The sequence below is a fragment of the Arthrobacter sp. efr-133-TYG-118 genome (assembly GCF_030209755.1).
Classification (GTDB): domain Bacteria; phylum Actinomycetota; class Actinomycetes; order Actinomycetales; family Micrococcaceae; genus Arthrobacter.
Window position 1 is genome coordinate 112170 of the sequence record NZ_JARVRH010000002.1, and the last position, 114805, is coordinate 226974.

The following is a 114805-nucleotide window of genomic DNA, read 5'->3' on the forward strand; positions in this document are numbered from 1 at the left end:
CCGGCGCTGCGTGCGGAGATAGCGGAGTTGGAACAGGTCCTCACTTCCGACAAGGAAATGCTCACCGCTCAGGAAGAACTCATCATCGGGCAGGCCCAGGAGCTTGCGGAGCTCCACCGGCTGGAGGCAACGAGGCAGACCGAACTTGAGGTCCATACCGCAGCCAAGCCCGGACTGCTGGAACAGATCCGTACTTCCGGTGATGTCATGACGCAGTGGAGGGACAGACACGACCGGCTCAGCGCCGAGATTGACCATATCCGCCGTTCCATCGCGGGTCTGAAGATGATCTTTGCCAACTCGCGTACCGCGTGCGAAGGGCTGCGGGGGCGCTATCAGCAAACCCAGACGAAACTGAGCCACCGCCAAGAGCAGGACAAAGAGTATCAAGCGCAGACAGGCGGATCGCAGCCTGTGGATGACTGGTTCGACTCGGCAAGCTCGTCACGGGAGAAGTCATCACCCTGGCTGGATGAAGAATTCAACCGGGCACGCTCGAAGTTGTTCTTGCACGCACTGAAATTGCATGAAGCGTTCATCTACGACCAGCGAACGGCCATGCGCCAAAACCTCCTCGCAGTTCAAGACGTGCTCAAAAGCGATGTGCCCGCCGAAGCAGCGGCAAAGGTGGTCAGGCATGCGTGGGAAGCCTTGTTCATGGTCGTACCAACGATCACAACAACCTTCGCATCCGTTCCACGCCTATTTGCCTCGCTTAAGGATGAACAGCTTGGCTGGCTCTTCGTGGACGAAGCTGGCCAAGCCGCGCCACAGCACGCACTCTGCGGTATCGCACGTGTCCGCCGTGCAGTCCTGGTAGGTGATCCCCTGCAGCTCACCCCGGTGGTGACCTTGCCGGAAAAGTACCAGACGCGGTTGCTGGAAATCACCGGGACCAGCCAGCAATGGCTGCCGGCCCATAATCCGGCCCAGATGCTTGCCGACCGCCACACAAGGTACGGGACAACCATCCAGCCCCCAGGCGGTGATGAGCTGTGGGTTGGGGCCCCGCTGCGGGTACACAGGCGCTGCGACAACCCGATGTTCGACGTCGTAAACGAGGAAGTCTACGGCGGACTCATGATCCACGGCGAAAAAGAACCACACAAGGCATTCCCTAAAGACAGCCCAGTCCAGGCACCGGGCTCTGCCTGGTTCGACGTGCAGACCGGCCAATGGAACGGGCACGCTTCACCCCAAGAACTCACCAGACTGGACGAGCTCCTCGCTGCCATGCAGCGGGCCGGCTACAACATGGACGACATCCTCATCGTCTCGCCCTTCCGCGACACAGCAAACGGCATCGTCGGGGTCGCCAAGCAGTACGGGATTGACACCAGCACACGGTCCGGCACGGTCCACCGTGCACAGGGGAAGGAAGCCAGCATCGTCATCGTCGTCCTCGGCGGCAAAACCCGAGGCGCACGCAACTGGGCCGTCGGAACACCTAACCTCTTCAACGTCGTCGTCAGCCGCGCCAAACGACGCCTCTACATCATCGGCGACCACCGACACTGGACCGAGCTGCCATACTTCAAAGCTCTCGCTCCACGGGTGCAAGTCCACCACCAAGAGCAAGCACCTTCGGACCTCTTCAGGCCCTTAGAAGATGGCACGGCTGAACATGGTGAGGCTCCGGAAGACATGGCATTGGAACCCACCAACTACCCGACTCCCTATCCGGCGCAAACGATCGAATACGACGATCTAGCCGTGGAGCCCTTGGGCGGCTCAATTGAGAAAGAACTCTGGGACCCTGAACGCGAACCAGCTGAGGGTCCGGATCGACATGGGAAGGAATGGGAACACTCCGACTACGAAGCCCTCATCACCGGTATCCGATATGGCTACAGCGACGACGAACTCGCGATCCACGTTCGGCGAAGCATTGGAGGAATCCGGGCACGCGCGCCATGGCTCCTTCCAGAGGGAACGGAAGTCAGCAGCCGGAAAGATGCACTCGAGAAGCTCCGTGAAGCCGCCGCCGAAGAATCCTTCGACTGGCAGACCCACGTACGCGAATCCCATATCGGCAATCAGAAAGCTCTCTGGGACCCCGCAGCGGACCACGCGCTTCGTACTGCTTGGGAAACCGGGGCACCGATGCTTCCCGCGCTCTCCAAAGCCCTTGAGATAGACGAAGAGTCCATCGCCCGGAGACTCCTGACACATGGCTACGCCCCGAATAGGTACTCGGTCGTCGACCGTCTCGGATGCACGCCAGGAAGCGCCCTCGACGTAAACGCCCGGCTGGCGAGAGACAAAGCAGCGGCCCTGATTTGGGTCCTCACCGTCATCGACGAGCACGGAACAATCCAGCACCTCTCACTGCACCCCAACCAAGAGACCGCATTCGATGCGAAAGACTCACTGGAACCTGGCGAAGGTCAGCGGAACGACTGGGAATGGATGGTCGCGCAACGCGTCGTCGGTGAAGGGTCAACCAGGTCCTCGACTACCGGACAATACGCCAAGGCAACACGTTCCTGGGACATACCTGGAACGAGCGAAGGGAAACGCTCAGTGCCGTGAAGTCTCTCATAAATAGCTCTGACCGTTACAGCCGGTCTAATCCTGAATGATTGTGGAACTGTCTGAATAACGGTGTGTGGGGTCTGGCCTGATCCGAAAGGAGACGGCCGTGTCAGAGTCCACGACCGAGATGACAGGGGTGATGATCGATCCTGTGACGGGAGAGATCATCGATCAGAAGGAGCTTGCGGAGCGGTTGCTCGCGCAGGCCAAGGAGCAGGGCGTGAGCCTGGTGGGCCCGGGCGGGCTGCTGAACCAGCTTACGAGGAATGTGCTGGAGACCGCGCTGGAAGCGGAACTGACCGAGCACCTCGGGCACGAGCATGGCCAGACGCCGATCGCAGCCAACATGCGCAACGGCACCAGGTCCAAGACCGTGTTGACCGAGATCGGCCTGGTCGAGATTGACGTGCCCGGGACCGGGACGGGTCTTTCGAGGCATGATCGTGCCCAAGCGGAAGCGGCGTTTGGACGGGATCGACCGGATCGTGCTCTCGCTGTCCGCCCGGGGGCTGACCACCGGGGAAATCGCCGCGCACTTCGAGGAGGTCTACGGGGCCAGGGTCTCCAAAGACGCCATCAGCCGCATCACGGAGAAGGTTGTGGGCGAACTCGCGGAGTGGTCTGCCCGACCGTTGGATCCGGTCTATCCGGTGCTCTTCGTGGACGCGGTCGTCGTCAAGGTCCGTGACGGGCAGGTGCGCAACACCCCGTTCTATGTCGTCATGGGCGTCACCGTGAACGGGGAGCGGGAGATCCTGGGCATCTGGGCCGGCGACGGCGGCGAGGGTGCCCGGTTCTGGCTGCAGGTCTTCTCCGAGCTGAAGAACCGGGGCGTGGACCATGTGTTGATCGCCGTTTGCAACGGGCTCAAGGGCCTGCAGGAGGCGACCACGACCACGTGGGGGCGAACGGTGGTGCAGCAGTGCATCGTGTACCTGATCCGCAACAGCTGCCGCTACGCCGGACGCCAGCACCGCGACGGCATCGTCAAGGCCCTCAATCCGGTCTACACCGCCCCGTCCGAGCAAGCCGCGAAAGACCGGTTCGCCGAGTTCACGGCCGAGCGGGGTCAGCGGTATCCGGCCATCGTGCGGCTCTGGCAAAACGTCGGGTAAGCGTCGATTTGGTCCAAAAACAGTGAAACGAAAAGCCCTCCATCCCCACGTTTCCGCAGGTCGGAGGGCCTTCACTGTATCGCTAAACTGTGGAGCTAAGGAGATTCGAACTCCTGACCTCTTCGATGCGAACGAAGCGCTCTACCAACTGAGCTATAGCCCCTGGTCAAACGTGCGTTGCCAGTGTCCCTAGGCTACAAACTATCTTCGCGCTTTGCCAACCAAGACTCGAACGTGTCTGTTCCCGTCCGCTCGCCCGGCACCACATTCAGTCCGTTCCGAAGATATTTGCCCATCGCTCCCGGCAACGGCACCTCCACGATCCGCCCGGCATCTCCCGTAGCTTTTCGCCAGATCTCAGCGAGTTCACGCATGGTCCGGATGTCCGGTCCGCCGATGGTTCGTGTCCGGTGTCGCTCTGGAGACGGCGCCCCGAGTACCTCCGAAAGCAACTCGGACGCCACATCCGACGGTGAAATCGTTTGAAAGCGTGCGCCCTTGAAGACCGGGATGAGGCGAACCTTCGCCGCGGCCTCGAACACCGCCGTCACGAGGCTGTGGAACTGGGTAGCCCGCACAACCACCGTCTCAAGCGCCGAACTCGCGTAGACCCGCTCTTTCCGGGCTTTGGAGACATAGAATGCCGCATCACTCTTGTCGCAGTTGATGATCGAGAGGAGAACCGCCTTGCGGACTCCGGCACCGGCCGCCGCGCCGAGCAGGCGCGCGCCGCCGTCGGCAAAATTCTTGCGGGCCTTCCCGAACTGCCCTTCCAAGCAATCAATCACGACGTCGGCCCCCTGCAGGGCTTCCGCCAGCCCGCCGCCTGTGGTGACATCAGCCTGAAAGTAGCGGGCGCCGTCGTGATGGACTGGTGACGTGCCCGACGGCGGGTGGCGGCTCAGGACCGTCACGTCCAGTCCGGCGTCGAGCGCCAAACGGACGACTTCACGGCCCACCTGTCCCGTGCCCCCTGCGACGCAGACCGTAGTCAAGGGAGGCTATGCCCGGCGGCGCTGCAAAACGTCGTCGAGGTTGCTAAGGGCGCTCTGAGGTTTGCCGTGCTGTGCCTGGACCGACGGGCCCGTGGAAGGCGCGCTGGCCGGCTTCAATGTCGGCTTGCCGAGGGGCTTGGGAGCCTCAGGCAGGTCGAGGGGTTCGGGTGCCGGCCGGGGCGCCTTGGCGGCGTCGACGTATGCTGGTTTGGGAACGTCCACCGGCTCCCATTCAGATTCCTTGGATTCCGCCGTAAACCGGACCGTGTTGTCGCCAGCGGCGACGGCAACGTTGAGGGCCGCCTGCCGAAGTTCGACGGCGGTCAGGCGCGTCGCCTCATGGGCGTGGGCTTCCGCGTCGAAGATCTTGGTAGCCGGGCGGTCCGATGCCGGAGGACTCACGCGGGGACTCTCGGCTGTGGGACCCATTGCGCTGCGGAAGGCCCTGTTCATCTTCGCCCGGCGGTCCCTGATGGCCAGCTGGCGAAGCAGGAAGACGGTCCCGACCACGCCGACGATGGACACCACTGGCAGCCAACCCGAAACGAGGCCAAGAATGCGCAGCACGCCGGAAACGGCTGCCGTGAGCAGTAGGAGGAGACCGGCGAGAGCAAGAGCGCACCGCCCGTATCTGACTTTGAAGACCGCTGTATCCGATGCAGCATCACGCCGTTCGCCGGCGTCGGCCGATACCTCGGGCAATGCGGTTGCGGTGCTCTGCATGGTTTCCATTGCTTTCTCCTGCCGAGGGGTGATTGACAGAACCACCCCGGCTTGCAGTTCATGAGCGTCTTCATCGATAACATCCGCTGGAATGTCACCGGCCACTTGGACGTGGTGGCGACGATTCCGCAGTATGTATGGCGCAACCCAAACAATCCACAGCGCGACAGCAATGACCAATATCACCGAGCTGCTGAGAGGGAAGTCCACAATCAAAACCGTAGAAGCAAATACGCAGAGGCCACCGCATTGCCCGCGGTGTGTCGTCGGAGAGTCGGCAAATCAATGGATTTACCGGCTCCCGTTCACCCAAACGGACTAGTTGGCTCCGCGTCCCAGCCAAGCAGCCAGCAAGCCCCCGGGGACCTCCTCCGAGGTCAAGGCAAAGCTTCGATGGTCAGCCCACTCGCCGTTGATGTGAAGGAAACGCTCACGGCGCCCTTCGTCGCGGAATCCCAGCTTCTCAACCACCCGTAGGCTCGGCCCGTTCTCGGGCCTGATGTTGATTTCCATCCGGTGCAGTCCAAGGGCCTCAAAGCAATGGTCGGTCGCCATTGCAACCGCAGTGGGAGCTATTCCGCGACCGGCCCGAGCCTGGTCGACCCAATAGCCAAGCGTGGCCGTCATAGCCGACCCCCACATAATCGAGGAGACCGTGAGCTGCCCGACGATCCTGGGCTCCAGGAACCCGGGAATACGCTCCGTGATCACAAATGGAAGGGCACTCGCTTGCCGTGCCTGCGCGTTAAGGGAAGCCACCATCTGCCGGTAGTTCGGCAGGCGGCCACCAGGGGCCGGGTTGGAGGCTTCCCAGGGCGCCAGCCAATCACTATTGCGTGACCGGACCTCGGTCCATTCCTTCTTGTCCCGGTAGTGAATGGGACGCAAGATGAGGTCCCCACTCTCCAGCGTCACCGGCCAAATGGCCGACCCCCACACAAGACCTACTTGCTGAGGCCGGCGGCAAAGCCCGGAAGCCACTCTCGCAGGCCGGGTCCGAGGTCTTCGCTGTCGCACGCAAGCTGGACGCAGGCTTTGAGGTAGCTGAGCTTGTCCCCGGTGTCGTACCGGCGACCGCGGAAGACGACTCCGTAGACGCCGCTGCCTTCGCCCTGTCCGGCAGCGAGTACCTGAAGCGCATCCGTCAGTTGGATCTCGCCTCCGCGGCCCGGCTCGGTTTTCTCGAGAACGTCGAAAACCGAGGGGTGAAGCACGTAACGGCCAATCACGGCCAAGTTGGACGGAGCCTCATCGACAGCTGGCTTTTCCACAAGTTGCTTGATGCGGACGTAGCCGTCCTCGCCGATATCCTCGATGTCCGCGCAGCCGTAGGCGCTGATCTGGGAGGGCTCGACTTCGATGAGGGCTACAACGGATCCACCGGTTTTGTGCTGGACCTCGATCATGTCGCTGAGGAGCGTGTCCCGGGCGTCGATGAGGTCGTCACCGAGAAGAACGGCGAATGGTTCGTACCCGACGTGCTGCTTTGCACGCAACACTGCGTGCCCCAGCCCCTTGGGGTCGCCCTGGCGGACGTAGTGAATGTCGCCGAGGTTGCTGGTAGCCTGCACCGAGTCCAGCTTGGTGGTGTCTCCCTTGGCCTCCAGAGTCGCTTCCAAAGCCGGAACCCGGTCGAAGTGATCTTCCAACGCACGCTTGTTGCGGCCTGTGATCATGAGGATGTCATTGAGTCCCACGCTCACGGCTTCTTCGACAACATATTGGATGGCCGGCTTGTCGACTACCGGGAGCATCTCTTTGGGCATGGCTTTTGTAGCAGGCAGAAACCGGGTGCCGAGCCCGGCAACAGGGATAACGGCCTTGCGGACGGCGCAGTTATTGGAAGTCACCGGACTAATCTAACGGAAGGAACTGGACAATGGGCAAAAGGGAACGTGCTGGACTGGAGAGAATCCACCGCTCCTTCCCCATCTTCGGAGCCGCACAGCAGCGAGAACTGGAGCAAAAGTGACTTTGAAAGACGATATCCGACGGGACAACCGGAAGCGCCGGCTCACCCTGACCGGACAACAGCGCGCTGACGCTGGAACGGGGATTGCCCTCCATGGCCTCTCGTGGGCGGATGCGGTTGCCCAGGGGAAACCCTCGACTTTTGCGGCCTATGTCGGAGTGGCTGCAGAGCCGCCTACACTGCCCTTGCTTGCGGCGCTCCATGCCGCCGGGCACAGGATCCTTCTTCCCGTCTGTGAACCGGAACGGCGTCTGAGCTGGGTCTATTGGACACCAGAGACAACATTTGTCCGCTCGTTGTACGCCCCGATTGACGAGCCCCTGGGCGAACGATTCGACAGCGACGTCATCAAGGATGCGGCTGGAATCTTCCTCCCGGCCACCGCCGTCGATGAAGGCGGAAACCGTATCGGCCAAGGGGGCGGTTACTACGACCGGCTCCTCGACAAGCTCGACGCCGACGGGCAGCGTCCGCCGGCTGTCGCCGTTGTATATGACCGCGAAGTGCTGCCCGCGGGGACGATCCCGGCCGAACCGTTCGACAGGCCCGTTGCGGAGGCACTTACCCCATATCGGATCGTCCGGCTGGTTCCGGTCGATTGACCGGGGTTTCCGACCTGTTTACTCTGGCACATTCTGTGGTAGCGGCCCCGACTCCGGATGATAGAATTGGCACTCAGGCCCTGGGACTGCTAATGGTCGGAACAATCCGCCTTAGCACCACAGGACCTGTAGCTCGTCCCGGAGGAGGATCACCAGTGCCCACATATGCCTATGCCTGCAAAGACTGCGGACATGCCTTTGACATCGTTCAGGCTTTCACGGACAGCTCCCTGTCCGACTGCCCTGAATGCCAAGGGTCGTTGCGCAAGAAGTTCAACAGCGTGGGCGTCGTCTTCAAGGGATCGGGCTTCTACCGCACCGACTCCCGGGACTCCAAGGGAAGCACCGTTTCGGCCGCTCCCGCCGCACCGGCTGCGTCTCCGGCTCCAGCATCGGTTCCGGCGGCTGCCGCGAGCTGACTGCCGCTTCCAACTGCCCTCGGTTTTCCACATAGCTCACCGTTTTCCACATAGCTCGACCGGGCCCTGCCGCGGGCCTGCGTGCCCGGTTAGCGTGGCACCATGCCAGCAACCCCGAGCGTATCCAAAGGCTCCACGTCCGCCGGACCTTCGTCGATTCCGCGCGATAGACTCCTCGCGCCGATCAACAGGGTCCGCACCGCCCGTCTTCAGCCCGGCCCCTTCAAGGCTGGCGGACGCCTGGGCGCTCCCGCGGGACAATCCAGGCACCGCAGCTTCGGTAACTGGCTAAACCGCAACCGCCGCCTCGCAGTGGCACTCCTGCTATGCGTGGCCGTCGGGATCATCGTCCATCAACTGACTCCGGCTTCGGAGCAGCGAGCCACGGTCCTGGCCGCCGCGCGGGATCTTCCTGCCGGGTCCACTTTGACGGATTCCGACCTCAAACCCCTCGAAGTCCTTCCTGACGGAGTTCCAGCCGGCGCGCTCACCTCCGGGGCTGGATATGGCGGAAAGCAGCTTGCCTCGCCCCTGCAGAGGGGGCAGATCCCCACAGACGCCCAACTCCTGGGACCGGGCCTGCTGACCGGCACCGCACCCTCGACGGCGGCCGTTCCACTTCGCATGGCCGATCCCGCTTCAATTCAGCTCATCTCGCCGGGCCAGTTGGTCAACGTGGTGCTCACCGCCGCAGATGGACTTGACGGGCCCGGCAAGAAATCCGAGCTGCTGGCAGCTGCGGTCCCGGTTTTGTGGACGTCCGCCCAAGGAGGCACGGCAAGCCAATGGTTGGGCACGAACGAGGCGGACGGCCTCGTTGTTGTCGCTGCCACTCCGCAACAGGCCGAAATTCTCGCCGGAGCTTCGACCCGTGGGAAACTGTTCTTTGTACTCGTCAATCCCTCTGACAAGCGGCAGATCCAGACCCCGGCCGGATAGTCACGACCATGATGGAACGTTCAGCCCCAGTGCGGGGGCCTTTGCTCCTTCAGCCAGGCATCGTGGTCGTAGCCAGGCTCATCACCCCAACGGCGTGGATCATCTTCGGAGGCTTTCTTGGGCAGAATGCTTTCTCCCGCCTGCTTCCGCTCCGGCGCGGGCTTCACTTTTGTTTTCTCCTGCTCGTCCAACCCGGTGTCAACGCCTACCTCATCGGCACCGGTGTCCGCGGGGTGCTTGGATTGAGTGCTTTTGCTTTCCGCCATTGCGCTTCCTTAGGGGATGGCCGGCCCCGAGCCAAGGCCTTGCGTACCGCCGGGCCGGGCCGCGGCCGGGTCCGCCTGACTGTTCAGTTCCAATTGTTCAACATCGATGTCCAGGAATCCATCCTGGACGGCACCATACGAGGGTGCTACCGGCTTCTCCAGTCCCAGATAGGATCCGATGCGATCAGCGCAGGACGAGGGATCCGTGAATACTTCGATGGTCCACAGGGACATGTAACGCCAGCCAAGGCGTTCCAGGAGCTGGGGCCGGAGCCTGCTGCGCTCCCTGACGCTCATGCGGCGGTATCGTTCCGTGCCATCCGACTCAATGGCCACAGGGGTGGGCATTTCGGTGTCATCACGGCCTATGGTGTGCACGGGATCGGCCGCCGCGGCGATGTCCAAGGCTCCGTCATAGTGGTGCCACACCCGAGCTCCACGGGCACGGAGTCGCTCGCCCAGATCCGCTACCAAGGGATCTTCACCGAGCGCTTGCTCGCTGGCCGCGGCCCTGGTGGCTGGTGTTCCCAGATCCGAATTCCCGGACAGTTCACGGTCAAGGAGTTCATGGAAATCAACGGCGCCGTGAGCCAACCTGTCCAGATCGAGGTCCTCCGGACGGAAGCAGCTCAGGACGTGCAACGATCTCCGGGAGCGGGTCATTGCCAAGGCAAATTTGTTTCGGCCGCCTTCGACGGACAGGGGCCCGAAACTGTGCAGCGCCCGGCCGTGCGGAGTGCGTCCGAAGCCCAGGGAGAAGATGATGTGGTCGCGGACCAGTCCTTGCGCGCGCTCCAAATCCACCACGCGGAAGGACTCCGCACCGGCGTTGAAGAAACCCGACAACAGCGGATAGTTAGGAAGCTGGAGCCTGATGGCTTCGCCGATCCTAGCGGCATGGCGCAGGCTTGCGGTGACCACGGCGAGCGACGTACGCGGCCTAAGGCTGGCGTGTTGAAACACCAGGTCAACAACGCGGTTCACTTCGGCGGCGACCGATTCAACACCTTCGTGATCCGCCCCCGGCAGGCCGGTACCATCCGGGATGTATTCAACTACTACCGAGCGGTCCAGCCCTGTTACAGATTGGCCGTCCGGCAGCCGGCGCAGGCCGCCGTTGTAGTAGTTCTTGCTCAGCTGGAGCACGAGATCTTCGTCAACCGCGCGATACACCCAGTTCAACTGCCACGCGGGCAGGACCCGGGCCAAGGCGCTGAATGCACTGTCTACTGTGTCTTGGCTCGCGGCACCGGCCATGGGAGGCTCCACGGCAACGCTGAAGGTGCGGGCATTGGCGATCTTTGCGTCACCAAAGGCAACCACTTGCTGGGCTCGGGCGATGGCCGGCAGCACGGCCTGCAAGGATGTACTCTCGGCATCGAGAATCACCACCGCATCGAACTTCTGCTCTGCAGGCAAGAGGCTGGTCAGCAGGTACGGACTGATGGACCACACGGGAACCAAGCGGGAGACAAGGGCAGGCGCCTGGGCGCTGAGCGCCGAGAGGGTAACGCGGCCATCCTTGATCAGGTTCCGCAGGAGCTCCGATTGGCGAGGATGTTCAGCGATTCCAGCCCGCCACATTTCGGCGAGTCTCCATCGCAGCCGGGCGGCTCCGCTGGCAATGTGCGCGTGGTCTGCCAGGCGATACTCCGCTTCGAGACGGCGGAGGGAATCGCCGTCGGACATGGCGAGGTAGTCGTCACCACTGATCATCGCCTCCAGGGCGGACTGCCACCAGGCAAGGTCCAGTTCTGCGGCAACGCATTCGGCAGGCACTTCGCGTTCAGCCAAGTCAGCGAGAAGCTCGGCGAGTCCATGCTCGCGCATATTCTCGACCAGAAGCGTGCGCTCCGGGAGCGTTTCCAGGGTTCCCGTGTCGGCCACAAGGCTCTCAAGACGCTGCATGAGATCTTCGTAACGGGTCGCGTGGAGGTCGCCGCCGCCGGCAGTGTGTTTGAGGCAATCGCCCAGACGGCGGAGATCCCGGTCCAGTTCGCGGTAGCTGGCGCCCAGGTCCGCCAGTCCGGAGGGCACTGCCGGATGGCGCTGTGTGGTCGCGTACTGGGCCCACAGTGCCCGCTGTTCCTGAACGAGCGCCAAGGAGCTGTGCAGATCCGCAATGTGGACACCGGGCCGGACATACTCCTTTGCCACGCGACGCAAGCGGGAGCGCTGCATCGAAGGCATCTCGACTCCCCGCTCACGACGCCAAGTGGAGGTAGCGGTAGCCGAAATCAGATCGTGGACTGGCCGGTCAAAAATATCCGGGGTGAATTTGTCCAGGCTTTCCCGTACCGCCATCAAGAGCTCAAGCTGCGCGCCCCATTCGGCGAAGTTCGCCCCAAGCCGGATTTCGGAGTGCTCCGCAACCTGGTTCATACGCTCCCGCAACCGAGGAAGCTGTTCGGCGGCACTACTGGCCAGTTGCTGGGCTTCCTCGGTCTCCTTGCGGGTGACCAGGCGTGCCCCGTACCAGGGGCTCGACGTCGATGCACGGCTGAAGCTGCCAAGCTCGGCAGCGCGTCGGAGTCTTTCAGCCAGCTCAGCCCGGTCTTTGATATTGTCCAGCACGCTGCGCTTCAAGCGCACCGTCGTTGCAGGGGCAGGCTGGATCGAGGTCAGCTCCGCGAGCGACTGCATTGCCTGATAGGGCGAGCATCCCCAGCGCTGGCGTACATTGTGCAAAGACGCGACATGGTCCATGAGGGCATGGCGGTGCTCGGTCAGAGTCTTGTGGAGATTCGCAAGTTGCGGCTCCAGCGACTTTTCGTTGCGGATGATCGCGCTGACCAGCTGCCCCTTGAGCTGCTGAGGCGTGGCACCATTGCCCGGCCTGAACAGCATCGATTCAAGGCCCAGGGCTTCAAAATGGGCCGCCAGACCGTTGAGGCTCGCCCGCCGGTCGCCGACGACAAGCACCGATTTTCCCTCATTGACGAGGGCACCGATGGCATTGATGGCCGTCTGGGTCTGGCCGCTGCCTGGCGGGGTGCTCACCACCAGCGAATCGCCTGCCCGCACGGCATCCACGACGTACTGCTGATCTGAGTCCGCATCCAGGAGCAGCGATTCTTCGGCGGGGTCGCGCTCGTCGAGGTTCGGGAACCGTCCGGACTTGATCGGTTCGGGTTCCACGTCCCCGCCGTTGGCCGCTTCAAACAGGGAAGCCACGATGCTGCTGTTCTCGTTGATCCAGGGATCTTCCAAGTTCCCGGACAGATCCGCCAACGTCGTTATGAGGAGATTGGGGGTTACTTCGGCACCGTGGATCGGTTGCACCAGCGTCGCCAGTCGCTCAAGGACCGGCTGTGGATCAAGGCGCGCGGTGTTGTACGCCATACGGCTCACTGCGTTGACATCAAAGACAATTCCATGGACGGTCTTCAAATGCCGGACCAACGCGGGGTTGATGCCCGCCTGCTCAGTGAGTTGCAGCTCGTAGTCATCTTCGCCCGGCCGCGCCGTGAGTGAGATGGCGGCCAACATAACAGGGGCGGAAACTCGTTGGGGTTTTCCTCCGACCGCCGACGTCCACACGACCGTGCCGCAGGACAGATAACCGGCGTCGATCCCCCGGTCGTTTCCTAGTTCGAAAATCTTGGAGCGAAGGTTCCTGGCGGCGCGCGCGGCAACAAGATACTGCTGGCGATCCCGGATCAGGGTGGAAAGCCGGGTTCGACGCCCGGCGAGGAGCTGTGCCAGGCCTGAGGGGTGGCCGTTGCTAAGGTCGATCGACCCTTCCGGCGTCTTGACGAAGCGCAGCATGGTGTCTGCGCCAGTCACGGGCTTGAGCCCGGACAGCCATTTCCGGAGCTCTACTGAGCTCTCTTCGTGGCTTTGACCTACTGACACCGCTGCCTTCTTTTCTGTTATAGCTCGAGACGACTTGGACCAAATCGGCATACTTTCGAGGGTAGCGGGAATCGACCGGCAGTCCGCACCGCAACACTGGTGGAAAGGCAAATTGCCCCTGATTTCAGGGGAAATACAAAGTGACCGGCCCTTCGAACAGGGGCCGGTCACTCAGAATGCTATTCCCACTCGATGGTTCCCGGCGGCTTGCTGGTGACATCCAGTACCACGCGGTTGACCCCGTCAACCTCGTTGGTGATCCTGTTGGAGATCCGGGCGAGGAGGTCATACGGGAGCCTCGACCAGTCGGCGGTCATGGCGTCCTCGGAGGAAACGGGACGCAGTACGATCGGGTGCCCGTAGGTGCGGCCGTCGCCCTGCACGCCTACGCTGCGAACGTCGGCCAGCAGTACGACAGGCATCTGCCAGACCTCGTTGTCGAGTCCGGCTGCAGTGAGTTCGGCCCGTGCGATGGCGTCTGCCTTGCGAAGCAGGTCGAGTCGTTCCTTGTTCACTTCCCCGACAATGCGGATACCCAGGCCGGGTCCGGGGAACGGCTGGCGTCCGACGATTTCCTGCGGCAAGCCGAGCTGCGCGCCCACGGCACGAACCTCGTCCTTGAACAGGGCGCGGAGCGGTTCAACGAGTTCGAACTGCAGGTCCTCGGGCAGGCCGCCCACGTTGTGGTGGCTCTTGATGTTCGCGGCACCTTCGCCGCCGCCGGATTCGACGACGTCCGGGTACAGGGTGCCCTGCACGAGGAACTTGATGCTCTCGCCTTCGGACGCAGCTGCGGCGATGATGGCCCGCTCTGCTTCCTCGAACGCACGAATGAACTCGCGGCCGATGATCTTACGCTTGGTCTCGGGATCGCTGACCCCGGCCAGGGCGGACAGGAATCGCTCCTGCTCGTTGGCGACATAGAGTTTGACTCCGGTTGCGGCAACGAAGTCACGCTCGACCTGTTCGGCTTCGCCTTCGCGCAGCAAGCCGTGGTCCACGAATACACAGGTCAGTTGATCGCCCACGGCGCGCTGCACGAGGGCTGCGGCCACGGCCGAGTCGACGCCGCCGGAGAGGCCGCAGATGACCTTGGAGTCGCCGATCTGCCGGCGGATCCGGTCCACCTGCTCTTCGAGGATGTTGCCGGTGGTCCAGTTCGGCTTCAGGCCGGCTCCGTTGAACAGGAAGTTCTCCAGAACCTGCTGTCCGTGGACAGAGTGCTTTACTTCCGGGTGCCACTGCACGCCGTAGAGATGCTTCTCTTCGTTCGCGAAAGCAGCCACAGGTGCGCCCGCAGTGGTCGCCAGGACCTCGAAGCCTTCAGGAGCCTCATGAACGGAGTCTCCGTGGCTCATCCAGGTGTTCTGGGAGTCCGGAAGACCCGCAAGGATGGAGCGCGCCTCGCCAACTGTGGTGGCCTCGGTGGCGCCATACTCCCGCAAACCGGTCTGCGCGACCTTGCCGCCGAGCGCGTTCGCCATGGCCTGGAAGCCGTAGCAAATACCGAAGACCGGGACGCCGGCCTCGAAAAGGTCCGCGCCAACCCTCGGGGCACCCTCGGCATAAACGCTTGAAGGTCCGCCGGAGAGGATGATCGCTGCCGGGTTCTTGGCCAGAAGCTGCTCGGTGGTGAACGTGTGCGGAACAATTTCCGAGTACACATTCGCTTCACGGACGCGGCGGGCAATCAGCTGCGCGTACTGGGCACCGTAGTCAACAACCAGCACCGGCTTCTGGGAAGTCTGAGCTTCAGAACTGAAGGGTGCGGTGGGAGTAGTCACCGTAACAGCGTACTTTGCCGGGATGCCCCGGTGCACCTTGAAACCGGTCGTGAAGCTCGGAAACCAGCCCGAAAACTGTCGGACGTTAGCGATCTCACAATGCCCGCCGGGGCGCGCCCGTCAGTAGCGCTTGGAAGCCTGCGGATTCGCGGCGAGCTCCATCTCTACCTCCGAGTGGAACTTCTTCTCCACGATGAAGGACATGAGAGGGACAACGCCGCCCAAGGCGAGCAGGATGAGCTTCGTGAAGGGCCAGCGCATGAGCGACCACAAGCGGAAGTCCGAGATGAGGTACAGCACGTACATCCAGCCATGGACGATCAGGACGCCCACGGAGACATTGACGCCGCCAAGGACCGCCTTGGACTCAGCATCGGCGAATCCGAAACCGAACGGCTGGCCAGTGATTGCGTTGGTCCCGCCGGCGAAGAGATACACACCGAACACATAGCGCGCAACGAGCTCGGCGCACAGGAGCAGCAGCATGGTGCCGGTGAGGTAGGCCATGACTTTATAGAACTTCAGGGCCGAGCGGATCTGGGCCGTCGTTCCGCCGAAGCGGCGTTTCTTGGCCGCGCTTGGCTTTGCGGCAGATTCTCCGGACTGTTCGGGCTGGATGGCCGGTTTGGGCTCAATCATGGCTTTACCTGTTCTGGCTTGGTAATTGCTGGCAAATCGTCTGACGGGAAATCGTCGTCGGGTTCTTCCTCGTCTTCTTCGAGGGTGCGCCGGTAGTCATCGGCCACCATGCGCCACCAAATGTAGAGGGCGAATCCTGCAAAGACCACCCATTCCACGGAGTAGAAAAGGTTGAGCCAGTTGATCTGTTGGTTGGGGGGCTGGGCCGGGATATTCAAAGGCTTCAGCTGCGAAGGAAGTGCGAGGGTCTTGCCCGCCGATACTTCCGAGGTAGCGGCGACGAAGCCGGGATAGCTTGAGACTTCCCACGTGTTGATGAGTTCCGCGACGGAAACCGCAGACGCGCGGCCCGCTCCGGCGTCGACGTTTGGCACTGGTGCCTCGGACGGCAGGAGCCGTCCGGTCAGTTCAATGGTGCCCGACGGCGGCGGCCCGGCTTGTGCGGGATCGGCGACCCAGCCGCGGGCCACGGGGATCCAGGTCTTCGCGGATGCGCCGACGCCGTGGAGGACGGGGGCGCCGTCGACAGCAAACGCGGTCACTACCCAGTACCCTTTTTGCCCGGCGAGCAACCGGCCCTCCACAAGGACCTGCTTGGCTGGATCGTAACTACCTTTGGCGCTGACCATTTGGTCTGATGCCGAACCTGGGAAGAACGTTCCGGGCTGCAATTCCCCGGTAAGCGGCTTGACTTGCTCCACCGCGGGGTCGTCAACCGGGACGTCGCTCTGGGTGGATCTGCCGAACTGCCACTGGCTGAGCAGCACAAACACCCCGGAGAGCAGGAGCGCGAAGACAAGTCCTGCGATCCAGCGGGGCTTCAGAGCGGTTTTCAACACCCCTTAACCGTACTTCGTCAAGCTGTAGAACAGCTAAACGAAAGGGCCTGCCCCTCCTAGTGGTCGAAGAACACCAGGCTGGAGTTGATCAGTTCGGCGATGACTTCGGGATCGTGGGCGCGCCGGAGGGATTCCCTGAACGATTCCTTGGACAGAGAGCGGGCTAAGGTCGCGAGGACTTCCAAGTGGTCCGAGAATGAACTGGCGGGGGTGGCGATGAGCAGGACCAGGGTTGCCGGTCCGTCGCTTGCGCCGAAGTCCAAGGAGTGTCCGAACTTCGTGACACCAACAGCGATGGAGACCCGGGAGACAAACTCGCTGCGGGCATGCGGAAGGCCAATGCCGCCCGGCAGCCCGGTGGCAAGTTGGTGTTCACGGGAGTTGACGACTTCGAGGAAGCCTTCAAGGTCCGTGATGCGCCCGGCGGCGTACAGCCTTTCCGCGAGCTGCCCCGCGGCATCTGTTTTGTCGACCGCTTCCATCTCCAGGATGACGGTCTCGGGCGTCGTCAGTTCGGCATCATACGGGTCCAGTGGTTCCGCCAAGTCGTTTCCCTCCAGTGTGCCCAGCCAACCCGGGCCGCTTAGCGGAGGGGGACGATGTCATCGACACCCATGCGCGCAGCATCGGCCGATTCGTCGTCGGGCTGCTGTTGGCTGAGCCGTTCAGCTTCCACCCGGGCCAGGTAGTGCTTGATTTCGCTTTCCCGCTGCGCGTCGCTCCAGCCAAGAATTTCTCCCATCAGCTTAGCGACAACAGGGACCGCGGAAACACCTCTGTCCCACGACTCGATCGAGATACGGGTGCGTCGGGTCAGGACATCATGGACATGCCGGGCACCCTCATGGGTCGCGGCATACACGACCTCTGCTGAAAGATAGTCGTCTGCCCCCGGCAGGGGCTCGGCCATGGCAGGGTTGTCCTTGATGATCGCCAGGACTTCCGGGGTCATGGAGCCGTAGCGGTTGAGCAAATGTTCCACCCTTGCGACGTGGACCCCGGCCTCATCAGCGGTTCTTGCCCGCCGGTTCCATGCGGCTTTGAACCCCTCGGCGCCGAGGAGCGGGATGGTATCGGTGCAGCTCGCGGGTACGCGCTCGTCCATGGCCCGGGTAGCTTCGTCCACCGCGTCCTTCGCCATGACCCGGTACGTGGTGAACTTTCCGCCCGCAACCACCACCAGGCCCGGAACGGGGTGCGCCACCACATGCTCACGTGAAAGTTTGGCCGTGGAGTCACTCTCCCCCGCTAGCAGCGGACGGAGGCCCGCGTACACGCCCTCAACATCCTCACGGGTCAAGGGCCGCTTCAAGACCCGGTTGACGTGTTCAAGAACATAGTCGATGTCCTTCGTGGAAGCGGCAGGATGCGCCTTGTCGAGCTTCCAGTCGGTGTCCGTCGTGCCGATGATCCAGTGCCGCCCCCAGGGGATGACGAACAGTACGGATTTTTCGGTCCTTAGGATCAATCCCACCGTGGACTGGAAGCGGTCGCGCGGGACCACAAGGTGGATGCCTTTGGAAGCGCGGACTTTGAGCTGGCCGCGATCCGTCACCATGGCCTGGGTCTCGTCCGTCCAGACTCCCGTGGCATTCACCACTTGCTTGGCGCGGACTTCGATGATGCTGCCGTCCTCCTGGTTTTCCACCTTCGCGCCCACTACGCGTTCGCCCTCGCGGACGAACGACACCACGCGCATCCTGTTCACGGCATGCGCCCCGTAATGTGCCGCGGTGCGGACGACGTTGACCACCAACCTGGCGTCGTCGACCTGTGCATCGTAGTAGCGGATGGAGCCGACGAAGGCATCGCTCTTGAGGCTGGGTGCTGCCCTCAGTGTTCCGCGCCGGAAGAGGTGTTTGTGCATCGGCACGCCGCGGCTGTGGCCGGAGGTGAGGCCAAGCGTGTCATAGAGGAAGATCCCGGCACCAACGTAGGGCCGCTCCCAAAAACGCCGGGTCAGCGGGTACAGGAACGGAACCGGCCGGACAAGGTGGGGTGCGATCAGTTGGATCAACAATCCGCGTTCCTGGAGAGCCTCCTGGACCAGCGCGAAGTCCAGCATTTCCAGGTATCGCAACCCCCCGTGAATCAGCTTCGAGGACCTTGACGACGTTCCCGAAGCCCAGTCCCGGGCCTCGACAATACCGACGGACAAGCCGCGTGTCACCGCGTCCAAAGCCGCACCAGCCCCGACCACGCCTCCCCCGACAATCAGGATGTCGAGTTCCTTGCCAGGCTCAGTGGTCCCCTTGAGAACTTCGATGGATCTGGCCCGTGCCTGCGGACTCAATGCACCTGTTGATGCATCATCCCTTTGCGAACCATCTGCAACACTGCTCATTGGACGCCTCCCATCGCACAAAGCCCGTAGTTCCCCACACTACTTCTTGTCCAGCGGCTTGGGCAGGGTTTTCGCGGGCCCGCTAAAGCGGCCCGAGCGTACGCTAGCGGCCCGAGTAAGGCGAGACGACGACGTCGACTCGTTGGAACTCCTTCAGGTCCGAATAACCGGTGGTCGCCATGGAACGGCGAAGCGCGCCGATCAGGTTGGACGTGCCGTTGGTGTGGTGGCCCGGCCCGAAGAGCACTTCCTCGAGCGGACCGACAGTGCCGACGTTGACCCTGTCGCCGCGGGGCAGTTCAAGGTGGTGGGCTTCCTGGCCCCAGTGCCAGCCCTTGCCTGGGGCTTCTTCGGCACGGGCCAAAGCGCTGCCGAGCATGACTGCATCGGCGCCCATGGCGATGGCTTTGACGATGTCACCCGAAGAACCCATGCCGCCGTCAGCGATCACGTGCACGTACCGTCCACCGGACTCATCCATGTAGTCGCGGCGGGCGGCCGCGACATCGGAAATGGCGGAAGCCATGGGTGAATGGATGCCGAGCGCACGGCGCGTGGTGGTCGTTGCGCCGCCGCCGAAGCCCACCAGGACGCCGGCCGCTCCGGTACGCATGAGGTGCAAGGCCGGGGTATAGCCGGCGGCCCCGCCGACGATCACCGGGACGTCGAGTTCGTAGATGAACTGCTTGAGGTTCAGCGGTTCATGGTTCTTTGAGACGTGTTCGGCCGAGACGGTGGTGCCCCGAATGACAAAAATGTCGACGCCGGCGGCCACCACGGTCTTGTAGTGCTCCTGCGTACGCTGCGGCGTCAACGAGCCGGCCACGGTCACGCCGGAAGCACGGATTTCCGCGAGCCTGGTGGTGATCAATTCGGGCTGGATCGGGGCCTTGTAGAGCTCTTGCATGCGCCGCGTGACCGTCGGGCTGGCCGTTTCATCCGCAAGGGCAGAGATCTCGTCCAGCACGGACTGGGGGTCCTCGTACCGCGTCCACAAGCCCTCGAGGTCCAGAACGCCCAGACCGCCCAGCCGGCCAAGGGCGATGGCCGTTTCAGGCGACATTGCGGAGTCCATGGGTGCGGCGATCACTGGCATCTCAAACTTGTAGGCATCAATCTGCCATGAGACGGAAACGTCCTTGGGGTCGCGCGTCCGGCGGTTGGGGACGATCGCGATGTCATCCAGGGAGTAGGCACGACGCCCACGCTTGCCACGGCCAATCTCAATCTCGTAAGTCACTGCTCTAGGTTATCCCAGTGCGGCGTGATGTACCGGCAGGGTGACATACAGCATGACGACAGGCCATGCCTCGTAAATAGGCGAGCCCGCCACCTCCATGAGGGAGGTGGCGGGCTCGCCTGAACTGCCTAGGACAGGAACAACGCCTAGCGGGAACCGTAGTTCGGAGCCTCGACGGTCATCTGGATGTCATGCGGGTGGGACTCCTTCAGTCCGGCCGCAGTGATGCGCACAAACTTGCCGCGTGCTTTGAGCTCGGCGATGGTCGGAGCACCCGTGTAGAACATGGTCTGGCGCAGGCCGCCGACCAGCTGGTATGCCACCGAGGAGAGCGGGCCGCGGTAGGCGACGCGGCCTTCGATGCCCTCCGGGATGAGCTTGTCGTCACCGGAAACGTCCGCCTGGAAATAGCGGTCCTTCGAGTAGGACGTGTTCTTGCCGCGGGACTGCATGGCACCCAGGGAACCCATGCCGCGGTAGCTCTTGAACTGCTTGCCGTTCACGAAGATCAGCTCACCCGGCGACTCATCGCAGCCAGCCAGCAAAGAGCCGAGCATGACCGTGTCTGCACCGGCCACGAGGGCCTTGCCGATATCGCCCGAGTACTGCAGGCCGCCGTCGGCGATCAGCGGAACACCGGCAGGGATGGCAGCCTTCGAGGACTCGTAGATGGCCGTGATCTGGGGGACGCCTACACCGGCAACAACGCGGGTGGTGCAAATGGAGCCCGGGCCCACGCCCACCTTGATGCCGTCGGCACCGGCGTCGATCAGTGCCTGGGCGCCTTCACGGGTGGCGGCCTGGCCGCCGATGATGTCAACGTGCGCAGCAACGGGGTCGGACTTCAGGCGCGTGATCATGTCCAGGACGCCCTGCGAGTGGCCGTTGGCGGTGTCCACGAACAGCGCGTCGACACCGGCGTCGATCAGGGTCATGGCCCGTTCCCAGCCATCGCCGAAGAACCCGATGGCGGCGCCGACGCGGAGACGGCCTTCCTCATCCTTCGTCGCGAGCGGGTACTGCTCGGCTTTGGTGAAGTCCTTGGTGGTGATAAGGCCCTTGAGGCGTCCCTGCTCGTCAACGAGGGGCAGCTTCTCGATCTTGTTGGTGGCCAGCTTGTGCGAGGCCTCTTCGCGGCTGATGCCGACGTGGCCCGTGATGAGGGGCATCTTGGTCATGACGTCGCTGACAAGCCGCAGCGGGAAGTCGGACTCCGGCACGAAGCGGGTGTCGCGGTTGGTGACAATACCCAGCAGGCGGCCGTCCGGGTCGATGACAGGGAGGCCCGAAACCCGGTAACGCGAACACAGTTCGTCGAGTTCCTGAAGGGTGGCTTCCGGGTGAATGGTCAGGGGGTTGGTGATCATCCCGGACTCGGAGCGCTTGACGCGGTCGACGTGGTCGGCCTGGTCTTCAATGGACAAGTTGCGGTGGATGACGCCAAGGCCGCCCTGGCGGGCCATGGCGATGGCCATGCGGGACTCGGTGACCGTGTCCATGGCGGCGGACAACAGCGGGGTCTGGACCGAAATTCGCTTGGAGATCCGGGAGGAAGTATCAGCCTCGGACGGAATGACGTTGGTATGGCCCGGCAGCAGCAGGACGTCGTCATACGTCAGGCCAACAAAGCCAAAGGGATCGTGTTCGGGCTGGGTCATGAGTGCGCCTCTTACCTTGGTTCTTGGGGGTTGCTCTGGTAGGGGTTGCAGCTGATGACCAGCCCGTCATTACGGGACTGGCCTGTGCAGAAAGGTTCTGAATAAATAGTAGAACCTCGCCGCCGATCCCCATATTCCGCGAGGGCAATGTGAGCAACAGCACCCGGGGCCCGCCATGGAGCCGCCCGGTCGCCCTCGATCCGTCCGGCCGCCTAGCTCCACCCGGTCGCGGCCATGAACGCCTTCTCAAAGTATGGGGTCAAGGTCTTCATGTATGTGGCGGTCACATGGTTGTCGTCCTTGTAGACCATCACGTTGCCGATGACCGCCGGACAATTCGTATCGGGGCAGAAGTACTTCGAGAGGTCCAGGAATTTCGTGTCAGGCATTCCCGCGGCCACCGCTCCCGTCGGGGAATCTTCGGAGTAGATTTCGGCACGCTGGGAACCGCACGCAACATATGCGCCGGGGTTCTTTTCCAGGCAGGCCGGAACTGGTTGCGCTGCGCGTGGAGTGTCTCGGAAGGCAACAACTTGGATTCCGGCGTCGTTAAGCGTCTTTACCTCCGTGACCCAAGAAGCATCGAGCCGCTCCGGGACGTTGCTCTGCGCATTGGTGCGCGTACTCGTCGTCACCACAACATCCGGCTTCATCTTCAGGACCTCTGCGAGCGTGGCCTTGTTGAAGTCAACGCAGGACTGCGTAATGTCTGCCGCAGTGTCCTCGCCAAGCGGGCAATATCCCTTGGTGATGGACGTCAGGCTCCAATTGTTCTTTGCGGCCATCGTAAGCAGCGGCGTGTTCAGCACATGGGCGTGCGAACTGCCGATGACCACCACGCTTTTCGTCCCGTTCTTGATCCCGTTGGTGCAGCGGTTGACGAATTCCTGCGAGTCCGTCGTCCCCGTGCAGGGGGTCGGGAAAACCGGCCAGTCACCATCGACTGCGGTCATGCTTGGAACCAAAGGCACCCCCGGATCGGGGGTGTATACGAAGTCTCCGCCCACGGCTGCCGCTCCGGGGTTGCGGGCATCCATGTTTGCAACCAGCGCGCGGTTTGTCTGCTCTATCTGCAGGGGCCAACCGGCCAACGGCAGAATAGCCACGGTCCCCACCGCAACCAGCGAAATCACGCTTCCGCGCCGGTTGGCCTCGGGCCACCTCCACTCCCGCAACGGCTTCTCGATGAATCTGGTGGTCAGGACAGCCAAGAGGAAAGCACCAGCAATAATCACTGTGCCGGACAACCAGCCAGCGTGGGTCTTGCCGGACCAAGCCAAATAGATGACCAACATGGGCCAGTGCCAAAGGTAGAGGGCGTACGAATTGTTCCCCATCCGCACCAGTGGCTTGGAACTGAGGATTCGGTCGATTCCGAATCGACTCTGGGTCTGGCCCGCTGCGAGCACACAGGCGGCGGCAAGCGTGGGCCACAAAGCCAACCACCCGGGAAAGACGCCCTCGACGTCGAGAATGAGCCCGCAGCTAAGCATCGCCAGGATGCCGAGCCAGCCAAGGACGATCCTGGCTGACCTGGGTATTTTCAGCGAAGGCAGGAAGAGGGCCAGAAGAGTTCCAAGGGCAAATTCCCAAAGCCTGGCCGCGGTCGAGAAGTACGCCGCCGATTGGTCCGTAGCTGTGTAGACGACCGAGTACACCAGGGAAACCAGGAAGATTAATCCGAAGATGTAACGGAGGAGGGGAACGTACGCGAGCCTGAACCTTCTCGCCAGCCAGCCTGCTCCCACAAAGATGATTGGCCAGACAATGAAGACCTGTCCTTGGATGGACAGCGACCAGAAATGCTGGAACGGACTGGCCAGGCTGTGATCCACGGCGTAGTAGTTGACGGCCTGGGACTGCAACAGGAAGTTCTCGACGTAGAAGAGTGAAGCCCAACCCTGCTTGATGGTATCGACCCAGCGGGTGGCCGGCATGAAGAGGTAGGTGGCGGCCAGCGTTCCAACGATCACGGTGACGGCTGCGGGCAAGAGCCTCCGGAAGTGATGAAGAAAGTGCTTGATCAGTTCTGTTTGCCGGCCGCCGGCATACCGTCTCGTGAACTGCGCAGTCATGAGAAATGCCGAGACCAGGAGGAAGACATCCACCCCGCCGGAGACCCGGCCAAACCAGATGTGGTACGTGACAACCATGAGGACGGCAACAGATCGAAGCCCCTGGATTTCAGGACGGAACGTCGATTTGGGTGCCGAATTCTGCATCTCGCCGCTGGTTCGCCGTAGCGCAATCGGGCGCGTGGTTGTCAAAGTCTTGCCTCCAGGGTGCTACTCAAACCGTCTACCCTACTGATTCGAAATGATCGTCGTCAATTGAGACCGCGTTCAACCAACTTCATACGATCCATTAGGACAGAAGCGGCTGGGAGCTTCCGGAACGTTGTCTGGGTCAATCCTCCATGCCGTTTTGCCGGCGTCCGGTCGTCATCCCGCCCCACCGCAAATGCAGGAGGCCCGGCCCCCCAAAGGGGACCGGGCCTCCTGCATCGATCAACCAGTATTAGTGGCTGTGGCCTGCGTGCTCGTCTTCCTCGGCCGGCTTCTCGACAACCAGGGTCTCGGTGGTGAGAACCAGGGCTGCGATGGACGCGGCGTTCTGGAGCGCGGAGCGGGTGACCTTGACGGGGTCGATCACGCCTGCGGCGATCAGGTCCTCGTACACACCGGACTTCGCGTTGAAGCCGTGGTTGTCTTCCAGCTCGGCAACCTTGGCGACGACGACGTAGCCGTCAAAGCCGGCGTTCTGGGCGATCCAGCGAAGGGGCTGGGTCAGGGCGCGGCGGACGATGCCGACGGCGGCAGCCGCGTCGCCTTCCAGTGCCTTGACGGCTGCGTCCTCGTCCAGTGCCTTGAGGGCGTGGATGAGGGCGGATCCACCGCCGGATACGATGCCTTCTTCAAGGGCAGCACGCGTGGAGGACACAGCGTCCTCGATACGGTGCTTCTTTTCCTTGAGCTCGACCTCGGTGGCTGCGCCGACCTTGATGACGCCGATGCCGCCTGCCAGCTTTGCGAGCCGTTCCTGCAGCTTTTCCCGGTCCCAGTCGGAGTCGGTGCGGGTCAGCTCGGCACGGATCTGGGCGACGCGTGCTGCGACGTCGTCAGCCGTGCCAGCGCCGTCAACGATGGTGGTGTTGTCCTTGGTGACGGTGATCCGGCGGGCACTGCCGAGGACCTCGAGGCCAACCTGGTCAAGGGACAGGCCGAGCTCCGGGGAGACAACCTGCGCGCCGGTCAGTGTGGCAATGTCCTGCAGCATGGCCTTGCGGCGGTCGCCGAAGCCCGGAGCCTTGACGGCAACGACGTTCAGGGTGCCACGGATACGGTTCACGATCAGCGTGGACAGTGCCTCGCCGTCGATGTCCTCGGCAATGATGAAGAGCGGCTTGGCAGCCTGCAGGGCCTTCTCGAGGAGCGGCAGGAATTCCTGCAGCGCGGAGATCTTGCCTTGGTTGATCAGGATGAGCGCGTCTTCCAGAACAGCTTCCTGGCGTTCCGCGTCAGTGACGAAGTACGGGGACAGGTAGCCCTTGTCGAACTGCATGCCCTCGGTGAGGACCAGTTCGGTCTGCGTGGTGGAGGACTCTTCGATGGTGATGACACCATCCTTGCCGACCTTGCCGAAAGCCTCGGCGAGGAGCTCGCCAACCTCATCGCTCTGGGCGGAGATCGCGGCAACGCTGGCAACCTGGGTGCCTTCTACTTCGCGGGCGTTCTCCAGGAGGCGGGCAGCCACGGCCTGGACGGAAACCTCGATGCCGCGTTTGATTTCGCCAGGGGCGGCTCCGGCGGCAACGTTGCGCAGGCCTTCCTTGACGAGGGCCTGTGCCAGCACGGTAGCCGTGGTGGTGCCGTCGCCTGCGACATCATTGGTCTTGGTGGCGACTTCCTTGGCCAGCTGCGCACCAAGGTTCTCATACGGGTCGTCGAGTTCGACTTCGCGGGCGATCGTCACGCCGTCGTTGGTGATGGTGGGAGCTCCCCACTTCTTGTCCAGAACGACGTTGCGGCCACGCGGGCCAAGGGTGACCTTGACGGTGTTGGCCAGCTTGTCAATGCCTGCTTCGAGCGAGCGACGGGCAGCGTCGTTAAACGCAAGCTGCTTTGCCATGGTTGTGTCCTTTCAAGACGGAAAACCCGCACCGCTGATCCGACCGGAAGAAGTCCGACTCGATCTGCGATGCGGGATCCAGGGAATTACTTAACGACGATTGCCAGAACGTCGCGGGCGGACAGAACGAGGTATTCGTTGCCGCCGGTCTTGACTTCAGTTCCGCCGTACTTGGAGTAGATGACGACGTCGCCAACGGTTACATCGACGGGCACGCGGTTGCCGTTGTCATCGAAGCGGCCGGGGCCAACTGCAACAACTTCGCCTTCCTGCGGCTTTTCCTGTGCAGTGTCCGGGATGACCAGGCCGGAAGCCGTGGTCTGCTCTGCTTCGAGCGGGCGGACAACAATGCGATCCTCGAGAGGCTTAATGGAGACCGACACTCGGATCTCTCCTTTACGTGAGGTAGTACATGGACTATCAAACCAGGGGTGCCGTGGCGGGCTTACCGTCGTCGCGGTGCCGGTAAGTGCCTGGCGGCATGATTAGCACCCGCCTAGGGAGAGTGCTAATCAAGACTCTATGTAAGCATTAGCACTCGGTCAAGGCGAGTGCCAGAATTCCGTCATGGGTGAACGTCGAAAGGGCGCTTCCGGCTCAAGTAGCTCACTGCCCGGCGAGGTCGTCGAAGTCAACGTCCTCGCCGTCGTCGTACTCTTCCTTCGGTGCGGTTCCGCGGTTCAGGTAGAGCACGACGCCGCTGGCGAGCGCGACGACGCCGAACACCACCAGCCCGACGATCGCTCCGATGCGGGCACCGGTGTAGGTGTCACGGATGTCCCGGGCCTCATCCGTGGCGTCCTGGACGCTATTTCCGGTCATCGAGTAGGTGGCCGCGTTGAAAGAGTCTAGGAAGAAAATAATGATCAACAGCGCGATGCAGACAATGGCAATCAAAGCACCCACGATGAGCGCGGGGCGGGCATATTTGGAGAGATTTCCGGCGAAGGGACGTTTATCGGGGGCAGAGGGAGAACCATTGGCGTCGTCAGGCTGGCGTACTGGGTTGTCTTCCATGGCATCAACCCTATCGGCCCGAGTGGTCCCGGATCCCTCCCGACCCCGTATGACGGGCGAGCACTAGGCTAGTTCCCATGGCTGACACATCCCCGGACCAGATTGCCCCCTTGCTGACAACGGAAGGTTGGGAACTGCTGGCGTCCTTGGGACCGTACAGCGATGGCGAAGCCTTCGCCCTGAATGCGCGCCTGCGCAAGGACGGCCACTCCCCCGCACTCGTGGCGGCCGTCCTCACCCAGTCCAGGCTCCGCACCCGGGCCGAGGCCAAGTTCGGCGAATTCGCCCGGCAGATGCTCTTCACCCAGGCCGGCCTGGAACAGGCCACCCGGCTCAATGTTGCAGCCAGGCATGCCGAGCGCTTCGCCAAGGCGGGCACGCAGCACGTCGCGGACCTGGGTTGCGGGCTTGGAGCCGACTCCATGGCCATGGCCTCCATGGACATCAAGGTCACCGCCGTGGAACTCGACGAGACCACCGCCGCGTGCGCCACGATCAACCTCATGTCTTTCCCGCACGCAACGGTGGTGCACTCCGACGCCACGTCGGTGCCCCTCGACGAGGTCGACGGCGTGTGGCTCGATCCGGCGCGCCGCACGACGTCGTCGTCGGGAACCAAAAGGATCTGGGACCCGGAGGCGTTCTCGCCGCCGTTGTCCTTCGTTGAATCATTGGCCGCTACCGGCAGGTCCGTCGGGGTCAAGATGGGCCCGGGGATGCCACATGATTCGGTTCCGGCCGGCTGCGAGGCACAGTGGGTTTCGGTGGGAGGGGACGTCACGGAAGTAACGCTGTGGTTCAATGACGTCTCCCGCCCGGGCATCCGCCGAGCTGCCCTTGTGCTCGGGCCGCAGGGCGCGGCAGAGATCACCAGCGGCGAAGATTTCGACGGCGGCCCGGTGCCCGACGTCGGGCCCGTGGAGGGATACCTTTACGAACCGGACGGCGCGGTGATCCGCGCGGGCCTCGTGGCCGACGTCGCGCTCCGGCTGGGCGGCCACCTGGTGGACCAACACATTGCCTATATCTGCGCTCCGGAACTGATGGAGACCCCGTTCGCCCGCGCCTACAAAGTCCTGGAAGTCATGCCGCTGAACGTCAAGGCCCTCAAGGCCTGGGTGAAGGCCAACGGCGTCGGCGTCCTCGACATCAAGAAGCGCGGCACCTCCGTTACCCCCGAAGAGCTGCGGAAACAATTGCTGCCGGCCGGAAAGGGCACGGCAAAATCCCGCGGCAGCAAAACAGCCACCCTAGTCCTCACGAGGATCGGCGATGAAAAGGTGGCTGTTGTGGTGGAGCCGGTAGCGGCTGCCTGAGCTGGTCCCTGAACCGTGGCGCCCTATTGGGCGCGCGTGAACTCCTCCGCCGCGGCCACTTGCTCCGGTGTCGGCGTGATGCCCGTGTAGAGCACGAACTGTTCGAGTGCCTGGATGGTGGCCACTTCAGCGCCGCTGATCACGGTCTTTCCGGCCGCACGGCCGGCCTTGATGAGCGGCGTCTCTGCAGGGAGGGCGACGACATCGAACACCACGCGCGCGGCCGCCACCGCCGCTTCGGGGAAGGACAGTGAGCCGGAGTCAGGTCCGCCGGCCATGCCGATCGGTGTGACGTTGACGAGCACGTCCGCCGTCGACTCCCCTACTTCAGCCTGCCAGCCGAAGCCATAGAGCCCGGCAAGGGACTGCCCGAGCTTTTCGTTCCGGGCAACCACGGTGACGCGGGAGAAACCGGCGTCGCGGAAGGCAGCCGCGGTGGCCTTGGCCATGCCGCCGGAACCGAGGAGCAGCACCGACGACGCCGAGTCGATCGCGTTGCGCTCGATCAACTGGGCGATCGCGGTGTAGTCCGTGTTGTACGCCGTCAGTACGCCAGCGTCGTTCACGATCGTGTTGACCGAGTCGATAGCGGCCGCCGAAGCGTCCATGCGGTCAACGAGGGCGATGACGTCCTCCTTGTACGGCATCGAGACGGCGCAGCCGCGAATGCCCAGACCGCGAACACCGGCGATCGCGTTCGGGAGGTCGGTGGGAGCGAAGGCCTTGTAGATCCAGTTCAGGCCGAGCGCCTCGTAGAGGAAGTTGTGGAAACGCGTTCCGTTGTTGCTCGGCCGGGCAGAGAGAGAAATACAAAGCGTCATGTCTTTATTGAGGATCGGCATAACGGGGTTTCCTTCGCGTAGCGGGTTCTCTGCCCAGCCTAGACGGGGAGCTAGCCTTGGCGCGCCTTGAAGCGGGGATTCAGCTTGTTGATGACAAAGGTGCGGCCGCGCCTGCGGACAACTTGAGCGCCGGGGATCTTCTTGAGGGCACGCAGCGAATTCCTGACTTTCATGGGGTTCTCCTTCTCGGGTTTCGTCATTCAGTATAGATGCAAATCATTCTCATTAGCAAACGGATTCGTTTTTCCTCAGGATTCCTCCCATGCGGTACCGTACCGCCCCTGCATTAGACTTGAGCCAACCGCTGACGGCCCCACGGCGGGCGTTGCTCAGGGCGTTTTTGGCAAATACCGAGGGGACCCACGTGCAGATTGATTTCGCTTCATCCAGGCAGTCGACCCTGGGGGTGGAATGGGAGCTTGCGCTCGTCAACGCACGCACCGGCGAATTGGTCTCGGTGGCGAATGAGGTCCTGCGGGGCGTGGCATCGCGGCATCCCGATTTGAACGAAGACGACGAGCATCCGCACATCAAGCGGGAATTGCTCTTGAACACCGTGGAGCTTGTCACGGGCGTGTGCAACACCGTCAAGGAAGCCAAGGAAGACCTGGCCCGCTCGCTTCAGGCTGTCAGGGAAGTCACCGACCCTATGGGTGTGGAGCTTTTCTGCGCCGGAAGCCATCCTTTCAGCCCGCCGCAGCTTCAGCCGGTCTCGGACAAAGAACGCTATGCCAAGCTGATCGACCGCACCCAATGGTGGGGACGGCAAATGGTCATCTATGGAGTACACGTCCACGTCGGCCTGGACCGCAGGGACAAGGCGCTCCCCATCCTCGATGGGCTCGTCAACTACTTCCCCCATTTCCAGGCGTTGTCCGCTTCGAGCCCGTTCTGGGGCGGCGAAGACACTGGCTATGCGTCACAACGTGCCCTCATGTTCCAGCAGCTGCCCACGGCCGGATTGCCTTTCCAGTTCCCCAGCTGGGCCGAATACGAGTCCTATGTCCAGGACATGTTCACAACTGGAGTGATCGACACCCTGTCTGAAATTCGCTGGGACATCCGGCCCGTGCCGAACTTGGGCACCATCGAGATGCGCATTTGCGACGGCCTGGCCACCCTTGAGGAAGTCGGTGCCGTTGCAGCCCTGACCCAATGCCTCGTGGACGAGTTCTCCACGATCCTGGACAACGGCGGCAGCATTCCGACCATGCCGCCATGGCATATCCAGGAAAACAAGTGGCGCGCCGCCCGTTACGGGATGGAAGCGATCATTATTCTCGACGCCGAGGGCAATGAGCAGCTCGTCACTGAGCACTTGAAGGAAACGCTGCTGCGCCTGGCGCCCGTCGCGGAGAAGCTGGGTTGCTCGGAGGAACTTGCCGACGTCGAAAAGATCATCGCCCGCGGAGCAGGCTACCAGCGCCAGCGCCGCGTCGCCGCCCAGCACGACGGCGATCTTCACGCCGTCGTCCAGGATCTCGTGCAGCAAATGCGGTCCGTTCCGACCGCCTAGCCTCCGGCCGGGTTCCCTCGCCTACACCGAAACCGTGGTCACCGGCAGGGAGGAATCCGGAGCGAACGCGACGCCGCTGGGACCGATCCCCGCCATGATGAGCTGCGAGCCCAAGGCAGCGACCATGGCACCGTTGTCGGTGCACAGTGACAGCGGCGGCACATGCAGGGTGATCCCCGCCGCGTCGCAGCGTTGCCCCGTGAGCTCACGGAGCCGGGAGTTGGCTGCAACTCCGCCGCCCAGCAGAAGATCCGTGATCCCGTTCTCCCTGCAGGCCAGCACAGCCTTGGACGTGATGACGTCCACTACCGCTTCCTGGAATGCGGCGGCGATATCGGCAACGGGGACGTCCTCGCCGCGGGCTTCGAATTGTTCAACGCAGCGCGCGACGGCGGTCTTGAGCCCGCTGAAGGACCAATCGTAACGATGCGGTCCCGGCTCCTCCGCGGTTCCCATGTACTTGGGTTGCGTCAAGCCGCGCGGAAAGCGGATGGCCTTGGCGTTGCCTTGCTTGGCGAGTTTGTCGATGGCCGGTCCGCCCGGGTAGCCAAGGCCCAGGAGCCTCGCCACTTTGTCGTAGGCCTCCCCTGCGGCGTCGTCGATCGTGGAGCCGAGCATCTCGACGTCGTCGGTGATGCTGCGGATGCGCAGGATTTCCGTGTGCCCGCCGGAAACCAGCAACGCACCGAGATTTTCCGGCAGCCGACCGCCCGGACCGAGCCCCCGGGTGCCGGCGGCGGCGCCGTCAAGGAGCCCGACGCCGACATGCGCTACCAAGTGGTTGATCGCGTAGAGCGGCTTGCCCGTGGCAACAGAGAGGGCCTTGGCCGCACAGACACCCACCATGAGCGCGCCGGCCAAGCCAGGTCCGGAGGTCACGGCGATGGCGTCGATGTCTTCCAGTGTCACTCCGGCCTCGTGCAGGGCCTCCTGCAGCGTGGGAACAAAAGCGTCCAAGTGCGCACGGGAAGCGATCTCCGGAATGACGCCGCCAAAACGGACATGCTCATCCATCGAAGAGGACACCGTGTTGGTCAGCAGGGTGGTGCCCCGGACAATCCCGACGCCGGTTTCGTCGCAGGAGGACTCGATCCCCAGCACGAGCGGCTGGGCGATGGCGGGCTGGATGGGGCCGGGCTGGTTCATGCCGGTATTCCTTCAGTCAATGTCAGCCTCATGATGAGGGCGTCCGTGCCGTCGCGATAGTACCGCCGACGGACGTGGATCTGCTCGAAGCCGAACCGCACGTAGAGTGCCTGCGCTCGTGGATTGTCGGCACGGACCTCCAGGAGCACTTCCACCGCGCCGCGCCGCCGGGCCTCTTCAATCAGTTCCGTGAGGATGGCGGAGCCGATTCCCCGGCCTTCGAATTCGGGCACAACGGCGATCGTCTGCACGTCCGCGATCGGCTCGATGCACATGAGCCCGGCGTAGGCCACAATCTGCCCGTCGGCTTCGGCCACCACATAGCGGCGGGTATCAACCTGGGCAAGTTCATCGAAGAACATCTGCATCGGCCACGCGTCCACCGGGAAGAGCCGACGTTCGAGTACCTCGACGACGGTGACGTCGTCGGCGGTCATGTCGCGCAAGGTCACGCCGTCGAGCTTGAACTGGTACGAAGGGTTCACAGGGCACGCTTTCTAGGGCCCGGCACTTGCGCGTCGGATTCCCGCAAATACAAGGGAGTGGAATCCGGCAGTTCCGCACCGGCCGCCAGGAGGGCCATGGCGAACTGGCCCAGCGAGGCCGCGTCGGGCTGGGTGGTGCTGAATTCCCCGTTCGCGTTGACGACGTCCGCGTAGATGCCGCCGCCGGCACCGAAGACCGGGAGATCGGGCAACTCCGAGGCGAACCCGACATGCGGACCGTCCACGAGTTGCGGTAGCTGGCCATCATTGAGTGTGTAGCGCGCCCAGTAGACCTCCTTGCGACGGGCGTCCGTGGCCACCAGGAACTCGGCCTGCGCCTCCGTGGACCCGGCCACTTCCAAAGCGATCGCATCCAGGCTCATGAGACCGAAAAGAGGTTTGTTCCAGGCAAATGCCAAAGTGCGGGCAGTTGCAATCCCTGAACGGAGGCCCGTGAACGGCCCAGGGCCAACACCTGCGACGATGAGGTCGATGTCCGCGCCGCCTACTCCGGCGTCGGCCAGAAGCTTCTCAATTCCGGGCGCCAGGACCTCGGCATGGCTGCGGGTGTCCTCCGTAGCGAAGGACTCCACCACACCCTCCATGGCAACGTCCGAAATGAGTGCCGCACTCGCCACGGCCGAAGTATCAATGGCCAAGATCAGCATCAGGCGTTCTCCTCCAGTATTTCGGGCACGGCCCTCCAACGAGGGCCAAAGCCGCGGAAAACGATGCTGCGGGGTTCGTCGTCGTCCTCCGGGTCGAAATCCAACACGGCATCCTGGCCAGCTTCCGGGCGGGTTGCCGCCCTCTCGGCGCCGCCCACCGTCCGGTGCATCTCGATGTCCAGGCGACTATCCGAAAGGCGTTCCACGCGCTCACGCCCCCACTCGACCACAGTCACGGAGTTGTCCATGGTGTTTTCGAGGTCGATGTCGTCGATTTCGGCAGCGGACGCCAGCCGGTAAGCATCAACGTGGACCAGGTCGGGGCCGCCGGGGCGCGGCCCGTCCGGCAGGTTGGGATGGATGCGCACCAGGACAAACGTGGGCGAGATGACGCCGGCACGGACGCCAAGTCCTTCGCCGAGTCCCTGGGTGAAAGTAGTCTTGCCGGCACCGAGTTCGCCTGTCAGGACCAGCAGGTCACCCGGCTCAAGGACCCCGGCGAGCGCCGAGCCCAAAGCGTGCGTCTGCTCCGCCGTCGCGACCTTGACGGTCCGTTCCCACAACGCCTCCTTCAACGGGGTCTTGTCAATCGGGGCCCCGCTCACCGGGCATCCGCCCCCGGGGTCTCGTTGATGTAGATACGCGGGACGCGCGGGCTGACGCGGGTGACAATCTCATAGTTGTTGGTCCCCGCGGCGGCGGCCCAGTCGTCCGCCGTCGGGCCGCCGTCGGCGCCGTCACCAAACATGACAGCTTCGGCACCCAGCCAGCCGGCTTCGTCCGTCACAGCGTTCCCAAGGTCGATGACCATCTGGTCCATGGCGATCCGGCCCACAACGGGGTAGTTGACTCCGTTGACCCGCACCGGGCCGCCGGTGGCGACCCGCGGCACGCCGTCGGCGTATCCGAGCGGGATCAGGCCCAAGGCGCTCTCGCTGGACGTCCGGTAGTTGAGTCCATAGGACACCCCCTGGCCTTCGGGCACCCGCTTGCAATTGGAAACGAGGGTGCGCACTGTCATGGCGGGGCGGAGACCAAGTTCCGCGGAGTTTTGTCCTTCGAAAGGGGACAGCCCGTAAAGCCCGAGCCCCACGCGGACGAGGTCGAAATGGGCATCCGGGCGCGAAAGCGTGGCGGGAGTGTTGGCCAGATGCCGGACTTCGGTGTCCACTCCGGCGTCCTCGGCCACGGCAATTGCTTCCCGGAAAGCTGCCAACTGCTCATCGGTCTCGGGACGGTGCGGTTCATCGGCGACGGCCAAGTGCGAGAAGATGCCGACCACGCGCAGGAGGCCCTCGTCCTGGTACTCCATGGCCTGGCCCACCAATTTGTCCCATTGGGCGATGGTGGAGCCGTTGCGCCCCAGGCCGGTGTCCACCTTGAGGTGGATGCGGGCCGGTCGTTCCTGTTCGCGTGCCGCGGCGACTACCGCGTCCAGCTCCCAGCCGGATATCCCGACGTCGACGCCGGCGGCGACGGCCGCCTGGAAGTTGCTTTGGGTGGTGTGCAGCCAGGCGAGCATGGGGGCGTCAATTCCAGCAGCGCGCAGCGCCAAAGCTTCCGAAATATGGGCAACACCGAGCCATCGGGCGCCGGCTTCAAGTGCCGCCCGCGCTACCTGCACCGCGCCGTGCCCATATGCGTCGGCCTTGACCACGGCCATGACGTTTGCGGGTGAGGCGATAGCCACGAATTGGCGTACGTTGTGCCGGATGGCATCCAAGTCGATGACGGCTGATCGTTCGAGGACCGTTGCCGAACCCGATTTCGTCGAGGGTTCGAAACTGGCAGCTGCTTCGTAAGTCACTCTCACGATTCTAGTGCCGCGAAGGCGTGCGGGTTGACTGGGGGTGAGGGGGCTGACTGGGGTGAGCCCTGCTCAGGCGTCCGAGTTGTGGGCGATAGTGGCCGTCGCACGACGTTGGGCCCCGGGCGGGACATCCGCCACAATGTCCTCGAGGAAAGCGAACCGTTTGAGCCACTGGCTGGACTGCCGCTCCCTCCGGGCGTTCGCTCGCTGCCACCAATCGGCGATGTCTCCCCAGCCAGGCGCAGCCAGCGAGCCACCCACTTCCTGGACCGCCAGCGAGGCGCAAAGATTGGCAAAACGGAGCCGGTCTCCCAAAGGCCATCCGGCCAGGCAGCCCACAACAAACGCCGCGCCGAAGCAGTCGCCCGCTCCCGTGGGGTCGTACGCCGTCACGGGAAGCGACGGCACCCACTCCTCCTCGCCGGTTTCGGAATCCACGGCCATGGCTCCCTGCGCTCCCAGCGTCACTACAGCTACCGGAACGCGGTCGGCGAGCGTGTAGAGCGCAGACCAGGGGTTGTCCTTGCCTGTGAAGGCCATCGCCTCCCGTTGGTTCGGCATGAAGGCGTGGAAATTGCTGAGCTGGTCCAGCCGCTTCGACGACCACTCTCCGGTCGGATCCCATCCGGCGTCGCCGAAGAGTTTGACGCCGGCTTTCCTCGCCGCCAGCATCCAGGGCTCCGGCTCCTCGCCGAGATCCGCGACTGCTGCGAGCGCCTTGGGCGGATCGCCAATCAGTTCGGAAGCGCTCATGGGCGAGGGATGTCCGTGAGTGACCATGGAACGATCCTGATCGACGCACAAGGAGACGGTGACCGGAGAATGCCAGCCCTGGAAACGCCTGGACAGGGAGAGGTCCACGTGCTCCTGGCTTTCCAGGATCCGCCAGTTGAAGTCCCCATACCCGTCATCGCCGAACGCCGCGGCGAGGCTGGTCCGCAGCCCAAGCCGGGCAGCCGCGATAGCTTGGTTGGCCACGCCGCCGGGGCAGGTCCCCATGCCTTGGCTCCACACTTCGGTACCCGGTTCCGGGCTGCGGTCCAGTCCGGTAAAGATAATGTCCTGGAACACGGTGCCTGTCAGCAGGAGATCGCAGCCTGAATCGGACCCTTCCACCAGCACATCCCCTCGGATAGCAGCAAGGGGGTCGAATCGTGCCCTGGGCGTTGCGTCCATGCACGGCAGACTACGCCGCGGCCACGATTGTGCATAGCTTTCTTCCGGCGCCGGGGCCTACTTTCCCCAGGGCCTTCCTTCTGAACTGGTCCCGGGGGCCCTCTGCCGCGGACCTTCGCCTGCAGCGGACCTTCGCCGCGGACCGCGGGAGTCCCGGGAGCGGCTAGAGCTCCTGATACATGACGTGCAGCCCCACGTAGCCAAGGGTCGGATGCTGGAAGGCCTCGGGGATGGTCGCCAGGATGCGGAAGCCCATGGACTGCCACAGGCCCACCGCGCGGACGTTGCTTTCGACGACGGCGTTGAACTGCATCGCCTTGAACCCGGCGTCCCGGGCGGCAACCAAGGAATAGGCACAAAGTGCTCGAGCGATTCCCTGCCCGCCGTGATCGGCATGGACCATGTAGCCGGCGTTCGCCACATGGCTTCCGCCGCCGCCCTGGTTGGCGTGCAGTTCTCCGGTACCCAGCACTTCGCCGTCGCGCACCGCCACAAAGGTCAGGCCGGGCGCTTCCTTGAACCATTTGCTCCGGGCAGCTTCTTCGGAAGTGTCGCGGTCCCAGGTAAAGGTCTCCCCTGCCCGGATCACCGGTTCCAGGACGGCCCAGATCCCGGGCCAGTCGCTTGCCCGGGCGGGCCGGATCTCGTAGCTAACGGCCGCCGACGTTCCTGCTTCGCTGTTTGAGTGGCTCACGTCCGTTACGGTATCAGCACGCCCTGCACTGATGGCCCTGTTGAGCCCGCTGCAATGCCAGGGAGGTCAGGAGTAGTGTTTTCGCTGGGACGCAGAGGACTTTCACCTTGCGGGACTTGTTGAATCGGCTTGGATACAGGAGGTAGCGGTGTCGTTGATCCGTCGCGTGGCCTTCCTGTCACTCCACACTTCCCCCATGGAACAGCCGGGTTCGGGGGATGCCGGCGGCATGAATGTCTACGTCCGGGCACTGGCCATGGCGTTGGCGGATCTTGGCGTGGAGGTAGAGATCTTCACGCGTTCGACGTCGGCCGGGCAGCCCGCCGTCGAACATCCCGGTCCCGGCGTCTGCGTCCATAACGTCCTGGCAGGCCCGCCCCGGAAACTGCCCAAGGAGGAACTTCCCGAGCTCCTCCACACCATGGTTGCCGAAATCGAGAGGATCCGGCAACGGCAACCGCACGGCCGTTACGACGCCATCCATTCGCACTACTGGGTGTCCGGTGTGGCCGGACTTGAACTCTCCGCCTTGTGGAATGTGCCGCTGATCCACACGATGCACACGATGGCGAAGGTCAAAAACCTGGTGCTCGAATCCGGCGAGCGGCCCGAACCGCGACTGCGTGAAGACGGCGAACAGAGGATCGTGGATAGAGCCACTCGCCTCGTGGCCAACACTCCCGCCGAAGCCCAAGAGCTCGTATCGCACTACAACGCCGATTTCGACCACATCGACATCGCTCCCCCCGGAGTTGACCTCACCGTGTTCACTCCGGCGTTCCGGGCCCGGTCCCGCGCCGAGCTTGGCGTGAGGCCCGGCAGTTTCCATCTGCTCTTCGCCGGACGCATCCAGCGGCTCAAGGGCCCGCAGGTTTTCATCGAAGCTGTTGGCATCCTCCGCAAGAGGCGGCCCGACATCGATCTCGAGCTGACCATCCTTGGCGCCTTGAGCGGCGCCAAGGACTTCAACCTGCAGTCTTTCATCACGGCCGCTGGGCTCGACGACGTCGTAACGCACCGTGCGCCGGTCAAGGCGCCGAAGCTGGCGGGCTGGTTCCGTTCAGCCGACGTCGTGGTGATGCCGTCCTTCAGCGAATCGTTCGGGCTTGTTGCCCTTGAGGCGCAGGCCTGCGGCACTCCGGTGGTGGCCACCAACGTGGGCGGCCTGTCCCGCGCCGTTGCCGACGGACGGACTGGTATTTTGGTTGACGGCCACGATCCCTCCCGCTGGGCCGACGTCATCGAAGCCCTGTACGACGATCCCCGGACCCGCGAAGACATGGGCCGTGCCGCAGCCGTGCACGCGGAGGCCTTCGGCTGGCAGAGGACAGCAGCGTTCGCGCTCGAGAGCTACCACGCAGCCATCGGTGCTGTCCTCGTCCGCCCAAGCTAAACCCTCGCTCACCTATCAGTCCCCTCCCGACGACGCTCGCTCACCTACGAGTCCCCTCCCGACGACGCCCGCTCACCAACGGAGGCGTGACTGGTAGATTGTCGCGGACAGTGTTCCCGCGGAGTTGAGGACGAGGATGTCTGAAAACGAGATCTTGAGCGACCTTGAAATTGCCCAGAATGCAGCGATACGTCCCATCGAGGAAATCGCGGAGCGTGCCGGGATCAACGTCGATGCATTGGAACTGTACGGCCGGTTCAAGGCGAAAATCGATCCCGCCAAGCTCCGTCTCCCGGGCGTCAAACGCGCGGGCAAGATAGTCCTCGTCTCGGCTATGTCCCCGACGCCGGCGGGTGAGGGAAAATCGACAACCACGGTAGGGCTCGCCGATTCCTTGGCGCGGGCGGGCCACCGCGTGATGATCGCGTTGCGCGAACCGTCCCTCGGACCGATCCTGGGCATGAAAGGAGGAGCGACCGGTGGCGGCTTCTCCCAGGTTCTCCCCATGGACGAGATCAACCTGCACTTCACCGGCGACTTCCACGCAATCACCTCAGCCAATAACGCCCTCATGGCCCTCGTGGACAACCACATCTTCCAAGGCAACGAGCTCAACATTGATCCGCGCCGCATGACGTTCAAACGGGTCCTCGATATGAACGACCGCTCGCTGCGCGAGGTCATCATCGGCCTGGGCGGCCCTGCCCAAGGAGTGCCACGGCAGGACGGTTTCGACATAACCGTGGCTTCCGAAATCATGGCCGTCTTCTGCCTCGCGACGGACTTGGATGATCTCCGCGAGCGCCTCGGCCGCATCACTTTCGGCTACACCTATGACCGGCGGCCGGTTACCGTGGCCGATCTCGGTGTCCAAGGTGCGCTGACCATGTTGCTGAAGGATGCCATCAAACCGAATCTCGTGCAGACCATCGCGGGAACCCCGGCCCTGGTGCATGGCGGCCCGTTCGCCAATATCGCGCACGGCTGTAACTCGCTCATCGCCACGCGAACCGCCCAACAGCTCGCGGACATTGTGGTCACGGAAGCGGGATTCGGCGCCGATCTCGGGGCCGAAAAGTACATGGACATCAAGTCACGCATCGCGGACGTGGCGCCGTCCGCCGTCGTCGTGGTCGCGACTATCAGGGCGCTGAAGATGCAGGGCGGCGTCCCCAAGGAGCTTCTCAAGGAGCCAAACGTTGAGGCACTCGCTGCCGGCGTCGAGAACTTGAAACGGCATGTGCACAACGTCGAGAAGTTTGGCGTCACACCGGTTGTTGCAGTCAATAGATTCGCGTCGGACACAACAGAAGAGCTCGAATGGCTGCTGGCTTGGTGCGCCCAGGAGGGAGTGCAGGCGGCGGTCGCGGATGTCTGGGGCCGCGGTGGAGGGGGCGACGGCGGTGATGAGCTCGCGGCGAAGGTCGCCGCGGCGGTGGCGGCAGCAGCGCCGTCGGACTTCCGACATTTGTATCCTCTGAGCCTGTCTGTGGAGGACAAGATCCGCACGATCGCGCAGGAAATCTACGGCGCCGACGGCGTGGAATTTTCCGTCCCCGCGCTCAGGCGCCTCGCGGACATCCGGAGAAACGGCTGGAGCGGAATGCCGGTTTGCATGGCCAAGACGCAGTATTCATTCACCGACGACGCCTCCCAGCTGGGTGCCCCCAAGGGATTCACGGTGCACGTGCGCGAGCTGATTCCCAAGACCGGTGCGGGCTTCATCGTCGCATTGACAGGTGCAGTCATGACCATGCCCGGATTGCCCAAGGAGCCCGCCGCGATGCGAATGGACGTCGATGAGCACGGAAATCCGGTGGGCCTCTTCTGACGCTCGCTCACCTATGTGCCATATTTACGAAACCCTCGCTCACGTATGTGGCACTTTCGCAGACCGCTCGCTCACGTATACGGCACTTTCAGGAAACGCTCGCTCACCTACGGCCCCCGAGGACGACAAGATCTACAGCCGAATCCCGAGCCTGTGGATAACTTCTGCAGGCACCCGCCCATTTGCGCAACAATGCGGGTATGCGAAACGAGTTTGCCCTTCCCACTGAACTGCTTTCAGGACCGTTCACGCTTGCCGAGGCCCAAGCCCATGGTGTGCCGCGCAGCCGGCTGCTTCGTGCCGACGTCGAACGCGTCAGCCGTAGCCTCTACCGTCCGATCGGCTGGGACTTCGATCTTGAGTCCGCCGCCCGTGCGCTGTCGGCAGCTACTCCCGGGGCCTGGATCTCCCATGTGACGGCAGCGCGCCTTCGCTGCTCCTGCCTTCCGCCGTGGCTTGCCGATTCGACGGAGCTGCACCTCAGCAAGCCGCGATCGTTGCCTGGAACCCGCCGCAAAGGCGTGATCGCGCATAGGGTGATCACGGCCGTGAACGAGGTCGAATCCGTTGATGGAATATGGATCAGCACGCGCTCCCGTACTTGGCTGGACATGGCCCGGCTGCTTCCTTTGAACGACCTCGTCTGTATGGGCGACGAGCTGATTCGCGTACCCCGCCAGGCGCTGGAAGGACGAGACACACCGTTCGCGACCCTTGAAGAACTGCGTGCCCTGGTGGAGCGGCATCCAAATTTACAAGGCGTCGTGCGTGCCCGGCAGGCGCTCGAATTGATGCGCGTGGGCGCGGATTCCGCGCCTGAGTCCTTGCTTCGCTTGGCTATGCTGGACGCTGGAATCCCCGAACCCGAACTTCAACTCAAGTTGCGAAGTGACGATCCGTTCTCGCCGTCGGCGGATTTGGGGTTCCGCCAAAGGCGGGTCGCCATTCAGTACGACGGCGGCCATCACCTCGCGGAGGCCCAGACACTCAGTGATCGACGCCGGAACAAAGCCTTCGAAGCAGCCGGATGGACGGTCCTCGTCTTCCGCAAGGACGATTTGGCAGATGGTTTCGAGCTGGCAACCAAAAAGATCAAGAAGGCACTGCGATCAGCATGGGTCGATCCCGCCGTCGCATCCGGCTTTGCAAGCGCCGTGTAGAGCGCGAGCGTTAAACGACAGACGCCCGCTCACTTGTAAGTGAGCGGGCGTCCGCCCAAACCCCCACACAAGCGAGCGAGCGTCCGGGTGGACAGGCAGCTTGGGAGGGATCGGGGTTAGCGCTCGACGTCGCCTCGGATGAAGGCCTCGACCTTTTCGCGGGCGAGGTCGTCGTTGAACTGCTCCGGCGGGGACTTCATGAAGTAGCTGGAAGCGGAGAGCAGCGGGCCGCCGATGCCACGGTCCAGGCCGATCTTGGCGGCGCGGATGGCGTCGATGATCACGCCGGCGGAGTTCGGGGAGTCCCAGACCTCGAGCTTGTACTCAAGCGACACCGGGGCATCGCCGAAGTTGCGGCCCTCGAGGCGCACGAACGCCCACTTGCGGTCATCCAGCCAGGCGACGTAGTCCGAGGGGCCGATGTGGACGTCGTCGGCGTGGAGCTTGGCTTCGACGTTGGAGGTCACGGCCTGGGTCTTGGAGATCTTCTTGGATTCCAGGCGGTCGCGCTCCAGCATGTTCTTGAAGTCCATGTTGCCGCCGACGTTGAGCTGGTACGTGCGGTCAAGCGTGACGCCGCGGTCTTCGAAGAGCTTGGCCATGACGCGGTGCGTGATGGTGGCACCGATCTGGCTCTTGATGTCATCGCCGACGATCGGCACGCCGGCCGCGGTGAACTTGTCGGCCCATTCCTTGGTGCCCGCAATGAAGACCGGCAGGGCGTTGACGAAGGCAACACCGGCGTCGATGGCGCACTGCGCGTAGAAGTGCGCGGCGTCCTCGGAACCGACCGGCAGGTAGCAGACCATGACGTCGGCCTTGGCTTCGCGCAGTGCGGCGACGATGTCCACTGCCTCCTCCGCAGCCTCGACGATAGTCTCGCGGTAGTACTTGCCCAGGCCGTCCAGGGTGTGGCCGCGCTGCACGGTCACACCGGTGGATGGGACATCGGCGATCTTGATGGTGTTGTTCTCGCTGGCGCCGATGGCGTCAGCGAGGTCGAGTCCGACCTTCTTGCTGTCGACGTCGAAGGCAGCGACGAACTGGACGTCGTTGACGTGGTACTTGCCGAACTCAACATGCATCAGACCCGGAATCGTGGCCTGGGGGTCGGCATCGCGATAGTAGTGGACACCTTGGACCAGCGAAGCGGCGCAGTTACCTACGCCGACAATGGCGACACGAATCGGATGTGAAGACACGGAACTCCTTTGAGAACTAACCTCAGGTGCCGAGCGCGTCCGTACCTGTATGTACGACGGCGTCTTAAAGGCACAGCGCCATTCGGCGCTCCTTGCATTGTAGCCAACCCGAACGGGGCCGGCTTTGTTCCCAGCCGGCCCTACAAGTGTATTAAGTTTCCGAATCTACTTCTGCGCCCACAGATTGATGTCGGATTCGACGGCAAACTCGTCGATCGCAGTCAGTTCCTCTGACGTGAAGTCGAGATTGTTGATCGCGGACACGGTGTCCTCCAGCTGCGTGACGCTCGACGCGCCCACCAAGGCCGAGGTCACAGGCGAACCCTTGGGCTGCTCGCGAAGGATCCAGGCGATAGCCATCTGGGCGAGGGTCTGGCCGCGTCCTTCGGCAATGGCGTTCAAACCACGCACCCGGCCCAGCTTTTCCTCGGTCAGCGCTGATTCGGACAAGAACCGTTCCTTGGCGGCGCGCGAGTCCGCGGGGATGCCGTTCAGGTACCGGTTGGTGAGCATCCCTTGCGCCAGCGGGGAGAAGGCGATGGATCCTGCGCCAACCATGTCAAGCGTTTCGTAGAGGTTGGGCGAACCGTTCTCGGTCCAGCGGTTGAGCATGGAATAGCTGGGCTGGTGGATGAGTAGCGGCGTGCCCATCTCCTTGAGAATCCGGGCGGCCTCGAGGGTCTGCTCCGGAGTGTAGGAAGAGATTCCTGCATAGAGAGCCTTGCCGGAACGGACTGCGTGGTCCAGGGCGCCCATGGTCTCTTCCAGCGGGGTTTCGGGATCCGGACGGTGACTGTAGAAGATGTCCACGTAGTCCAGTCCCATGCGCTGAAGCGACTGGTCCAGGCTGGAGAGCAGGTACTTGCGGGAGCCCCATTCTCCATAGGGGCCGGGCCACATGTAGTAACCGGCCTTGGTCGAAATGACGAGCTCGTCGCGGTACGGCTTGAAGTCATCCTTCAGGTGGCGCCCGAAGTTCGTCTCGGCCGATCCGTCCGGCGGGCCATAGTTGTTGGCAAGGTCGAAGTGGTTGACTCCCAGGTCAAAGGCCCGCCGCAGGATGGCGCGCTGCTCTTCGAAACGCTTGTCGTCGCCGAAGTTGTGCCATAGTCCCAACGAGATCGCGGGAAGTTTGAGGCCGCTGCGTCCGACGCGGCGGTAGGGCATGGTTTCATAGCGGTTTTCCGCAGCCGAATAAGTCATACCTACCATCCTGCCACCGCCTTCGAGCCTCGAAGGCCGATGTCCGTCATGTGGGCGCGGTCACTTCAGGCGCGCGATCATTTAAGGCGCACGATCACTTAAGGCGCACGACGGCGGCGCTCTCCCCCGGGAGTGTCAGCTTTCCGTTCCCGACGGCGGCTGCGGAGTCCGTGCCGAGCAAGACTTCGCCATCCATGGCCTTCGTCAGGGTCCGGTCCCCGAAGTTGCAGGCAACCCTCACGGCGCCCCTGCCGAGAACCAGCCATTTGTCCTCTTCGCTGAAGTCGACGTGGGTGTCAGTGAATCCGCCGCCCGCAAGCTCCGGCGTCGAGCGCCTGAGGTTCGCCAGCGCCCGGTAAAGGTCCAGCAATCGGGCGTGATCGCCGTCGTGCGCCTCCTCCCACTTGAGCTTGGAGCGTTCAAACGTCTCCGGGTCTTGGGGGTTGGGCACCAATGCGGGGTCCCAGCCCATCCGTTCGAATTCCTTGAGCCGGCCCTCCGCTGTGGCCTCAGCGAGCCATTCCTCGGGATGCGATGTGAAAAACTGCCACGGCGTGGACGCCCCGAATTCTTCGCCCATGAAGAGCATCGGGGTGAACGGCGACGTCATGGTCAGTACGGCGGCAAGCGCCAGTCTTCCGTAAGACAGGTTCGCACTCAGGCGGTCGCCTGCGGCGCGGTTGCCGATTTGATCGTGGTTTTGGTTGCAGACCACCAAAGCGGCAGGATGGACCAGCCCTGGTCGAATGGGGCGGCCATGATGCCTGCCGCGGAAGCTTGAGTAGCTCCCGTCGTGGAAGAAACCGTGTTCAAGGACCTTTGCCAGTGCGCCCAAGGAATCGAAATCCGCATAGTAGCCGGCGGTCTCCCCGGTGAGGTTCACGTGCACGGCGTGGTGGAAGTCGTCGCTCCACTGCCCTTCCAGACCGTAGCCATTGGTGTCCCGGCGGTAGATGAGGCGCGGATTATTCAGGTCCGATTCCGCAATCAAGGTCTTGGGGACGCCTGTTTCGGCTTCGATGCCATCCGCGAGGCTGGCCAGGTCTTCCAGAATGTGGACGGCCCGCTCATCGCGGAGGGCGTGCACGGCGTCGAGGCGCAGCCCGTCCACGTGGAAGTCACTCAACCACATAGCGGCGTTGTCCAGGATGTACTGACGGACGTCGTCGGAGCCGGGGCCGTCCAGATTCACCGAGTCGCCCCAGGTGTTGCCTTCGCCGGACTTCAGGTAAGGGCCGAATTTCGGCAGGTAGTTCCCGCTCGGCCCCAGATGGTTGTAGACCACATCCTGGATCACACCTAGTCCGGCAGCATGCGCGGCGTCCACAAATCGCTGATAGGCCTCCGGTCCCCCGTAGGCCTCGTGAACGGCGAACCACAGCACGCCGTCGTACCCCCAGTTGTGGGGACCGTTGAAGGCATTGACCGGCAGAAGCTCGACGAAGTCGATTCCCAGTTCAACAAGGTAGTCCAGTTTCTCCACGGCCGCGTCCAGTGTGCCTTCCGGAGTGAAGGTACCAAGGTGAAGCTCATAGATGACGGCGCCGCCGAGCCCGCGCCCCGCCCAATCCGAGTCGTTCCACGCATAGGACGAGGCGTCGAAGGTGCGGGAAAGAGCATGGACCCCGCCCGGCTGCCGCTGCGACCTCGGATCCGGGAAGGGACCCTCCCCGTTCACCAGATAGCCGTAATCAGTCCCGGCCCGCCGAGGTACGTCCGCCGTCCACCAGCCCGCCGCGCCGTCGTCGTGCGCCCGCATTTCGTACTGCTGACCCTCCGCAAGCAGGGTCACAGACTCTGCAAACGGGGCCCACACGTCGAACCGTTTCCCCACGCTGGTCTTCTCAGCCATCGCTCCCCCTCAATCGTCTCGTCCGGGCTTCGTTTGCCCGCCGTTGTTGGTGCTCTGGCTAACTAATGGGTACGAGCAAGGCCACCGGGTATCTCTGCAGAAGCCTTGCGACCTCAACCACGCCAGGAGGATAGCTGTTGCCTGTGAGCTCATCCTGGACCGCGCTCCCAAGACGAATGAAGGTGTCCTGCCACCCGCCGTTTCGCTCAAGCTTCCGCGGGAGCCTGGTGGCCAAAGTGATGGCACCGCCACCGGCGGCAAGGGCGCCACGGTCGAAGGCGATCAGATGTTCGGCCGCGGGACCCTGGGCATCGATCGGACCGTAGCCACCGAAAAGCTCCGGCCGGTCCCGGCGCAGGCGCAATGCACGGGAAGTCAGCAGCAGCTTGGCCAATTCGTCCCGCGCCTCAGTCTGGAAACCGGCGTCGAGGGCTGCGAGAGCGGCCCTGCGCCGTTCGAAGTCGACGGCGCGCCGGTTGTCGGGATCAGTGAGTGAACGGTCCCAAAACTCGGTGCCCTGGTAGACGTCCGGTACGCCCGGCATGGTCAGCTGGACAATCTTTGCCGACAGTGAGTTGGACGTCCCATAAGGGTCTACAAGGGCAACGAACTCCTCCAGGGCAGACGTCACCTCCGGCACGTCGAAGACGGCGTCGACGGCGGAGGCGAGCTTCGCTTCGAAGGCTTCGTTCGGCTCGGTCCAGTTGGTGGAGTTGCCGGCTTCTCGTGCCGCTTTGACGACGTAGCCATGGAGGCGTTCACGGCTGGCCGGCCAGGCACCCGCGATGGCTTGCCATACGAGGACAGCGAGTGGCCCGTCGGGAATCGGCGCCAGGTCCTGCATGCGGTCTACGAACGCTTCCCATTCGGGCACCGCCTCGGAGATAACGGAGATCCTGGCCCTGGTGTCTTCGCTGCGCTTGGTGTCGTGCGTGGTGAGGGTGGTCATGGACAGCGGCAGCAGTGCCTGGCGACGTGCCATGCGCTCGTGGAATCCAGCCGTGGACAAGGAGAATTCGGTGGGATCTGCTCCCACTTCAGTCAGCGTGCCAAGGCGCGTGTAGCGGAAGAACGCGGTGTCTTCCACGCCCTTGGCCATGACCATGCCGGAGGTCTGCTGGAAGCGGCACCCCAGTTCACTGCCCGCGTCGAGCAACAGCGGAAGCAGCGCCTTGAGGACCTGTGCCAGCTCCGGCCGGGTCCGGGCCGCCCGTTCAACGGCATCTGCCAAGGTGTCTTCGCCATAGGGGAGATAGCTCCGGTAGACGTGAAACGAAGCGATGATTTCAGCGAGGGCGTCGGCCACCTCTGGATTGGGCAGCTCCGGAGACTCCGGGACGAGCCGCGCGAGCCGCAGGACTTCCGAATGCAGGATGCCGTCCGTGATGCGCCGCTTGGTGCCGTGGATCATCGCTTGGTAATCGGCGGTTAGGCCGGTGCCCCGGAGCCTGGCATCCAAAGCGTCGAGCGGCACCTCGGCGTCGGGATCCACGAAAAGGCGGTCGACATCGGCGAGGGCGTCGTAGCCTGTGGTCCCCTCACAATCGAAGTTCTCCGGAAGCTCCTCCCCCGGCTCCAGGATCTTCTCGACAAGCAGATAGGAGCCACACGTGGTTTCCTTCAGGCGTTCCAGGTACCCGGCGGGGTCCGCGAGCCCGTCCGGGTGATCGATCCTCAGTCCGTCCACAAGTCCGTCACGGAACCATCCGGCGATCTCCGCGTGGGCTTCCTGGAAGACCCACGGGATTTCGACTCGGATCCCGGCCAGCGTGCTGACCGCGAAGAACCGGCGGTAATTCAGCTCGTCGTCAGCCCTGCGCCAGCCAACTAGCTCGTAGTGCTGGCGCGCATGGACGTCCCTGGCGTTGTCACCCGTGGTGTAGCTGCCTTCGGCCAGCGGGAAGCGGTGTTCGAAGTAGCGCAATTCGCCGTCGGCCACTTCCAGTTTGTCGACGTCCGCGTCACTGCCGAGGACCGGGAGCCGGAGCTTTCCGCCGCCGAAGTCCCAGTCGACGTCGAACGCTTCCGCATAACGGGAGGCCTTGCCCTCTTTGAGGAGGGACCACCACCAGGCATTTTGCGGGGGCGACGCAACGCCCATGTGATTCGGGACGATATCGACCAGGACCCCGAGGCCGGCCTCCCGTGCTGCCTTGGAGAGCGCGGCGAGCCCTTCGGCGCCGCCGCGCGAAGCATCGACGGTGGAGGGGTCGGTGACGTCGTAACCGTGGTCCGAGCCCTCCTCCGCCGTCAGGATGGGCGACAGGTACACCCAATCCACCCCGAGCTCGCGCAGATAACCCGTGAGGGAAGCCGCGTCCTGGAGCGTGAACGAAGGCCTGATCTGGAGCCTGTATGTGGAGACGGGCGTCCTCATGATCCTCCGTTCTTGTGGGCGCGCGGCTTTCTGGGCTTCTTCGGCGCAGCGGCAGGTTTGGTTTCGGGGGCAGCCTTCGTCTCCGGGGAATGGTGCTTTTTCGGTTCAGGCGCGGGTTCCGGCACAACGTGGAGCTTCCGGGTGGAGGGTGCCGGTGTGGCTGGTGCAGTCAGGGAAGCCGTTTCGGTGGTGGTTGTCTGCGACAACGCGGCAAGGGAGGCGGCCACCGAGTGATCCGGTTCCGTGTCCGGGAGGCTGTGTGCCCGCAACACGACGAGCGACTTGGCCTCAACACCGAGGACTGCCTCCGCCGGCACGAGTTCGGTGTTGGCACCGCCGCCTGCGGTGTCGATGATGATGTCCCAGGCCGGCGCGTATTCGTCCGAGGGCACCTTGAAACCGACTTCTTCGTCGTGGGCGTTGAAGTAGAGCAGGAAATTGACGTCCGTGATGCGCCGTCCCTGGTTGTCCCGGCCGCGGATGCCGTCGCCGTTGAGGAACACGCCCACGGAGCGGCCGAAGCCGCTGTCCCAGTCCGACGGCGTCATGGTGCTTCCATCGAGGTCCAGCCAGACGATGTCCGGAAGCCGCTCGCCTTCGCCTCGCAGCACCGGGCGGCCGTCGAAGAAGCGGCTGCGTCGGAAGGTGGGATGCTTGGCCCGCAGGGCACTGACCGCGGCCGTGAACTCCACGAGGGGCTGGTCCACGCTGTCCCAGTTGATCCACGTCAGCTCGGAGTCCTGGCAGTAGCCGTTGTTGTTCCCCCGCTGCGTGCGCCCGAGCTCGTCACCGTGCAGCAGCATCGGGACACCCTGGGACAGGAGCATGGAGGCGATGAAGTTCCGCTGCTGGCGGGCACGAAGGCCCAGGACCTTCGGATCCTCCGTGGGCCCCTCGACGCCGCAGTTCCAGGAACGGTTGTGGGATTCGCCGTCGTTGTTGCCCTCGCCGTTCGCCTCGTTGTGCTTCTCGTTGTAGGACACCAGATCGGACAGTGTGAAGCCGTCGTGGGCGGTGACGAAGTTGATGGAGGCCACCGGGCGGCGGCCGGAGTGCTCGTAAAGGTCCGCCGATCCGGTCAACCGGGAGGCGAACTCGCCCAGGGTGGACGGCTCGCCGCGCCAGAAATCGCGGACCGTGTCCCGGTACTGGCCGTTCCATTCCGTCCACTGCGGCGGGAAATTGCCCACCTGGTAGCCGCCCGGGCCGACGTCCCACGGCTCGGCGATCAGCTTGACCTGCGAGACCACCGGATCCTGCTGGATAAGTTCGAAGAAGGTCGACAGCTTGTCCACGTCATAGAACTCACGGGCCAGGGTGGACGCCAGATCGAACCGGAAGCCGTCCACATGCATTTCGGTGACCCAGTAGCGCAGGGAATCCATCAGCAGCTGCAACGAATGCGGGCTGCGCACGTTCAGCGAGTTCCCGGTACCCGTGTAGTCCATGTAGTGCTTGAGATCGCCCTCCATCAGACGGTAATAGGCGGAGTTGTCGATGCCCTTGAAGGACAGCGTCGGGCCGAGGTGGTTGCCTTCGGCCGTGTGGTTGTACACGACGTCGAGAATGACCTCGATGCCTGCCGTGTGCAACGCCCTGACCATGGCCTTGAAGTCCTGGACCTGCTGGCCGGTATCCCCCTTGGAGCTGTAGCTGTTGTGCGGGGCAAAGAACCCGATCGTGTTATAGCCCCAGTAGTTGTTCAGCCCCCTGTCCTGCAAGATGCCGTCGTTCGTGAACTGGTGCACGGGCATGAGCTCGATCGCTGTCACCCCGAGCTTCTGCAGATGGGAAATCACGGCCGGGTGGGCCACACCGGCGTACGTGCCGCGCTGCTCCTCCGGAACCTCGGGGTGGAGCTGGGTCAGGCCCTTCACGTGCGCCTCGTAGATCACGGAACGGTGGTAGGGGATGCGCAGCTGCTGGTCACCGGCCCAGTCGAAGAACGGGTTGATGACCACGCCCATCATCATGTGGGCCGCGGAGTCCTTGTCGTTGCGGGAGTCCGGATCCCCCATGTTGTAAGAGAAGAGCGCCGGGTCCCAGTCGATCTGCCGGTGGACGGCCTTGGCGTACGGGTCCAGGAGGAGCTTGTTCGGATTGAAGCGCTGCCCGGCGGCAGGGTCATACGGACCGTGCACGCGGTAGCCGTACTTCTGGCCCGGCTGGACGTGCGGCAGGTAGCAATGCCATACATAACCGTCCACCTCGTTGACGGTGTAGGAAATTTCGTCCCCGTCGTCGTCAAAGAGACACAATTCCACCTTTTCCGCCTTCTCGCTGAACAGCGCGAAGTTGGTTCCCGTGCCATCGAAAGTGGCCCCCAACGGGTATGCGGTTCCTGGCCAAACGTCCATGTGTTCTCCTTCACTTGCCGGATAACTTTCTGCAAGCCTAGCGAGACTATGTGACTTTCAAGGAACATCCTGGATCATCCGGCGCGATGTTCACCGAGAAATCGGAAGACGTCCGGGACCGCCCGTGCGATATCGGAAGCGGTCAATGGCCCACCCGCCGAGGCTGCGCTGCCCGCCATTCCGTGGACGCTTGCGCCGACGGCGGCTACCGCAGCCCAGCGCTCATCAGGGGCGATCCCCAGCGCGGCGAACGGTCCGTCGTCGTCCAGCCCGGATTCCGCGTACGCTGCAGCCAGCGCGCCGACTATCCCGCCAAGGACGTCCCCGCTCCCTGCCGTTGACATCCACGGGCATCCGTCCGACTGGCTGAAGACCGCCCCGGAGGGCGAAGCAACCACCGTTGTGGCACCTTTGAGCAGGACGACCGCACCGGTGTGCTCTGCCGCAAGCCGGGCAAAGTGCACGGTCCGCGATTCCACGTCCTCACGCGTGACGCGCACTTCGCCTCGGCCAAGGAGGGCCGCGAGCTCCCCGGCGTGCGGGGTGAGAATCCAGTTCGGCGGGCAGCGTTCCGGCAGGAGCTCCAGGGCTCCGGCATCGACGACGGCAGGCTGGCTGGCGCCGGCCGCCGCGGCCAATACGTCACGGGCACGGTCGAGTTGCTCGGCTCCGTCCAGGCCAGGACCGAGCAACCACGCCTGGACCCGGCCGGGCTCGGCCGGCTCCCAGATGGCTTCGGGGGTTCGTGCCAGGACCTGCCGCGCCACGACTTCCGGGCCGAGGTACCGCACCATTCCCGCACCGGCTGCGGAGGCGGCCTCGACACAGAGCGCCGCGGCCCCGGTGTAGCGCTCGGAACCTGCCACGACGCCCAGGACTCCCCTGGTGTACTTTTGGGCCCGACGCCCCGGGTCGGGCAGGACGGCGGCCAGGTCAAGGGTGGAGAAGCGGCGTAGCGCAGGTGCCGGAAGATACTTCTCGATGCCGATAGGTACGAGCATCACGCGGCCGGCACAGCCCTCACCCGGATCGGCCATCAGTCCAGCTTTGATTCCCCCGAATGCCACGGTCAGCCGCGCCGTCAATACGGGCCAGTGGACCTCGCCTGTGTCGGCGTCCACTCCGCTGGGAGTATCGCAGGCCACAACCAAATCGGGCCTTAGCTCCTCCAAGGCAGCAATCAATTCCGCGGCCGAACCGCCAAGGCCGCCCCGGGCACCGGTGCCCAAGATGGCGTCAATGACCACGTCGTCGCCGGCAGTCAGCACGGCTAGTTCTTCGGCGTTGTCCTCGTCCAAAACATGGACGCGTCCGCCGGCAGCCCCGAAAGCCGCGAGGGCGTCAGGATGGGCGGAACCGGCGGTGAGTACCGCCGTCGTGCGCATGCCACGCCTCGCGAGCGTTGCCGCCGCGTAGAGGCCGTCCCCACCGTTGTTGCCTTTGCCCGCCAGCACCGTAACCCTCGAGCCGTAAAGGCTGCGGCCTGCCGAGCGGAGTTCACGCACGACCGCGTTTGCGAGTCCGTGTGCTGCGCGCTGCATGAGAACAGCGCCTTCGCCGGTATCAAGGAGCGGTTGTTCCGCTGCCCTGATCTGTGTTCCGGTGAAGGCGCTGATCATGGTTGCTTGCGCTGCTAGGCTTCGGCGATGACCATGGCAGTGGCGATTCCGCCATCGTGACTCATGGACACGTGCCAGCGCTTCACGCCTATGGACTCGGCAACTGCCAGTACGGTGCCCTTCACCTTGATGGTGGGGCCGTTCTGGTCCAAGCCGATCCAGCAGTCCTGCCAGTTCATGCCCGCTGGGGCTCCCAGGACCTTGGCCACTGCTTCCTTGGCCGCGAAACGCGCTGCCAGGGACCGCGTGTTGAGTTCGCGCTCCGCGGGAACGAACAAACGGTCACGGAGGCCCGGGGTCCGCTCAAGTTGGCGCCCGAAGCGCTCTATGTCTACGACGTCTACGCCTATGCCAACAATCATGCGGCTATTCTACGGTCACGCTCTTGGCGAGGTTACGCGGCTGGTCCACGTCGTACCCCTTGGCCTTGGCCAGCTCTGCGGCAAAAATCTGCAGCGGGACAGTGGTGAGAAGCGGCATCAGGAGAGGTGGCGTCTGCGGGACGTAGAAAACGTGCTCGGCGTAGGCCCGCACGGTTTCGTCACCTTCCTCGGCGATCACCAGGGTTCGCGCACCGCGGGCGCGGATTTCCTGGATATTGCTGACAACCTTGGCGTGGAGGGAATCGCGGCCCCGCGGCGACGGGACCACCACAAAGACCGGCTGGCCTTCATCGATCAGCGCAATCGGACCGTGCTTGAGCTCGCCGGCAGCGAATCCCTCAGCGTGGATGTAGGCGATTTCCTTGAGCTTCAACGCGCCCTCGAGCGCCACAGGGAAGCCCACATGGCGGCCCAGGAACAGCACCGACTTCTCGTCCTTCATGCTGCGGGCGAGCTCGCGGAGGGGACCCGCGTTGTCGAGGATCTTCTGGATGTGGGCGGGTATTTTGCCAAGGTCCGCCAAGACGTCCTTGATCTGGCCGGAGAAAATGTTCCCGCGCAGCTGGGCGAGGTAGAGACCAAGGAGATAAGCGGCGGTGATCTGGGCCAGGAACGCCTTGGTGGAGGCGACGGCGATCTCCGGACCGGCGTGGGTGTAGAGAACGGCATCGGATTCGCGCGGGATGGTGGATCCGTTGGTGTTGCAGATGGAGATCGTCTTGGCGCCCTGCTCGCGGGCGTAACGGACGGCCATCAGCGTGTCCATGGTCTCGCCGGACTGGCTGATGGACACCACCAGCGTGTTCGCGTCAACGATCGGGTCGCGGTAGCGGAATTCATGCGCGAGCTCCACCTCGGTGGGGATGCGGCACCAGTTCTCGATGGCGTACTTAGCGACCATCCCGGCGTATGCGGCCGTGCCACAAGCCAGGACGATGATCTTGTTGACCTGCTTCAGCAGCTCGGGGTCGATCCGAAGCTCGCTCAAGGTCAGCTGGCCGTTAATGTCCGAGCGGCCGAGGAGGGTCTGGGTGACTGCGTCGGGCTGGTCGTGGATTTCCTTCTCCATGAAAGAGCTGAAGCCGCCCTTTTCCGCAGAAGCCGGGTCCCAGTCAACGTGGTATTCCTTGCCCTCGGCGGGGGCCCCGAAGAAGTCTGTGATCTCCACGGTGTCGGCGGTGATGGTGACGACCTGGTCCTGGCCAAGCTCGACGGCGCGGCGCGTGTGATCGATGAAACCGGAGACGTCGGAGCCAAGGAAGTTCTCGCCTTCCCCCAGTCCTACGACAAGTGGGGAGTTGCGACGGGCGGCGACGACGACGTCCGGCCGCTCGGCGTGCACGGCGAGGAGCGTGAACGCGCCTTCGAGCCGCTGGCAGGCGAGCTGCATCGCTTTGGTGAGCTTGCCGTTGGACGAGTCACCGTTGAGCTGGTTACGGAAAATATCGCCCAGAAGTGCTGCCGCTACCTCGGTGTCCGTCTCCGACTCGAAAGTGACACCCTTGGCGACGAGCTCCTGCTTGAGCTCGGCGAAGTTTTCGATGATTCCGTTGTGGATCATGGCCAAGCGTCCGCCATCGGCCAGATGCGGATGAGCGTTCTGGTCGGTGGGTCCGCCGTGGGTGGCCCAACGGGTGTGGCCGATGCCGGTCAGCGAGTCCGGGAGCGGATTGCTCTCGAGCTCGTTCAGTAGATTGCTCAGTTTTCCGGACTTCTTCCGGGCTGTGATGGTTCCATTAGCCACCACTGCAACTCCGGCTGAATCATAGCCCCGGTATTCAAGCCTCCGGAGTCCTTCAAGCACGACGTCGAGGGCCGAGTGCCCGGCTTCTGCCCGGCGGGATGAATTGCCAACGTAACCTACGATTCCACACATGCCTACAAGACTAGCGGCTGCCCCGCGAAATGGACGTAGGATATCCGGGCCCAAAGACAGTCCAGGCCGCGGAATATGCCGGATCGCGTACCTTTTCCGGGCGAGCATGCTCACACAAAATCTGCCCGCCGTTCATGCTGTATTTCCGGATCAGCCAACAGAGGGGCAGAATCTCTATAGTGACTTTGCAACGCAATGAAGCGAACGGCGACAGCTCCTCTCCGTTCGTGGAGCTGGACAGGCAGACGTGGTCCCGGCTGGCGGCACAGATGGAGCAGCCGCTTAACGAAGAGGACATCATCCGGCTTCGCGGCCTCGGTGATCCCCTGGACATGAAGGAAATCCGAGAGGTCTACCTTCCGCTCTCCCGCTTGTTGCACCTCTATGTCCAGGCATCACAGCAGCTTCATGCAGCCACAACCACCTTCCTTGGCGAGCAGACCCAGCGCACGCCCTTCGTGATCGGCGTCGCAGGTTCGGTGGCGGTCGGCAAGTCCACTATTGCCCGCGTGCTGCGCGAGATGCTCCGCCGTTGGCCTGGCACTCCAAACGTAGAACTCATCACCACGGACGGGTTCTTGTACCCTCTCGCTGAGTTGAAACGCCGGCATTTGCTTGAACGCAAGGGCTTTCCGGAGTCCTACGACCGCCGGGCCTTGCTTCGTTTCGTGAGTGCGATCAAGGGAGGCGCCGAAGAGGTCCGCGCTCCTTGGTATTCGCACGTCACCTACGACATCGTCCCGGACAAGGAAGTGGTGGTCCGACGGCCTGACGTCCTCATCGTCGAGGGCCTCAACGTGTTGGCACCCGCCCGTCCGCGCCAGGACGGCCGGCAAGGCTTGGCCCTGAGCGACTTCTTTGATTTCTCCATTTACGTTGACGCCAAGACGTCGTACATCGAAGACTGGTACGTGGACCGTTTCCGCAAGCTTCGAACCACGGCGTTCGCCCAGCCCGAATCCTACTTCCACCGTTACGCGACGCTCTCCGACGCCGAGGCGGAAGCCACCGCACGCGGCATTTGGAAGCGCATCAACGAGCCCAACCTTGAGGAGAACGTGCTCCCTACCCGCGGCCGGGCGCAACTTGTCCTCACCAAGGATGCGGACCATTCCATCCGCCGCATGCTGCTCCGAAAGGTCTAGCACGGATGTGCTACAACTGCGGCCCCAGCCGAAGGTCCTTCACGACGCTACTTGCCGCAGGTGCGGGAATGGCTGCCTTGGCGTCCTGCAGCCCCGATACCCGGGTCGCCCCGCCCACGTCCGCACCGTCCCCTTCAGGTCCCCAAGCCGCAACGCCGACGCCGACAGCAGCGACCACGACGGCGGTTCCCTCCGGAGCGGCGAGCGAGCCGCCGTCGGGCGCACCGCCGTCGAAGGCTCCGCCCTCAGGGGTGCTGTCCCAACAGTTTTCCCTGAGCGATCCCGCGAGCCAGTGGGTCATCGTCAACAAGCACCGGCCCCTGACTCCCTTGCAGTTTGTCCCTGCCGACTTGGCACAACCCCGCGTGCAACTCGCAGTCAGCGGAGAGGCGTCCCTGCTCAACAGCACCACCGCCGGAGCAGCAGAAAAGCTCTTTGCGGCAGCCGCCTCGGCCGGCGCGACCATGACCTTGGCCTCCGGATACCGTTCCTTTCAGACCCAAACCGCCACGTACAACGGCTACGTGAGTACCCGCGGCCAAGCCTCGGCGGACACGGCATCCGCCCGTCCCGGCTTCTCGGAGCACCAGACTGGATGGGCATTCGATATCGGCGACGGCGGCGGGGCGTGCAGCTTCGAGCCCTGCTTCGCTGATCAGCCGGCCGCCGTTTGGGCCAAGGCGAACGCGTACAAGTACGGATTTGTTGTCAGGTACCCGTGGATGCTCAATGAAATCACCGGCTATTACTACGAGCCGTGGCATTTGCGGTTTATCGGGGTTGAGGCTGCAACGGATATGGCCAACCGGGGCATCGGCACCCTCGAGGAGTACTTTGGGCTCGAAGCGGCGCCGGGCTACCCCTAGCGGTTGATTAACCATCAACAGGGTCCATCGGTAAGCATTCGAAATAACTGTGGCCCGCCTCCTCACGGAGACGGGCCACAATTGTTTTGTCTTTTTGGCTGTGTTCTGGCCTAGAGCGCCAGTTCGCGTGGAATAGCGAGGCGGTCTTCGACGACGCCGGCCAGTTCAGTGCATATGCGGGTGGCGGTTTCCATGTCCGCGGCCTCCACCATCACGCGCACCAGCGCTTCGGTGCCCGATGGCCGCAGAAGCACCCGGCCGGTGTCACCCAGTTCGAGTTCGGCGGCAGCCACCGCAGCGGCGACGCCTTCATCCGTGGCGGCGCGCGATTTGTCCACGCCCTTCACGTTGATCATGAGCTGCGGCAGCTTGGTCATGGCGCGGGCAAGGTCTTGGAGGGTTCGACCGGTTCCGGCCACCTGGGCGGCAATCTGCAGACCGGTCAGGACGCCGTCGCCAGTAGTGGCGTAATCGGAGAAGATCACGTGGCCCGACTGCTCTCCCCCAAGACTGAAGCCGCCTTCGCGCATTGCCTCCAGGACGTACCGGTCCCCCACCGCGGTCTCACGGAGGGTGATTCCCGCTTCACGCAATGCGATCTTGAGTCCGAGGTTGCTCATCACGGTGGCTACCAGGACGTCGTCCTTCAGTTTTCCGGACTTCTTCAGCGCGAGGGCCAGAATCGCCATGATCTGGTCACCGTCAACTTCGTTGCCTTCGTGGTCCACGGCCAGGCAGCGGTCGGCGTCGCCGTCGTGCGCTATGCCGAAGTCCGCACCGTGCTTGACGACAGCTTCCTTGAGCTGGCCAAGGTGGGTGGAACCGACGCCGTCGTTGATGTTCAGACCGTCGGGTTCCGCACCAATCACCACAACTTCGGCGCCGGCGCTGGCGAAGACCTGGGGGGAACAGCCACTGGCCGCACCGTGGGCGCAGTCCAGCACAACCTTGAGACCTTCGAGTCGGTGGGGCAGAGTGCCGAGCAGGTGGACGATGTAGCGATCCTCGGCGTCCGAGAAGCGCTGGATGCGGCCGACGTCGCCGGCCACAGGGCGTGAAGGTTCCTTGCCGAGTTGGGCCTCGATTGCGTCCTCAACCTCGTCCGGGAGCTTCTGGCCGCCGCGGGCAAAAAACTTGATGCCGTTGTCCGGTGCAGGGTTGTGCGAGGCGGAGATCATGACGCCGAAATCGGCATCGAGGTCGGCTATGAGATAGGCCGCTGCGGGCGTCGGCAGGACACCGGCGTCGTACACGTCGATGCCGGAGCTGGAAAGTCCGGCTTCCACCGCCGCAGCGATAAACTCGCCGCTGGCGCGGGGATCCCGGGCGACCACGGCGCGGGGCCGCTTTCCGTCGGCTGCACGTTCGTGGCCAAGGACCACCGCAGCTGCTTGGGCCAACTGAAGAGCGAGCTCCGCGGTGAGCAATCCATTGGCGAGACCACGCACGCCATCTGTTCCAAATAATCTAGCCATCGCGTCCCAGTCTAGACGACGGGGGTAGGGGTGGAGGAAAGGGTGCCGCAGGGCCTGCACATACCCCTTCAGCCGCGCGACCGCAAGAGTGGAACTACTTGACTTGCGTTTTCCGCTCCACTCTAGTAATGGCCCTTAACAAGTATCTACGATTACCGCATGACACCTAGCTCTGGGGGCTTGGCGCTCGAAATAATCGTCCCCGTTTTCAACGAGTCCGCCATACTCGAAAGAAGCATTTACCGGCTTGCCGACTACCTTTCTCGGGAATTGTTGTATAGCTGGAAAATCACGATTGCCGACAACGCGAGCACGGACGCGACCGGCGCCATTTCGCGAAAGCTCGCTGACGAGGTTCCAAATGTCAGCTATCGGCGCCTCGAGACTAAAGGGCGAGGGTTCGCGCTCCGCGACGCCTGGACATCGTCAGAAGCCAAAGTTCTGGCATATGTAGACGTAGACCTCTCGACCGATTTGGCGGCTTTGCCGCCGCTCATCGCCCCCCTGCTTTCCGGACACTCGGACGTCAGCATCGGCACCCGGCTTGGCCGCACCTCCAGGGTAGTCAGGGGTCCGAAACGGGAATTCATCTCCCGGAGCTACAACCTTATTCTTAAACGGACCATGCAGGTACAGTTTTCCGATGCGCAGTGCGGTTTTAAGGCTGTCAGGGCGGAAGTCGCTCATCGGCTGCTTCCTTATGTGGAGGACAACTGCTGGTTCTTCGACACCGAGCTGTTGATCTTGGCGGAGCGGGCAGGGCTTCGAATCCACGAGATTCCAGTCGACTGGATTGACGATCCAGACAGCAGGGTGGATATCCGCCAAACGGCCGTCGACGATATCAGGGGCCTCGTACGCGTCGCCGGTTCGATGATGAAGGGAAATATCCCTTTGCAGGCGATATACGCGGAGCTGGGGCGAGGACCTATCGCCGCGCCAACGCGTCCGAGTTTCTTCGGCCAAGTGATACGTTTTGGAATCGTCGGCGCGTTCTCCACTCTCGCTTTTGCTTTGCTGTATCTGCTATTCCAGGGCCCGTTTGGGCCACAGCAGGGAAACTTCCTGGCCTTATTAATCACGGCCATCGCGAACACGGCTGCCAACCGTCGCTTCACCTTCAGGATCCATGGCCCCGAGCGGCAGTTCACACAACAGTTTCAAGGCCTTGTGGTTTTCTTGGTCGCCTGGGGCATCACTTCTTCCTCCCTTCTACTGCTACATGCCATTCACCCGGACGCATCGCCCAGTACTGAGCTGTTTGTCCTGACCTGCGCAAACATCTTCGCCACTCTGGTGCGCTTCGTCTTGCTCCGTATCTGGGTCTTCCGGGTACGGCGGACGGAGGAACGCCGCGGCGTGGCCACCATCAAGCAGCTGGCAATGTGAGCAACAAAACCAGCCGACTTCCCGGACAAGCAGCCCCGGGCGCCGTCATCGGAGGCCGTTCCCAGGTCATTCGGAAGTGGTTTCGTGGGAATCCCCTGAGTCCGGCCTGGCAGCGGCCGGCTCTACTGAGCCTTCTTGCTTTGGCGTCACTCCTATATATGTGGGGACTCGACCAAAACGGTTGGGCAAACTCTTACTACTCTGCCGCCGCCATGGCCGGTTCGGAAGATTGGACTGCATTCTTCTACGGTTCCTCGGACCCGGGAAATGCAATAACCGTTGACAAGCCTCCACTGTCACTGTGGATCATGTCCCTCTCCGTGCGGATTTTCGGCCTCAACTCATGGAGCATCCTCCTGCCACAAGCTCTGATGGGAGTACTCAGCGTCTATTTGCTGTATCGGATGGTGACGAAGCGGACCGACCCGGCAACTGGTTTGCTTGCGGGGCTCTTCTTTGCGGTTACCCCCGTGGCGACTGTGATGTTCAGGTACAACAACCCGGATGCGCTGCTGACCCTGCTCATGATCGGGGCCGCCTTCGCGACCCTCGAGTCAATCGACCAGGGGAAGCTGCGCTGGCTGCTCGTCGCGGGAGCCCTGGTCGGCGCCGGGTTCCTCACGAAGCAGCTACAGGTTGCCCTGATCCTGCCGGCGATCGCACTGGCATACGTTGTTTTCGCCCGATTGCCTGTGTATCGCAGATTGGTCCATCTAGGGACCGGGTTGATCGCCGCCGTGGTCGCATCGGGCTGGTGGTTCATCATCGCGCAGACGGCCGATCCTGCCCGGAGGCCTTTCATAGGCGGTTCCCGATCCAACAATATCTGGGAGTTAACGCTGGGATACAACGGGCTGGATCGGCTGACCGGCGAGGATGCCAGTCACACGCTATCTAGCCCTAGTGCGGATCTCTACCAGAAGCTTGACCCGGGGATCACTCGCTTCCTACAACCGCAGTTCTCGGCCCAGTTCGCGTGGTTTCTCCCGCTCGCGATTGCTGGAGTCGGTATCACCATATGGTTCGTTATTCGTCGACATGGCACGTCACAACAGCGCTCTTTTTTGGTCCTCTGCGCCGCGTGGTTTGTTTGTTCGGCCACGGTTCTGGCCATGATGACAGGCATCGTCCATCCCTATTACGCGATCTCAACCGTACCGTCGCTCAGTTGCCTTGCCGCGTTGACGGCAACCCATCTTGCGCGCCGCTTAGCAAGCGGATTAGTCCGCCTGGCGTCTGGTCTCGTGTTGGCTACCTGCCTGATCCTGGGGTTCATTACGGTATCCCGGTCCGTCTCGGAGTTCCCTTGGGTGCCCCCGGTTTTGTTGGCCGCAGGAAGCTTGGCAGTCGCCATCGCGTTGCTTCCACCCGTCAAAAGGCAACGTCAAACGGTACCCGTTCTATTAATAGGAGCCTCAATTTTGTTGGGTCCCACGATCTGGTCCGTAAACACGGTACTGAGTCCGCACGTCGGAGCAGGTGTTGTCGCCGGACCCAGCACCTTGGGCATTCGATCAGATCATCCTGATCGAACTCAACTGCCGCCGGGGACGCCCCCGACCTTCACCGCGGTCATGTTCGGCGACGTGCCGTCCCCAAAAGTCCTTGAGAGGATCACGGCGAGCCCTCCCTCCGTGCGATGGGCGGCTGCCGTTGTTGGCTCGGAGACCGCCGCCAACTATCAACTGGACAGCTCCAGGGCGATCCTGGCAGTGGGTGGTTTCGACGGCACAGATCCCTTCCCGACGCTGGAACAATTCCAGACGATGGCCCGCCAAGGTAGTGTCGGATTGTTTGTGATCCAGAACCTTCCACCTCTGACAGTTGAGGGGAGAGGGGAATCTGCGCGCATTGTTCAATGGGTCGAGAACAACTTCCAGCCTGAGATGATCGACGGAGCGTCCATCTACCGCCTCACCCAATAGTTCGAGCCTACGCCTCTCCATCTACGCAAGAGAGGCCCGCCCCGCCAAACGGCGGAACGGGCCTCTACGGAGCGCTGGAAGCGCCCAAAAGCGGTTTTAGCGCTTGGAGTACTGCTGAGCCTTGCGTGCCTTCTTGAGACCAGCCTTCTTACGCTCGATGACGCGGGCGTCACGACGCAGGAAGCCGGCCTTCTTCAGGGTGGCGCGGTTGTTCTCGGTGTCGATCTCGTTCAGTGAACGGGCGATACCGAGACGCAGTGCGCCGGCCTGACCGGAAATGCCGCCGCCGTGGATTCGTGCGAAGACGTCGTAGGCGCCGTCAAGATCGAGGATCTTGAAGGGCTCGTTGACGTCCTGCTGGTGCAGCTTGTTCGGGAAGTAGTTGGCCAGCTCCCGGCCGTTGATGATCCACTTGCCGGTACCGGGCACGATGCGAACACGTGCAACGGCTTCTTTACGACGGCCAACTGCTGCGCCGGAAACGGTCAGTGCCGGGCGCTCCTTCTTCGGCGCTTCTGCTTCCGCAGGACCGCTCTCCGAGGTGTAGCTGGTCAGGTTTTCCTCAGCCACAACGGCCTCGGTGGTCAGTTCTTCGTTCTGAGCCACGATTCTCCTTGATTAAAAGTTGTTTGGTGGCCAGGACTACTGGGCGACCTGGGTGATTTCGAAAGTCTTGGGCTGCTGGGCTGCGTGGGGGTGCTCTGCACCACGGTAAACCTTGAGCTTGCCCAGCTGCTGCGCAGCGAGGGAGTTCTTCGGGAGCATGCCCTTGATGGCCTTCTCCACAGCGCGGACCGGGTTGGATTCCAGCAGTTCCGCGTAGTTGACGGAGGTCAGGCCGCCCGGGTAGCCGGAGTGGCGGTATGCGCGCTTCTGCTCCAGCTTGGCGCCGGTCAGAGCGACCTTTTCAGCGTTGATGATGATGACGAAGTCGCCCATGTCCATGTGGGACGCAAAGGTCGGCTTGTGCTTTCCGCGCAGCAGTGTTGCGGTCTGGCTGGCAAGACGACCAAGGACAACGTCGGTGGCATCGATGACGTGCCACTGGCGGTTGATATCGCCGGGCTTCGGGGTGTACGTACGCACGGTTTTGCCTCGTTCTTGTTCTGGCGTTCATGTTTTAGGCGGCACGCTTGAAGCGTGTGCCTACTAGGTATGCGTTACCGGAGCAGAGGTGAGGGCTCTATGTACCAGTCATCCCGAAGTCCCGATATGCCTGTCGAGTTAACGATCCTGCAACTGGATCCCCAAGCGGGCATGTGTCATCGAGAAAGGACACGCACAACGACTATCAACAATAGCGGCAACGAGCGTCAGGGTCAAAATAGGCTGGCAAGCAGCGTGAGCAACTGAGGCCCACTCTGAGCTCCTAGGAGATGCCATGACAGCAACTGCCGCCCAGCCCTTGTTTGTGGCCGCCTTCGGGCTCCTGGGGCTGCTCACGAGCCCTTTGGCAGAGCTTCTGATAGCCAGATTCCTGCCGGGGGTTGGCGGGCTCGCCTCCCCCGCTGTCCGGATCACAACGGCGCTTGCCACCGCAGCGTTGTTTGCCCTCCTGACGCTCCGGCTCGGATTCTCCCCGATGCTCGCTGCCTACCTGCTCTTAGCGGTGATGGCAGTGCAGCTGTCACGCGTGGACCTGGTGCACCATTTGCTTCCAAACCCGCTAGTTCTGTTGCTGCTTGCCGCCGGCCTCGGTCTGTTAACTATGTCGGCTGCACTCGTTCCGGACTGGTCTGGACTGCTGCGCGCGGCTGCCGGCGCCGTCATTTTGTTCCTCGGGTACTTAATTCTCGGATTAACTTCTCCCGGAGGCCTCGGAATGGGCGATGTGAAGCTCGCGGCACCACTCGGAATGTATTTGGGCTACTTGGGCTGGACGCAACTGTTCTACGGGGGGCTGTTGGGATTCGTGGTGGGCGGGGTGATGACGGTACTGATGTTGCGCCTGAAGCGCGGAATCAAGCCCACTGAAGTGGCTCACGGACCGGCAATGTTCGCCGCCGTAATTGGAGTGGTCCTTCTCGTCGCGTGATCTCACGGCATGCCTCCCGGGTTCCCCTCAGTCCCCAAGAGTCCCATCCGTGTCAGCAGCTAGGTAGTACTTAGGCAGAAAAACCGAGTACCACGCGGGGGCTCTTCGAGTAGTCCATAGCACTCGCACTAGAAAAGACGAGTACCACTACGCATTGTTTGTTAACCCTCCCAGGGGCAATTCTTGTCCTATCGAAATCCGAACCGCCAAAAGGGATATGTACTCGGCAAGGATTCGTAGACAAATTCACTTATCTGGGAAAGGTTTTCCAATGTCATCTCTCATGGTTTCTGTCATCGCTTTCGTCGCCGGCGTGAAGGATCGCATCTTGTCCTCCGAGAAGGGCGCAACAGCTGTTGAATACGGCATGCTTGTCGCCTTGATCGCCGCTGTGATCGTTACCGTAGTTGCCGCGCTTGGCGGCCAGATCAACACGGCTTTTACCAAAATCAACACGGCGCTCTGAATACACCCAACGATCTCCGACCCGGGCCGGTCACGCCGAGGAACTCCTCAAGGCGAGGCCGGCCCGGACCTTTTACAGGGGGAAACACAATGAACAAGTTTTTCCACAGGCTCCGGGTTTCTGAAACCGGAGCAACCGCAGTCGAATATGGCCTCCTCGTCGCATTGATCGCGGCAGCCATCATCGCAACCGTGGCGCTCCTTGGACCGGAAGTTCAAGCCGGATTCCAAACTGTCGTCGATAACCTCTAAAGGCGCCGGCTATGCACTCCGAAAAGAAATCAGGATCCGAGGCTGGAGCCGTCGCAGTCGAATTTGCCTTGATACTTCCAATTTTCCTAGTGCTCGTGCTTGGCATCTGCGAATTTGGGCGGGGCTTCAACATCCAGGTCTCCTTGACCGAAGCCGCCCGGGAAGCGGCCCGCTATGCATCCATCCACCAAACGGATCCCGGCTATAGCGTGACTGCCGCCCAAGACGCAGGAGTTGCCGCCGCTCCATCGGTCCCGTTATCTGAGTCGAATATCAGCGTCCAGTCTGTGGGCTCAAGCCCCTGCAATGTCGTCGTCACAGTGGCCTACAGCACAGCCTGGATGACGGGGTTTCCCGGTCTGGTTCCCGGGATGCCTTCGCAACTCAACCTGCAAGGCAAAGGGGTAATGCGATGTGGCGGCTAAGGCGAGACGACCCTGAGCGTGGCGTGGTGGCCCCACTCACCGCTCTCCTCATGGTTGTGCTACTTGGCATGGCAGCCTTCGCCATCGACGTCGGATCCATGTATTCGGAACATGCCCAACTTCAAAACGGCGCGGACGCCGCCGCACTTGCCATCGCGCAAGCCTGCGCCAAAGATCCGAATTCCTCAGACTGCGCTGGACCGGTGGCCGCTGCCACCACGATTGCCGGGAACAACGCTTTGGACGGCGTCACCAATGTGCCTAACGCAACCGTCAATCTGGGAGCTTCAACGGTGGACATCACCACCCAGTCGCGCGATACCTCCGGAAACAATCATTTCTCCCTTGTATTCGCACGGGTGCTCGGCATTCAAACTACCGACATCGAAGCTTCGGCCCAGGCCACGTGGGGTCCACCGGGCAGCGGAGGCGCTTTCCCGCTTGCATTCTCCGACCAGTGCTGGGATTTGAGCGGATCCACCCCGACAGGCGATCTTCAGAAGATTTCCTGGAAACCGGGAATCACCTGCACCAACGCCTCGGGCCACACCATTCCTGGAGGTTGGGGATGGTTGACCCAAAGCTCGCCATGCTACTCCACCACACAGGCCGGAAGCACCAGCATCGGGTCGGACCCAGGCAACAATTACCCAGCCGCTTGCCAGACGCTACTTCAGGGCTGGGTCGACACCCTCGACGGCGGCGGCACGGTGAAAGTGCTATTTCCGGTCTTCGACACAGCAACCGGGAGTGGCAATACGGGGTCGTTCCACATTATTGGCTACGCCACGTTCAACATTGTGGGCTGGAAATTTGGTAGTAATGGCAGCCCCTATTCCTATCACAACACAAGCGCCGCGCTCGGTAACTCCAATTTGGCCTGCGCCGGCGGAAACGATCGCTGCATCATCGGACAGTTCATCAAATACCAATCAATTGGCACCGCTGGTGGCGGGGGCGGAGGAACCGGGGAAGACCTCGGGACCCTCAATATCCACCTCACCAAATAGAAACCCAAACTGGGAGCACAACTCCATAGTCAAACTAAGGGGAAAACAAATTGAAAACTCGCCTACTGGGAGGCATAGTCGCAATCGTCCTGGCAATCGCCGGCACGTTGCTGCTGGTTACGTATGTACAAGGATCGGAAGCACGGGCCCAAAAAGACCTCCAGCCCGTGGACGTTCTAGTAGTTCAAAGCAAAATTCCCGCAGGCTCCGACCTCCAGACGGTCAAGTCGGCAGTCAAGCTCGCGTCACTACCTGCGGCCTCGGTACCCAACGGAGCCCTCAAGAGCCTCGATGGGCTTGACGGAAAAGTCTCCGGCGTCGACTTGCTTCCAGGAGAGGCCCTTCTTGGGGCCCGGCTCGTCGATCCAGAGAGCCTGGCGGCCCCAGGCTCCGTGCCAGTCCCGGCAGGTCTCCAGGAGATTTCAGTCCATCTCGATGCCCAACGGGTAGTCGGCGGGCGAATCGCGGCCGGCGACACCGTTGGTGTCGTGGTGCTGCTCGACGATTCCGCAGCACAGGGCAGCGCTGGCGGCAGTGCGCAGATGGTCTTCCACAAGGTACTTGTCACCAGCGTTCAGCGGGCGGCATCGCAGTCGAAGTCCACCAGCAGCCAGACTCAGTCCGGCCAAGAACAAGCCAATACCCAACTGCCGGACGGTGCCTTCATTGTGACCCTCGCCCGAAATGACGTTGACGCCACGAAGATCGCTTTCGGGGCCAAGTATGGCGACATCTGGTTGACCAAGGAACCGTCTACGGCGAGCGTGAGTCCCAATGTCACAATCAAGCGGGCAGAGGTCCTCCAATGAGCCGCTTCCTAGTTATCACTCCGAACGCGGACTTTGAACGCCGGGTCCGGCAAGCCACCGACGGAATGCATGGTGAAGTTCAGTCCATCCCGGCCGACTTTCTACCGCCAAGCCCCGACGACGTGTTGCGTGTCCTGTCCGGCGAGTTGTTGGAAGTGTTGATCCTCGGTCCCGGCCTAGCTCTTGACGACGCTTTCAGATTGGCGAGCCTCTTTGATCTGCAGTATCCGGAGATCAGTGTTGTCCTGGCCGCCGACGACCAGGCGCAAGCGGCGTTGCCGGCCATGCGGGCGGGAATCAGGGACTTGCTTCCCCCGGACTCGGGAGTGGATACGATCCGTATTCTGCTTGAGCGTGCGAGCCTGGCGGCTGCTGGCCGCCGACGTGGATTGGGCGCGACAGTCGAAGGAGAACGGCCTGGCGGACGGATTATCGCTGTGATGTCGCCCAAGGGTGGAGTCGGGAAAACGACGATTTCCACCAACCTTGCCGTGGGTCTTGGCAAGCTCGCCGGAATGGGTGTGGTGGTGGCCGACCTTGATCTACAATTCGGCGACGTCGCGTCCGGCCTTCTCCTCGAACCGCAAAAGACGATCGCTGACGCCGTGACCGGAGCCGCCGTTCAGGACAGCATGGTCTTGAAGTCATACCTCTCCGTCCACCCGGCAGGCATTTACGCACTCTGCGCCCCTCACAATCCGACCCAGATTGAACACATCTCGGCCGACCAAGTTGGACATCTCCTGGAGCAGCTTGCGAACGAATTCCAATACGTCGTGGTGGACACCGCCCCCGGACTTGGCGAGCATGTGCTGGCAACTCTCGAGCGTGCTACCGACGTTGTCTGGGTATGCGGAATGGACATCCCCAGCATCAAGGGTTTGCGGACAGGGTTGGACATCCTCGACGAGATTGGGTTGCTACCACGGCATCGCCATGTGGTGTTGAACTTCGCTGACAGGCGGAGCGGGCTCTCGTTGGCTGATGTTGAAGCGACAATCGGCTGTCCGGTCGACGTCACCCTACCTCGCTCCAGGGCACTCCCGTTTTCGACCAACAAGGGTATTCCGCTGCTGCAAGACGGTTCCAAGGATGCCGCGGCGAAAGGCCTCCGAAAGTTGGTCGACCGGTTCAAACCGGACTGGGAAGTCCGACCTCACAAACAATTGCACCGAAGGGCGGTAGTCCAATGAACCTCTCCAAGCGCCTCGACTCAGCACGGGGAATCGAACCAGTCGCCACTGCGGCAAATCCTCCGGACGATCCTTGGTCCGCTTCGAGAAACACCGGCCCGGACCAAGTTCCCTTCCTGACTGATTCCCTACCCGGTTCCGCGGAGACCAGCCAAGCACTCGCGGCAATCAAGGAACGCACCAGCGAAGCGCTCTACGAGCGCATGGGAGCACGGATCTCGGACACGAACATGGACGAAGCCGAACTTCATCAGTTCGTCAAGGACGAACTCCGCGCGGTCATCGACGAGGACGAAATTCCCCTGAGTTCGGCGGAGCGTCAAAGGCTTGTCCAGGAGATCGCCGACGACGTTCTAGGACTGGGACCGCTTCAGCGCTTCCTTGATGATCAGGACATCACTGAGATCATGGTCAACAGTGCCGAGCGTATCTACGTGGAGAGTGCTGGAAAGCTCTACTTGACGAGTGCCCGTTTCACGTCCGAAGAGCATCTTCGCAAGATCATCGAACGGATCGTGTCAAAGGTGGGTCGTCGAATCGACGAATCTTCGCCGTTGGTCGACGCACGCCTTGCCGACGGCTCACGCGTGAATGCCATCATCCCGCCCCTAGCGGTGAATGGGTCGTCGCTAACCATTCGTAAATTTGCTCGGGTGCCTCTTACTGTCCAAAATCTCATTGGGCTGGGCACCCTGAACCCTGAGATGGCGGAATTATTGCATGCCTGTGTCCAAGCCCGTCTGAACATCATCGTCTCGGGCGGTACCGGTACGGGCAAGACGACACTGCTCAATGTTCTCTCGTCATTCCTCCCCGCCGACGAACGCATCGTCACTATTGAGGATGCTGTGGAGCTCCAACTACAGCAAGAGCATGTTGTCCGTTTGGAGAGCCGGCCACGCAACATCGAAGGCAAAGGTGAAATCTCCATTCGTGACCTCGTGCGGAACTCTCTGCGAATGAGGCCCGACAGGATTGTTGTCGGGGAGGTGCGCGGTGGCGAATCCTTGGACATGCTCCAGGCAATGAACACGGGCCACGACGGTTCAATATCCACTGTGCACGCAAACTCTCCGCGGGACGCCGTAGCACGCTTGGAAACACTCGTACTGATGGCCGGCATGGATCTGCCCCTAAGGGCCATCCGGGAACAAATCGCGTCTGCCGTCAACCTGATCGTGCACATCTCCCGCCTTCGCGACGGAACACGGCGCGTCACCCACGTCACCGAGGTCCAAGGCATGGAAGGCGACATTGTGACTCTGCAGGACGCTTTCACTTTCGACTACTCAGCGGGAGTCGACGCGAATGGCCGCTTCCTCGGACGGCCAGTACCCACCGGGGTACGGCCACGTTTCGTTGACCATTTCGCCGATCTGGGAATACAGATTTCGCCCGCCGTTTTTGGCTCCTTGCCTATGGGGGGTGGACTAAGGTGAATCCCACGAATCCCGTATTTCTCGCGCTCGGAGTTCTCTTCGCGTTCTTGGCGTTGTGCGTCGTGGTGTTCGTGTTCCTTGGTTCACGGAATTCGGACATAGCCCTGTCCAGGCGTCGTCCCGGCGGGGCAGTCCAAACTTCTGCGCTTACCAAGGTGACGACATCTGCAGTCGCCTTCGTTGACAACGCCGTCGGGAAAACCCGCTCATCAGGAACCCGAGCGACGTTGGAAAAGGCGGGCATCAAAATGAAGCCCGCAGACTATATTTTGCTGATTACTTGCTCGGCCTTCGTTGCCGGAATAGTCGGTTTCATCATCAGCGGCTTCGTTTTCGGCTTGCTTTTGCTGATCACAGCACCTTTCGTTGCAAAGCTCATCGTGAGTGTGCGGACGGCCCGTCGCAGGGCGAAATTTGAGCTCCAACTCGGTGACACCATTCAGATGCTCTCGGGCGGCATGCGGGCGGGGCATAGCCTGCTCCGCTCAATAGATGCCGTGGCCCAAGAGGCCGAATCTCCTACCCGCGACGAGTTTGCTCGCATAGTCGCGGAAACACGGCTCGGCCGCGATTTGAAAGATTCGATGAGCGATGCTGCTGATCGCCTCGACAGCGAAGACTTCGTCTGGACGGCCCAGGCCATCGAGATCCACCGGGAGGTAGGTGGCGACTTGGCAGACGTTCTGGACCACGTCGGTGAAACCATTCGTGAGCGGGCACAGGTCAAAGGCCAGGTTCGCGCCCTGAGCGCCGAAGGACGCCTCTCCGCCTATATCCTCATTGCTTTACCCGTCGGAATGTTTTTATACCTCAGCCTGACAAATCCTCAGTACATCGGGCTGCTGTACTCCAATCTTCTCGGTTGGATCATGGTCGTCACTGCCGTCATCTTGCTGGGGCTTGGGGCCTTCTGGCTCAGCCGCGTCGTCAAGATCAAGTTCTAAGGGGTCGCTATGAGTCCTATTGCATGGCTTTTCGTAGCACTGATTGTCGTTCCCATCGCAGGAATGGCCTGGTCCTTCATTTCTGTCGACCGCGCCGGGCTGGCCACCGTCCGAGCGAATTTGAGACGAAGTTCAGGACGGCTTCAACAAGCGGGGCCTGAGGCCCAGCGGATCCCTTTCAAGGAACTTGGCGTTCGTTTCACGCCCAAGGGATACGTCGGTTGGCTGGACAAGCTCCTCGCCCGGGCCGGTCGTCCCGCGGGAATGCCGTTGGAGCGGCTCCTCATTGCCAAACCGGCACTTGCGCTCGTTGCCGGGCTTCTGGGCCTCTACTTCTTCCTCCGCGCACCGAGCGGACCGGGCCTCCTGCTGTACCTATTCGTCGTTGCGCTGTGCTACCTGGTGCCGGATGTCATGATCCACAGCCGTGGAGCGAAGCGCCAGGAAGCCATTCAATTGGAACTTCCGAACACCCTCGACCAGATGCTGATTTCGGTGGAGGCCGGCCTGGGATTCGAGGCAGCGATGTCAAGGGCCGGTCAGAATGGTTCCGGCCCCCTTGCCTCAGAAATCCTGCGTACATTGCAGGACATGCAGGCTGGGCGCAGCCGCAAAGAAGCATACCTGGCTCTCGCCAACCGTGCGGACGTTCCAGAACTACGAAGCTTTGTGCGGGCAGTCGTTCAGGCTGACACCTACGGAATCGCCATAGCCAAGGTCCTTCGGACACAGGCCTCGCAGATGCGCGTCAAGCGTCGTCAGCGGGCCGAAGAGAAGGCAATGAAGCTTCCGATCAAGGTTTTGTTCCCCCTCATGTTGTGCATACTCCCCGTGCTCTTCATTGTCATCATGGGGCCAGCAGTCATCAACGTCATGAACAACTTCATCGGTGCGTTCTGACCACCTAGGACCAAGCGCATCTGGGGCGCTACCGACCGGCCACCCGCGAACCCAGAACCGCGGGTGGTCTTCGCAGGCCCCCTCCACGGTACCCAGAGCCGGGAGGGGGCCGTCCAACGCCGGGCCCAATCTGGAACGGATCGTCTGGACGGCCCCAAACCTACTCCCGCCGGGCCCGCGTCAGCTCAGCCCGGGCAAACAGTTCATCGTCAGAGGGATAGGCCACTTCCTCCAGCACCAAGGGGTGAGGCGCGGCAAGCACCGACTTGGCGTCCCTGACCCCCGCAAGCAGGCGCTCATACAGCCACTCCGGACTTTCCAGGCCCTCCCCCACGCGCAATGCGGATCCCACAAGGGCACGCACCATGTTGTGGCAGAATGCATCGGCCTGGACGTTGGCGAGCAGTACGCCGTCGCTGCCGCGGACGAACTCAAGCCGCTGCAGTTCTCGAATGGTGGTGGCCCCCTCACGGGGCTTGCAGTACGCGCGGAAATCCTGGAGCCCCAGCAGTGCCACGGCTCCCTTGTTCATCGCGCCCTCGTCCAAGGAAGCCTTGTGCCAAAGGGTCAGCCGGCGCAGGACGGGGTCCCAGCGTTCCGGGCCGTCGGCGATCCGGTAACTGTAGCGGCGCCACAACGCTGAGAAGCGAGCGTCAAAACCGTCAGGCGCCAGTCCGACGTCGTGCACCTCAATGGCGCCGGTTTCGTCCTGCAGGACCCGGCTCAAGGCTCCGCGAAGCCTCCGCAGCAGCGCGGCCGCGGGGTCGATCTCGTGGCCCCTCGGCAGTCCGCCCCACTCGGCCTCGGACAGGTCAATGTGCGCCACTTGTCCTCGGGCATGGACACCGGCGTCGGTACGTCCCGCCACGGTGACCCGTACGGGGCGCCGCACGATCAGCGCCAACCCCTCTTCCAACGATCCCTGCACGGTCCGGAGACCAGGTTGAAGCGCCCACCCATTGAAAGGGCCGCCGTCGTACGAAAGATCCATCCGGACACGCAAAAACCCGCCGCCCCCCAAAACGGGGGCAGCGGGTTTTCGTTCGTTCATAGACTTAAGTCTACTGTGAAGAATTCAGTGAATTACTTCTTTTCCTCAGCGGCCGGAGCCTCTTCGGTTTCAGCAGCTTCAGCTTCAGGCGCCTCGGCTTCGGTCTCCGGGGCTTCAGCCGCAGCTTCAGCCTCAACGACCTCTTCCTCGACAACCGGAGCGGCTTCTTCGGCAACCGGAGCAGCCTTCTCAGCAGCCTTAGTTGCCTCGGCAACTACAGCCTGCTTCGGGGAAACCGGTTCAAGAACCAGCTCGATGACAGCCATGGGAGCGTTGTCGCCCTTGCGGTTGCCGATCTTGGTGATGCGGGTGTAGCCACCATCGCGGTTGGCAACGGCGCCGGCGATGTCGGTGAACAGCTCGTGGACGATGCCCTTGTCGCTGATCAGGCCGAGCACGCGACGGCGGGAGGACAGGTCGCCGCGCTTGGCGAAGGTCACGAGGCGCTCTGCGTACGGCTTAAGGCGCTTGGCCTTGGTGACCGTAGTGGTGATGCGCTTGTGCTCGAACAAGGCTGCTGCCAGGTTCGCGAGCATCAGGCGCTCGTGAGCCGGACCGCCTCCGAGGCGCGGACCCTTAGTGGGGGTAGGCATAGTAATTTCTCCTGTAATGAAGGCCGGCCGGGTCCGAACGTGGACTCGGTGGCCAAGATCTGCTTGTTAGAGCTCGTCGTCGCTGAACGCGGCGTCGTCCTCTTCGATGGCTGCGGCGCGGGCTGCAAGATCGAAACCGGGAGGCGAGTCCTTGAGGGACAGGCCCAGTTCAACCAGCTTTGCCTTGACCTCATCGATGGACTTCGCACCGAAGTTACGGATGTCCATCAGGTCAGCCTCGGAGCGGGCAACGAGTTCACCCACGGTGTGGATGCCCTCACGCTTGAGGCAGTTGTAGGAACGGACGGTAAGGTCCAGATCCTCGATCGGCAGTGCCATGTCAGCTGCCAGGGCAGCATCCGTCGGCGACGGGCCGATCTCGATACCTTCAGCTGCGGTGTTCAGCTCACGTGCAAGACCGAACAGCTCCACCAGGGTGGTGCCTGCCGAGGCAACGGCGTCGCGCGGGGCGATAGCTTGCTTGGTCTCGACGTCGACAATCAGCTTGTCGAAGTCAGTGCGCTGCTCAACACGGGTAGCTTCCACGCGGAAGGTAACCTTCAAGACCGGCGAGTAGATCGAGTCGACCGGAATACGGCCGATCTCGGAGTCGCCGGACTTGTTCTGAGCTGCCGAAACGTAGCCGCGGCCGCGTTCGATGGTCAGTTCGAGTTCGAACTTGCCCTTCGAGTTCAGCGTGGCAATGTGCAGATCCGGGTTGTGGAATTCGACGCCGGCCGGCGGAGCGATGTCCGCGGCGGTGACGACTCCGGGGCCCTGCTTGCGCAGGTATGCAACAACCGGCTCATCGTGCTCGGAGGACACGGACAGGCTCTTGATGTTCAGGATGATCTCAGTGACATCTTCCTTGACACCCGGAACCGTGGTGAACTCGTGCAGCACGCCATCGATCCGGATGCTGGTTACAGCAGCACCGGGGATGGAGGAGAGCAGGGTACGGCGGAGGGAGTTTCCGAGGGTGTAACCGAAGCCCGGTTCCAGCGGTTCAATGATGAAACGCGAGCGGTTCTCGGAGACTACTTCTTCAGACAGAGTGGGGCGCTGTGCAATAAGCACTTAGGTTTCCTTTCGGCGAGCATCCGCTATATGACGCAACACAGGTGGTGGAAATCGGCTTGGTTCCGGCTTTGCCGGCCGGGCGCCACGGAGCAGTCAGGCTGTTCCGTGGCGGACCCGGCCGGCAAGGCCAAGAATCCAATTAGACGCGGCGGCGCTTCGGCGGGCGGCAACCGTTGTGGGCGCTGGGGGTGACGTCCTGGATGGAGCCAACCTCGAGACCAGCGGCCTGCAGCGAACGGATTGCGGTCTCGCGTCCGGATCCCGGTCCCTTGACGAACACGTCGACCTTGCGCAGACCGTGCTCCTGGGCGCGCTTTGCAGCAGCCTCGGCAGCCATCTGGGCGGCGAACGGGGTGGACTTGCGGGAGCCCTTGAATCCAACCTCACCGGCGGAAGCCCAGGAGATTACAGCACCGTTCGGGTCCGTGATGGACACGATGGTGTTGTTAAAGGTGCTCTTGATGTGCGCCTGGCCAAGCGCGATATTCTTCTTGTCCTTCTTACGCGGCTTGCGAACCGCGCCACGAGTCTTCGGGGGCATTATTTCTCCTACAGAAAGTTTATTGGGGGAAAGTCAGCTGCTTGGGCCCACATTTGCCGGGTTCCCTAAAATCGCGCAGCGATTTTAGGGGGCGAATGGGGACTAGCGGCCGGCTTTCTTCTTGCCGGCGACGGTACGCTTCGGGCCCTTGCGGGTACGAGCGTTGGTCTTCGTACGCTGACCGCGTACGGGCAGGCCCTTGCGGTGACGCAGGCCTTCGTAGCTGCCGATTTCAACCTTGCGGCGGATATCTGCTGCTACTTCGCGGCGAAGGTCACCCTCAACCTTGTAGTTGCCTTCAATGTAGTCACGCAGCTGGACCAGCTCGGCGTCAGTCAGGTCCTTGACGCGAACGTCAGCGCTGATGCCGGTGGCAGCCAGGGTTTCGTGTGCACGGGTCTTGCCCACGCCGTAGATGTAAGTAAGCGCAATTTCCAACCGCTTTTCGCGGGGAATGTCTACGCCAGCGAGACGAGCCATAGTGGCAGTACTCCTTGTATAAACCGGAGGTCGTAGGCAGTACACCCGCACTTTCAGTGCGGCCCCAGCCTCCGACCGGGGGTTAGCTGTCCGGGCCCATACGTCCCAATTCAGCTTGTGCTGCCTTTATTTACTTGCGTGGGTTAGCAACCCAGGTTGCCCTCGCGGGCGCTAGTTCCCTTGCGGGGAATTAGCCCTGGCGCTGCTTGTGGCGCGGGTTCTCGCAGATCACCATGACCCGGCCATTACGGCGGATCACTTTGCACTTGTCGCAGATCTGCTTAACGCTCGGCTTGACCTTCATGGCGTTCCTTTGCGTGTTGCAGTTGGTCAGCTGAAGCGGCTTTACCTAGGTTTCCCAAGGCTGCCGCCCAGCAATTACTTGTAGCGGTAGACGATGCGACCACGTGTGAGGTCGTAAGGGCTTAGCTCCACCACTACACGGTCCTCAGGGAGAATCCTGATGTAGTGCTGTCGCATCTTCCCCGAGATGTGTGCAAGAACGATGTGCTTGTTGGTGAGCTCAACGCGAAACATCGCATTGGGCAGCGCCTCAGTCACAACGCCCTCGATCTCAATGACCCCGTCCTTCTTGGCCATATCCTCCGCTAACTGTTGTTTGCCGCAGCCCTCCGGTTAGGCACCGGAAAATCTGCGGACGTTTTTTGTTTGTTTGGCCGTCCGGCTCCTGCCACTCCACGAAGCAGGACTCGCGACCTGTTAAATGGGCGTGGCTGTGCAGACAACCAACAGACAACTCTACGCCAAGTCGGCGCGAAAGTTAAATCCGCCCATGCTAGCGCAGACACTGGCACGGTGTCACCCTTTCCCGTGCTGGAGAACCCCCTTGGATCCCGCTAAACCGCGCCGTAGGCAGCGAAGGTGCCTGCCGCCGTCGTGATCGATTCGGCGGCCTCGACACCATCGAGGACAGCCAGGCGGACAGCGTCTGCCGCCGCACTTTGCAGGGTAATGAGCGAAACCTGCCTTGCTTGTTCCGAACTCCGGTCAAGCCCGACGGCGCCGGTCGCCAGCGCGAACACGGTGTCGCCGTCGGCGAGCGTATGGGAAGGATTCAGCGCCCGGGCAAGGCCGGCGTGTGCCGCACCGGCGGTGCGTTTGCATTCGGCGGGGTCGAGGACCGCGTTGGTGGCGACGACGACGAGAGTGGTGTTCAGCGCCGGGGGCCCCGCCGGTTCGGAGCTGCCGGATTCCGCCCGCCGGGACGATGTGCCGAAAGGCATCCCGAGCGCGTTGACCACTGCGAGCGCGCCCACCACCACGCCGCCGTCCAGGGTGATGGACGAGGTGCCTACTCCCCCTTTGAACGCGCCGCGCCCAATCACGGCACCGGTACCGCCACCGATGTTTCCACGCCCGACGTCGGCATGCTCGCTTGAGGCCGCAGCCGCAGCGGCCGCTTCGTATCCCATTGCTTCGTCGGGGCGGGCGGCGAAGTCACCGCCGCGACCCAAATCGAAGATCGCGGCGGCTGGAACGATCGGCACCACGCCCCCGGGCACGGCGAAACCGCGCCCCTGCTCCTCGCACCATCGCTGGGCACCGTGAGCCGTGATCAAACCGAAGGCGCTCCCGCCGGTGAGCACTACGGCGTCGACCGTGGGCACCAAGGTGGTGGGATCGAGCGCGTCCGTCTCGTGCGTGCCCGGTCCGCCGCCTCGGACGTCCACCGATCCCACCGTCCCCGGCGGCGGAAGGACAACGGTCACCCCGCTCAGCCAGCCCTCGCCGGCCCGCTGGACATGTCCCACCCGGATTCCTGGCACATCAGTGATCTTCGAAGTCATGTGCCTATTCTGCTCCTCGACCACAAACGGTAGTCGTGCCTCGAATGTAAACACGGGCCCATCCGCCACGAAACATCGAGTAAACACGCGCAGAAGGCTTGTCCAACAATCCCGCGAACAGCCCTCTTTTTGACTTGACAGGTGTTCCCGTGTGGTGAGGTAAAACTAGCCGCCCCCTTTGACCCAATAGTTCGGGTCCGGCGCGCCCCGATATCTGCGAACCGTTAGAGACCTCCCATGACAAGACAACTCACAGGCAGCCCCGCGGCCACCGCGCAGGCTGTCCCGGCCCCTCAGCGCCGGGGACGCTGGTCCGGCCGAACCCGACGAGACTTCTTTGTGTTCCTGGCACTGGCCTTGCCGAACTTGGCGCTGATCGCGGTGTTCACGTACCTGCCGTTGATCAACAACATGTATTACTCGACCCTTGACTGGACCTTGGGCTCCACCTCAGCCACCGTCGTGGGCATCGACAACTACGTCACCTTCTTCACCAGCTCCGATGCCCCGCAAGTACTTGGCACCACCCTCATCTTCACCGTCGTCACTGTCGGCGGTTCCATGGCGCTGGGCCTCTTGGTGGCCCTGGCCTTGAACGCGAAAGTCCGCGGCACCACCTTTGCTCGGTCTGCCGTCTTCGCCCCCTACGTCCTCAGCGGCGTAGGCGTTGGCCTCGTGTGGCTGTTCATCTTCGACCCCGGATACGGCGTGCTGTCATGGCTGCTCCGGGGCATCGGCCAGCAAAGCCCCCAATGGATCAACGATCCGCAGCTCTCCCTCGTGATGGTCATCATCGTCTACGTCTGGAAGAACCTGGGCTACTGCGCCGTCGTCTACCTCGCCGGGCTCCAGTCGCTCCCGAAGGACGTCATGGAGGCAGCTTCCCTGGACGGCGCCAACGGCTTCCGCCGCTTCATGAGCATCTCCGTTCCCCTGCTCTCGCCCACCACGTTCTTCCTGCTGATCACCACGATGATCAGCTCGCTGCAGGCCTTTGACCTGATCCGCATCATGACCCCGCTGGGCAACGGCACCAGCACGCTGATCTACGAGGCCTATCTCCAGGCCTTCGGCGCCTACAACCGCGCCGGCTACTCTGCCGCCATCTCAGTGGTGCTCTTCGCCATCCTGCTCATCATCACCGTGCTCCAGTTGCGGTTCGTCGAACGGAAGGTGCACTACTCATGAGCACGCTCTCTCCCGTCAGCCCCAACCCCGCAAGCGGCGTCGGGACCCTGAAAACTCCCGACGGCGGTCCGGAGCTCCCAGCGCGGCGCGACAAGCCGTTCTCCCGCGCAAACCTCGTCCAGACACTGGCCGGAGGCTACATCCCGCTGATCGTGGCCACGCTCGTGGTGGTCCTGCCCCTGTTGTGGATGTTGCTGAGTTCCTTCAAACAGCCCGGCGAGATCGTCACCACGGATCTCAAGATCCTGCCGCAGGGCCTGAACCTGGAGAACTACCACACGGCCATGACCACGGTGCCGTTCGCGCGGTTCTTCCTGAACAGCCTGATCGTCACCGTGGTCGGTTCCACGGTCAAGGTGATCCTGGCCATCCTGACGGCATACGCCCTGGTTTTTGTCCGTTTCCCGTTCAAGAACATCATCTTCGTCGTGATCCTCGTGGCCCTGATGGTGCCGCCGCAGGTGTCGATCCTCCCCAACTACATCCTGATCGCTGGAATCGGCGGGAAGAACACCCTGTGGGGAATCATTCTTCCGGGACTCGGCACGGCCTTTGGAACCTTCCTCCTTCGCCAGCACTTCAAGACGCTCCCGGGGTCCATCCTCGAAGCCGCGGAAATCGACGGCGCGGGCCATTGGCGCAGGTTGTGGCAAGTAGTTGTCCCCGTGTCCCTCCCCTCCATCGCCACCGTTGCCCTCGTCACCGTGGTCAGCGAGTGGAACGACTACATCTGGCCGCTGATCATCACCGACCGGCCGGAAACCATGACCCTCCCGGTCGGCCTGACCTTGCTCCAGAACTCTGAAGGAAACGGCGCCGGCTGGGGAATCCTGATGGCCGGGGCCGTCCTGGTGATCATCCCCATCCTCCTGGTCTTCGCAGCGCTGCAACGCTACATCGTTGCCGGGCTCACCCAGGGCAGCGTCACCGGCTAGCAACGCCGCACCTTCCACACACCCCTTCACCACTTTTGCATCCTTGAGAGGACCAACCATGGCAATGAATCTTGATCGTAGAAACTTCCTGGGGCTCGCCGGACTTGGAGTCGGCGCCGCCGCCCTGGCAGCGTGCGGCGGTCCGTCGACCAGCGGCAGCGCAGCGAGCAGCAGCCCTTCAGACATCGACTTCACGGGCGTCAAGCCGGCCGGCTCGTTCGACTTTTGGACCAGCCACCCCGGACAGTCCCAGGCCGTCGAGCAATCCATCATCGACAAGTTCCAGGCGAAGTTCCCGGACATCAAGGTCAACCTCGTGACGGCCGGCGCCAACTATGAGGAAATCGCCCAGAAGTTCCAAACCTCGCAGGCTGCAAAGTCGGCCCTCCCCGGCCTCGTAGTGCTCTCCGACGTCTGGTGGTTCCGCTACTACACCAACGGCAACATCATTCCGTTGGACGGACTCATCAAGCAGTTGGACGTCAAAATCGACGACTTCCAGAAGTCCCTCGTAGCGGACTACCAATACGCCAACAAGCAGTGGGCCCTCCCCTACGGCCGCTCCACCCCGCTCTTCTACTACAACAAGGACCATTTCAAGGCCGCCGGCCTTCCGGACCGGGCTCCCAAGACCTGGCAGGAGTTCGCCGAGTGGGCCCCCAAGCTCCAGGCCAGCTCGGGCGCGAAGTACGCCTACATCTACCCGGCCCTTGCCGGATACGCCGGCTGGACCCTGCAGAACAACCTGTGGGGCTGGGGCGGCAGCTGGTCCAATGGCTGGACCTTCAACTGCGATTCCACCGAGTCCGTCACGGCCCTGCAGTGGGCCCAGGACTCCATCTACAAAGACAAGTGGGCCGGCGTCTCCTCCAAGAACGCCGCGGACGACTTCTCCGCAGGCATCACGTCCACGACGATCTCCTCCACCGGGGACCTGCTCGGCGTACTGAAGTCCGCCAAGTTCAACGTCGGCGTCGGCTTCCTGCCGGGCGGGCCCAAGGCCGAGACCAACGTCTGCCCCACCGGCGGCGCCGGACTCGGGATTCCCAGCGGCGTCAGCAAGGAAGTCCAGCTCGCGGCCGCCACCTTCCTGAAGTTCATGACCGAACCGGAGAACACCGCGGCATTCTCCGCTGCGACCGGCTACATGCCCACGCGCGTCTCGGCGGACATGACGGCAGTCCTCGCCAAGACTCCCCAGATCAAGACGGCCATGGACCAGCTCGCCGTGACCAAGGTGCAGGACAATGCCCGCGTATTCCTGCCCGGTGCCGATCAGGAGATGGCCAAGGCTGCAGCGAAGATCCTCACTCAGCAGGGCGACGTGAAGGCCACCATGACGGACCTCAAGGCAACCCTCGATGGCATTTATACCAAAGACGTGAAGCCCAAGCTCAAGAGCTAGCTAAACTCCCCCGATACGCAGAATCCCTGGCGACACCCGAATACGGGCGTCGCCAGGGATTTTCTGTATCGGCTCCCGGCCGGGGCGTCAGGGAATCGGAACGGGCACGACGCCGAGCGGCACCAGCTGCTCTGCACCGCCGTCGGGCGCGGAAAGGACCCAGATGCCCTTTTCGTGGACGGCAACCGAATGCTCCCACTGGCACGAACGCTTACCATCGGTGGTCACCACGGTCCAGTCGTCGTCGAGGGTTGCTGTTTCGATGCCGCCGCGGACGAGCATGGGTTCAATCGCAAGGCACAGTCCCGGCCTGATCTTCGGGCCGCGGTGCGTGGTGCGATAGTTCAACACATCAGGGGCCATGTGCATCTCGGAACCGATGCCGTGGCCTACATAGTCTTCCAGGATGCCCAGCGGCTTTCCCGGTACGGACGAGACGTAGTCATCCACGGCGTTGCCGATGTCGCCCACAAACTTGCCCTTGGCCAAAGCGGCAATTCCACGCCACATGGCGGCCCGGGTGACATCGGAGAGCCGCTGGTCCTCAGGATCAGCCGCACCGACTATCACTGTGCGCGCGGAGTCGGAGTGCCAACCGTCAACGATAGCTCCCCCATCAATCGAAATGATGTCCCCGTCCTGGAGGACCCGGTCACCGGGGATGCCGTGGACCACTTCCTCGTTGACGGACGTGCAGATGGTGGCCGGAAAGCCGTGGTACCCGAGGAAATTCGACTTCGCTCCGGCGTCGATGAGGACCGCCGCGAACACGGCGTCGATCTCACGCGTGGTCACGCCCGGCTTCGCAGCTTCCACGGCCGCGTCGAGCGCTCTGCTGAGGACCAATCCGGCCTCGTGCATCTTGCGCATTTGCTCATTGGTCTTGTATTCGATGCGGGGCTGGCCGAACGCCATGGTCTCCTCTTGTCGTGTGCTGCTTGTGGTGGGCTGCGGAACCAGATCACCCTCTGATCCTCTATTTTCCCGCATCCGCGGTCCTGCCCGAAACCGGAGCCGCGAACACCCCGAAACGGTCCCGGCAGCTGTCCAAGGTCCCGGGCCGACAGAAGGGGGAACAGAAAAGGGCGTGTCCCGCGTGGGAGCAGTTCACTCCGGCGCGGGACACACCCTTTCAACAGTCGTGCGGCGACTAGACCGCCTTGGCCGCCTCGATGGCCAACAGGACGCGATCCGTGACCTCGTCGATGCCGCCAATGCCATCGACCTGGGTCAGGATGCCGCGTTCGGCATACTTGGCCACGACGGCCTCGGTCTGCTCGTGGTAGAGGTCCAGGCGGTGGCGGATGACACCTTCGTTGTCATCCGAGCGCCCGGTCTCCTTGGCACGGCCCAGCAAACGCGTAACAAGTTCCTCGTCGTCGGCCGTCAGCTGAAGCACGACGTCGAGCTTCTCTTCCGTGTTGGCGAGGATCTGGTCCAGGTATTCCACCTGGGCGGTGGTGCGCGGGTATCCGTCGAGCAGGAAGCCGTTCTCGACGTCGCTCTCGCTCAGGCGGTCACGGACCATCTTGTTGGTGACACTGTCCGGAACGAAATCGCCCGCGTCCATGTACTTCTTGGCTTCGATACCCAGGGGCGTTTCGCCCTTGACGTTTGCACGGAAGATGTCGCCGGTGGAGATGGCGACTACGCCCAAGCGCCCGGAAATCCGCTCAGCCTGGGTTCCCTTGCCCGAACCCGGGGGTCCAATGATCAGCATTCTCGTCATCGCAAAAGCCCTTCGTAGTGACGTTGTTGTAGCTGCGCATCAATCTGCTTGACGGTTTCCAGGCCAACACCCACCATGATCAGAATTGACGTGCCACCGAACGGGAAGTTCTGGTTGGCGCCGATCAGGACGAGTGCGACCAGCGGAATCAACGCCACGAAGCCCAGGTAAAAGGCGCCGGGGAGGGTGATCCTGGAAAGCACGTACTGCAGGTAGTCCGCGGTCGGTTTACCCGCCCGGATGCCCGGAATGAACCCGCCGTACTTCTTCATGTTGTCCGAGACCTCTTCAGGGTTGAAGGTGATCGCGACGTAGAAGTAGGTGAAGAACACAATCATGACGAAGTACAACGCCATGTAGATGGGGTGGTCGCCCTTGGTGAGGTTGTTGTTGATCCACTCAACCCAGGGGGCGATGGACTCTCCGGCCTTCGGCTGGTTGAACTGCGCAATCAGCCCCGGCAGGTAGAGCATGGAGGAAGCAAAGATGACGGGCACGACGCCGGCCATGTTCACCTTGATGGGGATGTAGGTGCTGGTGCCGCCCACGGTGCGCCGGCCGATCATACGCTTGGCGTACTGGACCGGAATGCGCCGCTGGGACTGCTCCACGAAGACTACGAGTGCGACCGTCACGAGGCCGATCGCCAACACCGTGAAAAAGGTGCCCGGACCCTTGGAGTTCCAGATGGCACCAAGGGAGGTCGGGAAGCCCGCAGCGATGGAGGTGAAGATGAGCAGCGACATGCCGTTGCCCACGCCCTTCTCGGTAACCAGTTCGCCCATCCACATGATGAGGCCTGTACCGGCCGTCAAGGTGATGACCACAAGGATCGTGGCGATGATGCTCGTGTCGGGGATGATCGGCAGCTGGCAGTTGGGCAGCAGCTGCCCGGAGCGCGCCAGGGACACCAATGTGGTGGCGTTCAGCAGGCCCAGCGCAATGGTCAGATAACGCGTGTACTGCGTCAGCTTCGACTGGCCCGAGGCGCCTTCGTCATACAGCTCCTGGAACCGCGGAATGACCACGCGGAGGAGCTGCACGATGATGCTGGCCGTGATGTACGGCATGATCCCCAGGGCAAAGATCGAAACCTGCAGCAGCGCACCACCGCTGAACAGGTTGACGAGCTGGTAGAGGCCGCCCTGGTCCTGATTGCTTGACAAACATTGCTGAACATTTTGGTAGCTCACACCAGGCGAGGGGATAAAAGCTCCCAAGCGGAAGATTGTGATGATTCCCAGCGTGAACAACAACTTGCGTCGCAGATCAGGCGTACGAAATGCCCGGCCGAATGCGCTTAGCAAGCGTCCTCCTGAGTTAAAAGTCCAAGGGTGTCGAAAGGGGTCATTGAAACCCAACACCCGAGTCTAACGGTTTGATGCGCCATGCGAACAATCGAGGGGTGCACGCCATATGAAAAAACTCCCGGTGCGAGGGGCCGAAGCCCTCCACACCGGGAGTCTTTTCACAGCGGGCGATAGCCCCAGAGCCCTTTAGAGGGCAGTGGTGGTTCCGCCTGCTGCTGCGATCTTCTCAGCTGCGCTGGAGGAGAAAGCGTGGGCAGTGACGTCAACCTTGACGGTGATGTCGCCGGTGCCCAGCACCTTGACGGGCTGGTTCTTGCGAACGGCACCCTTCTCAACCAGGGACTCGACGGTGACAGCGCCACCTTCCGGGAACAGCTCGTTGAGCTTGTCCAGGTTTACAACCTGGAACTCGACCCGGAACGGGTTCTTGAAGCCGCGAAGCTTCGGCAGGCGCATGTGCAGCGGCAACTGGCCGCCGGCAAAGCCAGCCTTGACCTGGTAGCGGGCCTTCGTACCCTTGGTACCGCGACCGGCGGTCTTACCCTTGGAGCCTTCACCACGACCAACACGGGTCTTGGCAGTCTTGGCACCGGGGGCGGGACGCAGGTGGTGGACCTTCAGAGTGTTCTGCTTGTCGGCAGCCTCTGCGGCGGTTTTGTTCTCAGCCATTACTTCGCCTCCTCTACATTCACGAGGTGCGGAACCGTGTTGAGCATTCCAACGGTTACGGCATCAGCGGTACGGACAACAGTGTGTCCGATGCGCTTGAGGCCGAGGGACCGCAGGGTCTCACGCTGGTTCTGCTTGGCGCCGATGACGCCCTTGATCTGGGTGATCTCCAACTGAGCGTCGGAGGGAGTCAGGTTCTTAGCCATGACTAGACACCTGCCTTCTGGTTCTGGAGTGCGCGCACCAGAGCAGCAGGAGCGACCTCGTCCAGCGGCAGGCCACGGCGGGCTGCCACGGAAGCGGGCTCTTCCAATCGCTTCAGGGCGTCAACAGTCGCGTGAACGATGTTGATGGCGTTCGAGGAACCGAGCGACTTGGAGAGAACGTCGTGGATACCGACGCATTCCAGTACCGCGCGGACCGGACCACCGGCGATAACACCGGTACCCGGGGAAGCCGGACGCAGCATGACAACGCCTGCTGCGGCTTCACCCTGCACGCGGTGCGGGATGGTGCTGCCAACGCGGGGAACGCGGAAGAAGGACTTCTTAGCCTCTTCAACGCCCTTTGCAATAGCTGCCGGAACTTCCTTGGCCTTGCCGTAGCCAACGCCAACCAGGCCGTTGCCGTCACCGACGACGACGAGTGCGGTGAAGCTGAAGCGACGACCACCCTTGACGACCTTGGCAACACGGTTGATGGTTACAACGCGCTCTACGAACTGGCTCTTCTCGGCCTCGCGACCGCCGTCGCGGCCACCACGGCCACCACGGTCGCCGCGGCCCTGGCCACGGTCACCACGCTCGCCACGACGGCCGCCGCGGCGGTCGTCGGTGGCAGCAGCAGTCTCAGTTGCCTCAGCAGCTGCAGCTTCAGTCACCTGAATGTCCTTTTCGTTATTCTCAACGGTCACAGTGCCAGCCCACCTTCACGTGCGCCGTCAGCGACGGCGGCGATCCGGCCGTGGTACTTGTTACCACCGCGGTCGAAGACAACCGCTTCGACGCCAGCAGCCTTGGCACGCCCGGCAACGAGCTCGCCGACGCGCTTGGCCTTGGCAGTCTTGTCGCCGTCGAATGCACGAAGGTCAGCTTCCAAAGTGGAAGCGTAAGCCACGGTTACACCCTTGCTGTCATCGACAACCTGGACGAAGATGTGGCGTGCGGAGCGGTTGACGACCAGACGAGGACGAGCAGCCGTGCCGGTGATGCGCTTGCGGATACGAAGCTGGCGACGGCTGCGTGCAGCAGACTTGCTCTTGTTCGTACGCTTCTTGTTAATTGCGATGGCCATGGTTTACTTACCAGCCTTTCCGACCTTGCGGCGGATAACTTCGCCGGCGTAACGGACACCCTTGCCCTTGTAGGGGTCGGGCTTGCGCAGCTTGCGAATGTTGGCAGCAACCTCGCCGACCTGCTGCTTGGAGATACCAGCGACGGAGAGCTTGGTCGGCCCCTCCACCGTGAAGGTGATGCCTTCGGGAGCGGAGACATTGACCGGGTGGCTGAAGCCGAGAGCGAACTCAAGGTCAGAACCCTTGGCCTGAACGCGGTAACCGGTACCAACGATTTCAAGCTTCTTTTCGTAGCCCTTGGTGACGCCCTCGATCATGTTGGCGATCAGGGTGCGGGTCAGGCCGTGCAGGGAACGCGAAGCGCGCTCGTCGTTCGGGCGGGTGACAGTCAAGGTGCTTTCGTCCAGGGTGACCTCGATCGGGCTGGCTACAGTGTGGCTCAGCTCGCCTTTGGTGCCCTTGACGTTGATGACAGAGCCATCAACCTTAACTTCAACGCCGGCAGGAACGGTGATGGGGAGACGTCCAATACGTGACATTATTCTCTTCCTTTCCCGTTACCAGACGTACGCGAGGACTTCGCCGCCCACGCCCTTCTTGCCGGCCTGCTTGTCAGTCAGGAGGCCGGAAGAGGTGGACAGGATTGCGATACCCAGGCCACCCAGCACGTGAGGCAGGTTGGTGGACTTCGCGTAAACGCGGAGACCAGGCTTGGAAATGCGGCGGACACCAGCGATCGAACGCTCGCGGTTCGGACCGAACTTGAGGTCGATGGTCAGCTTCTTGCCGACTTCGGCTTCCTCTTCCTTCCAGGCAGCAATGTAGCCTTCTGCCTTCAGGATGTCGGCAACGCGTGCCTTGAGCTTGCTGTACGGCATGCTCACGGTGTCGTGGTATGCCGAGTTGGCGTTGCGCAGACGCGTAAGCATGTCTGCGACAGGATCTGTCATAGTCATTGTGGGCTCTTGCCCTTCCTCGTAATGGTTTCCGCGTTGGCTACAAAGCAGCCGCGGCCGGACCTACTACGTAGTTGTTAGTCTTCGGATTTGAACGGGAAGCCAAGTGCCTTGAGCAGCGCACGGCCTTCGTCATCGGTCTTTGCAGTGGTGACAACCGTGATGTCCATACCGCGAACGCGGTCGATGGAGTCCTGGTCGATTTCGTGGAACATAACCTGTTCGGTCAGACCGAAGGTGTAGTTGCCGTTGCCGTCGAACTGCTTGCCGTTGAGGCCGCGGAAGTCGCGGATACGGGGCAGGGCGAGGGTCACGAGGCGGTCCACGAATTCCCACATACGGTCCCCACGCAGAGTTGCGTGTGCACCGATGGGCATGCCTTCGCGCAGCTTGAACTGGGCGATGGACTTGCGGGCCTTGGTTACCTGCGGCTTCTGGCCGGTGATCAGGGTGAGGTCGCGGACAGCGCCGTCGATCAGCTTGGAGTCCTTGGCGGCATCTCCAACACCCATGTTCACTACAACCTTCACCAGGCGGGGAACCTGGTTCACGTTCTCGTACTTGAATTCCTCAACCAGGGTCTGCTTGATGGAATCGGCGTACTTCGTCTTCAGACGCGGAACGATCTTCGCTGGAGTCTCGAGAGTCTCAGTCATTAGATGTCCTTCCCGGATGCCTTGGACACGCGGACACGGACGGTCTTGGAGACGCCGTCCTTGTCAACGGTCTCGAGACGGAAACCAACGCGGGTCGGCTTCTTGGTCGAGGGGTCAACAAGAGCAACGTTGGAGACGTGGATCGGGGCCTCAACGACCTCGATGCCACCGGTCTTGGTGCCGCGCTGCGACTGACCGACCTTGGTGTGCTTGGTGACTCGGTTGATGCCTTCTACCAGAACGCGGTTGGCATCCGGGTAAACGCGCAAAACCTTACCCTGCTTGCCGCGGTCGCCGCCGCGCTCCTGCTTGGCTCCGGTGATGACCTGAACGAGGTCACCCTTCTTGATTTTAGCCATGGACTAAAGCACCTCCGGGGCCAGGGAGACGATCTTCATGAACTTCTTGTCACGGAGTTCACGACCAACCGGGCCGAAGATACGGGTACCGCGGGGGTCGCCGTCGTTCTTCAGAATCACAGCTGCGTTCTCGTCAAACTTGATGTAGGAACCATCCGCACGGCGGCGTTCCTTCTTGGTACGAACGATGACAGCCTTGACGACGTCACCCTTCTTTACGTTGCCGCCCGGGATAGCGTCCTTGACGGTTGCGACAATGACGTCGCCAATGCCTGCGTAGCGACGGCCGGATCCACCGAGAACGCGAATGGTAAGGATTTCCTTAGCACCCGTGTTGTCGGCGACCTTCAGTCGCGACTCCTGCTGAATCAATTTTTACTCCTTGCGTCGCGCCGGTTCTCAGACCGAAATGGAGCATACGGAATGAGCCTTGCGGAACGGTTGATCGGGGTGTCTCTTGACCTGCCTGGATTTTGCCAGAGCAGGCCTAAACTCCCGTGCCGCCAGCATCAGCTTCCCTTGCGGAAATAACTGCGCGGGGCAGTATGCCGCGGCACGATTGTTTACGAGGTGGTTGTTGACGCACAACTGGCGCCATACAAACTCAATATCCTAGCACGTTTTATGCTAAGGACCGAAACGCGGAAAGACCCGCATTCCTTCCGGAATACGGGCCTTCCCACCAATCCATATCGCTGCCGGACAAGGCCCGGCGCGGGATTACTTAGCCTTTTCGAGGATCTCGACCAGGCGCCACCGCTTTGTAGCGGACAGCGGGCGGGTCTCAGAGATCAGAACGAGGTCGCCGATGCCGGCGGTGTTCTGCTCGTCGTGAGCCTTGATCTTCGAGGTGCGGCGAATGACCTTGCCGTACAGAGCGTGCTTCACGCGGTCTTCAACCTGAACAACGATGGTCTTTTCCATCTTGTCAGAGACAACGTAGCCGCGACGCGTCTTACGGTAACCGCGCTGTTCAGCGCTGGCTGCTGCTTCCGTCACAGTTTCCTTCTGTTCGCTCACTTGGCGTCCTCTCCAGCCTCGGCTTCGGCCTTTTCAGCCTTGGCTTCTGCCTTCTTGGACTTCTTTTCTTCCTTGGCTTCCACAACCGGTGCGGCAACCTCGGCACGAATGCCCAGCTCGCGCTCACGGAGAACGGTGTAGATGCGTGCGATGTCCTTCTTTACCGCGCGCAGACGACCGTGGTTCTCCAGCTGTCCGGTGGCGGACTGGAAACGCAGGTTGAACAGCTCTTCCTTGGACTTGCGGAGTTCTTCAACGAGACGCTCGTTGTCGAAACCGTCCAGCTGTGCGGGTGCGAGATCCTTCGACCCTACTGCCATTTCTATTCACCACCTTCGCGACGCACAATGCGTGCCTTCAACGGCAGCTTGTGGATTGCCAGGCGCAGTGCCTCGCGAGCTACCTCTTCATTGACACCGGCGAGCTCGAAGAGAACGCGGCCCGGCTTGACGTTTGCGACCCACCATTCCGGAGAACCCTTACCGGAACCCATACGGGTTTCGGCCGGCTTCTTCGTCAGCGGACGGTCCGGATAGATGTTGATCCAGACCTTGCCGCCACGCTTGATGTGGCGGGTCATCGCGATACGGGCAGACTCGATCTGACGGTTCGTGACGTAGGCCGGGCTCAGCGCCTGAATGCCGTACTCACCGAAAGTGACCTTGGTGCCGCCCGTAGCAGCGCCGGAACGACCCGGGTGGTGCTGCTTACGGTGCTTGACTCGACGTGGGATAAGCATTTAAGCCTGTCCTCCTTCTGCTGCGGGAGCAGCAGCTTCAGCTGCCGGAGCCTCTGCAGCAACAGGTGCTGCGTCAGCTGCCGGACGGTCGGTACGACGACGGCGGTCACCACGGTCGGCGCCACCCGGGCGGCCCGGGCGGTCGCTGGGACCACGGCCGCGGGACGGAGCAGCAGCTGCCTGCTGAGCCAGTTCCTTGGCGGTGACGTCGCCCTTGTAGATCCAGACCTTCACGCCGATGCGGCCGAAGGTGGTCTTGGCCTCGTAGAAGCCGTAGTCGATGTTCGCACGCAGGGTGTGCAGGGGCACACGGCCTTCGCGGTAGAACTCCGAGCGGGACATTTCTGCGCCACCCAGTCGACCGGAGCAAGCAATACGGATACCCTTGGCACCCGCACGCTGTGCGGACTGCATGGCCTTCTTCATCGCACGGCGGAAAGCCACGCGGGAAGTCAGCTGCTCAGCAACGCCCTGGGCAACAAGCTGGGCTTCCATCTCGGGGTTCTTGACCTCGAGGATGTTCAGCTGTACCTGCTTGCCGGTGAGCTTTTCGAGCTCGCCGCGAATGCGGTCCGCTTCTGCACCGCGGCGGCCGATGACGATACCCGGGCGAGCCGTGTGGATGTCCACGCGGACACGGTCACGGGTGCGCTCGATTTCGACCTTGGCGATACCAGCGCGCTCCATGCCCGTGGACATGAGCTGGCGGATGCGGATGTCTTCGCGAACGAAGTCCTTGTACCGCTGGCCAGCCTTGGTGCTGTCAGCAAACCAGTGCGATACGTGATCGGTGGTGATGCCGAGTCGGAACCCGTGCGGGTTTACTTTCTGTCCCACTTAGCGAGCCTCCTCTTTCTCCGGGGTAGCGACTACCACGGTGATGTGGCTCGTGCGCTTCTTGATCTGAAATGCGCGACCCTGAGCACGCGGCTGGAACCGCTTCATGGTCGGGCCTTCATCAACAAACGCTTCGCTGATGTAGAGGTCTCCTTCGTCAAAGGCAACGCCGTCGCGGTCCGCGAGGACCCGTGCGTTTGCCATTGCCGACTGAACTACCTTGAATACCGGCTCCGAAGCTGCCTGTTCGGCGAACTTCAGAATTGCCAGAGCCTCATTCGCTTGCTTACCACGAACAAGGTTGACGACGCGCCGGGCCTTCATAGGCGTTACGCGGATGTGACGCGCAATAGCCTTGGCTTCCATTGCTTTCCTTCTCTCGTCTTTGACGTAAGTGCAGGCGCCTAGCGGCGCTTGCCCTTACGGTCGTCCTTGACATGGCCGCGGAATGTCCGCGTGGGAGCGAATTCGCCGAGCTTGTGCCCGACCATCGACTCGGTGACAAACACCGGAATGTGCTTGCGTCCGTCGTGCACGGCGATCGTGTGGCCGAGCATGTCGGGGACGATCATCGAACGGCGGGACCAGGTCTTGATGACGTTCTTGGTGCCCTTTTCGTTTTCCCTGGCTACCTTTACAAAGAGGTGCTGGTCAACGAAAGGACCTTTTTTCAGGCTGCGTGGCATGTGTCCAGGCTCCTATCGCTTGTTCTTGCCAGTACGACGGCGACGAACAATAAGCTTGTCGCTCTCTTTGTTGGGGCGGCGGGTGCGGCCTTCACGCTTACCGTTCGGGTTGACGGGGTGACGTCCACCGGACGTCTTACCCTCGCCACCACCGTGCGGGTGGTCAACCGGGTTCATCGCGACACCACGGACGGTCGGGCGAACGCCCTTCCAGCGCATGCGGCCGGCCTTGCCCCAGTTGATGTTCGACTGCTCGGCGTTGCCGACCTCGCCGACGGTTGCGCGGCAGCGCACGTCAACGTTGCGGATTTCACCGGAGGGCAGACGCAGCTGGGCGAAACGGCCTTCCTTGGCGACGAGCTGAACCGAAGCACCTGCGGAACGGGCCATCTTGGCGCCGCCACCCGGACGCAGTTCAACCGCGTGGATGGTGGTACCAACCGGGATGTTGCGCAGCGGCAAGTTGTTGCCCGGCTTGATGTCAGCGTCGGGGCCAGCCTCGACGAAGTCACCCTGGGACAGCTTGTTCGGAGCGATGATGTAACGCTTGGTGCCATCAACGTAGTGCAGGAGGGCGATGCGAGCCGTACGGTTCGGATCGTACTCGATTTCGGCAACGCGGGCGTTGACGCCGTCCTTGTCGTGACGACGGAAGTCGATCAGACGGTACTGGCGCTTGTGGCCACCACCCTTGTGACGGGTAGTGATCTTACCGGTGTTGTTACGGCCGCCAGTCTTGTGCAGCGGACGCAGCAACGACTTTTCCGGAGTCGATCGCGTGATTTCGGAGAAGTCGGCTACGCTCGAGCCGCGACGGCCCGGGGTAGTCGGCTTGTATTTACGGATTCCCATAATTCATTTCCTCGTTAAAGTGGTCTCCGCTACGCGAGCGGACCGCCGAAGATGTCGATTGTGCCTTCTTTGAGGGTGACAATTGCACGCTTGGTGCTCTTGCGCTGTCCCCAGCCGAATTTGGTGCGCTTGCGCTTACCGGCACGGTTGATGGTGTTGATCGATTCGACCTTGACGGAGAAAATCTTCTCCACGGCCAGCTTGATCTCGGTCTTGTTCGAGCGGGGGTCCACCAGGAAGGTGTACTTGCCCTCATCGATCAGGCCGTAGCTCTTTTCCGAAACGACGGGTGCAATGACGACGTCGCGCGGGTCTTTGATGGTGGCTGCACTCACTTGGCATCCTCCTCGTTCTTTGCCTTGTCAGCGATGAAAGCCTCGAACGCAGCCTTGGTGAAGACAACGTCGTCGGAAACCAGCACGTCGTAGGTGTTCAGCTGGTCTGCGTACAGAACGTGAACATCTGCGAGGTTGCGCACGGACAGTGCGGCAACGTCGTTGGCGCGCTCGATAACAACGAGCAGGTTCCTACGCTCGGAGACTGCACGCAACGCGGCCAGTGCTTCCTTGGAGGACGGCTTGGGGCCGGCGACCAGTTCAGCAACGACGTGGATGCGGCCGTTACGGGCGCGGTCCGACAGGGCGCCACGCAGTGCGGCAGCCTTCATCTTCTTGGGGGTCCGCTGGCTGTAGTCACGCGGCGTCGGTCCGTGGACAACGCCACCACCGGTCATGTGAGGAGCACGGATGGAACCCTGACGGGCGCGGCCGGTGCCCTTCTGCTTGAACGGCTTGCGGCCTGCACCGGAAACTTCGGCGCGGGTCTTGGTCTTGTGGGTACCCTGGCGAGCAGCAGCGAGCTGTGCGACGACGACCTGGTGCAGCAGCGGCACGTTGGTCTGGACGTCGAAGATCTCTGCAGGCAGGTCTACCTTGACAGTGCTAGTCATCTAACTAGGCTCCCTTCACGGCGGTGCGTACGAGGACGACCTGGCCGCGGGCGCCGGGGACGGCACCCTTGATAAGGAGCAGCGACTTCTCGGCGTCAACAGCGTGAACCGTGAGGTTCAGCGTGGTGTGACGTTCTGCGCCCATGCGACCGGCCATTTTCAGACCCTTGAAGACGCGGCTCGGGGTGGATGCGCCACCGATGGAACCGGGCTTGCGGTGGTTCTTGTGCGCACCGTGGGAGGCTCCAACACCGTGGAAGCCGTGACGCTTCATAACACCGGCGAAGCCCTTACCCTTGCTGGTGCCGACGACGTCGATCTTCTGACCGGCTTCGAAGAGCTCAACAGAAAGCTCCTGGCCCAGTTCGTAAGACGCGGCGTCTGCAGTGCGCAGTTCGACGACGTGGCGGCGAGGAGTTACGCCAGCCTTTTCAAAGTGACCAGCCAGCGGCTTGGTGACCTTGCGGGGATCGATCTGGCCGTAGCCGATCTGAACGGCGACATAGCCATCAGTCTCTGCATTGCGCAGCTGGGTGATGACGTTGGAGTCAGCCTGGACGACAGTTACCGGGATGAGCTTGTTGTTCTCGTCCCAGACCTGGGTCATGCCGAGCTTCGTGCCCAGCAGGCCCTTTACATTACGGGTTGCGGTCATAGTTTTCTCAGCACCTCCCTACAACTTGATTTCGATGTTCACGTCGGCCGGCAGGTCGAGACGCATAAGCGAGTCAACAGCCTTCGGCGTGGGGTCGATGATGTCGATCAGACGCTTGTGAGTACGCATTTCAAAGTGCTCACGGCTGTCCTTGTACTTGTGGGGAGAGCGGATAACGCAGTACACGTTCTTCTCCGTCGGCAGCGGCACGGGGCCTACTACCGTTGCGCCTGCGCGCGTGACCGTCTCAACGATCTTCCGCGCTGAAACATCAATGACCTCGTGGTCATATGACTTCAGCCGGATGCGGATTTTTTGTCCCGCCATGTCGCCTGACTCTCTTTCAGTCTGTGCTGCCCTCGAATAAAGGCTGCCCTGTTCACTTACGTGTTGTATGTGGCTGCCGAAGCATTTGAAGTAGTACTACCACCCGCCGCACAAGCTGAATCCGGAGGGATCCGGGTTCCTCAACTTGCCGGTGTAACCGACCCCCGCGGTCGGGCGTGTCGCGATTTCCACGCAAACGCGTCCGGCTTCCTTTGGGGATCTGGGTTATGTTTGGGCTCCAGCTTGGACCCTGACACCCGGCATTATCCGGATCGGGACGCGAAGAAGCGCTTGAACAACTCACCTAGTATGCCGGAATTCCCCGGCATAAGCCAATCGGACCACCGCGGACCATTGCCATCGGCTCCTGCGCTCGGGATGATGGGGTCATGACTGTCCAAGATTCTGCCACGGTGGGGGATCTTTCAGGCCGCATCCGTCCGGACTTCACCTTGGGCGTCGCTGCTGCGGCCTTTCAGATCGAGGGCTCGCTCACGGCGGACGGACGCGGACCGTCAAGCTGGGATGCATTTGCCGAGAAACCAGGCGCGATCGTCGACGGCCACTCCCCCGCAGTCGCGTGCGACCACTACAACCGGACGGATGAGGACATTGCCCTCATACAGGACCTGGGCGTGGATTCCTACCGGTTCTCCCTCTCCTGGCCGCGGATTCAACCCGGCGGCAAGGGACCCATCAACCAACAGGGCCTGGACTTCTACGACCGATTGATCGACAAGCTCCTGGACGCCGGGGTCTCCCCCATGGTGACCCTGTTCCATTGGGATACCCCCCTGCCGTTGGAGCACGACGGCGGCTGGCTGAACCGGACGACGGCGGAACGGTTCGCCGAATACTCCGCTGCGGCCGCACACCGCTTCGGTGACCGAGTGGCGCAATGGGTCACCCTCAACGAACCCGTCTCGGTCGCATTGCAAGGATATGCGCTCGGTGTCCACGCTCCCGGCAGGCGGCTGCTTTTCGATGCCTTGCCGGCTGCCCACCACCAGTTGTTGGGGCACGGCCTGGCCGTCCAGGCCCTGCGCGCTGCCGGCGTGGCGGGAACTATTGGCGTAGCCAATGTTCATTCGCCAGTCCGGCCCGCAACTAAACGCTTGGCCGACGTTCTCATGGCCAAGGCCTTCGACCTCATCTTCAACCGGGTCTATGCCGATCCCATCCTCCTGGGCCGGTACCCGAAACCTCCGCTACAGGTGAGGCCTTGGTTCCGGGCCTTGGGCAAGGTCCGGGATGAGGATCTCAAGACCATTCACCAGCCGTTGGATTTCTACGGCTTGAACTATTACTACCCCGTCAAGGTAGCCTCGGGCCGCGGCGACGGAAGCACCCCCGTCAGCAACCCGGAGATGATGGCCAAGCTGCCGTTCCACCTTGCGGCCTTCCCCGAATACGAAACAACGGGATTTGGTTGGCCGGTGGCTCCCGAACACCTCGGAATCCTGTTGCGGGAGCTGAAAGACCGCTACGGAGCAGCATTGCCTCCCCTGTTCATCACGGAGAGCGGCGCGAGCTTCCCGGAACCGGACCACACCCGGGGTCCAGTGCACGACGCCGACCGCATCAGCTACCTTGCTTCGCATCTTGGCCAGGCCTTGAGGGCCACGGCCCCTGGCGGGATCGCCCACGACGTCGAACTTCTGGGTTACTACGTCTGGACGCTGCTGGACAACTTCGAATGGGCCGCCGGATATTCACAGCGATTCGGGTTGGTGCACGTTGATTTCGACACGCTTGAAAGAACCCCCAAGGACTCGTACTACTGGTACCAGTCCTTGAGCAAGGCGCGCCGAAACTGATTCGAAGTCCCTTTTGTGGACCGATCGTGTTTGTGGACCGATCGTGCTAAATCAATCTTTCCTGTTCGACCGATTGATGCGCTTTGCGCGCTCGATCTCGCGGCGGAAGTATTTCCTTCCCCACATCACGCCAGCTACCACCACAACCACCACGACCAGAAAAACGAGCCATCCCATTCCGCATTCCTCCTTTGAGGCAACGCTATCAGGGCGCGGTCCTGTTGAGGCGCCAGACGGCAAGGACGATCAATGCCAAGGCGATCACGGCGAGCATCGCGAAGGCATAGGAACGAAGGGCCCACATGACGCTCAGGGCAACGCCCGCGGCACCCCACCACACAAACATGCGCTCGGCGAGGACCAGTCCGGCAAGCAGTAGCACCGCGTATCCGATGAGGACCCATAGTTGCTGTGGCACGGCGCCTGGGAAGACACTGCCTGGGACTATCGAGAGGAAGCCGCCGAGGGACAACAAGCCTGAGGCGAGGCCCAACCTGATACGCCCCTCGAGCTTGTTCCCCACGTAATAGCGCACTCCTGACAAAACGGCGCCGAGGACAGCGAACCATTGCACCATCCAAAAGAGTTCGGGCCTGGATCCATGGACGAAAAGGACCGCCCGCTGGGCGGCGGCAAGCAAAAGAACCGCACCGAGCTCCGCGACAGCAAATCTGATGGCCCGGGGTACCTCGAGGAAAGCCACGGCCAGGGCAGCGCCGAGCAGGCAAGTTCCGGCCAGCGCAGTGTCATCGTGCAGTAAACCCGCACCTGCTGCCAGGGCAAATCCCCCTCCGGCCGCGACCGTGAGCGACAACCTGCGCACGGGCTGCGACCCTACGCCCGGGATCCCGGACCAGCGAGCCGCGTAGAGCACAGCGGCAGATCCTGCGCAGCCCAAAAGCCAGGGCATGAAAGCCTCCCATTGGGCCGCGGTCTGCCCCAGGATCGGAGCCCCATCCAGCACCGAAGCGGCCAGGGCCGTCGCACCGACTAGGCTCGCGGTGGAGGCGAGCGGGTAGAAGCCCGGCATTCCCTCGACGTGGGACGCCACGAAGCACACTACCGCCAAGGCCAGGCCCGCCGTTCCCGTGGCGGTGTCCGATACGTCCACTGACAGCGCCCCTCCGGCACCGGCGAAAGCCAGCGCCGCCGCCAGCCAGAGCCAACGTTCAGGGACGCCGCTTCCCGGATGGACCAGCAGCCTCACAACAGTCACCAGGAGTGACATCGCGAGCAGCACAAGGGGCACCGCCAACTGGCCGAGCAGGGGTGTCGCGAGCCACGTCCCGGAAGGGAAGGACACCTCGGGTCCGGCTGCCACCACCGCCGCGATCGCCGCCGGAATGGTGAAATACCCAGCGCCCCGGGCGGTGAAGATCCGATTCGCGACGACGGCGGAAACCAACAACACGGCCAGCTCAAGCAACAGGACCCAGCGGCCGCCGTCGTGGGCTTCCGGCTGAACCACGGACGAAAGGTATGTCGCCGGCAGCACGGCCTGCGCGCCGAGGGTCACCCACACTGCCGCCTGTTGGAAGGGAATCTGCCGCAATCGGTTCCGCATGAGCCAGCGGATGATGTGCTGCAGCACCAGGACGCCCGCGAAAGTGAGCGACACCGCCGTGACGGACGCTGATAGGTCGTGCGCAAAAACCCCGGCAACGGCGGCCGTGAGAATCCTGGCGGCGATGAAGTAGACGCCCTTCGCCGTTCGCCCGGGAGCCGCAGCCACCATGACGGCGCTGAACGCGGCGAAGATGGCAAGCAACGCCTCCACCTCGTGAATGTGCCCACCGCGAAGCAATAGCAAGAGCGCCAACGTCGCCGGCGCGAAGACTGCGGAAGCGCCTTCCGTGCGAAGCATGAACCCGGCCGCCACAGCCGACGCCGCCATGATGATTGAGATCGCCACCGCCTGCCGGCTTCCAGCCGCGGAGCTGTCGAAGTAGCTCCCGAAGATGCTCGCAACGGCGGCGGCGCCGGCCATGAAGGGCAGCACCACGGCAGCGTCAAGTAGCGCGAGGCCTCGATCAGGTCCGCGCAACGCCTCCGCAAGCGGTGGAATCATTTGGAGGGCCAGGGCGACGAAGACCACGGTGGGAAGCTGAAGCCTCTCCCCAGCCACCACGAGGCCTCCTCCGTCCCGAAGCAACTGCAGATAGCCTGTGCCTGCGAGCAGGGTGACGAGCGCCCGGACGGCCCACCAATAGCCGCGGCGGTGCAGGGTGCCCGGAAGACGGAGCGCCTGAACGGTGAAGTACAGCACGCCAACGAGCAACACAACATTTCCCAACGCCACCGACACCGCCCCGAAGGACAGCGCCCCTGTCCAGGCAAGGGCTGCCGGGGGAAGGAACTCAACGACTCCTCCGCGCAGGGTGACTCTCACGGCTTTCGGGAACAGCGTCCAGCCGAGCAACGCGGCAGCGAGGACCTGAATCACGACGGCCGATACTGTCAGCGGCTGCCGGGGTGCTTGCTCGAGCAAAAGGAGCAAAGGCATCGCTGCCATGCCGGCACCTGCAAACGCCACGAGGCAGACGGTCGGCGCGAAGGTCCGGACACCCGAACGGATCAGCGCGGCTTCCAGCAGCAACTGGAACGTCACTGCGGCAAGGAACGCGAGGACGACGGCAGCAAGGCGGTCAGGATTCTCCGGCAATATCCCCGCTGTCATAGCCGGGACGCCGAGCGTGAGCGCCATGCGCCCCGCCAGGACAAAGACCCCGCGCTTGGGCTCCATAGGCCTCTTTGCCCGCAGCAGCCAGAACGCGCCCGCGATAGCCAGCAATGCCGCCGTCAACCAACCACCCAGCTCATCGGCAAACGGGGCAGCCACCACAATGGCTGTCACAGGGAGCCACTCGGCCTGCCCGCCCAGCTTCCACGCCAGCACCAAAGCGGACAGGAGGGTCGCGAACAACGGGATCCCCACGGGCGTCTCGGAGTGCCGGACCAGGATGGCGAAGGCCGCCGTGAAGGCGGCGGCCAATTGAAAGCCAAAGCACACCACGGCATCTATCCAGCAGCGCCGGATCGCTTGGGGTGTGCCCGGTCCCGGGAACCAACGGGCGAGCCTGCTGCTGTCGAATGCCGACCACAGCGACTGCAGTGCAAAGAGAACGACGGCGGCCAGCAGAACCTCCGGCAGCCCAAGCTCGGCGTCGGACAGGGCCACGAGGAAGGCGACGGTGAATGAGAGCCTCGCCGCATAGAACTGCGGGAGCCGGAACACGCCCTGCGGAAGGGCCGCGATCACTGCGAAATACAGTCCACACGCCATCATGATGATGGCGTATTCACCCTTCCCCAGATGTTGGGACACGAAGCTGGCGGCAAGCGCAACGAACGGCACGACATAAGGGTGAAGGGACATCAACGGCCGGACATAGACCGGCGGAAGCCAGCGGGGATTGCGCATGGCCGTCAGGGTCAGGCACACCGCGAACCCGATCAGGCAAGCGAAATACCAGACAAGGGCGCCGCCCAGCATGGACACGCCGGACCACGCCGCGGAGACCACGAAGCTCAACGACAGGAAAGCGAGAACCCTGTTGTCGAGCCGCACTGCTGCGACAACATAGGCCACCGTCCCGACGATGGACGTGACCAGCCAAGCGGCCGGGACGTTGTGCAACGCGAAGTTGTACATGGCCAAACCCGTCACAGGGATCAACGCAAGCCCCGTTCCCGCGAAGGCGATCGCGGCGGGCCGCAGCCTGGGCGCCCTCGCGTGGAGGATGAAGCCCGCCGCGTAGAAGACCGCCGTGATGGTCCAGACGCCGGCAAAGCGGAGGACGGACGGGAGGCTGGTGCCGATGAACAGGGCCGAAGCGGCGACCAGCAGGAGGCTTGCCACGTACAGCGTGATGTTGATGTTCTGCCGATCCCGCCTCTGTTGCCGGGCCGTTTGCTCGTCGCGCAGGGCCTCTGGCGAGATCTGGGCTGCTTGCGAATAGGCTGCCGGCGAATGAATCGGGAGCGGCCAGGGTTCAACCGGAACCGGCAGGATCGGGGCGGCCCGTTCTGGGGTGGTTTGGGCTGGGACCGTCTGGACGGGAACAGGCACAAAGCTTTGACTGCGCTCCGGGCCCGGCGGGCGGGAGTCCCGTTCCCCCGCGGGAGCAGCCGCGCGGTGAGCCTCGGCGTCGCGCCACCCTGCCAAGTGGCCGGCCAGGTATCCTGAGCGATACTGCCGGAGGGAATAGTCAGCAGACCATTGGGCAGCCCTTTCGGCAAGCCGACGACCCTTCGATTTCCCGGCAGAGTGGGCCACCGAAGCGGTGACGACGACGACAAGCAGTACGAGGATGGTGCCTAGGAAACCAGACATTCCTTCTCTCCTCTCCCCGGGGCGGCGAAGCCGCACAAACTAAGGAATCGTAAAATTATGGATTCACAATCGCCATTAATCCATTCGATAGATAAACCTTAGCAAAGAAGAACCCCGCCACGATAGTGACGGGGTTCTTCTTTGGTTTACTACCAGTCGCCAAGCGGCCGGTCCTTCACCGATCTACAAGTAGAAACTACTTGAGGATCTTGGTGACACGTCCCGAACCAACGGTGCGGCCACCTTCACGGATTGCGAAGCCGAGGCCTTCTTCCATAGCGATCGGCTGGATGAGCTCAACGGTCATCTCAGTGTTGTCGCCAGGCATAACCATTTCCGTGCCTTCCGGCAGGGTGATAACGCCGGTTACGTCCGTGGTACGGAAGTAGAACTGCGGGCGGTAGTTCGAGTAGAACGGGTTGTGACGTCCGCCTTCGTCCTTGGAAAGGATGTAGACGTTGGCCTCGAAGTCGGTGTGCGGGGTGATGGAACCCGGCTTGACGACAACCTGGCCACGCTCGACGTCATCGCGCTTCAGACCGCGGAGCAGGAGGCCACAGTTCTCGCCGGCCCATGCTTCGTCGAGCTGCTTGTGGAACATCTCGATACCGGTAACGGTGGTCTTCTGGACCGGACGGATACCAACGATTTCAACTTCAGAGTTGATCGCGAGGGTACCGCGCTCGGCGCGACCCGTAACAACGGTGCCACGACCGGTGATCGTGAAGACGTCTTCGATCGGCATCAGGAACGGCTTGTCGCGGTCACGAACGGGGTCCGGAACCGAGTTGTCGACAGCTTCCATGAGGTCCTCGACGGACTTGACCCAAACCGGGTCGCCTTCGAGTGCCTTGAGGCCGGAAACACGCACAACCGGAGCGTCGTCGCCATCGAAGCCCTGAGCGCTGAGCAGCTCACGAACTTCCATTTCAACGAGGTCGAGAAGCTCTTCGTCGTCGACCATGTCGGACTTGTTCAGCGCGACCAGCAGGTAGGGAACGCCAACCTGGCGGGCGAGCAGAACGTGCTCGCGGGTCTGAGCCATCGGGCCGTCAGTGGCGGCAACCACGAGGATCGCACCGTCCATCTGGGCAGCACCGGTGATCATGTTCTTGATGTAGTCAGCGTGACCCGGAGCGTCTACGTGTGCGTAGTGGCGCTTCTCGGTCTGGTACTCAACGTGGGAGATGTTGATGGTAATACCACGCTGGCGCTCTTCCGGAGCAGAGTCAATCGACGCGAAGTCGCGCTGCTCGTTGAGAGTGGGGTACTTGTCGTACAGCACCTTGGAAATGGCGGCAGTCAGCGTCGTCTTACCGTGGTCAACGTGACCAATGGTGCCGATGTTGACGTGCGGCTTAGTCCGCTCGAACTTTGCCTTTGCCACAGGTTCCTCCTAGAACGATTTCAAGTGAGTTGCTCCTCGGCCGCGCTTTTCGCGGCAGAAACTCCAGCAAGTCTACTTGGGGGCTTTGGATTTGGTGAAATTGCAGATTCAGGGACCAATGCTGGTGCCTGGAGTCTGTTCGTGCAGGGACCGGACTGCGGCCTGGGCCACAGCCCGGCGCCTGCACTGAATGCTTTCCCGGAACGGGCCAGCATCCTGGTTTATCCGTCGGTGATTACTCGCCGCGGTTCTTCTGGATGATCTCGTCGGCAACTGCCTTCGGGACCTCGGCGTAGCTGTTGAACGTCATGGAGTACACAGCACGGCCCTGGGTCTTCGAACGCAGGTCACCGATGTAGCCGAACATGCCGGACAGCGGAACGTGCGCACGGATCACCTTGACGCCAGCGGCATCTTCCATGGACTGCATCTGGCCACGGCGGGAGTTCAGGTCACCGATTACTTCACCCATGTATTCCTCAGGGGTGCGGACCTCAACATCCATCAGCGGTTCGAGCAGAACCGGGTTCGCCTTGCGTGCGGCTTCCTTGAAAGCCATACGGCCGGCGATCTTGAACGCCATTTCCGAGGAGTCAACATCGTGGTACGCGCCGTCAATCAGCGTGGCCTTGATGCCGACAACCGGGTAGCCGGCCAGAACGCCGTCGTTGAGTGCATCCTGGATGCCCGCGTCAACGGACGGGATGTACTCGCGGGGCACGCGGCCACCGGTGACCTTGTTCTCGAACGCGTAGAGCTCGCCGTCGGCGGTGTCCATCGGCTCGATGGCGATCTGGATCTTAGCGAACTGACCCGAACCACCGGTCTGCTTCTTGTGCGTGTAGTCGTGACGCTCTACAGCGCGCTTGATGGTTTCGCGGTAAGCAACCTGCGGCTTGCCGACGTTTGCCTCGACCTTGAATTCGCGGCGCATGCGGTCCACAAGGATGTCCAGGTGGAGCTCGCCCATGCCGGCGATGATGGTCTGACCGGTGTCCTCGTTGAGGGAGACCTGGAAGGTCGGGTCCTCAGCGGAGAGCTTCTGGATGGCCGTGGAGAGCTTCTCCTGGTCACCCTTGGTGTTCGGCTCGATGGCAACGGAGATCACGGGCTCCGGGAAGCTCATGGACTCAAGGACGATCTGGTTGTTCGCGTCGCACAGGGTGTCGCCCGTCGTCGTGTCCTTCAGACCGATTGCTGCGTAGATGTGGCCCGCGGTAGCGCCTTCAACAGGCATTTCCTTGTTGGCGTGCATCTGGAACAGCTTGCCGATGCGCTCCTTCTTGCCCTTGGTGGAGTTGACCACCTGGGCACCTGCTTCCACGTGACCGGAGTACACGCGGATGAAGGTGAGCTGGCCGAAGAACGGGTGCGCAGCAATCTTGAACGCCAGGGCCGAGAACGGCTCTTCGGCAGAAGGCTTGCGGGTGAGCTCCTTCTCTTCGTCGCGCGGGTCGTGGCCGACCATGGGCGGGACGTCGAGCGGGTTCGGCAGGAAGTCAACAACAGCATCCAGCATCGGCTGTACGCCGCGGTTCTTGAAGGCAGAACCACAGAGAACCGGGTAGAGCTCGGAGTTGATTGTCATCTTGCGGATGCCGGCCTTGAGCTCCTCGACAGTGAGTTCTTCACCTTCGAGGTACTTCTCCATGAGTTCTTCGGAAGCCTCGGCAACAGTCTCAACGAGCTGTGCACGGTATTCCTCAGCCTTGGCCTGGAGATCGGCGGGGATCTCCTGGACCTCGTACTTGGCACCCATGGTGACGTCACCCTTGGCATCGCCCGGCCACACCAGGGCGCGCATCTCAAGGAGATCCACGACGCCGATGAAGTCGTTCTCTGCACCGATTGGCAGCTGGAGAACCAGCGGCTTGGCGCCGAGGCGGCTGATGATGGTGTCTACGGTGAAGTAGAAGTCAGCGCCGAGCTTGTCCATCTTGTTGACGAAGCAGATACGCGGCACGTTGTACTTGTCGGCCTGGCGCCAAACAGTCTCGGACTGCGGCTCAACGCCTTCCTTGCCATCGAAGACAGCAACGGCGCCGTCGAGGACGCGCAGCGAGCGCTCGACCTCAACCGTGAAGTCCACGTGGCCCGGGGTGTCAATGATGTTGATCTGGTTCTTGTCCCAGAAGCAGGTCACGGCGGCAGACGTGATGGTGATGCCGCGTTCCTTTTCCTGTTCCATCCAGTCGGTCGTCGAAGCGCCGTCGTGCGTTTCGCCGATCTTGTGGTTCACACCCGTGTAGAACAGGATGCGCTCGGTGGTGGTGGTCTTGCCGGCATCGATGTGGGCCATGATGCCGATGTTGCGGACCTTGCTAAGGTCGGTAAGCACGTCCTGTGCCACGGTGTCTCCCTTTCGGATGGACTACACGTTCGCCGCCAGCTCAGGGAGCCGGCGGCGTACGGGAAGTTTTACCAGCGGTAGTGTGCGAAGGCCTTGTTCGACTCGGCCATCTTGTGGGTGTCTTCGCGACGCTTCACAGCGGCACCGAGACCGTTGGACGCATCCAGGATTTCGTTCTGGAGGCGCTCGGTCATCGTCTTCTCGCGGCGGGCCTTGGAGTAGCCAACCAGCCAGCGGAGAGCGAGAGCGGTGGAACGGCCCGGCTTGACCTCAACGGGAACCTGGTAGGTTGCGCCACCGACACGGCGGGAGCGGACCTCAAGGGAAGGCTTGACGTTGTCCATGGCCTTCTTGAGGGCGGCGACGGGGTCGCCACCGGACTTGGCGCGTGCACCTTCGAGTGCGCCGTAAACGATGCGCTCTGCGGTGGACTTCTTGCCGTCGATCAGAACCTTGTTGATCAGCTGGGTGACCAACGGGGAACCGTAAACGGGATCGGAAACTAGCGGCCGCTTCGGGGCCGGACCCTTGCGAGGCATATTACTTCTTCTCCATCTTTGCGCCGTAGCGGCTGCGGGCCTGCTTGCGGTTCTTGACACCCTGGGTATCGAGGGCACCACGGACGATCTTGTAACGGACACCCGGAAGGTCCTTCACACGACCACCACGGACCAGCACGATGGAGTGCTCCTGGAGGTTGTGGCCAACACCGGGGATGTAGGCGGTAACTTCAACGCCACCGTTGAGGCGCACACGTGCAACCTTACGGAGAGCCGAGTTCGGCTTCTTCGGGGTGGTCGTGTAAACGCGGGTGCAAACACCGCGGCGCATCGGGCTGCCCTTAAGCGCGGGAGCCTTGGTCTTGGAGACCTTCGGCGTGCGGCCCTTGCGGACCAGCTGGTTAATCGTAGGCACTTTCGTGTTCTCCGTTGGTTGATCTCTGCTCCGCGCCCAGGCGTTGGCCTGTGTTTGCGTGAGAGCTTTGGCGTTGTCCATGCGGCCCAGGTCCGAAGACCCGATGGGCGTGCAAAAGTGCGGCATTCGTTGCGCACGTAGCCCGCAACCCGGAAACAGGCTCCACCGAAGCATCATGAGAACAAAACCGAAATGATGCTGCGGCGGCCTTCATCCACTGCCACACAGAACAATTACCAAAATTCTAGCATGGCTTGATCTGAGGCCTTAATCGGGTGTAAGGGGGCGAACGACGACGGCGGGTGCGGTCCGCCGTCGTCGGGCACCAGCGCTGGGCGCAAGGCCCCAAAACGGGAAGGACCCCGCACTCGCCGAGTACGGGGTCCTTACCTTGACTTGAAGACTAAGGGCAGGGCGGCAGGGTCCCTACGTGGCGCGGAACGCGACACGAAAGGGCCCGCCGTGCCCGTTAGCGGAAGTCGTTGCCGAGATCGTAGTCATCCAGCGGGATGGCGTGGAACTCGGGAGCTCCGTCGCCTCCCAGGGCGTCATACGAGAAGTCGGTGAAGGCGCTGGGGCCCGTGAACAGGCTTGCCTTTGCTTCTTCAGTCGGCTCCACGGTGACCTCGGTGTAACGGGGCAGGCCCGTACCGGCCGGGATGAGCTTACCGATGATGACGTTCTCCTTGAGCCCAAGCAGCGGGTCGCTCTTGCCTTCCATGGCCGCCTGCGTCAGAACGCGGGTGGTCTCCTGGAAGGAAGCGGCCGACAGCCAGGACTCGGTTGCCAGAGATGCCTTCGTGATACCCATCAGTTCCGGACGACCGGAAGCCGGGGTACGGCCTTCGGACACCACGCGACGGTTCTCGTCTTCGAAGCGGCTGCGCTCAGCGAGCTCGCCCGGAAGCAGATCGGAGTCGCCGGATTCGATGACGGTCACGCGGCGCAGCATCTGACGGACGATGACTTCCACGTGCTTGTCGTGGATGCCAATGCCCTGGCTGCGGTAAACGCCCTGGACCTCGTCCACCAGGAACTTCTGGGCGGCACGCGGACCCATGATGCGCAGAACCTGCTTCGGGTCCACAGGACCGTTGATCAGCTTCTGGCCGACGCTGACGTGCTCGCCATCCTCGATGAGGAGGCGGGAACGGCGCAGCACCGGGTAGGCGATCTCCTCGGAACCATCGTCCGGGGTGATGATGAGGCGCATCTGGCGCTCGGACTCTTCGATGGCGATGCGGCCGGCTGCTTCAGCAATCGGTGCAACACCCTTCGGAGTACGGGCTTCGAAGAGCTCCTGGATACGGGGCAGACCCTGGGTGATGTCGTCGCCACCGCTGGCCGAAACAGCACCACCGGTGTGGAACGTACGCATGGTCAGCTGAGTACCGGGTTCACCGATGGACTGAGCGGCGATGATGCCGACGGCCTCTCCGATGTCCACGGTCTTGCCGGTGGCCAGCGAACGGCCGTAGCAGAGAGCACAGGTACCGACCTTGGACTCACACGTGAGCACGGAACGGACCTTGACCTCGGTGATTCCGGCTGCGAGCAGCTCGGCAATGACGACGTCGCCGCAGTCAGTGCCGGCAGCTGCCAGCACCGCGCCCTTGGAGTCGACGACGTCGACGGCGAGGGTACGTGCGTAGGCGCTGTTCTCGACGTTCTCGTCAAGGACCAGCTCACCGTTGGAGTCCGGCACCGCGATTGCGGTCATAAGACCACGCTCGGTGCCACAGTCCTCTTCACGGACGATGACGTCCTGCGAAACGTCCACCAGACGACGGGTCAGGTAACCCGAGTTGGCAGTACGCAGCGCGGTGTCGGCCAGACCCTTACGGGCACCGTGCGTGGCGATGAAGTATTCCAGCACCGACAGGCCCTCGCGGTACGAGGACTTGATCGGACGCGGGATGATCTCACCCTTCGGGTTGGCCACAAGACCACGGATACCCGCGATCTGGCGGACCTGCATCCAGTTACCACGTGCACCGGAGGACACCATGCGGTTGATCGTGTTCATCGGGGACAGGCTGTCACGCATCGCCTGGGCGATTTCGTTGGTGGCCTTGTTCCAGATCTCGATCAGTTCCTGGCGACGCTCGTCGTCGTCGATCAGGCCCTTGTCGTACTGGCCCTGGATCTTGGCAGCCATGGTCTCGTAGCCGGCCAGGATGGCCGGCTTCGAGGTGGGCACCTCGATGTCGGAGATTGCCACGGTCACGCCCGAGCGGGTTGCCCAGTAGAAACCGGCGTCCTTCAGGTTGTCCAGCGTTGCAGCCGTGACAACCTTCGGGTAGCGCTCTGCGAGGTCGTTGACGATCCGGGACAGCTCGCCCTTGTCGGCAACAGCCTCAACCCACGGGTAGTCATCCGGCAGGGTCTCGTTGAAGAGAACCTGGCCGAGGGAGGTCTGGACCAGTGCGGTCTGACCCGGCTCCCAACCTTCCGGAGCTTCCCAGCCGGCGTAAGGGACAAAGCCCTCAAGGCGGATCTTGACCTGGGAGTTCAGGTGCAGCTCGCGGGCATCGTAGGCCATGATGGCTTCCGCAACCGAGGAGAAGATGCGGCCTTCGCCTGCGGAACCAACGCGCTTGGTGGTCAGGTGGTACAGACCGATGATCATGTCCTGCGAAGGCAGGGTCACCGGACGGCCATCAGACGGCTTCAAGATGTTGTTGGAGGACAGCATCAGGATGCGGGCTTCAGCCTGCGCTTCGGGGCTCAGCGGCAGGTGGACTGCCATCTGGTCGCCGTCGAAGTCGGCGTTGAAGGCGCCACAAACCAGCGGGTGAAGCTGGATGGCCTTGCCTTCAACAAGCTGCGGCTCGAATGCCTGGATGCCGAGGCGGTGCAGGGTAGGTGCACGGTTGAGCAGCACCGGGTGTTCGGTGATGATCTCTTCCAGCACGTCCCAGACCTGCGGGCGGTAACGCTCGACCATGCGCTTTGCCGACTTGATGTTCTGGGCGTGGTTGAGGTCAACCAGTCGCTTCATCACGAACGGCTTGAAGAGCTCCAGGGCCATCTGCTTGGGCAGACCACACTGGTGCAGCTTCAGCTGCGGGCCGACGACGATGACCGAACGGCCGGAGTAGTCGACGCGCTTGCCGAGCAGGTTCTGGCGGAAACGACCCTGCTTGCCCTTGAGCATGTCACTCAGGGACTTCAGCGGACGGTTGCCCGGACCCGTGACCGGACGGCCGCGACGGCCGTTGTCGAAGAGGCTGTCAACAGCTTCCTGAAGCATGCGCTTCTCGTTGTTGACGATGATCTCCGGAGCACCGAGGTCAAGCAGTCGCTTGAGTCGGTTGTTGCGGTTGATCACACGGCGGTAGAGGTCGTTGAGGTCGGAGGTCGCGAAGCGGCCACCGTCCAGCTGGACCATCGGGCGCAGTTCCGGCGGGATCACCGGGACGGCGTCCAGCACCATACCAAGCGGGCTGTTGTTGGTGGTCAGGAATGCATTGACAACCTTCAGGCGCTTGAGGGCACGGGTCTTGCGCTGGCCCTTGCCGTTCTGGATGGTGTCGCGCAGGGACTCCGACTCTGCCTGCATGTCGAAGTTCTCAAGACGCTTCTTGATGGCTTCGGCACCCATGGAGCCTTCGAAGTACATGCCGTAGCGGTCGCGCAGTTCGCGGTACAGGCCTTCGTCACCTTCGAGGTCGGCGACCTTGAGGTTCTTGAAGCGGTCCCAGACCTGCTCGAGGCGCTCGATCTCAGCATCCGCGCGCTTGCGGACGTTGGCCATCTGACGGTCCGCAGAGTCGCGGGCCTTCTTCTTGTCTGCAGCCTTGGCGCCTTCACCTTCGAGGCGGGCAAGCTCGTCCTCAAGGTCGCGGGCGATCGTGGCGATGTCGCTGTCGCGGTTGTCGACGAGCTGCTTCTTCTCGAGGTCGTGCTCCACCTGAAGGTTCGGCAATTCCGCGTGACGGCTCTCGGTGTCGACGCTGGTGATCATGTAGGCAGCGAAGTAGATGACCTTTTCAAGGTCCTTCGGTGCCAGGTCAAGGAGGTAGCCCAAGCGGGAGGGAACACCCTTGAAGTACCAGATGTGCGTGACGGGAGCGGCCAGCTCAATGTGGCCCATGCGCTCGCGGCGCACCTTGGCGCGGGTGACTTCAACGCCACAACGCTCGCAGATGATGCCCTTGAAGCGCACGCGCTTGTACTTGCCGCAGTAGCATTCCCAGTCCCGGGACGGGCCGAAGATCTTCTCGCAGAAGAGGCCGTCCTTCTCGGGCTTGAGCGTGCGGTAGTTGATTGTTTCCGGCTTCTTGACCTCACCGTAAGACCAGCCGCGGATGTCTTCCGCGGTGGCGAGGCCGATCTGCATGAGGCCGAAGGAGGATTCGCTGGACATATGGTCCCTGTTCTCTCTTGTTCTCTAAATTCTGAAGTCTTGGGTTTACGGAAAGAGGCAGCTGCCTTGGCTGGCGGTCTGCACCGCCAGCCAGAGCGGCTGTTTAGACCTCTTCTACGGAGCTGGGCTCTGCGCGAGACAGATCAATGCCCAGTTCTTCCGCAGCCGTAAAGACTGCGTCATCAGAGTCACGCATTTCGATCGTCGTACCGTCCGTGGAAAGAACTTCCACGTTCAGGCACAGCGACTGCATTTCCTTGATCAAGACCTTGAAGGATTCCGGAACGCCAGGCTCGGGGATGTTCTCGCCCTTGACGATGGCTTCGTAGACCTTCACGCGGCCGTGGATATCGTCCGACTTGATCGTCAGCAGTTCCTGGAGGGTGTAGGCAGCGCCGTATGCTTCGAGCGCCCACACTTCCATTTCACCGAAGCGCTGGCCACCGAACTGTGCCTTACCACCCAGCGGCTGCTGCGTGATCATGGAGTACGGGCCGGTGGAGCGCGCGTGGATCTTGTCGTCCACCAGGTGGTGGAGCTTCAGGATGTACATGTAGCCCACGGAGATCGGGTCCGGGAACGGCTCGCCGGAGCGGCCGTCGAACAGACGGGTCTTACCGGAGGAATCGATCAGACGGTCACCGTCGCGGGTCACGTTGGTGGAATCCAGCAGACCTGTGATTTCCTCTTCGCGTGCACCGTCGAACACCGGGGTGGCGACAGTGGTCTGGCCGGATTCACGAGGCAGGTTCGGGAGGTTCTTGACCCACTCCGGCTCGCCTTCAATCTTCCAACCGGTCTTGGCAACCCAGCCGAGGTGCGTTTCAAGCACCTGGCCGACGTTCATACGACCCGGAACACCCAGGGGGTTCAGGACGATGTCCACCGGCGTACCGTCGGCAAGGAACGGCATGTCTTCGATCGGCAGGATCTTGGAGATGACGCCCTTGTTACCGTGGCGGCCGGCGAGCTTGTCGCCGTCGGTGATCTTGCGCTTGGCAGCAACGTAGACGCGGACCAGCTGGTTGACACCCGGGGGCAGCTCGTCGTCGTTGTCGCGGTCGAAGACGCGCACGCCGATAACCGTGCCGGACTCACCGTGGGGAACCTTCAGGGAGGTGTCACGCACTTCGCGAGACTTTTCGCCGAAGATCGCACGGAGGAGGCGCTCTTCCGGAGTCAGTTCGGTTTCACCCTTCGGGGTGACCTTGCCGACCAGGATGTCGCCCGCTTCAACCTCGGCACCGATGTGGATGATGCCGCGCTCGTCCAGTCCTGCGAGGACTTCCTCAGACACGTTGGGGATGTCACGGGTGATTTCCTCGGCACCAAGCTTGGTGTCGCGGGCATCGATCTCGTGCTCCTCGATGTGGATGGAGGAAAGAACGTCCTCAGCGACGATGCGCTGCGACAGGATGATGGCGTCCTCGAAGTTGTGGCCTTCCCAGGACATGAATGCCACGAGAAGGTTCTTGCCGAGGGCGAGTTCACCCTGGTCCGTTGCCGGGCCGTCAGCGATGATGCCGCCGAGTTCGAGGCGCTGGCCTTCGTTGACCAAGACACGGTGGTTGTAGCAGTTGCCCTGGTTGGAACGGGCGAACTTGTTGATGCGGTAGCTGGTTTCCGTGCCGTCGTCGTTGAGCATGGTGACGAGGTCAGCGGAAACTTCGTTGACGACACCGGCCTTCTTCGCGATGACGACGTCACCGGCGTCGACGGCTGCAGCGCGCTCCATGCCGGTACCCACGAACGGGGCCTCGGAACGGACCAGCGGCACGGCCTGGCGCTGCATGTTGGCACCCATGAGTGCGCGGTTTGCATCGTCATGCTCGAGGAACGGAATCAGGGCGGTAGCCACGGACACCATCTGGCGAGGGGAAACGTCCATGAACTGAACTTCGCCGGCCGGAACCAGAACGGGCTCGCCTCCACCACCACGGGCACGGACAAGCACGGTTTCTTCCGCGAACTTCTTGTCGGCATCCAGCGGTGCGTTGGCCTGTGCAATCAGGACTTCGGCTTCGTCGTCGGCGGTGAGGTACTGGACCTCGTCGGAAACGACGCCTTCGGACACCAGGCGGTACGGAGTCTCGATGAAACCGAACGGGTTGATGCGGCCGTAGGAAGCCAGCGAACCGATCAGACCGATGTTCGGGCCTTCAGGAGTTTCGATAGGGCACATACGTCCGTAGTGGGACGGGTGAACGTCTCGGACTTCCATGCCTGCGCGGTCACGGGACAGACCACCCGGGCCAAGAGCCGACAGGCGGCGCTTGTGGGTCAGACCCGACAACGGGTTGTTCTGGTCCATGAACTGCGACAGCTGGGACGTTCCGAAGAACTCCTTGATGGCTGCCACAACCGGGCGGATGTTAATCAGGGTCTGCGGGGTGATCGCTTCGACGTCCTGCGTGGTCATGCGTTCGCGGACGACGCGTTCCATGCGGGACAGGCCGGTGCGGACCTGGTTTTCGATCAGTTCGCCGACGGCGCGGATGCGGCGGTTGCCGAAGTGGTCGATGTCATCGATCTCGACGCGGAGCTCGTGGTCTTCGCCATCGCGCTTGCCCATGAGGGTCTTCTCGCCGGCGTGAAGCGCGACGAGGAACTTGATCATGGCCACGATGTCTTCAACGTGCAGGACCGAAGCTTCCTTGTCGCCAAGGGAGCGGTCGATGCCGAGCTTGCGGTTGATCTTGTAACGGCCAACCTTCGCCAGATCGTAGCGCTTGGCGTTGAAGTACAGGTTGTCCAGCAGGGACTGGGCAGCCTCGACGGTGGGCGGCTCGCCCGGACGCAGCTTGCGGTAGATGTCCAGCAGGGCGTCTTCGCGGGTTTCGGTGGCGTCCTTCTCCAGCGTTGCGCGCATGGAGTCGTACTGGCCGAACTCTTCGAGGATCTGGCCTTCGGTCCAACCAAGGGCCTTCAGCAGAACGGTGACCGACTGCTTGCGCTTGCGGTCGAGGCGCACGCCGACCTGGTCGCGCTTGTCGATTTCGAGCTCGAACCATGCACCGCGGGACGGGATGATCTTTGCAGTGAAGATGTCCTTGTCGCTGGTCTTGTCAGCGGTGCGCTCAAAGTAGGCGCCCGGCGAACGGACCAGCTGGGAGACGACGACACGCTCGGTGCCGTTGACGACGAACGTTCCCTTCTCGGTCATGAGAGGGAAATCGCCCATGAACACGGTCTGCTGCTTGATTTCACCCGTGTTGTTGTTCATGAACTCGGCCTTGACATACAGCGGTGCCGAGTAAGTGGCGTCACGGTCTTTGCATTCGGCCATGGTGTACTTCGGATCAGCGAACTCCGGCTCGGAGAAGCTCAGGGACATAGTGCCCTGGAAGTCCTCGATGGGGGAGATCTCTTCGAAGATGTCAGCAAGTCCAGAGGTGGTGGCGACGCTCAGGTCGCCCTCCTCGACGGCCTTCGCTACCCGCGACTGCCAGCGTTCGTTTCCGACCAGCCAGTCGAAGCTGTCTGTCTGCAGTGCGAGCAGATTCGGAACGTCCAGCGGTTCGTGAATCTTTGCGAATGAGAGCCGGCGAGTTGCACCATCGGTGCTTGCCGTATTAGCGGTTTCGTTATTAGAGGTGCTCGAGGCGACCAAGAGGGATCCTTCCACAGACCTTCAGGCGTTTTCAGATCTCCCCCGCTTGCACCCTGCAGATTGAATCCGCAGTGTACCTTTCCGGTTCCGCTATATGACCCGGGACCCCGGCTGACCAAGACCATGCTCGTTCTAACGGCACGTCGATGGCGCAGCTGAGAGGTAAAGCCCACCGCTATATGAAGGCTGAAGGTTAACAGGGAAGACGCAAATATCCACAATACGGCAAATCAACCCACCTGTCTACCCCACATCCGGCCTGAATGCAAGCACAGTTGCCGCAGGCACCTATGGGGCCCGGCCCCATACTGCCGTGGGCGGAATGTTGATCCAGGCTCCATTGTTGAATGGAGAGGTGATGTACGCCACGGTAACCTAGGCTCACCACCCTTGATCGGAAGAGAGACAATGAGCACCCCCTCAGACACAACGGACAACAACAACGACGTTGTCATCCTTTCCGCCAGCCGTACCCCACAGGGACGGTTGAACGGGCAACTGGCCGGGCTCACCGCCGTCGAGCTCGGTGCTCACGCCATTTCGGGCGCCATTGCGGCGAGCGGACTCACCTCGGACAAAGTGGACGCAGTGATTATGGGACAGGTCCTGCAGGCAGGCGCCGGCCAGAATCCGGCCCGGCAAAGCGCCATCGCCGCCGGAATCGGCTGGAACATCCCGGCCGTCACCATCAACAAGGTCTGCCTCTCCGGACTGACTGCCGTGATCGATGCCGCGCGAATGATCCGCAGCGGCGACGCCGTCGTCGTGGTTGCCGGCGGCCAGGAATCGATGAGCCGTGCTCCCCACTTGCTGCCCGGTTCGAGGCAAGGGTGGAGCTATGGGGCGATCCAGGCCCTCGACGTCGCGGCCCATGACGGCCTCACCGATGCGTTTGATGGCCAGTCAATGGGCCTGTCCACCGAGATCAAGAACCTCTCTCTAGGAATCGACCGCCGGTCCCAGGATGAAGTGGCCGCCGCTTCGCACCAGCGCGCGGCTGCGGCCGCCGCGCAAGGAGTGTTCGACGGCGAGATCACACCCATCAGCGTCAAACAGCGCAAGGGAGAACCCTTGGTGCTGACAAGTGACGAAGGCGTGCGCCCCCAGACAACGCTTGAGACGTTGGCCCCACTGAAGGGCGCCTTTGCCACCGACGGAACCATCACCGCCGGCAACTCCTCTCCCCTGTCCGACGGCGCCTCCGCACTCGTGCTCACGAGCCGTCGCTTTGCCGAGGAAAACGGCCTTGACTACCTTGCCGTCGTCGGCAAGCCCGGCCAGGTAGCGGGACCCGACAACAGCCTGCATTCGCAGCCTTCCAACGCGATACGGCACGCGCTGGACCGCGCTGGGTGGACAACGGCCGATCTGGACTTCATCGAGATCAACGAAGCCTTCGGCTCGGTTGCGGTGCAGTCCTTGAAGGACCTGGACTATCCCTTGGAGAAGTGCAACGTCCATGGCGGAGCAATTGCGATTGGACACCCGATCGGCGCTTCAGGAGCGCGGCTTGCCCTCCACGCCGCCCACGAGCTGAAGCGTCGCGGTAAGGGCAAAGCGGCGGTCGCCCTCTGTGGTGGCGGCGGCCAGGGCGAAGCACTGCTTCTCTACCGCGACTAGGTATTCGGCGTATTCGGCAGGAGAGCGGCCATGACTGGAAATGGAGCATGAATGCGGGGCACTGAGCGATTCCTCGCCGACGCGGCAGCCCGCGGACTCGACGTCCAACTCGTGGAGCGGGCGGCGGCAAGCAGCCTTGACGAAGCGGCGCGCATCATGGGGATCACACCGGCAGATATCGTGAAGTCCCTTGTGGTCAAGCACCGGGATGGTACGTTCCTGTTTGCGCTGGTTCCGGGTGACCGGCAGATCTCCTGGCCCAAGCTGCGCGCCCTTCTGGGCGTCAACAAGCTGTCCATGCCCTCCGCCGACATCGCTTTCGAGGCAACCGGCTATGAGCGCGGCACCATCACGCCGCTGGGAAGTTCGAAGCCCTGGCCTGTCTATGCGGATGCCAGCATCGCGGGACGCAGGATCTCCATGGGCGCAGGCGAACACGGATTCAGCGCTTTCGTGAAGGCCGATGAGCTGGCGGCCGCGCTGCAGGCGGTAGTAGCCGACATCAGCGATCCCATCTGACCCTTCCAAACGCAACGCGGGGTCACTTACGGCCCATCCAGCAGCGCGCAGTGGGCCGTAAGTGACCCCGCGTTGCTCTTAAATGCAGGAAGCCCGCCCGGACGAATCCGGACGGGGCTTCCTGGGTAAAGCGAATTACCTGAAAACGCGAGTTACTTGACAGTAACCGTGGCGCCTGCAGCTTCGAGCTGGTCCTTGGCCTTCTCAGCGGCTTCCTTGGTGGCGCCTTCGAGAACAGCCTTCGGTGCACCGTCAACCAGGTCCTTGGCTTCCTTGAGGCCGAGGGAGGTGATGGCGCGAACTTCCTTGATCACTGCGATCTTCTTTTCACCGGCAGCTTCGAGGATGACATCGAATTCGGTCTTCTCTTCAACTTCTTCGCCAGCGCCGGCGCCAGCCGGGCCTGCAACTGCAACAGCAGCAGCAGTAACTTCGAAGGTCTCTTCGAAGAGCTTGACGAACTCGGAGAGCTCGATGATGGTCAGTTCCTTGAAAGCTTCAATGAGCTCTTCGTTGCTGAGCTTCGCCATGTTTGGCGTCCTTCCTTTAGGTGGTGCTGCCACGGACGTCGTCCGTTACTGCACCGCAGTTTGAATGGGGGAGAACTTAGTTCTCTTCGGTTGCTGCTTCAGCGGCTTCCGCCGGAGCGGCAGCCTCTTCTGCAGCAGCCTCGGCGGGAGCCTCTTCGGCAGCCGGTGCTTCTTCAGCGGCCGGTGCTACAGCGCCGCCCTCTTCTTCAAGCTTGAGGCGCAGAGCGTCAATGATGCGTGCAGCAGCGGCAGCAGGTGCCTTGAGGATGCCTGCAACCTTGGCGAGCTGCAGCTCACGGGACTCGAGGGCTGCCAGTGCGGCAACCTCTGCTGCGTTCAGTGCCTTGCCTTCGAAGTAGCCGGTCTTGATGACCAGCTGCTTGTTGACCTTGGCAAAGTCCGTCAGGCTCTTGGCGGCAGCAACCGCGTCACCCTTGATGAATGCAATTGCAGTGGGGCCGGCGAGCTGACCGTCGAATGCTTCGACACCAGCTTCCTTGGCTGCAATGGCGGTCAGGGTGTTCTTGACGACCGAGAACTTGGTGTCCAGGCCGAGAGAAACACGCAGCTGCTTGAGCTGTGCAACAGAGAGCCCGCGGTATTCGGTCAGGACAGCGGCGTTCGATTCCTTGAAATCGTTGGTGATCTCAGCTACTGCAGAGATCTTGCTAGGCGTTGCCATAACCCTCCTTCCGGGGAATAAAGCCGGTTTTCCGGGTCCCCGCTCAAAAGAGCTGCAACTAAAAAACGCCCCGCGCAGATGCACGGGGCTTGGCTCGACACGATCCAGTGATCGCGGAGATTTGCTTCGTTCACCTGCGCCGGCCGCCCTTTGTCAGGGTCCTTCGTCAAGGAAACCACTTGGTTCTTCCGCGCGTAGCTGCAGAGTTGAGCTGCGCCCGGAGGAGTGGATTCCCATCAACCGACGGTCTTTGGTAGTTCAAGCTTACGGGACGGGCAAGTGCATCGCCAAATCGCGCCGCCTCAC

109 protein-coding genes, 1 tRNA gene and 2 pseudogenes (2 of these 112 only partly in view) are annotated in these 114805 nt (G+C 62.4%); 31 read left to right on the forward strand and 81 right to left on the reverse strand.

Annotated elements, in window-relative coordinates; all coding sequences use genetic code 11:
• Positions 1-2532, forward strand: the 3' portion of a protein-coding gene (locus QRN59_RS01390) for a DEAD/DEAH box helicase (protein ID WP_284980762.1). It extends 1614 nt beyond the left edge of the window; the window shows 2532 of its 4146 coding nt (coding positions 1615-4146); the start codon falls outside the window, past its left edge; its stop codon occupies positions 2530-2532.
• A 142-nt stretch (positions 2533-2674) separates the two neighbouring features.
• A pseudogene (locus tag QRN59_RS01400) lies at positions 2675-3641 on the forward strand (IS256 family transposase); the annotation flags it as partial.
• Between the two features lie 99 nt (positions 3642-3740).
• Here QRN59_RS01400 and QRN59_RS01405 read toward each other — a convergent pair.
• The 5 genes from QRN59_RS01405 to galU form a co-directional block, all read right to left on the reverse strand.
• A tRNA-Ala gene (locus QRN59_RS01405) sits at positions 3741-3813 on the reverse strand.
• A 31-nt stretch (positions 3814-3844) separates the two neighbouring features.
• Complete coding sequence (locus QRN59_RS01410; RefSeq protein ID WP_284980764.1) at positions 3845-4645, reverse strand: SDR family oxidoreductase; 801 nt, start codon at positions 4643-4645, stop codon at positions 3845-3847.
• A 6-nt stretch (positions 4646-4651) separates the two neighbouring features.
• Positions 4652-5377, reverse strand: coding sequence for a hypothetical protein (locus QRN59_RS01415; protein WP_350225208.1), 726 nt, complete (start codon positions 5375-5377; stop codon positions 4652-4654).
• Positions 5378-5686: 309 nt separating this feature from the next.
• Positions 5687-6307, reverse strand: coding sequence for a GNAT family N-acetyltransferase (locus QRN59_RS01420; protein ID WP_284980765.1), 621 nt, complete (start codon positions 6305-6307; stop codon positions 5687-5689).
• 5 nt (positions 6308-6312) lie between these two features.
• Positions 6313-7218: a UTP--glucose-1-phosphate uridylyltransferase GalU gene (gene galU / locus QRN59_RS01425; RefSeq protein ID WP_284980766.1), complete on the reverse strand. Its 906-nt coding sequence runs from the start codon at positions 7216-7218 to the stop codon at positions 6313-6315.
• A 118-nt stretch (positions 7219-7336) separates the two neighbouring features.
• Here galU and QRN59_RS01430 point away from each other — a divergent pair, with 118 nt between their 5' ends.
• The 3 genes from QRN59_RS01430 to cpaB (QRN59_RS01440) all read left to right on the forward strand — a co-directional run bounded on the left by QRN59_RS01430 (position 7337) and on the right by cpaB (QRN59_RS01440) (position 9300).
• Positions 7337-7942, forward strand: a complete 606-nt coding sequence (locus tag QRN59_RS01430) for a 5-formyltetrahydrofolate cyclo-ligase (RefSeq protein ID WP_284980767.1) — start codon at positions 7337-7339, stop codon at positions 7940-7942.
• Positions 7943-8097: 155 nt separating this feature from the next.
• The gene (locus QRN59_RS01435; protein WP_059387425.1) at positions 8098-8361 is read left to right on the forward strand and encodes an FmdB family zinc ribbon protein; all 264 of its coding nucleotides are present in this window, start codon (positions 8098-8100) and stop codon (positions 8359-8361) included.
• A 102-nt stretch (positions 8362-8463) separates the two neighbouring features.
• Positions 8464-9300, forward strand: coding sequence for a Flp pilus assembly protein CpaB (gene cpaB, locus QRN59_RS01440; protein WP_350225209.1), 837 nt, complete (start codon positions 8464-8466; stop codon positions 9298-9300).
• A 20-nt stretch (positions 9301-9320) separates the two neighbouring features.
• Here cpaB (QRN59_RS01440) and QRN59_RS24600 read toward each other — a convergent pair whose 3' ends face one another.
• The 13 genes from QRN59_RS24600 to QRN59_RS01500 all read right to left on the reverse strand — a co-directional run bounded on the left by QRN59_RS24600 (position 9321) and on the right by QRN59_RS01500 (position 27070).
• Positions 9321-9566 carry a hypothetical protein gene (locus QRN59_RS24600; protein WP_502871006.1) on the reverse strand — a complete coding sequence of 82 codons (246 nt, stop codon included), beginning with the start codon at positions 9564-9566 and terminating at the stop codon, positions 9321-9323.
• A 9-nt stretch (positions 9567-9575) separates the two neighbouring features.
• Positions 9576-13472: an AAA family ATPase gene (locus tag QRN59_RS01445; RefSeq protein ID WP_502871007.1), complete on the reverse strand. Its 3897-nt coding sequence runs from the start codon at positions 13470-13472 to the stop codon at positions 9576-9578.
• 128 nt (positions 13473-13600) lie between these two features.
• On the reverse strand, positions 13601-15205 hold the full coding sequence (gene guaA / locus QRN59_RS01450) for a glutamine-hydrolyzing GMP synthase (protein WP_284980768.1): 1605 nt from the start codon (positions 15203-15205) through the stop codon (positions 13601-13603).
• A gap of 120 nt (positions 15206-15325) precedes the next feature.
• Complete coding sequence (locus tag QRN59_RS01455; RefSeq protein ID WP_284980769.1) at positions 15326-15844, reverse strand: DUF3817 domain-containing protein; 519 nt, start codon at positions 15842-15844, stop codon at positions 15326-15328.
• Complete coding sequence (locus tag QRN59_RS01460; RefSeq protein WP_284980770.1) at positions 15841-16683, reverse strand: SURF1 family protein; 843 nt, start codon at positions 16681-16683, stop codon at positions 15841-15843. Before QRN59_RS01460 ends, QRN59_RS01455 begins: the two co-directional genes overlap by 4 nt.
• A 56-nt stretch (positions 16684-16739) precedes the next feature.
• The gene (locus tag QRN59_RS01465; RefSeq protein WP_236812181.1) at positions 16740-17228 is read right to left on the reverse strand and encodes a PTS sugar transporter subunit IIA; all 489 of its coding nucleotides are present in this window, start codon (positions 17226-17228) and stop codon (positions 16740-16742) included.
• Positions 17229-17266: 38 nt separating this feature from the next.
• Positions 17267-19027 carry a glycerol-3-phosphate dehydrogenase/oxidase gene (locus tag QRN59_RS01470; protein WP_284980771.1) on the reverse strand — a complete coding sequence of 587 codons (1761 nt, stop codon included), beginning with the start codon at positions 19025-19027 and terminating at the stop codon, positions 17267-17269.
• Positions 19028-19130: 103 nt separating this feature from the next.
• Entirely contained in the window at positions 19131-20267 is a 1137-nt protein-coding gene (locus tag QRN59_RS01475; RefSeq protein WP_284980772.1) for a GuaB3 family IMP dehydrogenase-related protein, read from the reverse strand.
• A 146-nt stretch (positions 20268-20413) separates the two neighbouring features.
• Positions 20414-21925: an IMP dehydrogenase gene (gene guaB / locus QRN59_RS01480; protein ID WP_184740509.1), complete on the reverse strand. Its 1512-nt coding sequence runs from the start codon at positions 21923-21925 to the stop codon at positions 20414-20416.
• Between the two features lie 212 nt (positions 21926-22137).
• Positions 22138-24192 carry an acyltransferase family protein gene (locus QRN59_RS01485; protein WP_284980773.1) on the reverse strand — a complete coding sequence of 685 codons (2055 nt, stop codon included), beginning with the start codon at positions 24190-24192 and terminating at the stop codon, positions 22138-22140.
• Positions 24193-24442: 250 nt separating this feature from the next.
• A complete protein-coding gene (gene groL, locus QRN59_RS01490; protein WP_284980774.1) occupies positions 24443-26053 on the reverse strand; it encodes a chaperonin GroEL in 1611 nt (536 codons plus the stop codon).
• A gap of 86 nt (positions 26054-26139) precedes the next feature.
• Positions 26140-26436, reverse strand: a complete 297-nt coding sequence (groES, locus tag QRN59_RS01495; protein WP_028265041.1) for a co-chaperone GroES — start codon at positions 26434-26436, stop codon at positions 26140-26142.
• Between the two features lie 223 nt (positions 26437-26659).
• The gene (locus QRN59_RS01500) at positions 26660-27070 is read right to left on the reverse strand and encodes a hypothetical protein (RefSeq protein ID WP_284980775.1); all 411 of its coding nucleotides are present in this window, start codon (positions 27068-27070) and stop codon (positions 26660-26662) included.
• 77 nt (positions 27071-27147) lie between these two features.
• On the opposite strand from QRN59_RS01500, the gene QRN59_RS01505 reads away from it, so the two are divergent.
• Positions 27148-28386, forward strand: coding sequence for a THUMP-like domain-containing protein (locus QRN59_RS01505; protein WP_284980776.1), 1239 nt, complete (start codon positions 27148-27150; stop codon positions 28384-28386).
• A gap of 23 nt (positions 28387-28409) precedes the next feature.
• On the opposite strand, the gene QRN59_RS01510 is transcribed toward QRN59_RS01505, so the two are convergent.
• Both QRN59_RS01510 and ykgO read right to left on the reverse strand, forming a co-directional pair.
• Entirely contained in the window at positions 28410-29228 is an 819-nt protein-coding gene (locus QRN59_RS01510) for a shikimate 5-dehydrogenase (RefSeq protein ID WP_284980777.1), read from the reverse strand.
• A 50-nt stretch (positions 29229-29278) separates the two neighbouring features.
• Complete coding sequence (gene ykgO, locus QRN59_RS01515; RefSeq protein ID WP_184740519.1) at positions 29279-29401, reverse strand: type B 50S ribosomal protein L36; 123 nt, start codon at positions 29399-29401, stop codon at positions 29279-29281.
• Between the two features lie 191 nt (positions 29402-29592).
• Here ykgO and QRN59_RS01520 point away from each other — a divergent pair, with 191 nt between their 5' ends.
• Positions 29593-30744 (forward strand): glutamate--cysteine ligase, encoded by a 1152-nt coding sequence (locus QRN59_RS01520; RefSeq protein ID WP_284980778.1) that lies wholly within the window; start codon positions 29593-29595, stop codon positions 30742-30744.
• A 21-nt stretch (positions 30745-30765) separates the two neighbouring features.
• On the opposite strand, the gene tsaD is transcribed toward QRN59_RS01520, so the two are convergent.
• The 7 genes from tsaD to QRN59_RS01555 form a co-directional block, all read right to left on the reverse strand.
• Positions 30766-31890, reverse strand: coding sequence for a tRNA (adenosine(37)-N6)-threonylcarbamoyltransferase complex transferase subunit TsaD (tsaD, locus tag QRN59_RS01525; protein ID WP_284980779.1), 1125 nt, complete (start codon positions 31888-31890; stop codon positions 30766-30768).
• Positions 31887-32327: a ribosomal protein S18-alanine N-acetyltransferase gene (gene rimI, locus QRN59_RS01530; protein WP_502871011.1), complete on the reverse strand. Its 441-nt coding sequence runs from the start codon at positions 32325-32327 to the stop codon at positions 31887-31889. Before rimI ends, tsaD begins: the two co-directional genes overlap by 4 nt.
• Positions 32328-32371: 44 nt before the next feature.
• Complete coding sequence (gene tsaB / locus QRN59_RS01535) at positions 32372-33043, reverse strand: tRNA (adenosine(37)-N6)-threonylcarbamoyltransferase complex dimerization subunit type 1 TsaB (protein ID WP_284980781.1); 672 nt, start codon at positions 33041-33043, stop codon at positions 32372-32374.
• The gene (gene tsaE / locus QRN59_RS01540) at positions 33043-33618 is read right to left on the reverse strand and encodes a tRNA (adenosine(37)-N6)-threonylcarbamoyltransferase complex ATPase subunit type 1 TsaE (RefSeq protein ID WP_284980837.1); all 576 of its coding nucleotides are present in this window, start codon (positions 33616-33618) and stop codon (positions 33043-33045) included. Before tsaE ends, tsaB begins: the two co-directional genes overlap by 1 nt.
• A 26-nt stretch (positions 33619-33644) precedes the next feature.
• Complete coding sequence (alr, locus tag QRN59_RS01545) at positions 33645-34850, reverse strand: alanine racemase (protein WP_284980782.1); 1206 nt, start codon at positions 34848-34850, stop codon at positions 33645-33647.
• Between the two features lie 72 nt (positions 34851-34922).
• Positions 34923-36029 carry a carbohydrate kinase family protein gene (locus QRN59_RS01550; protein WP_284980783.1) on the reverse strand — a complete coding sequence of 369 codons (1107 nt, stop codon included), beginning with the start codon at positions 36027-36029 and terminating at the stop codon, positions 34923-34925.
• 163 nt (positions 36030-36192) lie between these two features.
• Positions 36193-36723, reverse strand: a complete 531-nt coding sequence (locus QRN59_RS01555; RefSeq protein ID WP_284980784.1) for a GNAT family N-acetyltransferase — start codon at positions 36721-36723, stop codon at positions 36193-36195.
• Positions 36724-36871: 148 nt separating this feature from the next.
• On the opposite strand from QRN59_RS01555, the gene mshA reads away from it, so the two are divergent.
• The 3 genes from mshA to QRN59_RS01570 all read left to right on the forward strand — a co-directional run bounded on the left by mshA (position 36872) and on the right by QRN59_RS01570 (position 41107).
• Positions 36872-38116, forward strand: a complete 1245-nt coding sequence (gene mshA / locus QRN59_RS01560; RefSeq protein ID WP_284980785.1) for a D-inositol-3-phosphate glycosyltransferase — start codon at positions 36872-36874, stop codon at positions 38114-38116.
• 136 nt (positions 38117-38252) lie between these two features.
• Positions 38253-39947, forward strand: a complete 1695-nt coding sequence (locus QRN59_RS01565; RefSeq protein ID WP_284980786.1) for a formate--tetrahydrofolate ligase — start codon at positions 38253-38255, stop codon at positions 39945-39947.
• 200 nt (positions 39948-40147) lie between these two features.
• Positions 40148-41107 carry a DUF559 domain-containing protein gene (locus tag QRN59_RS01570; protein WP_284980787.1) on the forward strand — a complete coding sequence of 320 codons (960 nt, stop codon included), beginning with the start codon at positions 40148-40150 and terminating at the stop codon, positions 41105-41107.
• 116 nt (positions 41108-41223) lie between these two features.
• Here the strand turns inward: QRN59_RS01570 and QRN59_RS01575 are convergent, their stop codons facing one another.
• From QRN59_RS01575 to glmS, 8 genes are all read right to left on the reverse strand, one after another.
• On the reverse strand, positions 41224-42309 hold the full coding sequence (locus tag QRN59_RS01575) for an inositol-3-phosphate synthase (RefSeq protein WP_284980788.1): 1086 nt from the start codon (positions 42307-42309) through the stop codon (positions 41224-41226).
• A 165-nt stretch (positions 42310-42474) separates the two neighbouring features.
• A complete protein-coding gene (mgrA, locus tag QRN59_RS01580; protein ID WP_284980789.1) occupies positions 42475-43512 on the reverse strand; it encodes an L-glyceraldehyde 3-phosphate reductase in 1038 nt (345 codons plus the stop codon).
• Between the two features lie 94 nt (positions 43513-43606).
• Positions 43607-45364 (reverse strand): malto-oligosyltrehalose trehalohydrolase, encoded by a 1758-nt coding sequence (treZ, locus tag QRN59_RS01585; RefSeq protein WP_284980790.1) that lies wholly within the window; start codon positions 45362-45364, stop codon positions 43607-43609.
• 58 nt (positions 45365-45422) lie between these two features.
• A complete protein-coding gene (gene treY, locus QRN59_RS01590) occupies positions 45423-47741 on the reverse strand; it encodes a malto-oligosyltrehalose synthase (RefSeq protein ID WP_284980791.1) in 2319 nt (772 codons plus the stop codon).
• Positions 47738-50098 carry a glycogen debranching protein GlgX gene (gene glgX, locus QRN59_RS01595; protein WP_284980792.1) on the reverse strand — a complete coding sequence of 787 codons (2361 nt, stop codon included), beginning with the start codon at positions 50096-50098 and terminating at the stop codon, positions 47738-47740. Before glgX ends, treY begins: the two co-directional genes overlap by 4 nt.
• Positions 50099-50172: 74 nt before the next feature.
• A complete protein-coding gene (locus tag QRN59_RS01600; RefSeq protein WP_284980793.1) occupies positions 50173-51717 on the reverse strand; it encodes an NAD(P)H-hydrate epimerase in 1545 nt (514 codons plus the stop codon).
• A 14-nt stretch (positions 51718-51731) separates the two neighbouring features.
• Positions 51732-52079 carry a holo-ACP synthase gene (locus QRN59_RS01605; protein ID WP_234749116.1) on the reverse strand — a complete coding sequence of 116 codons (348 nt, stop codon included), beginning with the start codon at positions 52077-52079 and terminating at the stop codon, positions 51732-51734.
• 4 nt (positions 52080-52083) lie between these two features.
• Positions 52084-53976 carry a glutamine--fructose-6-phosphate transaminase (isomerizing) gene (gene glmS / locus QRN59_RS01610; protein ID WP_284980794.1) on the reverse strand — a complete coding sequence of 631 codons (1893 nt, stop codon included), beginning with the start codon at positions 53974-53976 and terminating at the stop codon, positions 52084-52086.
• 134 nt (positions 53977-54110) lie between these two features.
• Here glmS and coaA point away from each other — a divergent pair, with 134 nt between their 5' ends.
• Positions 54111-55121 (forward strand): type I pantothenate kinase, encoded by a 1011-nt coding sequence (coaA, locus tag QRN59_RS01615; RefSeq protein WP_284980795.1) that lies wholly within the window; start codon positions 54111-54113, stop codon positions 55119-55121.
• Between the two features lie 10 nt (positions 55122-55131).
• Here the strand turns inward: coaA and QRN59_RS24605 are convergent, their stop codons facing one another.
• Complete coding sequence (locus QRN59_RS24605; protein ID WP_502871008.1) at positions 55132-55431, reverse strand: hypothetical protein; 300 nt, start codon at positions 55429-55431, stop codon at positions 55132-55134.
• Between the two features lie 55 nt (positions 55432-55486).
• Here QRN59_RS24605 and QRN59_RS24610 point away from each other — a divergent pair, with 55 nt between their 5' ends.
• On the forward strand, positions 55487-55987 hold the full coding sequence (locus tag QRN59_RS24610; protein WP_502871009.1) for a M15 family metallopeptidase: 501 nt from the start codon (positions 55487-55489) through the stop codon (positions 55985-55987).
• A gap of 110 nt (positions 55988-56097) precedes the next feature.
• Here QRN59_RS24610 and glmM read toward each other — a convergent pair whose 3' ends face one another.
• Positions 56098-57462 carry a phosphoglucosamine mutase gene (gene glmM, locus QRN59_RS01625; protein ID WP_284980797.1) on the reverse strand — a complete coding sequence of 455 codons (1365 nt, stop codon included), beginning with the start codon at positions 57460-57462 and terminating at the stop codon, positions 56098-56100.
• Positions 57463-57621: 159 nt separating this feature from the next.
• Between glmM and QRN59_RS01630 the strand changes: the two genes are divergently transcribed.
• Together QRN59_RS01630 and QRN59_RS01635 are read left to right on the forward strand one after the other, a co-directional pair.
• Positions 57622-58851: a glycosyltransferase gene (locus tag QRN59_RS01630; RefSeq protein ID WP_284980798.1), complete on the forward strand. Its 1230-nt coding sequence runs from the start codon at positions 57622-57624 to the stop codon at positions 58849-58851.
• Between the two features lie 308 nt (positions 58852-59159).
• Positions 59160-60776: an ArnT family glycosyltransferase gene (locus tag QRN59_RS01635; RefSeq protein WP_284980799.1), complete on the forward strand. Its 1617-nt coding sequence runs from the start codon at positions 59160-59162 to the stop codon at positions 60774-60776.
• Positions 60777-60872: 96 nt separating this feature from the next.
• Here the strand turns inward: QRN59_RS01635 and rpsI are convergent, their stop codons facing one another.
• Together rpsI and rplM are read right to left on the reverse strand one after the other, a co-directional pair.
• Positions 60873-61382, reverse strand: coding sequence for a 30S ribosomal protein S9 (rpsI, locus tag QRN59_RS01640; RefSeq protein ID WP_078108113.1), 510 nt, complete (start codon positions 61380-61382; stop codon positions 60873-60875).
• Between the two features lie 36 nt (positions 61383-61418).
• Complete coding sequence (gene rplM, locus QRN59_RS01645; RefSeq protein ID WP_024817563.1) at positions 61419-61862, reverse strand: 50S ribosomal protein L13; 444 nt, start codon at positions 61860-61862, stop codon at positions 61419-61421.
• A 295-nt stretch (positions 61863-62157) separates the two neighbouring features.
• On the opposite strand from rplM, the gene QRN59_RS01650 reads away from it, so the two are divergent.
• The 11 genes and pseudogenes from QRN59_RS01650 (at position 62158) to QRN59_RS01700 (ending at position 70248) form a co-directional block, all read left to right on the forward strand.
• Positions 62158-62811: a prepilin peptidase gene (locus tag QRN59_RS01650; protein ID WP_284980800.1), complete on the forward strand. Its 654-nt coding sequence runs from the start codon at positions 62158-62160 to the stop codon at positions 62809-62811.
• Positions 62812-63082: 271 nt separating this feature from the next.
• Entirely contained in the window at positions 63083-63277 is a 195-nt protein-coding gene (locus QRN59_RS01655; RefSeq protein WP_284980801.1) for a Flp family type IVb pilin, read from the forward strand.
• 89 nt (positions 63278-63366) lie between these two features.
• A complete protein-coding gene (locus QRN59_RS01660; protein WP_284980802.1) occupies positions 63367-63528 on the forward strand; it encodes a Flp family type IVb pilin in 162 nt (53 codons plus the stop codon).
• An 11-nt stretch (positions 63529-63539) separates the two neighbouring features.
• The gene (locus QRN59_RS01665) at positions 63540-63953 is read left to right on the forward strand and encodes a TadE family protein (RefSeq protein ID WP_284980803.1); all 414 of its coding nucleotides are present in this window, start codon (positions 63540-63542) and stop codon (positions 63951-63953) included.
• Positions 63941-64093: pseudogene (locus tag QRN59_RS01670) on the forward strand (pilus assembly protein TadG-related protein); the annotation flags it as partial. The gene QRN59_RS01665 and the pseudogene QRN59_RS01670, both read left to right, overlap by 13 nt.
• 63 nt (positions 64094-64156) lie before the next feature.
• A complete protein-coding gene (locus tag QRN59_RS01675; RefSeq protein WP_284980839.1) occupies positions 64157-64963 on the forward strand; it encodes a hypothetical protein in 807 nt (268 codons plus the stop codon).
• A 50-nt stretch (positions 64964-65013) separates the two neighbouring features.
• On the forward strand, positions 65014-65772 hold the full coding sequence (cpaB, locus tag QRN59_RS01680) for a Flp pilus assembly protein CpaB (RefSeq protein WP_284980804.1): 759 nt from the start codon (positions 65014-65016) through the stop codon (positions 65770-65772).
• Positions 65769-66965: a CpaE/TadZ family protein gene (locus QRN59_RS01685; protein WP_284980805.1), complete on the forward strand. Its 1197-nt coding sequence runs from the start codon at positions 65769-65771 to the stop codon at positions 66963-66965. Before cpaB (QRN59_RS01680) ends, QRN59_RS01685 begins: the two co-directional genes overlap by 4 nt.
• Positions 66962-68404 carry a TadA family conjugal transfer-associated ATPase gene (locus tag QRN59_RS01690; RefSeq protein ID WP_284980806.1) on the forward strand — a complete coding sequence of 481 codons (1443 nt, stop codon included), beginning with the start codon at positions 66962-66964 and terminating at the stop codon, positions 68402-68404. The genes QRN59_RS01685 and QRN59_RS01690 overlap by 4 nt, the downstream gene beginning before the upstream one ends.
• Positions 68405-68559: 155 nt before the next feature.
• Positions 68560-69348: a type II secretion system F family protein gene (locus QRN59_RS01695; protein ID WP_284980807.1), complete on the forward strand. Its 789-nt coding sequence runs from the start codon at positions 68560-68562 to the stop codon at positions 69346-69348.
• Positions 69349-69357: 9 nt separating this feature from the next.
• On the forward strand, positions 69358-70248 hold the full coding sequence (locus QRN59_RS01700; protein WP_284980808.1) for a type II secretion system F family protein: 891 nt from the start codon (positions 69358-69360) through the stop codon (positions 70246-70248).
• 160 nt (positions 70249-70408) lie between these two features.
• On the opposite strand, the gene QRN59_RS01705 is transcribed toward QRN59_RS01700, so the two are convergent.
• From QRN59_RS01705 to QRN59_RS01740, 8 genes are all read right to left on the reverse strand, one after another.
• Complete coding sequence (locus tag QRN59_RS01705; RefSeq protein WP_284980809.1) at positions 70409-71299, reverse strand: tRNA pseudouridine synthase A; 891 nt, start codon at positions 71297-71299, stop codon at positions 70409-70411.
• Positions 71300-71331: 32 nt separating this feature from the next.
• Complete coding sequence (gene rplQ, locus QRN59_RS01710; protein WP_284980810.1) at positions 71332-71892, reverse strand: 50S ribosomal protein L17; 561 nt, start codon at positions 71890-71892, stop codon at positions 71332-71334.
• 66 nt (positions 71893-71958) lie between these two features.
• Positions 71959-72969, reverse strand: a complete 1011-nt coding sequence (locus QRN59_RS01715; protein ID WP_136321891.1) for a DNA-directed RNA polymerase subunit alpha — start codon at positions 72967-72969, stop codon at positions 71959-71961.
• Between the two features lie 142 nt (positions 72970-73111).
• Positions 73112-73513: a 30S ribosomal protein S11 gene (rpsK, locus tag QRN59_RS01720; RefSeq protein WP_028265083.1), complete on the reverse strand. Its 402-nt coding sequence runs from the start codon at positions 73511-73513 to the stop codon at positions 73112-73114.
• Between the two features lie 102 nt (positions 73514-73615).
• The gene (gene rpsM, locus QRN59_RS01725; protein WP_011775569.1) at positions 73616-73993 is read right to left on the reverse strand and encodes a 30S ribosomal protein S13; all 378 of its coding nucleotides are present in this window, start codon (positions 73991-73993) and stop codon (positions 73616-73618) included.
• Between the two features lie 190 nt (positions 73994-74183).
• Positions 74184-74297: a 50S ribosomal protein L36 gene (gene rpmJ / locus QRN59_RS01730; protein ID WP_011775570.1), complete on the reverse strand. Its 114-nt coding sequence runs from the start codon at positions 74295-74297 to the stop codon at positions 74184-74186.
• 74 nt (positions 74298-74371) lie between these two features.
• Positions 74372-74593, reverse strand: coding sequence for a translation initiation factor IF-1 (gene infA, locus QRN59_RS01735; RefSeq protein ID WP_009358723.1), 222 nt, complete (start codon positions 74591-74593; stop codon positions 74372-74374).
• A gap of 257 nt (positions 74594-74850) precedes the next feature.
• Entirely contained in the window at positions 74851-75801 is a 951-nt protein-coding gene (locus QRN59_RS01740; RefSeq protein WP_284980811.1) for a P1 family peptidase, read from the reverse strand.
• Positions 75802-76038: 237 nt separating this feature from the next.
• Here QRN59_RS01740 and QRN59_RS01745 point away from each other — a divergent pair, with 237 nt between their 5' ends.
• The 3 genes from QRN59_RS01745 to QRN59_RS01755 are packed head-to-tail and all read left to right on the forward strand — an operon-like array spanning position 76039 to position 79329.
• Positions 76039-76989, forward strand: coding sequence for a carbohydrate ABC transporter permease (locus QRN59_RS01745; protein WP_284980812.1), 951 nt, complete (start codon positions 76039-76041; stop codon positions 76987-76989).
• Positions 76986-77924, forward strand: coding sequence for a carbohydrate ABC transporter permease (locus tag QRN59_RS01750; protein WP_284980813.1), 939 nt, complete (start codon positions 76986-76988; stop codon positions 77922-77924). Before QRN59_RS01745 ends, QRN59_RS01750 begins: the two co-directional genes overlap by 4 nt.
• Positions 77925-77982: 58 nt before the next feature.
• The gene (locus QRN59_RS01755) at positions 77983-79329 is read left to right on the forward strand and encodes an ABC transporter substrate-binding protein (protein ID WP_284980814.1); all 1347 of its coding nucleotides are present in this window, start codon (positions 77983-77985) and stop codon (positions 79327-79329) included.
• An 87-nt stretch (positions 79330-79416) separates the two neighbouring features.
• On the opposite strand, the gene map is transcribed toward QRN59_RS01755, so the two are convergent.
• From map to rpsJ, 23 genes are all read right to left on the reverse strand, one after another.
• The gene (gene map / locus QRN59_RS01760) at positions 79417-80244 is read right to left on the reverse strand and encodes a type I methionyl aminopeptidase (RefSeq protein ID WP_284980815.1); all 828 of its coding nucleotides are present in this window, start codon (positions 80242-80244) and stop codon (positions 79417-79419) included.
• A 235-nt stretch (positions 80245-80479) separates the two neighbouring features.
• Positions 80480-81049 (reverse strand): adenylate kinase, encoded by a 570-nt coding sequence (locus QRN59_RS01765; RefSeq protein WP_284980838.1) that lies wholly within the window; start codon positions 81047-81049, stop codon positions 80480-80482.
• A gap of 5 nt (positions 81050-81054) precedes the next feature.
• Entirely contained in the window at positions 81055-82365 is a 1311-nt protein-coding gene (secY, locus tag QRN59_RS01770; protein WP_236812275.1) for a preprotein translocase subunit SecY, read from the reverse strand.
• Positions 82366-82554: 189 nt separating this feature from the next.
• Positions 82555-83037 (reverse strand): 50S ribosomal protein L15, encoded by a 483-nt coding sequence (rplO, locus tag QRN59_RS01775; RefSeq protein WP_059387372.1) that lies wholly within the window; start codon positions 83035-83037, stop codon positions 82555-82557.
• The gene (gene rpmD, locus QRN59_RS01780) at positions 83037-83243 is read right to left on the reverse strand and encodes a 50S ribosomal protein L30 (RefSeq protein WP_059387371.1); all 207 of its coding nucleotides are present in this window, start codon (positions 83241-83243) and stop codon (positions 83037-83039) included. The genes rplO and rpmD overlap by 1 nt, the downstream gene beginning before the upstream one ends.
• Positions 83244-83245: 2 nt before the next feature.
• Positions 83246-83917 (reverse strand): 30S ribosomal protein S5, encoded by a 672-nt coding sequence (gene rpsE / locus QRN59_RS01785; RefSeq protein ID WP_028265093.1) that lies wholly within the window; start codon positions 83915-83917, stop codon positions 83246-83248.
• Positions 83918-83946: 29 nt separating this feature from the next.
• Positions 83947-84330, reverse strand: coding sequence for a 50S ribosomal protein L18 (rplR, locus tag QRN59_RS01790; RefSeq protein ID WP_284980816.1), 384 nt, complete (start codon positions 84328-84330; stop codon positions 83947-83949).
• A gap of 3 nt (positions 84331-84333) precedes the next feature.
• Complete coding sequence (rplF, locus tag QRN59_RS01795; protein WP_059387368.1) at positions 84334-84870, reverse strand: 50S ribosomal protein L6; 537 nt, start codon at positions 84868-84870, stop codon at positions 84334-84336.
• Positions 84871-84888: 18 nt separating this feature from the next.
• A complete protein-coding gene (gene rpsH, locus QRN59_RS01800; RefSeq protein ID WP_028265096.1) occupies positions 84889-85287 on the reverse strand; it encodes a 30S ribosomal protein S8 in 399 nt (132 codons plus the stop codon).
• A gap of 77 nt (positions 85288-85364) precedes the next feature.
• Positions 85365-85943 carry a 50S ribosomal protein L5 gene (rplE, locus tag QRN59_RS01805; protein ID WP_059387367.1) on the reverse strand — a complete coding sequence of 193 codons (579 nt, stop codon included), beginning with the start codon at positions 85941-85943 and terminating at the stop codon, positions 85365-85367.
• Positions 85943-86302, reverse strand: coding sequence for a 50S ribosomal protein L24 (rplX, locus tag QRN59_RS01810; protein WP_234749060.1), 360 nt, complete (start codon positions 86300-86302; stop codon positions 85943-85945). Before rplX ends, rplE begins: the two co-directional genes overlap by 1 nt.
• Before the next feature lie 3 nt (positions 86303-86305).
• The gene (gene rplN / locus QRN59_RS01815; RefSeq protein WP_003803789.1) at positions 86306-86674 is read right to left on the reverse strand and encodes a 50S ribosomal protein L14; all 369 of its coding nucleotides are present in this window, start codon (positions 86672-86674) and stop codon (positions 86306-86308) included.
• A 348-nt stretch (positions 86675-87022) separates the two neighbouring features.
• Positions 87023-87322 (reverse strand): 30S ribosomal protein S17, encoded by a 300-nt coding sequence (rpsQ, locus tag QRN59_RS01820; RefSeq protein WP_059387365.1) that lies wholly within the window; start codon positions 87320-87322, stop codon positions 87023-87025.
• Positions 87319-87642 (reverse strand): 50S ribosomal protein L29, encoded by a 324-nt coding sequence (gene rpmC / locus QRN59_RS01825; RefSeq protein WP_059387364.1) that lies wholly within the window; start codon positions 87640-87642, stop codon positions 87319-87321. Before rpmC ends, rpsQ begins: the two co-directional genes overlap by 4 nt.
• Before the next feature lie 2 nt (positions 87643-87644).
• Entirely contained in the window at positions 87645-88061 is a 417-nt protein-coding gene (gene rplP / locus QRN59_RS01830; RefSeq protein WP_028265101.1) for a 50S ribosomal protein L16, read from the reverse strand.
• Positions 88062-88898, reverse strand: coding sequence for a 30S ribosomal protein S3 (gene rpsC / locus QRN59_RS01835; protein WP_028265102.1), 837 nt, complete (start codon positions 88896-88898; stop codon positions 88062-88064).
• Positions 88899-89264 carry a 50S ribosomal protein L22 gene (gene rplV, locus QRN59_RS01840; protein ID WP_028265103.1) on the reverse strand — a complete coding sequence of 122 codons (366 nt, stop codon included), beginning with the start codon at positions 89262-89264 and terminating at the stop codon, positions 88899-88901.
• A gap of 38 nt (positions 89265-89302) precedes the next feature.
• A complete protein-coding gene (gene rpsS / locus QRN59_RS01845; RefSeq protein WP_018773666.1) occupies positions 89303-89584 on the reverse strand; it encodes a 30S ribosomal protein S19 in 282 nt (93 codons plus the stop codon).
• 12 nt (positions 89585-89596) lie between these two features.
• Positions 89597-90436: a 50S ribosomal protein L2 gene (gene rplB / locus QRN59_RS01850; protein ID WP_028265104.1), complete on the reverse strand. Its 840-nt coding sequence runs from the start codon at positions 90434-90436 to the stop codon at positions 89597-89599.
• 29 nt (positions 90437-90465) lie between these two features.
• Positions 90466-90771: a 50S ribosomal protein L23 gene (gene rplW, locus QRN59_RS01855; RefSeq protein WP_059387362.1), complete on the reverse strand. Its 306-nt coding sequence runs from the start codon at positions 90769-90771 to the stop codon at positions 90466-90468.
• Positions 90768-91385, reverse strand: coding sequence for a 50S ribosomal protein L4 (rplD, locus tag QRN59_RS01860; RefSeq protein ID WP_284980817.1), 618 nt, complete (start codon positions 91383-91385; stop codon positions 90768-90770). The genes rplW and rplD overlap by 4 nt, the downstream gene beginning before the upstream one ends.
• A gap of 4 nt (positions 91386-91389) precedes the next feature.
• Positions 91390-92040: a 50S ribosomal protein L3 gene (gene rplC / locus QRN59_RS01865; RefSeq protein ID WP_059387360.1), complete on the reverse strand. Its 651-nt coding sequence runs from the start codon at positions 92038-92040 to the stop codon at positions 91390-91392.
• 18 nt (positions 92041-92058) lie between these two features.
• Positions 92059-92367, reverse strand: a complete 309-nt coding sequence (gene rpsJ / locus QRN59_RS01870) for a 30S ribosomal protein S10 (RefSeq protein WP_003803825.1) — start codon at positions 92365-92367, stop codon at positions 92059-92061.
• A gap of 389 nt (positions 92368-92756) precedes the next feature.
• Between rpsJ and QRN59_RS01875 the strand changes: the two genes are divergently transcribed.
• The gene (locus QRN59_RS01875) at positions 92757-94184 is read left to right on the forward strand and encodes a GH1 family beta-glucosidase (protein WP_284980818.1); all 1428 of its coding nucleotides are present in this window, start codon (positions 92757-92759) and stop codon (positions 94182-94184) included.
• 51 nt (positions 94185-94235) lie between these two features.
• Here QRN59_RS01875 and QRN59_RS01880 read toward each other — a convergent pair whose 3' ends face one another.
• The 8 genes from QRN59_RS01880 to rpoB form a co-directional block, all read right to left on the reverse strand.
• Positions 94236-94361, reverse strand: a complete 126-nt coding sequence (locus tag QRN59_RS01880) for a hypothetical protein (RefSeq protein ID WP_284980819.1) — start codon at positions 94359-94361, stop codon at positions 94236-94238.
• A gap of 28 nt (positions 94362-94389) precedes the next feature.
• On the reverse strand, positions 94390-98517 hold the full coding sequence (locus QRN59_RS01885) for a hypothetical protein (protein WP_284980820.1): 4128 nt from the start codon (positions 98515-98517) through the stop codon (positions 94390-94392).
• Between the two features lie 196 nt (positions 98518-98713).
• A complete protein-coding gene (gene tuf / locus QRN59_RS01890) occupies positions 98714-99904 on the reverse strand; it encodes an elongation factor Tu (RefSeq protein WP_028265109.1) in 1191 nt (396 codons plus the stop codon).
• A gap of 235 nt (positions 99905-100139) precedes the next feature.
• A complete protein-coding gene (gene fusA, locus QRN59_RS01895) occupies positions 100140-102254 on the reverse strand; it encodes an elongation factor G (RefSeq protein WP_236812282.1) in 2115 nt (704 codons plus the stop codon).
• 68 nt (positions 102255-102322) lie between these two features.
• Entirely contained in the window at positions 102323-102793 is a 471-nt protein-coding gene (gene rpsG, locus QRN59_RS01900; protein WP_059387355.1) for a 30S ribosomal protein S7, read from the reverse strand.
• 1 nt (position 102794) lies between these two features.
• Positions 102795-103169 carry a 30S ribosomal protein S12 gene (gene rpsL, locus QRN59_RS01905; protein WP_009358312.1) on the reverse strand — a complete coding sequence of 125 codons (375 nt, stop codon included), beginning with the start codon at positions 103167-103169 and terminating at the stop codon, positions 102795-102797.
• A 469-nt stretch (positions 103170-103638) separates the two neighbouring features.
• Positions 103639-107538 (reverse strand): DNA-directed RNA polymerase subunit beta', encoded by a 3900-nt coding sequence (locus QRN59_RS01910; protein ID WP_284980821.1) that lies wholly within the window; start codon positions 107536-107538, stop codon positions 103639-103641.
• A gap of 103 nt (positions 107539-107641) precedes the next feature.
• Positions 107642-111148 carry a DNA-directed RNA polymerase subunit beta gene (rpoB, locus tag QRN59_RS01915; protein WP_284980822.1) on the reverse strand — a complete coding sequence of 1169 codons (3507 nt, stop codon included), beginning with the start codon at positions 111146-111148 and terminating at the stop codon, positions 107642-107644.
• Between the two features lie 408 nt (positions 111149-111556).
• On the opposite strand from rpoB, the gene QRN59_RS01920 reads away from it, so the two are divergent.
• Positions 111557-112768 carry an acetyl-CoA C-acetyltransferase gene (locus tag QRN59_RS01920; RefSeq protein ID WP_284980823.1) on the forward strand — a complete coding sequence of 404 codons (1212 nt, stop codon included), beginning with the start codon at positions 111557-111559 and terminating at the stop codon, positions 112766-112768.
• 51 nt (positions 112769-112819) lie between these two features.
• Positions 112820-113287: an aminoacyl-tRNA deacylase gene (locus QRN59_RS01925; RefSeq protein ID WP_234749045.1), complete on the forward strand. Its 468-nt coding sequence runs from the start codon at positions 112820-112822 to the stop codon at positions 113285-113287.
• Positions 113288-113439: 152 nt separating this feature from the next.
• Here QRN59_RS01925 and rplL read toward each other — a convergent pair whose 3' ends face one another.
• The 3 genes from rplL to QRN59_RS01940 all read right to left on the reverse strand — a co-directional run.
• Positions 113440-113817 (reverse strand): 50S ribosomal protein L7/L12, encoded by a 378-nt coding sequence (gene rplL / locus QRN59_RS01930; RefSeq protein ID WP_234749044.1) that lies wholly within the window; start codon positions 113815-113817, stop codon positions 113440-113442.
• 76 nt (positions 113818-113893) lie between these two features.
• Entirely contained in the window at positions 113894-114499 is a 606-nt protein-coding gene (gene rplJ, locus QRN59_RS01935) for a 50S ribosomal protein L10 (protein WP_234749043.1), read from the reverse strand.
• A 302-nt stretch (positions 114500-114801) separates the two neighbouring features.
• A protein-coding gene (locus tag QRN59_RS01940; protein WP_502871010.1) for a GNAT family N-acetyltransferase crosses the window boundary here: on the reverse strand, positions 114802-114805 show its 3' portion. 1148 nt of this gene lie beyond the right edge of the window; 4 of the gene's 1152 nt are visible here — the last part of the coding sequence; its start codon lies beyond the right edge, outside the window — the gene reads right to left on this strand; its stop codon occupies positions 114802-114804.

What these genes read in the sequence shown, in the direction of transcription:
- QRN59_RS01415 (WP_350225208.1), bottom strand. Translation starts at nt 5,377, where the DNA reads ATGGAAACCATGCAGAGCACCGCAACCGCATTGCCCGAGGTATCGGCC.
- cpaB (WP_350225209.1), top strand. Translation starts at nt 8,464, where the DNA reads ATGCCAGCAACCCCGAGCGTATCCAAAGGCTCCACGTCCGCCGGACCT.
- QRN59_RS24600 (WP_502871006.1), bottom strand. Translation starts at nt 9,566, where the DNA reads ATGGCGGAAAGCAAAAGCACTCAATCCAAGCACCCCGCGGACACCGGT.
- QRN59_RS01445 (WP_502871007.1), bottom strand. Translation starts at nt 13,472, where the DNA reads ATGCCGATTTGGTCCAAGTCGTCTCGAGCTATAACAGAAAAGAAGGCA.
- QRN59_RS01455 (WP_284980769.1), bottom strand. Translation starts at nt 15,844, where the DNA reads ATGATTGAGCCCAAACCGGCCATCCAGCCCGAACAGTCCGGAGAATCT.
- QRN59_RS01470 (WP_284980771.1), bottom strand. Translation starts at nt 19,027, where the DNA reads ATGAGCAGTGTTGCAGATGGTTCGCAAAGGGATGATGCATCAACAGGT.
- guaB (WP_184740509.1), bottom strand. Translation starts at nt 21,925, where the DNA reads ATGACCCAGCCCGAACACGATCCCTTTGGCTTTGTTGGCCTGACGTAT.
- groL (WP_284980774.1), bottom strand. Translation starts at nt 26,053, where the DNA reads ATGGCAAAGCAGCTTGCGTTTAACGACGCTGCCCGTCGCTCGCTCGAA.
- QRN59_RS01500 (WP_284980775.1), bottom strand. Translation starts at nt 27,070, where the DNA reads ATGGAAGACAACCCAGTACGCCAGCCTGACGACGCCAATGGTTCTCCC.
- QRN59_RS01505 (WP_284980776.1), top strand. Translation starts at nt 27,148, where the DNA reads ATGGCTGACACATCCCCGGACCAGATTGCCCCCTTGCTGACAACGGAA.
- QRN59_RS01510 (WP_284980777.1), bottom strand. Translation starts at nt 29,228, where the DNA reads ATGCCGATCCTCAATAAAGACATGACGCTTTGTATTTCTCTCTCTGCC.
- ykgO (WP_184740519.1), bottom strand. Translation starts at nt 29,401, where the DNA reads ATGAAAGTCAGGAATTCGCTGCGTGCCCTCAAGAAGATCCCCGGCGCT.
- tsaD (WP_284980779.1), bottom strand. Translation starts at nt 31,890, where the DNA reads ATGAACCAGCCCGGCCCCATCCAGCCCGCCATCGCCCAGCCGCTCGTG.
- rimI (WP_502871011.1), bottom strand. Translation starts at nt 32,327, where the DNA reads ATGACCGCCGACGACGTCACCGTCGTCGAGGTACTCGAACGTCGGCTC.
- tsaB (WP_284980781.1), bottom strand. Translation starts at nt 33,043, where the DNA reads ATGCTGATCTTGGCCATTGATACTTCGGCCGTGGCGAGTGCGGCACTC.
- QRN59_RS01550 (WP_284980783.1), bottom strand. Translation starts at nt 36,029, where the DNA reads ATGGACGCAACGCCCAGGGCACGATTCGACCCCCTTGCTGCTATCCGA.
- QRN59_RS01565 (WP_284980786.1), top strand. Translation starts at nt 38,253, where the DNA reads ATGTCTGAAAACGAGATCTTGAGCGACCTTGAAATTGCCCAGAATGCA.
- QRN59_RS01570 (WP_284980787.1), top strand. Translation starts at nt 40,148, where the DNA reads ATGCGAAACGAGTTTGCCCTTCCCACTGAACTGCTTTCAGGACCGTTC.
- mgrA (WP_284980789.1), bottom strand. Translation starts at nt 43,512, where the DNA reads ATGACTTATTCGGCTGCGGAAAACCGCTATGAAACCATGCCCTACCGC.
- treZ (WP_284980790.1), bottom strand. Translation starts at nt 45,364, where the DNA reads ATGGCTGAGAAGACCAGCGTGGGGAAACGGTTCGACGTGTGGGCCCCG.
- treY (WP_284980791.1), bottom strand. Translation starts at nt 47,741, where the DNA reads ATGAGGACGCCCGTCTCCACATACAGGCTCCAGATCAGGCCTTCGTTC.
- glgX (WP_284980792.1), bottom strand. Translation starts at nt 50,098, where the DNA reads ATGGACGTTTGGCCAGGAACCGCATACCCGTTGGGGGCCACTTTCGAT.
- QRN59_RS01600 (WP_284980793.1), bottom strand. Translation starts at nt 51,717, where the DNA reads ATGATCAGCGCCTTCACCGGAACACAGATCAGGGCAGCGGAACAACCG.
- QRN59_RS01605 (WP_234749116.1), bottom strand. Translation starts at nt 52,079, where the DNA reads ATGATTGTTGGCATAGGCGTAGACGTCGTAGACATAGAGCGCTTCGGG.
- glmS (WP_284980794.1), bottom strand. Translation starts at nt 53,976, where the DNA reads ATGTGTGGAATCGTAGGTTACGTTGGCAATTCATCCCGCCGGGCAGAA.
- coaA (WP_284980795.1), top strand. Translation starts at nt 54,111, where the DNA reads ATGCTGTATTTCCGGATCAGCCAACAGAGGGGCAGAATCTCTATAGTG.
- glmM (WP_284980797.1), bottom strand. Translation starts at nt 57,462, where the DNA reads ATGGCTAGATTATTTGGAACAGATGGCGTGCGTGGTCTCGCCAATGGA.
- QRN59_RS01630 (WP_284980798.1), top strand. Translation starts at nt 57,622, where the DNA reads ATGACACCTAGCTCTGGGGGCTTGGCGCTCGAAATAATCGTCCCCGTT.
- QRN59_RS01635 (WP_284980799.1), top strand. Translation starts at nt 59,160, where the DNA reads ATGTCCCTCTCCGTGCGGATTTTCGGCCTCAACTCATGGAGCATCCTC.
- QRN59_RS01650 (WP_284980800.1), top strand. Translation starts at nt 62,158, where the DNA reads ATGACAGCAACTGCCGCCCAGCCCTTGTTTGTGGCCGCCTTCGGGCTC.
- QRN59_RS01655 (WP_284980801.1), top strand. Translation starts at nt 63,083, where the DNA reads ATGTCATCTCTCATGGTTTCTGTCATCGCTTTCGTCGCCGGCGTGAAG.
- QRN59_RS01660 (WP_284980802.1), top strand. Translation starts at nt 63,367, where the DNA reads ATGAACAAGTTTTTCCACAGGCTCCGGGTTTCTGAAACCGGAGCAACC.
- QRN59_RS01665 (WP_284980803.1), top strand. Translation starts at nt 63,540, where the DNA reads ATGCACTCCGAAAAGAAATCAGGATCCGAGGCTGGAGCCGTCGCAGTC.
- QRN59_RS01685 (WP_284980805.1), top strand. Translation starts at nt 65,769, where the DNA reads ATGAGCCGCTTCCTAGTTATCACTCCGAACGCGGACTTTGAACGCCGG.
- QRN59_RS01690 (WP_284980806.1), top strand. Translation starts at nt 66,962, where the DNA reads ATGAACCTCTCCAAGCGCCTCGACTCAGCACGGGGAATCGAACCAGTC.
- QRN59_RS01700 (WP_284980808.1), top strand. Translation starts at nt 69,358, where the DNA reads ATGAGTCCTATTGCATGGCTTTTCGTAGCACTGATTGTCGTTCCCATC.
- QRN59_RS01705 (WP_284980809.1), bottom strand. Translation starts at nt 71,299, where the DNA reads ATGAACGAACGAAAACCCGCTGCCCCCGTTTTGGGGGGCGGCGGGTTT.
- rplQ (WP_284980810.1), bottom strand. Translation starts at nt 71,892, where the DNA reads ATGCCTACCCCCACTAAGGGTCCGCGCCTCGGAGGCGGTCCGGCTCAC.
- rpsK (WP_028265083.1), bottom strand. Translation starts at nt 73,513, where the DNA reads ATGCCCCCGAAGACTCGTGGCGCGGTTCGCAAGCCGCGTAAGAAGGAC.
- rpsM (WP_011775569.1), bottom strand. Translation starts at nt 73,993, where the DNA reads ATGGCTCGTCTCGCTGGCGTAGACATTCCCCGCGAAAAGCGGTTGGAA.
- rpmJ (WP_011775570.1), bottom strand. Translation starts at nt 74,297, where the DNA reads ATGAAGGTCAAGCCGAGCGTTAAGCAGATCTGCGACAAGTGCAAAGTG.
- infA (WP_009358723.1), bottom strand. Translation starts at nt 74,593, where the DNA reads ATGGCCAAGAAGGACGGGGTCATTGAGATCGAGGGCGTTGTGACTGAG.
- QRN59_RS01740 (WP_284980811.1), bottom strand. Translation starts at nt 75,801, where the DNA reads ATGACTTCGAAGATCACTGATGTGCCAGGAATCCGGGTGGGACATGTC.
- QRN59_RS01745 (WP_284980812.1), top strand. Translation starts at nt 76,039, where the DNA reads ATGACAAGACAACTCACAGGCAGCCCCGCGGCCACCGCGCAGGCTGTC.
- QRN59_RS01750 (WP_284980813.1), top strand. Translation starts at nt 76,986, where the DNA reads ATGAGCACGCTCTCTCCCGTCAGCCCCAACCCCGCAAGCGGCGTCGGG.
- QRN59_RS01755 (WP_284980814.1), top strand. Translation starts at nt 77,983, where the DNA reads ATGGCAATGAATCTTGATCGTAGAAACTTCCTGGGGCTCGCCGGACTT.
- map (WP_284980815.1), bottom strand. Translation starts at nt 80,244, where the DNA reads ATGGCGTTCGGCCAGCCCCGCATCGAATACAAGACCAATGAGCAAATG.
- QRN59_RS01765 (WP_284980838.1), bottom strand. Translation starts at nt 81,049, where the DNA reads ATGCTGATCATTGGACCCCCGGGTTCGGGCAAGGGAACCCAGGCTGAG.
- rplO (WP_059387372.1), bottom strand. Translation starts at nt 83,037, where the DNA reads ATGGCTGAGAACAAAACCGCCGCAGAGGCTGCCGACAAGCAGAACACT.
- rpmD (WP_059387371.1), bottom strand. Translation starts at nt 83,243, where the DNA reads ATGGCTAAGAACCTGACTCCCTCCGACGCTCAGTTGGAGATCACCCAG.
- rplR (WP_284980816.1), bottom strand. Translation starts at nt 84,330, where the DNA reads ATGGCCATCGCAATTAACAAGAAGCGTACGAACAAGAGCAAGTCTGCT.
- rplF (WP_059387368.1), bottom strand. Translation starts at nt 84,870, where the DNA reads ATGTCACGTATTGGACGTCTCCCCATCACCGTTCCTGCCGGCGTTGAA.
- rpsH (WP_028265096.1), bottom strand. Translation starts at nt 85,287, where the DNA reads ATGACTATGACAGATCCTGTCGCAGACATGCTTACGCGTCTGCGCAAC.
- rplE (WP_059387367.1), bottom strand. Translation starts at nt 85,943, where the DNA reads ATGACTGAGACTCTCGAGACTCCAGCGAAGATCGTTCCGCGTCTGAAG.
- rplX (WP_234749060.1), bottom strand. Translation starts at nt 86,302, where the DNA reads ATGGCTAAAATCAAGAAGGGTGACCTCGTTCAGGTCATCACCGGAGCC.
- rpmC (WP_059387364.1), bottom strand. Translation starts at nt 87,642, where the DNA reads ATGGCAGTAGGGTCGAAGGATCTCGCACCCGCACAGCTGGACGGTTTC.
- rplP (WP_028265101.1), bottom strand. Translation starts at nt 88,061, where the DNA reads ATGCTTATCCCACGTCGAGTCAAGCACCGTAAGCAGCACCACCCGGGT.
- rplV (WP_028265103.1), bottom strand. Translation starts at nt 89,264, where the DNA reads ATGGAAGCCAAGGCTATTGCGCGTCACATCCGCGTAACGCCTATGAAG.
- rpsS (WP_018773666.1), bottom strand. Translation starts at nt 89,584, where the DNA reads ATGCCACGCAGCCTGAAAAAAGGTCCTTTCGTTGACCAGCACCTCTTT.
- rplB (WP_028265104.1), bottom strand. Translation starts at nt 90,436, where the DNA reads ATGGGAATCCGTAAATACAAGCCGACTACCCCGGGCCGTCGCGGCTCG.
- rplD (WP_284980817.1), bottom strand. Translation starts at nt 91,385, where the DNA reads ATGACTAGCACTGTCAAGGTAGACCTGCCTGCAGAGATCTTCGACGTC.
- rplC (WP_059387360.1), bottom strand. Translation starts at nt 92,040, where the DNA reads ATGACCGCAACCCGTAATGTAAAGGGCCTGCTGGGCACGAAGCTCGGC.
- rpsJ (WP_003803825.1), bottom strand. Translation starts at nt 92,367, where the DNA reads ATGGCGGGACAAAAAATCCGCATCCGGCTGAAGTCATATGACCACGAG.
- QRN59_RS01875 (WP_284980818.1), top strand. Translation starts at nt 92,757, where the DNA reads ATGACTGTCCAAGATTCTGCCACGGTGGGGGATCTTTCAGGCCGCATC.
- QRN59_RS01880 (WP_284980819.1), bottom strand. Translation starts at nt 94,361, where the DNA reads ATGGGATGGCTCGTTTTTCTGGTCGTGGTGGTTGTGGTGGTAGCTGGC.
- QRN59_RS01885 (WP_284980820.1), bottom strand. Translation starts at nt 98,517, where the DNA reads ATGTCTGGTTTCCTAGGCACCATCCTCGTACTGCTTGTCGTCGTCGTC.
- rpsG (WP_059387355.1), bottom strand. Translation starts at nt 102,793, where the DNA reads ATGCCTCGCAAGGGTCCGGCCCCGAAGCGGCCGCTAGTTTCCGATCCC.
- QRN59_RS01910 (WP_284980821.1), bottom strand. Translation starts at nt 107,538, where the DNA reads ATGTCCAGCGAATCCTCCTTCGGCCTCATGCAGATCGGCCTCGCCACC.
- QRN59_RS01920 (WP_284980823.1), top strand. Translation starts at nt 111,557, where the DNA reads ATGAGCACCCCCTCAGACACAACGGACAACAACAACGACGTTGTCATC.
- QRN59_RS01925 (WP_234749045.1), top strand. Translation starts at nt 112,820, where the DNA reads ATGCGGGGCACTGAGCGATTCCTCGCCGACGCGGCAGCCCGCGGACTC.
- rplL (WP_234749044.1), bottom strand. Translation starts at nt 113,817, where the DNA reads ATGGCGAAGCTCAGCAACGAAGAGCTCATTGAAGCTTTCAAGGAACTG.
- rplJ (WP_234749043.1), bottom strand. Translation starts at nt 114,499, where the DNA reads ATGGCAACGCCTAGCAAGATCTCTGCAGTAGCTGAGATCACCAACGAT.